General features: G+C 62.8%; 113 protein-coding genes and 4 pseudogenes (2 of these 117 only partly in view). 57 read left to right on the forward strand and 60 right to left on the reverse strand.

All coding sequences use genetic code 11. From position 1 onward, the window contains the following. Positions 1–546 carry the 5' portion of a F510_1955 family glycosylhydrolase gene (locus tag NXY83_RS00780; protein WP_258804228.1) on the reverse strand. It extends 345 nt beyond the left edge of the window, so 546 of the gene's 891 nt are visible here — the first part of the coding sequence; its start codon is at positions 544–546; its stop codon lies off the left edge, out of view. A gap of 49 nt (positions 547–595) precedes the next feature. On the opposite strand from NXY83_RS00780, the gene NXY83_RS00785 reads away from it, so the two are divergent. Then, positions 596–1,033 carry a hypothetical protein gene (locus tag NXY83_RS00785; protein WP_258804229.1) on the forward strand — a complete coding sequence of 146 codons (438 nt, stop codon included), beginning with the start codon at positions 596–598 and terminating at the stop codon, positions 1,031–1,033. A gap of 154 nt (positions 1,034–1,187) precedes the next feature. Here NXY83_RS00785 and NXY83_RS00790 read toward each other — a convergent pair whose 3' ends face one another. Further along, positions 1,188–2,171, reverse strand: coding sequence for a M56 family metallopeptidase (locus NXY83_RS00790; protein ID WP_258804230.1), 984 nt, complete (start codon positions 2,169–2,171; stop codon positions 1,188–1,190). Next, on the reverse strand, positions 2,168–2,533 hold the full coding sequence (locus NXY83_RS00795; protein WP_258804231.1) for a BlaI/MecI/CopY family transcriptional regulator: 366 nt from the start codon (positions 2,531–2,533) through the stop codon (positions 2,168–2,170). The genes NXY83_RS00790 and NXY83_RS00795 overlap by 4 nt, the downstream gene beginning before the upstream one ends. Before the next feature lie 152 nt (positions 2,534–2,685). Here NXY83_RS00795 and NXY83_RS00800 point away from each other — a divergent pair, with 152 nt between their 5' ends. From NXY83_RS00800 to NXY83_RS00815, 4 genes are all read left to right on the forward strand, one after another. Further along, a complete protein-coding gene (locus NXY83_RS00800; RefSeq protein WP_258804232.1) occupies positions 2,686–3,390 on the forward strand; it encodes a DUF3105 domain-containing protein in 705 nt (234 codons plus the stop codon). Between the two features lie 176 nt (positions 3,391–3,566). Further along, complete coding sequence (locus tag NXY83_RS00805) at positions 3,567–6,344, forward strand: heavy metal translocating P-type ATPase (protein ID WP_258804233.1); 2,778 nt, start codon at positions 3,567–3,569, stop codon at positions 6,342–6,344. Positions 6,345–6,408: 64 nt separating this feature from the next. Further along, on the forward strand, positions 6,409–6,696 hold the full coding sequence (locus NXY83_RS00810) for an SHOCT domain-containing protein (RefSeq protein WP_258804234.1): 288 nt from the start codon (positions 6,409–6,411) through the stop codon (positions 6,694–6,696). Positions 6,697–6,919: 223 nt separating this feature from the next. Then, positions 6,920–7,594: a DUF4396 domain-containing protein gene (locus NXY83_RS00815; protein WP_258804235.1), complete on the forward strand. Its 675-nt coding sequence runs from the start codon at positions 6,920–6,922 to the stop codon at positions 7,592–7,594. A 288-nt stretch (positions 7,595–7,882) separates the two neighbouring features. Here NXY83_RS00815 and NXY83_RS00820 read toward each other — a convergent pair whose 3' ends face one another. The 12 genes from NXY83_RS00820 to NXY83_RS00865 all read right to left on the reverse strand — a co-directional run bounded on the left by NXY83_RS00820 (position 7,883) and on the right by NXY83_RS00865 (position 16,622). Next, on the reverse strand, positions 7,883–8,995 hold the full coding sequence (locus NXY83_RS00820; protein ID WP_258804236.1) for an FAD-dependent monooxygenase: 1,113 nt from the start codon (positions 8,993–8,995) through the stop codon (positions 7,883–7,885). A gap of 223 nt (positions 8,996–9,218) precedes the next feature. Continuing rightward, positions 9,219–9,455, reverse strand: coding sequence for an ATP-binding protein (locus NXY83_RS20965; RefSeq protein ID WP_397427543.1), 237 nt, complete (start codon positions 9,453–9,455; stop codon positions 9,219–9,221). Positions 9,456–9,484: 29 nt separating this feature from the next. Beyond that, positions 9,485–9,880 (reverse strand): hypothetical protein, encoded by a 396-nt coding sequence (locus tag NXY83_RS20875; protein WP_309484112.1) that lies wholly within the window; start codon positions 9,878–9,880, stop codon positions 9,485–9,487. A gap of 616 nt (positions 9,881–10,496) precedes the next feature. Beyond that, positions 10,497–10,814 (reverse strand): EAL domain-containing protein, encoded by a 318-nt coding sequence (locus NXY83_RS00830; RefSeq protein ID WP_258804237.1) that lies wholly within the window; start codon positions 10,812–10,814, stop codon positions 10,497–10,499. Continuing rightward, positions 10,814–11,242: a PAS domain S-box protein gene (locus NXY83_RS20970; RefSeq protein ID WP_397427544.1), complete on the reverse strand. Its 429-nt coding sequence runs from the start codon at positions 11,240–11,242 to the stop codon at positions 10,814–10,816. The genes NXY83_RS00830 and NXY83_RS20970 overlap by 1 nt, the downstream gene beginning before the upstream one ends. A 134-nt stretch (positions 11,243–11,376) precedes the next feature. After that, the gene (locus NXY83_RS00835; RefSeq protein ID WP_258806408.1) at positions 11,377–11,562 is read right to left on the reverse strand and encodes a hypothetical protein; all 186 of its coding nucleotides are present in this window, start codon (positions 11,560–11,562) and stop codon (positions 11,377–11,379) included. A 269-nt stretch (positions 11,563–11,831) separates the two neighbouring features. Continuing rightward, positions 11,832–12,620 carry a PRC and DUF2382 domain-containing protein gene (locus NXY83_RS00840; RefSeq protein ID WP_258804238.1) on the reverse strand — a complete coding sequence of 263 codons (789 nt, stop codon included), beginning with the start codon at positions 12,618–12,620 and terminating at the stop codon, positions 11,832–11,834. A gap of 145 nt (positions 12,621–12,765) precedes the next feature. Continuing rightward, positions 12,766–13,902, reverse strand: coding sequence for a YihY/virulence factor BrkB family protein (locus tag NXY83_RS00845; protein ID WP_258804239.1), 1,137 nt, complete (start codon positions 13,900–13,902; stop codon positions 12,766–12,768). Between the two features lie 81 nt (positions 13,903–13,983). After that, on the reverse strand, positions 13,984–14,628 hold the full coding sequence (locus NXY83_RS00850; protein ID WP_258804240.1) for a DUF3618 domain-containing protein: 645 nt from the start codon (positions 14,626–14,628) through the stop codon (positions 13,984–13,986). Then, a complete protein-coding gene (locus NXY83_RS00855) occupies positions 14,629–15,057 on the reverse strand; it encodes a phage holin family protein (RefSeq protein WP_258804241.1) in 429 nt (142 codons plus the stop codon). Beyond that, positions 15,054–15,857: a hypothetical protein gene (locus NXY83_RS00860; protein WP_258804242.1), complete on the reverse strand. Its 804-nt coding sequence runs from the start codon at positions 15,855–15,857 to the stop codon at positions 15,054–15,056. Before NXY83_RS00860 ends, NXY83_RS00855 begins: the two co-directional genes overlap by 4 nt. Before the next feature lie 357 nt (positions 15,858–16,214). Continuing rightward, positions 16,215–16,622: a YegP family protein gene (locus tag NXY83_RS00865; protein ID WP_258804243.1), complete on the reverse strand. Its 408-nt coding sequence runs from the start codon at positions 16,620–16,622 to the stop codon at positions 16,215–16,217. A gap of 113 nt (positions 16,623–16,735) precedes the next feature. Here NXY83_RS00865 and NXY83_RS00870 point away from each other — a divergent pair, with 113 nt between their 5' ends. Together NXY83_RS00870 and NXY83_RS00875 are read left to right on the forward strand one after the other, a co-directional pair. Then, positions 16,736–16,969, forward strand: a complete 234-nt coding sequence (locus tag NXY83_RS00870) for a recombinase family protein (protein ID WP_258804244.1) — start codon at positions 16,736–16,738, stop codon at positions 16,967–16,969. Further along, positions 16,950–17,684 carry a DUF389 domain-containing protein gene (locus NXY83_RS00875; RefSeq protein ID WP_258804245.1) on the forward strand — a complete coding sequence of 245 codons (735 nt, stop codon included), beginning with the start codon at positions 16,950–16,952 and terminating at the stop codon, positions 17,682–17,684. The genes NXY83_RS00870 and NXY83_RS00875 overlap by 20 nt, the downstream gene beginning before the upstream one ends. 266 nt (positions 17,685–17,950) lie before the next feature. Here the strand turns inward: NXY83_RS00875 and NXY83_RS00880 are convergent, their stop codons facing one another. Then, positions 17,951–19,219, reverse strand: a complete 1,269-nt coding sequence (locus tag NXY83_RS00880) for an ATP-binding protein (protein ID WP_258804246.1) — start codon at positions 19,217–19,219, stop codon at positions 17,951–17,953. Between the two features lie 262 nt (positions 19,220–19,481). Between NXY83_RS00880 and NXY83_RS00885 the strand changes: the two genes are divergently transcribed. Further along, on the forward strand, positions 19,482–20,723 hold the full coding sequence (locus NXY83_RS00885) for a plasmid pRiA4b ORF-3 family protein (RefSeq protein WP_258804247.1): 1,242 nt from the start codon (positions 19,482–19,484) through the stop codon (positions 20,721–20,723). Between the two features lie 492 nt (positions 20,724–21,215). Here the strand turns inward: NXY83_RS00885 and NXY83_RS00890 are convergent, their stop codons facing one another. The 3 genes from NXY83_RS00890 to NXY83_RS00900 form a co-directional block, all read right to left on the reverse strand. Further along, positions 21,216–21,383 (reverse strand): hypothetical protein, encoded by a 168-nt coding sequence (locus NXY83_RS00890; protein ID WP_258804248.1) that lies wholly within the window; start codon positions 21,381–21,383, stop codon positions 21,216–21,218. Positions 21,384–22,050: 667 nt separating this feature from the next. Further along, a complete protein-coding gene (locus tag NXY83_RS00895; RefSeq protein WP_309484113.1) occupies positions 22,051–22,548 on the reverse strand; it encodes a TetR/AcrR family transcriptional regulator in 498 nt (165 codons plus the stop codon). A 106-nt stretch (positions 22,549–22,654) separates the two neighbouring features. Beyond that, positions 22,655–23,026: a hypothetical protein gene (locus NXY83_RS00900; protein WP_258804249.1), complete on the reverse strand. Its 372-nt coding sequence runs from the start codon at positions 23,024–23,026 to the stop codon at positions 22,655–22,657. A 396-nt stretch (positions 23,027–23,422) separates the two neighbouring features. Between NXY83_RS00900 and NXY83_RS20975 the strand changes: the two are divergent. The 3 genes and pseudogenes from NXY83_RS20975 to NXY83_RS00910 form a co-directional block, all read left to right on the forward strand. After that, a pseudogene (locus NXY83_RS20975) lies at positions 23,423–23,742 on the forward strand (Rieske 2Fe-2S domain-containing protein). Positions 23,743–23,773: 31 nt separating this feature from the next. Next, entirely contained in the window at positions 23,774–25,672 is a 1,899-nt protein-coding gene (locus tag NXY83_RS00905) for a BCCT family transporter (protein ID WP_258804250.1), read from the forward strand. Positions 25,673–25,958: 286 nt separating this feature from the next. After that, positions 25,959–26,473: pseudogene (locus NXY83_RS00910) on the forward strand (gfo/Idh/MocA family oxidoreductase); the annotation flags it as partial. 277 nt (positions 26,474–26,750) lie between these two features. Here NXY83_RS00910 and NXY83_RS00915 read toward each other — a convergent pair. The 3 genes from NXY83_RS00915 to NXY83_RS00925 form a co-directional block, all read right to left on the reverse strand. Beyond that, positions 26,751–27,413 (reverse strand): GntR family transcriptional regulator, encoded by a 663-nt coding sequence (locus tag NXY83_RS00915; protein WP_258806380.1) that lies wholly within the window; start codon positions 27,411–27,413, stop codon positions 26,751–26,753. A gap of 101 nt (positions 27,414–27,514) precedes the next feature. Continuing rightward, positions 27,515–28,543 (reverse strand): transketolase family protein, encoded by a 1,029-nt coding sequence (locus tag NXY83_RS00920; RefSeq protein WP_258804251.1) that lies wholly within the window; start codon positions 28,541–28,543, stop codon positions 27,515–27,517. Beyond that, the gene (locus tag NXY83_RS00925; RefSeq protein WP_258804252.1) at positions 28,540–29,439 is read right to left on the reverse strand and encodes a transketolase; all 900 of its coding nucleotides are present in this window, start codon (positions 29,437–29,439) and stop codon (positions 28,540–28,542) included. Before NXY83_RS00925 ends, NXY83_RS00920 begins: the two co-directional genes overlap by 4 nt. Before the next feature lie 419 nt (positions 29,440–29,858). Here NXY83_RS00925 and NXY83_RS00930 point away from each other — a divergent pair, with 419 nt between their 5' ends. Genes NXY83_RS00930 through NXY83_RS00965 form a run of 8 tightly spaced genes read left to right on the forward strand, consistent with a single transcriptional unit; the run spans position 29,859 to position 37,049 of the window. Then, positions 29,859–30,908 carry a TRAP transporter substrate-binding protein gene (locus tag NXY83_RS00930; protein WP_258804253.1) on the forward strand — a complete coding sequence of 350 codons (1,050 nt, stop codon included), beginning with the start codon at positions 29,859–29,861 and terminating at the stop codon, positions 30,906–30,908. Beyond that, complete coding sequence (locus NXY83_RS00935) at positions 30,905–31,501, forward strand: TRAP transporter small permease (protein WP_258804254.1); 597 nt, start codon at positions 30,905–30,907, stop codon at positions 31,499–31,501. The genes NXY83_RS00930 and NXY83_RS00935 overlap by 4 nt, the downstream gene beginning before the upstream one ends. Beyond that, a complete protein-coding gene (locus tag NXY83_RS00940) occupies positions 31,494–32,765 on the forward strand; it encodes a TRAP transporter large permease (protein ID WP_258804255.1) in 1,272 nt (423 codons plus the stop codon). The genes NXY83_RS00935 and NXY83_RS00940 overlap by 8 nt, the downstream gene beginning before the upstream one ends. A gap of 48 nt (positions 32,766–32,813) precedes the next feature. Then, entirely contained in the window at positions 32,814–33,641 is an 828-nt protein-coding gene (locus tag NXY83_RS00945; RefSeq protein WP_258804256.1) for a sugar phosphate isomerase/epimerase family protein, read from the forward strand. A 53-nt stretch (positions 33,642–33,694) separates the two neighbouring features. Then, positions 33,695–34,471 (forward strand): SDR family NAD(P)-dependent oxidoreductase, encoded by a 777-nt coding sequence (locus NXY83_RS00950; protein ID WP_258804257.1) that lies wholly within the window; start codon positions 33,695–33,697, stop codon positions 34,469–34,471. Between the two features lie 46 nt (positions 34,472–34,517). Next, on the forward strand, positions 34,518–36,275 hold the full coding sequence (locus tag NXY83_RS00955; protein WP_258804258.1) for a dihydroxyacetone kinase family protein: 1,758 nt from the start codon (positions 34,518–34,520) through the stop codon (positions 36,273–36,275). After that, entirely contained in the window at positions 36,272–36,763 is a 492-nt protein-coding gene (locus tag NXY83_RS00960; protein ID WP_258804259.1) for an RpiB/LacA/LacB family sugar-phosphate isomerase, read from the forward strand. Before NXY83_RS00955 ends, NXY83_RS00960 begins: the two co-directional genes overlap by 4 nt. A 10-nt stretch (positions 36,764–36,773) precedes the next feature. Continuing rightward, on the forward strand, positions 36,774–37,049 hold the full coding sequence (locus tag NXY83_RS00965; RefSeq protein WP_258804260.1) for a hypothetical protein: 276 nt from the start codon (positions 36,774–36,776) through the stop codon (positions 37,047–37,049). 554 nt (positions 37,050–37,603) lie between these two features. On the opposite strand, the gene NXY83_RS00970 is transcribed toward NXY83_RS00965, so the two are convergent. From NXY83_RS00970 to NXY83_RS01030, 13 genes are all read right to left on the reverse strand, one after another. Then, the gene (locus NXY83_RS00970) at positions 37,604–38,653 is read right to left on the reverse strand and encodes a proline racemase family protein (RefSeq protein WP_258804261.1); all 1,050 of its coding nucleotides are present in this window, start codon (positions 38,651–38,653) and stop codon (positions 37,604–37,606) included. 45 nt (positions 38,654–38,698) lie between these two features. Further along, positions 38,699–39,448, reverse strand: a complete 750-nt coding sequence (locus NXY83_RS00975) for an SDR family NAD(P)-dependent oxidoreductase (RefSeq protein WP_258804262.1) — start codon at positions 39,446–39,448, stop codon at positions 38,699–38,701. Next, on the reverse strand, positions 39,445–40,218 hold the full coding sequence (locus NXY83_RS00980; protein WP_258804263.1) for an SDR family NAD(P)-dependent oxidoreductase: 774 nt from the start codon (positions 40,216–40,218) through the stop codon (positions 39,445–39,447). Before NXY83_RS00980 ends, NXY83_RS00975 begins: the two co-directional genes overlap by 4 nt. A 3-nt stretch (positions 40,219–40,221) precedes the next feature. Continuing rightward, complete coding sequence (locus NXY83_RS00985; RefSeq protein ID WP_258804264.1) at positions 40,222–41,697, reverse strand: gamma-aminobutyraldehyde dehydrogenase; 1,476 nt, start codon at positions 41,695–41,697, stop codon at positions 40,222–40,224. Positions 41,698–41,742: 45 nt separating this feature from the next. Continuing rightward, on the reverse strand, positions 41,743–42,822 hold the full coding sequence (locus NXY83_RS00990) for a proline racemase family protein (RefSeq protein WP_258804265.1): 1,080 nt from the start codon (positions 42,820–42,822) through the stop codon (positions 41,743–41,745). After that, positions 42,819–43,736 (reverse strand): dihydrodipicolinate synthase family protein, encoded by a 918-nt coding sequence (locus NXY83_RS00995; protein ID WP_258804266.1) that lies wholly within the window; start codon positions 43,734–43,736, stop codon positions 42,819–42,821. The genes NXY83_RS00990 and NXY83_RS00995 overlap by 4 nt, the downstream gene beginning before the upstream one ends. A 26-nt stretch (positions 43,737–43,762) precedes the next feature. Next, entirely contained in the window at positions 43,763–45,028 is a 1,266-nt protein-coding gene (locus NXY83_RS01000) for an NAD(P)/FAD-dependent oxidoreductase (protein ID WP_258804267.1), read from the reverse strand. Between the two features lie 52 nt (positions 45,029–45,080). Next, on the reverse strand, positions 45,081–45,890 hold the full coding sequence (locus NXY83_RS01005; protein ID WP_258804268.1) for an amino acid ABC transporter ATP-binding protein: 810 nt from the start codon (positions 45,888–45,890) through the stop codon (positions 45,081–45,083). 56 nt (positions 45,891–45,946) lie between these two features. Continuing rightward, entirely contained in the window at positions 45,947–46,687 is a 741-nt protein-coding gene (locus NXY83_RS01010; protein WP_258804269.1) for an amino acid ABC transporter permease, read from the reverse strand. A gap of 19 nt (positions 46,688–46,706) precedes the next feature. Continuing rightward, positions 46,707–47,555, reverse strand: coding sequence for a substrate-binding periplasmic protein (locus tag NXY83_RS01015; RefSeq protein ID WP_258804270.1), 849 nt, complete (start codon positions 47,553–47,555; stop codon positions 46,707–46,709). A gap of 447 nt (positions 47,556–48,002) precedes the next feature. Then, on the reverse strand, positions 48,003–48,596 hold the full coding sequence (locus NXY83_RS01020) for a short chain dehydrogenase (RefSeq protein WP_258804271.1): 594 nt from the start codon (positions 48,594–48,596) through the stop codon (positions 48,003–48,005). A gap of 7 nt (positions 48,597–48,603) precedes the next feature. Further along, on the reverse strand, positions 48,604–49,320 hold the full coding sequence (locus NXY83_RS01025) for a GntR family transcriptional regulator (RefSeq protein ID WP_258804272.1): 717 nt from the start codon (positions 49,318–49,320) through the stop codon (positions 48,604–48,606). 90 nt (positions 49,321–49,410) lie between these two features. Next, positions 49,411–49,656 carry a hypothetical protein gene (locus NXY83_RS01030; protein ID WP_258804273.1) on the reverse strand — a complete coding sequence of 82 codons (246 nt, stop codon included), beginning with the start codon at positions 49,654–49,656 and terminating at the stop codon, positions 49,411–49,413. A 194-nt stretch (positions 49,657–49,850) separates the two neighbouring features. On the opposite strand from NXY83_RS01030, the gene NXY83_RS01035 reads away from it, so the two are divergent. Continuing rightward, complete coding sequence (locus NXY83_RS01035) at positions 49,851–51,350, forward strand: CoA-acylating methylmalonate-semialdehyde dehydrogenase (RefSeq protein ID WP_258804274.1); 1,500 nt, start codon at positions 49,851–49,853, stop codon at positions 51,348–51,350. A gap of 89 nt (positions 51,351–51,439) precedes the next feature. Here NXY83_RS01035 and NXY83_RS01040 read toward each other — a convergent pair whose 3' ends face one another. Then, the gene (locus NXY83_RS01040; protein WP_258804275.1) at positions 51,440–53,026 is read right to left on the reverse strand and encodes a PucR family transcriptional regulator; all 1,587 of its coding nucleotides are present in this window, start codon (positions 53,024–53,026) and stop codon (positions 51,440–51,442) included. Between the two features lie 125 nt (positions 53,027–53,151). Here NXY83_RS01040 and NXY83_RS01045 point away from each other — a divergent pair, with 125 nt between their 5' ends. From NXY83_RS01045 to NXY83_RS01075, 7 genes are all read left to right on the forward strand, one after another. Beyond that, the gene (locus NXY83_RS01045) at positions 53,152–54,513 is read left to right on the forward strand and encodes an aspartate aminotransferase family protein (RefSeq protein ID WP_258804276.1); all 1,362 of its coding nucleotides are present in this window, start codon (positions 53,152–53,154) and stop codon (positions 54,511–54,513) included. Positions 54,514–54,969: 456 nt separating this feature from the next. Beyond that, positions 54,970–56,439, forward strand: coding sequence for an alanine/glycine:cation symporter family protein (locus NXY83_RS01050; protein ID WP_258804277.1), 1,470 nt, complete (start codon positions 54,970–54,972; stop codon positions 56,437–56,439). A gap of 87 nt (positions 56,440–56,526) precedes the next feature. After that, entirely contained in the window at positions 56,527–56,877 is a 351-nt protein-coding gene (locus tag NXY83_RS01055) for a CBU_0592 family membrane protein (protein WP_258804278.1), read from the forward strand. After that, positions 56,867–57,685 carry a pyruvate, water dikinase regulatory protein gene (locus tag NXY83_RS01060; protein WP_258804279.1) on the forward strand — a complete coding sequence of 273 codons (819 nt, stop codon included), beginning with the start codon at positions 56,867–56,869 and terminating at the stop codon, positions 57,683–57,685. The genes NXY83_RS01055 and NXY83_RS01060 overlap by 11 nt, the downstream gene beginning before the upstream one ends. A 157-nt stretch (positions 57,686–57,842) precedes the next feature. Continuing rightward, positions 57,843–60,248, forward strand: coding sequence for a phosphoenolpyruvate synthase (ppsA, locus tag NXY83_RS01065; RefSeq protein ID WP_258804280.1), 2,406 nt, complete (start codon positions 57,843–57,845; stop codon positions 60,246–60,248). 292 nt (positions 60,249–60,540) lie between these two features. Next, the gene (locus NXY83_RS01070; RefSeq protein WP_258804281.1) at positions 60,541–61,569 is read left to right on the forward strand and encodes an Ldh family oxidoreductase; all 1,029 of its coding nucleotides are present in this window, start codon (positions 60,541–60,543) and stop codon (positions 61,567–61,569) included. Between the two features lie 519 nt (positions 61,570–62,088). Beyond that, positions 62,089–62,520, forward strand: coding sequence for an acyl-CoA thioesterase (locus NXY83_RS01075; protein ID WP_258804282.1), 432 nt, complete (start codon positions 62,089–62,091; stop codon positions 62,518–62,520). A gap of 247 nt (positions 62,521–62,767) precedes the next feature. Here NXY83_RS01075 and NXY83_RS01080 read toward each other — a convergent pair whose 3' ends face one another. Then, entirely contained in the window at positions 62,768–63,814 is a 1,047-nt protein-coding gene (locus NXY83_RS01080; RefSeq protein ID WP_258804283.1) for a LacI family DNA-binding transcriptional regulator, read from the reverse strand. Positions 63,815–63,981: 167 nt separating this feature from the next. Here NXY83_RS01080 and NXY83_RS01085 point away from each other — a divergent pair, with 167 nt between their 5' ends. Beyond that, positions 63,982–64,923 (forward strand): dihydrodipicolinate synthase family protein, encoded by a 942-nt coding sequence (locus NXY83_RS01085; protein WP_258804284.1) that lies wholly within the window; start codon positions 63,982–63,984, stop codon positions 64,921–64,923. 128 nt (positions 64,924–65,051) lie between these two features. Continuing rightward, positions 65,052–66,350, forward strand: coding sequence for an Nramp family divalent metal transporter (locus tag NXY83_RS01090; protein ID WP_258804285.1), 1,299 nt, complete (start codon positions 65,052–65,054; stop codon positions 66,348–66,350). Between the two features lie 299 nt (positions 66,351–66,649). On the opposite strand, the gene NXY83_RS01095 is transcribed toward NXY83_RS01090, so the two are convergent. Together NXY83_RS01095 and NXY83_RS01100 are read right to left on the reverse strand one after the other, a co-directional pair. Next, positions 66,650–67,216: a recombinase family protein gene (locus tag NXY83_RS01095; RefSeq protein WP_258804286.1), complete on the reverse strand. Its 567-nt coding sequence runs from the start codon at positions 67,214–67,216 to the stop codon at positions 66,650–66,652. A gap of 96 nt (positions 67,217–67,312) precedes the next feature. After that, positions 67,313–68,203 (reverse strand): LysR family transcriptional regulator, encoded by an 891-nt coding sequence (locus NXY83_RS01100; RefSeq protein WP_258804287.1) that lies wholly within the window; start codon positions 68,201–68,203, stop codon positions 67,313–67,315. Between the two features lie 179 nt (positions 68,204–68,382). Here NXY83_RS01100 and NXY83_RS01105 point away from each other — a divergent pair, with 179 nt between their 5' ends. Further along, entirely contained in the window at positions 68,383–69,135 is a 753-nt protein-coding gene (locus tag NXY83_RS01105) for an EamA family transporter (protein WP_258804288.1), read from the forward strand. Between the two features lie 30 nt (positions 69,136–69,165). On the opposite strand, the gene NXY83_RS01110 is transcribed toward NXY83_RS01105, so the two are convergent. Both NXY83_RS01110 and NXY83_RS01115 read right to left on the reverse strand, forming a co-directional pair. After that, on the reverse strand, positions 69,166–69,501 hold the full coding sequence (locus NXY83_RS01110) for a branched-chain amino acid transporter permease (protein ID WP_258804289.1): 336 nt from the start codon (positions 69,499–69,501) through the stop codon (positions 69,166–69,168). 1 nt (position 69,502) lies between these two features. Further along, positions 69,503–70,237, reverse strand: a complete 735-nt coding sequence (locus tag NXY83_RS01115) for an AzlC family ABC transporter permease (RefSeq protein ID WP_258804290.1) — start codon at positions 70,235–70,237, stop codon at positions 69,503–69,505. Positions 70,238–70,299: 62 nt separating this feature from the next. On the opposite strand from NXY83_RS01115, the gene NXY83_RS01120 reads away from it, so the two are divergent. Further along, positions 70,300–70,779, forward strand: a complete 480-nt coding sequence (locus NXY83_RS01120) for an Lrp/AsnC family transcriptional regulator (protein WP_258804291.1) — start codon at positions 70,300–70,302, stop codon at positions 70,777–70,779. A gap of 97 nt (positions 70,780–70,876) precedes the next feature. Here NXY83_RS01120 and NXY83_RS01125 read toward each other — a convergent pair whose 3' ends face one another. After that, positions 70,877–71,791, reverse strand: coding sequence for an AraC family transcriptional regulator (locus tag NXY83_RS01125; protein WP_258804292.1), 915 nt, complete (start codon positions 71,789–71,791; stop codon positions 70,877–70,879). Positions 71,792–72,061: 270 nt separating this feature from the next. Between NXY83_RS01125 and NXY83_RS01130 the strand changes: the two genes are divergently transcribed. The 10 genes from NXY83_RS01130 (at position 72,062) to NXY83_RS01175 (ending at position 82,754) form a co-directional block, all read left to right on the forward strand. Continuing rightward, positions 72,062–73,411, forward strand: coding sequence for an ABC transporter substrate-binding protein (locus tag NXY83_RS01130; protein WP_258804293.1), 1,350 nt, complete (start codon positions 72,062–72,064; stop codon positions 73,409–73,411). Positions 73,412–73,474: 63 nt separating this feature from the next. Next, positions 73,475–74,443 (forward strand): carbohydrate ABC transporter permease, encoded by a 969-nt coding sequence (locus tag NXY83_RS01135; protein WP_258804294.1) that lies wholly within the window; start codon positions 73,475–73,477, stop codon positions 74,441–74,443. Further along, a complete protein-coding gene (locus NXY83_RS01140; RefSeq protein WP_258804295.1) occupies positions 74,440–75,393 on the forward strand; it encodes a carbohydrate ABC transporter permease in 954 nt (317 codons plus the stop codon). Before NXY83_RS01135 ends, NXY83_RS01140 begins: the two co-directional genes overlap by 4 nt. Positions 75,394–75,432: 39 nt before the next feature. Beyond that, complete coding sequence (locus NXY83_RS01145) at positions 75,433–76,494, forward strand: NAD(P)-dependent alcohol dehydrogenase (protein ID WP_258804296.1); 1,062 nt, start codon at positions 75,433–75,435, stop codon at positions 76,492–76,494. Between the two features lie 15 nt (positions 76,495–76,509). After that, positions 76,510–77,160 carry a nucleoside/nucleotide kinase family protein gene (locus NXY83_RS01150; RefSeq protein ID WP_397427612.1) on the forward strand — a complete coding sequence of 217 codons (651 nt, stop codon included), beginning with the start codon at positions 76,510–76,512 and terminating at the stop codon, positions 77,158–77,160. A 30-nt stretch (positions 77,161–77,190) separates the two neighbouring features. Continuing rightward, a complete protein-coding gene (locus tag NXY83_RS01155; RefSeq protein ID WP_258804298.1) occupies positions 77,191–78,189 on the forward strand; it encodes a carbohydrate kinase family protein in 999 nt (332 codons plus the stop codon). Position 78,190: 1 nt separating this feature from the next. Continuing rightward, entirely contained in the window at positions 78,191–79,672 is a 1,482-nt protein-coding gene (locus NXY83_RS01160; RefSeq protein ID WP_258804299.1) for a mannitol dehydrogenase family protein, read from the forward strand. 143 nt (positions 79,673–79,815) lie between these two features. Further along, the gene (locus NXY83_RS01165; RefSeq protein ID WP_258804300.1) at positions 79,816–80,247 is read left to right on the forward strand and encodes a hypothetical protein; all 432 of its coding nucleotides are present in this window, start codon (positions 79,816–79,818) and stop codon (positions 80,245–80,247) included. Positions 80,248–80,415: 168 nt separating this feature from the next. Continuing rightward, on the forward strand, positions 80,416–80,631 hold the full coding sequence (locus NXY83_RS01170) for a hypothetical protein (RefSeq protein WP_258804301.1): 216 nt from the start codon (positions 80,416–80,418) through the stop codon (positions 80,629–80,631). A gap of 470 nt (positions 80,632–81,101) precedes the next feature. Next, entirely contained in the window at positions 81,102–82,754 is a 1,653-nt protein-coding gene (locus NXY83_RS01175) for a flotillin family protein (protein ID WP_258804302.1), read from the forward strand. Between the two features lie 108 nt (positions 82,755–82,862). On the opposite strand, the pseudogene NXY83_RS01180 reads toward NXY83_RS01175, so the two are convergent. The 3 genes and pseudogenes from NXY83_RS01180 to NXY83_RS01190 all read right to left on the reverse strand — a co-directional run. Next, a pseudogene (locus NXY83_RS01180) lies at positions 82,863–83,084 on the reverse strand (recombinase family protein); the annotation flags it as partial. Positions 83,085–83,368: 284 nt separating this feature from the next. Continuing rightward, positions 83,369–84,142, reverse strand: coding sequence for a methyltransferase domain-containing protein (locus tag NXY83_RS01185; RefSeq protein WP_258804303.1), 774 nt, complete (start codon positions 84,140–84,142; stop codon positions 83,369–83,371). A gap of 18 nt (positions 84,143–84,160) precedes the next feature. Beyond that, positions 84,161–84,727, reverse strand: coding sequence for an OsmC family protein (locus NXY83_RS01190; protein WP_258804304.1), 567 nt, complete (start codon positions 84,725–84,727; stop codon positions 84,161–84,163). A 135-nt stretch (positions 84,728–84,862) separates the two neighbouring features. On the opposite strand from NXY83_RS01190, the gene NXY83_RS01195 reads away from it, so the two are divergent. The 3 genes from NXY83_RS01195 to NXY83_RS01205 all read left to right on the forward strand — a co-directional run bounded on the left by NXY83_RS01195 (position 84,863) and on the right by NXY83_RS01205 (position 87,289). Continuing rightward, positions 84,863–85,594: an ArsR/SmtB family transcription factor gene (locus NXY83_RS01195; RefSeq protein WP_258804305.1), complete on the forward strand. Its 732-nt coding sequence runs from the start codon at positions 84,863–84,865 to the stop codon at positions 85,592–85,594. Further along, a complete protein-coding gene (locus NXY83_RS01200) occupies positions 85,581–86,954 on the forward strand; it encodes an MBL fold metallo-hydrolase (protein WP_258804306.1) in 1,374 nt (457 codons plus the stop codon). Before NXY83_RS01195 ends, NXY83_RS01200 begins: the two co-directional genes overlap by 14 nt. A 152-nt stretch (positions 86,955–87,106) precedes the next feature. Then, positions 87,107–87,289 carry a hypothetical protein gene (locus NXY83_RS01205; RefSeq protein ID WP_258804307.1) on the forward strand — a complete coding sequence of 61 codons (183 nt, stop codon included), beginning with the start codon at positions 87,107–87,109 and terminating at the stop codon, positions 87,287–87,289. A 240-nt stretch (positions 87,290–87,529) separates the two neighbouring features. Here NXY83_RS01205 and NXY83_RS01210 read toward each other — a convergent pair whose 3' ends face one another. Next, entirely contained in the window at positions 87,530–88,615 is a 1,086-nt protein-coding gene (locus tag NXY83_RS01210) for an ATP-binding protein (protein ID WP_258804308.1), read from the reverse strand. 211 nt (positions 88,616–88,826) lie between these two features. Here NXY83_RS01210 and NXY83_RS01215 point away from each other — a divergent pair, with 211 nt between their 5' ends. After that, positions 88,827–89,441, forward strand: coding sequence for a hypothetical protein (locus NXY83_RS01215; RefSeq protein ID WP_258804309.1), 615 nt, complete (start codon positions 88,827–88,829; stop codon positions 89,439–89,441). Positions 89,442–90,306: 865 nt separating this feature from the next. Beyond that, positions 90,307–90,798, forward strand: coding sequence for a hypothetical protein (locus NXY83_RS01220; RefSeq protein WP_258804310.1), 492 nt, complete (start codon positions 90,307–90,309; stop codon positions 90,796–90,798). A gap of 221 nt (positions 90,799–91,019) precedes the next feature. Here the strand turns inward: NXY83_RS01220 and NXY83_RS01225 are convergent, their stop codons facing one another. Continuing rightward, positions 91,020–92,039 (reverse strand): cation:proton antiporter, encoded by a 1,020-nt coding sequence (locus NXY83_RS01225; RefSeq protein ID WP_258804311.1) that lies wholly within the window; start codon positions 92,037–92,039, stop codon positions 91,020–91,022. Positions 92,040–92,438: 399 nt separating this feature from the next. Here NXY83_RS01225 and NXY83_RS01230 point away from each other — a divergent pair, with 399 nt between their 5' ends. Beyond that, positions 92,439–92,804 (forward strand): zinc-binding dehydrogenase, encoded by a 366-nt coding sequence (locus NXY83_RS01230; RefSeq protein ID WP_258804312.1) that lies wholly within the window; start codon positions 92,439–92,441, stop codon positions 92,802–92,804. 69 nt (positions 92,805–92,873) lie between these two features. Next, positions 92,874–93,473, forward strand: a complete 600-nt coding sequence (locus NXY83_RS01235; RefSeq protein ID WP_258804313.1) for a hypothetical protein — start codon at positions 92,874–92,876, stop codon at positions 93,471–93,473. 114 nt (positions 93,474–93,587) lie between these two features. Here NXY83_RS01235 and NXY83_RS01240 read toward each other — a convergent pair whose 3' ends face one another. Then, the gene (locus NXY83_RS01240) at positions 93,588–93,749 is read right to left on the reverse strand and encodes a hypothetical protein (RefSeq protein ID WP_258804314.1); all 162 of its coding nucleotides are present in this window, start codon (positions 93,747–93,749) and stop codon (positions 93,588–93,590) included. A gap of 90 nt (positions 93,750–93,839) precedes the next feature. Between NXY83_RS01240 and NXY83_RS01245 the strand changes: the two genes are divergently transcribed. From NXY83_RS01245 to NXY83_RS01255, 3 genes are all read left to right on the forward strand, one after another. Continuing rightward, entirely contained in the window at positions 93,840–94,676 is an 837-nt protein-coding gene (locus tag NXY83_RS01245; RefSeq protein WP_258804315.1) for an alpha/beta fold hydrolase, read from the forward strand. Further along, positions 94,669–95,262 carry a TetR-like C-terminal domain-containing protein gene (locus tag NXY83_RS01250; RefSeq protein WP_258804316.1) on the forward strand — a complete coding sequence of 198 codons (594 nt, stop codon included), beginning with the start codon at positions 94,669–94,671 and terminating at the stop codon, positions 95,260–95,262. Before NXY83_RS01245 ends, NXY83_RS01250 begins: the two co-directional genes overlap by 8 nt. Before the next feature lie 296 nt (positions 95,263–95,558). Further along, positions 95,559–96,527 carry an IS481 family transposase gene (locus NXY83_RS01255; protein ID WP_258804317.1) on the forward strand — a complete coding sequence of 323 codons (969 nt, stop codon included), beginning with the start codon at positions 95,559–95,561 and terminating at the stop codon, positions 96,525–96,527. A 148-nt stretch (positions 96,528–96,675) separates the two neighbouring features. Here NXY83_RS01255 and NXY83_RS01260 read toward each other — a convergent pair whose 3' ends face one another. The 5 genes from NXY83_RS01260 to bioB form a co-directional block, all read right to left on the reverse strand. Continuing rightward, positions 96,676–97,896, reverse strand: coding sequence for a cytochrome P450 (locus tag NXY83_RS01260; RefSeq protein WP_258804318.1), 1,221 nt, complete (start codon positions 97,894–97,896; stop codon positions 96,676–96,678). Then, positions 97,893–98,570, reverse strand: coding sequence for a dethiobiotin synthase (gene bioD, locus NXY83_RS01265; RefSeq protein WP_258804319.1), 678 nt, complete (start codon positions 98,568–98,570; stop codon positions 97,893–97,895). Before bioD ends, NXY83_RS01260 begins: the two co-directional genes overlap by 4 nt. After that, positions 98,567–99,736, reverse strand: a complete 1,170-nt coding sequence (locus NXY83_RS01270) for an 8-amino-7-oxononanoate synthase (protein WP_397427613.1) — start codon at positions 99,734–99,736, stop codon at positions 98,567–98,569. Before NXY83_RS01270 ends, bioD begins: the two co-directional genes overlap by 4 nt. An 8-nt stretch (positions 99,737–99,744) precedes the next feature. Next, a complete protein-coding gene (bioA, locus tag NXY83_RS01275; protein ID WP_258804321.1) occupies positions 99,745–101,094 on the reverse strand; it encodes an adenosylmethionine--8-amino-7-oxononanoate transaminase in 1,350 nt (449 codons plus the stop codon). A 220-nt stretch (positions 101,095–101,314) separates the two neighbouring features. Beyond that, positions 101,315–102,367 carry a biotin synthase BioB gene (gene bioB / locus NXY83_RS01280; RefSeq protein ID WP_258804322.1) on the reverse strand — a complete coding sequence of 351 codons (1,053 nt, stop codon included), beginning with the start codon at positions 102,365–102,367 and terminating at the stop codon, positions 101,315–101,317. 437 nt (positions 102,368–102,804) lie between these two features. Here bioB and NXY83_RS01285 point away from each other — a divergent pair, with 437 nt between their 5' ends. Further along, on the forward strand, positions 102,805–103,368 hold the full coding sequence (locus NXY83_RS01285) for a hypothetical protein (RefSeq protein WP_258804323.1): 564 nt from the start codon (positions 102,805–102,807) through the stop codon (positions 103,366–103,368). A 149-nt stretch (positions 103,369–103,517) separates the two neighbouring features. Here the strand turns inward: NXY83_RS01285 and NXY83_RS01290 are convergent, their stop codons facing one another. Continuing rightward, a complete protein-coding gene (locus tag NXY83_RS01290; RefSeq protein ID WP_258804324.1) occupies positions 103,518–104,261 on the reverse strand; it encodes a GAF and ANTAR domain-containing protein in 744 nt (247 codons plus the stop codon). Positions 104,262–104,598: 337 nt separating this feature from the next. Here NXY83_RS01290 and NXY83_RS01295 point away from each other — a divergent pair, with 337 nt between their 5' ends. Both NXY83_RS01295 and NXY83_RS01300 read left to right on the forward strand, forming a co-directional pair. Further along, entirely contained in the window at positions 104,599–105,303 is a 705-nt protein-coding gene (locus NXY83_RS01295; protein ID WP_258804325.1) for a GAF and ANTAR domain-containing protein, read from the forward strand. A gap of 426 nt (positions 105,304–105,729) precedes the next feature. Continuing rightward, on the forward strand, positions 105,730–105,930 hold the full coding sequence (locus NXY83_RS01300) for a hypothetical protein (RefSeq protein ID WP_258804326.1): 201 nt from the start codon (positions 105,730–105,732) through the stop codon (positions 105,928–105,930). Here NXY83_RS01300 and NXY83_RS01305 read toward each other — a convergent pair. From NXY83_RS01305 to NXY83_RS01315, 3 genes are all read right to left on the reverse strand, one after another. Further along, on the reverse strand, positions 105,907–106,329 hold the full coding sequence (locus NXY83_RS01305; RefSeq protein WP_258804327.1) for a GlcG/HbpS family heme-binding protein: 423 nt from the start codon (positions 106,327–106,329) through the stop codon (positions 105,907–105,909). The two genes, NXY83_RS01300 and NXY83_RS01305, sit on opposite strands and share 24 nt — an antisense overlap. A gap of 683 nt (positions 106,330–107,012) precedes the next feature. Further along, positions 107,013–107,432, reverse strand: coding sequence for an EAL domain-containing protein (locus NXY83_RS01310; protein WP_309484150.1), 420 nt, complete (start codon positions 107,430–107,432; stop codon positions 107,013–107,015). Then, positions 107,417–108,379, reverse strand: a complete 963-nt coding sequence (locus NXY83_RS01315) for an EAL domain-containing protein (RefSeq protein WP_258804328.1) — start codon at positions 108,377–108,379, stop codon at positions 107,417–107,419. The genes NXY83_RS01310 and NXY83_RS01315 overlap by 16 nt, the downstream gene beginning before the upstream one ends. Positions 108,380–108,819: 440 nt before the next feature. Here NXY83_RS01315 and NXY83_RS01320 point away from each other — a divergent pair, with 440 nt between their 5' ends. Next, positions 108,820–109,953 (forward strand): ice-binding family protein, encoded by a 1,134-nt coding sequence (locus NXY83_RS01320; RefSeq protein WP_258804329.1) that lies wholly within the window; start codon positions 108,820–108,822, stop codon positions 109,951–109,953. Between the two features lie 388 nt (positions 109,954–110,341). Continuing rightward, positions 110,342–110,773 (forward strand): class F sortase, encoded by a 432-nt coding sequence (locus NXY83_RS01325; protein ID WP_258804330.1) that lies wholly within the window; start codon positions 110,342–110,344, stop codon positions 110,771–110,773. Between the two features lie 38 nt (positions 110,774–110,811). Here NXY83_RS01325 and NXY83_RS01330 read toward each other — a convergent pair whose 3' ends face one another. Beyond that, positions 110,812–111,012 (reverse strand): hypothetical protein, encoded by a 201-nt coding sequence (locus NXY83_RS01330; RefSeq protein WP_258804331.1) that lies wholly within the window; start codon positions 111,010–111,012, stop codon positions 110,812–110,814. 130 nt (positions 111,013–111,142) lie between these two features. Between NXY83_RS01330 and NXY83_RS01335 the strand changes: the two genes are divergently transcribed. Beyond that, a complete protein-coding gene (locus tag NXY83_RS01335) occupies positions 111,143–112,186 on the forward strand; it encodes a LacI family DNA-binding transcriptional regulator (RefSeq protein WP_258804332.1) in 1,044 nt (347 codons plus the stop codon). A gap of 258 nt (positions 112,187–112,444) precedes the next feature. Here NXY83_RS01335 and NXY83_RS01340 read toward each other — a convergent pair. Together NXY83_RS01340 and NXY83_RS01345 are read right to left on the reverse strand one after the other, a co-directional pair. Further along, a pseudogene (locus tag NXY83_RS01340) lies at positions 112,445–112,565 on the reverse strand (acetyl-CoA C-acyltransferase); the annotation flags it as partial. 12 nt (positions 112,566–112,577) lie between these two features. Then, positions 112,578–112,660, reverse strand: partial view of a Gfo/Idh/MocA family protein gene (locus tag NXY83_RS01345; RefSeq protein ID WP_258804333.1) — the end only. The gene runs 910 nt beyond the window's last position; only the last 83 of its 993 coding nucleotides appear in the window; its start codon lies beyond the right edge, outside the window; the stop codon is at positions 112,578–112,580.

The raw sequence follows: 112,660 nt of genomic DNA on the forward strand, positions 1-112,660 counted from the left end.
GGCCAGAACGGCGGGAACGAATTCGGTGCTGGCTGCAGACCAGGTTTTTCCGTCGGGGCTGGTCTGGAGCGTCCCGTCGTAGGCGACTATTCCGGACTTCGTTGCCGCTAGGGCATGGAAGTCCGATTCGCCTTGGCGGGAGAGTTGCTCCCATGTTTTGCCGCCGTCCACAGATTTGATCAGGCCCATCGGGTTGGGCAGGTCCGAGCCGGGGCCAGGATGCCCTGAGGCGTAAAACACCCCATTGTCACCGGCTGCGGTGAAGCCCATCAGGTCATTGGTGTCCCCGATTTGGGTGGCGGGGGATTTGGTGACGTCAAAGAGGCCTTCATGGGTAGCCAGCAACACCTGGTCCGTTTCGCCGTTGACACTCAGACCATGGATGTGGGAGCTGGGAAGACCGGTGGCCGCAGCGGACGGTACATTATCGGCGTCCTGTGAGGCGGTTGTTGAGCCCGGGGAGCAGGCGGACAGGGTGAGCGCAAGGGCTGCGGCTGCGGCGAGGGCAGTAAGGGGCCGGCGGCGGGTCATAGAGTGCAGGGACACGGGAAACTCCAAAACGGGACTTGGGAAATTTTGGGAAAGCCTGGCTGCCGTGGAAGAGGCCGCTGCCGGAGGTGCGCTGGTTGTAGGGTGGCCGGCAGGTCTTTATTTCATCCAGGACATGCTGTGTGCTGCGTGTGCATGTCAGCGCAGCTGGCAGCAGCTTCTAGCTCGTCAGGTTATCTTCTCGATCTCGGGGATGTGGGCCGCTTTGACCCTGGTGGCGCCATACCGGCCCATGGCGATGAACAGCGTGCTGATGCCCTGGGGTCCGCTCCGGGACGCGGTTCCCGGAGGCTGCCGCGTCCTCTGCCGGTGCGGGGCGAAGGGCTTCGATCTGGGCGCGCAGCCTTGCCAGTTCTTGTTCCTGGCCAGGTGTGGCGGGCTGTTCTCTGCGGCCGCGCATCATGAACCACATCATCAGCCCCATGCCGACTGGGCAGGCCAGCACGGCAACGACGAGAAGCAACTGTTCCATGGGGGTCCTTAACGCTTAGAGGAATGAGCGGCAGCCGAACAGGTGCGCGTGCAGCAGCGAGACGTCTGGGCAGCCCCTCCGAAACCAGGTTTCGAAAACTAAGTACCTAAGTAGTTTAGGAGATGAGGTTATTGGTGTCCAGCCCGGGATGGGGTGAACGTCCGCTTCAGGGGCCGGGGGAGCTGGCGGAGACGATCGTATCGGGGCAGAGGTTGTGTCCGGCCGCGGCTGCCGCGGGTCCTCCCAGCAGCAGCACCGGGAGCGCGAACAGTGCGGCGACGGCCAGGGAGCCGGCCGTCGTCCGGGCGCGACCCAGGGGGTTGTGTGGGGGGATGAGCCGGCGCACTCGTGCGGCGGCGCCGGCGCCTCCGGCTGCAAGGGCGACGGCCGGGAGTGGGGTCTTTCCTGGGGAGGCGACGGCCAGCAGGGCCCCGGCGACGGTGAGGCGCCCGGACCGGGCGGCCGCTGCATCATCGGCCCGTAGTTCGATCAGCCTTGCCGTCTCTGCGGAGGCGAGCCGGAACAGTGCAATTGCGGGGAAAGCGGCTGCCAGTGCACGGGAAAGGCCCAGGATCAGATCGTGCCGCTCGGAGAGGTGGGCATGTTCGTGGGCCAGGACCGCGTCCAATTGCGCGTCGTCCAGGGCCTGCAGTGCCGCCGTTGTCACAACGGTGCGCCGCCGCCTTCCGGGCAGGCAGTAAACGGTCGATTCGTCCGAGTCCAAAACAATGACGCCGGGGTGGGCATCGTCGCGTCCGACGATGTCGAGGATCCTTCCGTGGCGGGCGCGCTCCCGGGCCATGTCCCCCAGGGCCGAGCCGAAGCACCACAGCGTGCGGGCGAGGATGCCCAGGGCGAGGGCGGCGCCTGTGGCGCCGGCGGCAGCTCCGCCGGGGGATGCGTACTGCTCCTGGATGGCCATGACGCAGGCCTCCAGCAGCCCGGCGAGGTCCCTGCTCACGCCCGCTATCGGGAATGTCAGGGCCGTCCCGGCCAGTGTGACGGAGGCCAGCGCGGTGACGGTAAGGGCCTGCCATGCAGCGATGGCCAGCCGGGGGGACCTGTCCGCCCAGGACCCTGCCTGCAGTAGTCGCGGTCCGGCCAGGGCGAGCGTGAGAGCGTAGGCGAGGAGGGACAGTGCGGCGATCATGACTTCGCGTCCTGCTTCCTGGCTGCGCTGAGGAGCCGGTGCAGTTCCTCGGCTTCCTCGGGGCGTATCCCCTCTACGAAGCCGACGAGGGCGGCGGTCCGGTCATCGGTCAGCGAGAGTGCTTCTGTAACGAGTCCGGCAACATAGCTGTCCCGCCCCGCGGCTGCTCCGTAGCGGAAGGCCCGGCCGTCGCGTTCCTTCGTCAGCCAGCCCTTGCGGTAGAGGATCTCGGTCACGGTGTGCACCGTGTTGTAGGCCAGGCTCCGGTCCAGCCCCTCAAGGACCTCCCGGACCAGCAATGGCCGGTCCGCGCGCCAAATCTGCTCCATGATGGCGCTCTCCAGATCACCAAACTTTGGCATGCTGCCTCCTCGGCCTTGTTCCCTACCAAGGATAGGAGATGGGCCGGAGGATTGCACCTAAGCACCTAAGTAAGTTAGGTTTATCTGGCAATGCCGGACCTTCGGCGAACGAAGCGCCGGTCTCCGGAGCCATTCAAGCAAAGGACCCAGGGATGTCCCGACCAAAGAACTCCGGCAAGCCTGCAGGGAGAGTGGACCGTGGATCGCAGCCGGTCCCTGGCAGCACCAGCCTCAAGCAACAGCGTGCGGCAGACATCCAGCAGAAGCTTGCCGGACACAAAGCCCAACACCGCAGACAACGGCGCAACCGGCTCATCCTGATTATCACAGCCTGGACTGTGGGTGCCGCCCTGGTGGCCGGCCTGGTCGTCTTCGCCGTCACCAGCACAATGCCCAAAACTCCGCCGGCCGCCATTGAGGGCGTCCAAACGCTTTCAGGGCTCAGTGCCAACCATGTGAACGGGCCGGTCGAGTACCCGCAGGCCCCTCCGGCGGGTGGGGATCATTCCCAGATTCCGCTCAATTGCGCCGTGTACACGGAGTCCGTGCCCAACGAAAACGCGGTGCATTCCCTTGAACACGGAGCGGTGTGGGTGACCTACGACCCCGAGGCGGTCAGCGGCGAACAGCTGGAGCTGCTGCGCAGGGATATCCCGTCGACCTACGCAATCCTCTCGCCCTACGAGGGCCTTCCGTCCCCTGTCATCGCTTCCGCCTGGGGTGCGCAGCTGAAGGCCTCGAGCGCTGATGACCCGCGGATCAAGGACTTCATCTCCAAATACCGGAGCGCAAAGTCAGCGCCGGAGCCCGGTGCACCCTGCACCGGGGGACTGGACGGCCCCGGCAAGCTCACGTAGCGGCCCCTGCAGCTTTATTCCGGCCAGGCACGGACGGAGGGCGGGGAAGTGATGATGCTTTTATTTCATCGCGGCACGACTTTTACTCCCGTCAGGCATAGGCCGCCTATCAGGGCTGTGATCAGCATGCGTATGTGGAGGATCGAGCAGAATTACGAAAGCAGGCGAAGGGCAGAATGAACATTGTCGACCTGGTAGTCATTCTTGGCGGGGCTGCGCTCATCGGTTTTCTGGCCTGGTATTTCTTCGCCCCCCGCAGGGCCGTCTCCGCTGAACTGCACGGAGGCGTGCAACAGGTGGATATCGCCGTCCGGGGCGGTTACTCCCCTGATCTTGTCCGTGTCACCGCGGGAGTCCCGGTCCGTCTTCGTTTCAACCGGCAGGACAACAGCGACTGCACCAGCCGTGTTGTTTTCCCGGATCTGCGTAAAAGCGTGTCTCTCGCGGCCTTCGACACCACAGCTGTCGATCTCCTTGTTGAAGAGCCTGGGGAGTATCCGTGGGCCTGCGGAATGAACATGCTCCATGGCAGGCTGATTGTTGAGTCCGCCGACGGCGGAACTGCAGCCGGTACTGAAAATGCCGGCCGCGGTGGCGCTCCCTTGCCCGCTTCCCAGGCAGCCGCGGCACGGGACCGGGGCGGGGAGACGGCCCGGGCAGTGGGAGTCGGGCCCATGGTGGAGTGGCAGGGCGGTCCTGTACGTGCGGATTTCATGCTTCCCGGTGCCCTGAGCAGCCTGCCCCGGGACAGCGGGCCCGCGGAGGCGGAACTGCGTGGGATAGCGGGAGTGGACAGCGCCACCGTCAACTTCGGTGCCGAGCGCGCCGTGGTGCTGTACGACCCGACCCAGGCCGAGGTTAAGGCCCTGGAACAAGTGGCGAAAGCCACGGGTTTCCCTGCTCGCCTGCGCGCCGAACCTGGCTCCTCAGGCACAGAGGACGCGGAGGCCGCGGCGCGCGAGGATGAACTGAAGGATCTGCGCTGGCGGGTCGGTCTGGGTACGGTGCTCACGCTGCCGGTGCTGTACGCGGTCATGGGAGAGCACTTCCTCGGAGACCAGTACGTGCCGGATATCCTGCAGAGCCCGTTGACCCAGCTGCTGCTGACACTGCCGGTCATGTTCGTCGTCGGCTGGCCCATCCACCGCATCGGCTGGCGGGCCCTGGCCAACCGCTCCGCGGAAATGAACAGCCTTATTACGCTGGGCACCACGGCTGCCTTCGGCTACAGCCTGGTCGTGACCTTTGCCCCGCAGCTTCTTCCGCCGGATGTGCGCGAGGTGTACTACGAGGTGGTGTCCTTCATTATCACGGTGATCCTGCTGGGCCGCGTGGTGGAGGCCCGGGCCCGTGCGGGCACGGGTAACGCCATCCGTTCACTCGTGGCGCTCACGCCCGCGACGGCGAAGGTGCTGCGGGGCGGACAGGAAATTGAGACGGCCGTCGAAGACGTCCAGCCGGGGGATGAGATCCGCGTCCGGCCAGGTGAAAAGATCCCGGTCGACGGCGAGGTGATCGATGGCCGCTCGGCGGTGGACGAGTCGATGGTTACCGGTGAGAGCGTGCCCGTGACCAAGCAGGTCGGGGACATTGTCATCGGCGCGACCGTTAACAGCACCGGCGTTTTCACGATGCGCGCCACCCGGGTCGGGGCCGACACTGCGCTGGCACAGATCATCAGGCTCGTCCAGGAAGCCCAGAGCTCTAAAGCGCCGATCCAACGGCTGGCCGACGCTGTATCGGGTTACTTCGTGCCCGCCGTCGTTTTCATTGCAATAATAACTTTCGTCCTGTGGTTCACGGTGGGCGATTCCCTGTCCTTGGCCGTCGTTGCCGCCGTCAGCGTGCTGATCATCGCCTGCCCCTGTGCGCTGGGGCTCGCCACTCCGCTGTCGATCATGGTCGCCAGCGGCAAGGGCGCCTCCCTCGGGGTCCTCGTCAAGAGCGCCGCCGCCCTGGAAACAGTGCACAAGCTTCACACCGTCGTGCTGGACAAAACGGGGACGCTGACCCGCGGGAAGCCGGCCTTGACAGACACCGCCCCCGCCCAGGGCTTCGACGCCGGCGAGCTGTTGCGCCTCGCTGGGGCAGCGGAAGCGAACAGCGAACATCCCCTTGCCGCGGCCATCGTCAGCGGTGCCCGCGAAAAAGCCGGGAACCTTCCGCAGGCAACGGCTTTCGACTCGGTCACCGGCAAGGGCATCCGTGCCACAGTGGAAAACCGGGAGGTGCTGGTCGGGAACTCCCTGCTCCTCTCCGATGCCGGCATCAACATTTCGGGGCTGCAGCCTGACGCCGAACGTTTCGCACATGAGGGCAAAACCGCGATGTATGCGGCCATCGACGGACAGCCAGCCGGTGTCCTCGCCGTCGCAGACACCCTCAAACCCGACTCCGTCGAGGCCGTCGCGGAACTGCGCCGGCGCGGACTTGAGGTGGTCATGATCACCGGGGACAACCGGGCCACGGCTGAAGCGATCGCCCGGCAGACAGGCATCGAACGCGTCCTTGCCGACGTGCTGCCCCAGGACAAGTCAGCTGAAATCCGTTCGCTTCAGGACGAGGGAAAGCTCGTGGCCATGGTCGGTGATGGCATCAATGACGCCCCCGCCCTGGCTCAGGCCGATGTCGGGATCGCTATCGGAACCGGAACCGACGTGGCCATCGAGGCCGCAGACGTGACGCTCATGTCCGGGGAGCTGTCCGGACTGGGCAAGACTGTCGCCCTGTCCCGGGCCACCATGCGCAACATTCGGCAAAACCTCGTGCTCGCCTTCGGTTACAACACCGCAGCCATCCCCCTCGCGGCCGGGCTGCTCTACCCGTGGACCGGAGCGCTGCTCTCGCCCATGGTCGCCGGCGCCGCCATGGCGCTCTCCAGCATCAGCGTAGTAGTCAACTCCAGCCGCCTAAATGCCTTCAAGGCACCAACAGAAGGGAAACAAAGCCGATGACAACGACAGGGAAAACCCGCCCGCGCAGCGTGCAATCGGGTAGCGCCGGGAAGGAGAAAACGGCATGTTCGACTGTGACACTGACGGCACGATGATGGGAATGATGGGCCCTGGCGGAATGATGGGCGGCGGCATGATGGTCTTCGGGATCCTACTGACGTTGGCGCTGTTCGCCTTAGCAGTCCTTGGTATCTGGGCTCTCATTGTTTGGCTGCGGAACAATCGGGCTGCCGCCACGGTGTCAGCCCCGGCCGGAGGTAACCGGGCCCGGGAGGTGCTGGAGGAACGGTACGCGCGGGGCGAACTGACCACTGAAGAATATCGGGAACGGCGTGAAGTCATCGGCGGGTAGGCCCGGAAGATCCTCCGCCGCACACGCGATCCCACCCCAGTGAGCGACGATGCCTAGTGAGCTATACATCCGATCTAAGTGGTGCTGGAGATTTGCCCGTGAGCGGTGCATCTGAGACCTCGAAGGCCAAGCGAGCCTTCGGGGCCTCAACTGCAAGTAATAGGTGAACAACAACGAGAAAGCGAATAAATGTATGAATGACGATGCTATGGATATGACGTCTATGGAAACTGCACTACCTGGCTGGTTGACCCCGGTGTCCTGGTTCTTTGTCGCGGTGGGAGTAATCAGTGCAGCGCTGGTGCTGTACGACATTTACGGTCGGCGCCGCCACCAGCCCAACGCTGCCATGGGATTCGTGTGGCCGGTTTCGGCCCTATACCTCGGGCCCTTCGGCCTCTGGCTCTACAACCATTGGGGTAAGAACGCTTCGCGGGGCAGGGGCGAGCAGACGGAAGACCTACACAGGAGAACACTCGCAGGTGGAGTCCCAGGCGGAGCAGCTGCGACCGTGGGACACTTCATCGGGGTTCCACTCGTGGTGGCCAGCGGACTCACTATCGCAGGAACGAACCTGTGGGTACTGATTATTGTCATCGCTTTGCTGGCCATCGCATTGCTGTTCGCCTTTGAGTACTTTTTTGCGTCCGCAGACCGGCACGGCCCGACGGGAAAGAGTGCCGGTACCGCCTTGCTGACCGCCGTCGTCACTGTCCTCGCCTTCGACATCGGCATGGGCGGATGGATGCTTTCCATGCACTTCGGCAATTTCATGCCGGCCCCTACCGACATCAGCTTCTTCTTCCTCATGCAAATCGGCCTGGTTCTAGGTTTCTTCACCGCATACCCGGCCGTCCGCTGGCTCATCCAGCGTCGCGTCAAAGTCGTCTCGCTGTAGTCGTTGCGGATGCAAGGCGAGGAGTTTTATGGCAGGGCCTGCGGTGTGCTGAACAGTGCGTCATGCGCCGGGCCCGCCGCCGATGCAGGCAAGCTTGCAACGAGCCGCGGCAGCCGCCGACGCAATCTCTCGGTAATCGCCAACAGCTAGCAATCTCTCGGTAATCGCCAACAGCTAACAGAACCTTCTTTGGCAGGTAGAGAGGCTTTTTCAAGCCTCTCCCCCGGGCTGATTTCAAGGGCCGATAACGGATATTCCGTTAAGCTGTGACGGTGAGCATCGGCCGGTTCAGCCAGGTAACAGGCGGGCGGTCTGGTTCCTGGCGAAAAGGCCTGCCCGGCTGGCGGGGATGAGCCACTGGGCTGCCAGGGTGTGGCCGCGTTGACGGGACCGGCTGGTTTTTCGGTGGCTGGATTCGTAGCGCAGCAGCGCGGTCGCCGGATCGTGGGGGGATTCGGCCAGGAAGTCAGCGAGCGTGAATGCCCCTTGCATGGCCAGACTGGAACCATCGCCGAACAGCGAAACGCAGGATGCGGCGTCCCCTAGCAGGCCCACACGTCCCCAGGACCAGCTGGGTATCCTCACTTGACTGATGGCGTCGAAGTACAAGTCGTCCGCGGCGCTCACTTGCTCGTGCAGACCCGGCAGTTCCGGCACATTCCAATTCATGCCGCCATAGGCGCTGAGGACAACGCGCTTTTGATCTTGAAGGTCTCGGTAATCGGCGCGTGGATGGGGCGGAGCGCGGAAGATGAAGCCAACTCCTGCGGTGCCGAGGACGGGATGTACTGTCAGCGACCTTCCTGGGCGGTTGTACATCAGCACGGTGTAGGGATCCGTAGCTGCCCGGCCGAGCGACATCGTAGCGATGTAGAGGCCGAGCGGGCGCACGCAGCGATCTTCAGGGCCAAAGATTAGCTCCCGGACCCTGGAATGCAGCCCGTCGGCGCCGATGACGAGGTCGAAGCGGCGCGGTCGGGACTGAGCAAAGGCAACGTTGACGCCGCCGAGTTCGGTGTACAACGCGGTGATTGAGTCACCGAACAGGAATTCAACATCGTCCTGTGCTGCCTCGCAAAGAATGCAGGCGAGGTCTGCCCGGGATATCTCGACGTCATCTCCCCGAGGCCTGCCAATCCGAATCGGTCCGATCCGATGTCCTGTTGGTGTTACCAAGGCAAGGTCCGGGGCGCGGGTACTGCGTTCCTTGAGGCGCTCCAGGACACCCATACTCCGCGCAACCTCGGTCGCCAGCCCATGGACATCCACAGGGGCGCCGCTGGAGGGCAACCCCTGGGCACGCTCGACAACCGAAACCTGAAAGCCATATCGGGCCAGCCAGAACGCGAGCGTCGAACCAGCTATGCCAGCCCCGCAGATCAGGACTCTTACTTGTCCCATGCATGTGAGCGTAGTGCACCGTTCCTCAGCCCCCTACAGCCAAACGACCTTCGTCCACGCCGCAAGATTTCGCCGCTCGTGCGGACACTTGGAAAAAGCCTGTCAACGGCAACTTAGAAATGACCGGTGGCGGCAGGTGTTTGACCGGTCGCGGCAAGTATTTTTGGACAGGGTCAGGCGCCCCGGGCGTGCCGGGTTTCGGGGCGCCTGTCCAGGTTTTGGGTTAGCTCATGGGGCGGGTTCCTTTCTCGTTTTGGGCTTGCATGAGCCGGACGGACTCGCCGCTGGTTTGGCAGAGGTGGGCGTGGTGGAGGAGCCGGTCTACGGTCGCGGTGGCGATGGTTTTGGGCATGAGCTCATCGAACCCGGAGGGGTGCATGTTCGAGCTGATCGCGAGAGACCATTCTTGTAGGAGGCTTCCACGATGCGGTAGAAGCCTTCGGCGGCGTCGGCGGAGCACCGGCAGGAGACCTATGTCATCGATGCAGATCAAAGCACGTTGGTGGCGCGGGTGATGGCTTTGTTGACGCTGTCATCGATGCGGTGCCGGCGCACGAGGGCGCCGAGGTCTTCCATGCTGCGGGTAAGGGAGGGGCGGTGCCAGCGGTCTTTCTCCAGCATAATGCCGTAAGGGACGTCGGTGCTGGCTTCCACGGTGAACAGCGATCGGCTCCGGCGGATGATCAGAATCCCGCGCCGGTCGCCGGGTGCTGCGGCTGCGCGGACCTGTTCCACGGCGCGGTCCAGGCCGTCCTGCAAAGATTCCTGGCTTTCGGCAATCACCTGGAGGAACCTGGGTTTTGGCGGACCGGGATGGGGGCATCGGGTGCAGTAGCGGTCATAGGCAACGTTTCCCTCCATCTGTTCCGGTGCGGCCTTGCGCACGGAGACGGTTCTTGTTCAGCTTCAGACCTAGCGGGGTGCCGTTATTCCCTGGTTCGGACGGAAAAACCAGGATGCTGTGCCGTGATCTGACGCCCGTTAGGCCTCCAACAGCATCGACGTTTCCCGGAACCGAAGCTTCCGATCTCCCTGATTGTGTCAAGCCCGTGATAGCTTGGCCCCCGCCGGTCAGGCGACGGATCGCACTGCGCGGCCGTCGAAGGGTGAGATCGCTCCGACATCTCACAAAGGAAAAACTCTATGAGGGGGTGGGCCCGGACGTTATATTGATGCCCGGATTAACATGCGTCCTTGGCCGGCGCTGACCTTGGGGGACCGTCATTTCTGTTCAGTACTTTTGTTGCGAATGCGGCCGTCCGGCCGCTCAAATCCGACGCGGTACCCGGTCGATCCTCCCCGCGAAGACCAGCCGTCCGCCCCGATCTGGTGCTGCCCCGACCCTTGGTGTCCCAACTCGATCGGGCGGCTCAACGGCCGGCTCGGATTCCGCCCGAAAGACAGTACCCGACAGGACATCTGCCAACGATGAACCCATCCGTGCCGAAGCACGCGCAGCCACCGGCCGGGCAGGCGGACGGTGAGGAGGGATGTGTTAGGTTCAGCTGCCTGCGGCTTCGTCGGCGTGCCTGGTGGATCCGGCCGTGGGCGGTGCTTCCAACCAGCGTGTCCAGTCTTCGAGCCTGATCGAGGGCCTGCCGAGCAGATACCCCTGACCGGTGGCCATGCCCAGACTGGTGACGGCATCCAGTTCACCGAGGGTTTCGATTCCTTCCGCGACGAGCACTGCGCCGACTTCCGCAGCGAAGCCGACCATCGCCGTGCCCAGTGCCCGCTGGCCGGGGTCGGTATCGATGCCGGCAATGATGTCCCGGTCCAGTTTGATCAGGTCGGGACCGAGCTGCAGGATATGACGCACTATGGATGCTGCCTACACTGCCGACGCGAACCCGAACCCCGCGTCATCAAACACGTCTGGCCGCGTCGCGCAGCGGGCTGCGAGACCTCGGCGACGACGCGTGTGCCGTTCTTATGACGGCAGACGGTGACAAGCCCGGACCGTGCCCCGTCCGTAGCTTGGCCGCTCAGCCTGTTCTCCACGGCGGCGGCCAGATCGTCCCGCTCGATCATCAGACTGAAATGCCGGCCCAGCAACTCAGAAGGTTCATAGCCGGTCATATCCCGGCAGGCCCTTGGCCCAGGGGCGCTTCCGCGAAGGATTCCGCCGTACCGACTCTGAGGGAGGCGGGGAAAGGATGGTGCTCGTGATTCCCTCCCTCGGTCTGGCCGGGGCCGTGATCGCTGCGGTGATCTGGCGGACCCGACATCAGAGCAAGGCAGGGACATTCCCGCCCGGCGCAGGGACGCACCGAATCGGTAAAGCGCCCAGGAATGTTAGGTCGCTGAGAACTTGACCGGGTCAAGGTCTGAAGCTGCCTGCGTGCGGAAAACGCGGTCCTCTGAGCAATCCGTGAGTTGAATTAGTCCTCGTCGTCCTCGTTCCTGGGCGTGAAGCCGGCACGGTCCACTTTGCGGTGGTTGCGCATTCCGGCAGTTCCTCCCAGTACCGCCTCGATCAGGGCTACCGCGGCCACAATGATGCCTGCGAAGATGCGGGTGGTGTCCAGGACCAGGCTGTGCCCCTTGGCGGGTGGCGCGGAGGTCATCCGGACCGTCGTCGGAAAAGAGCGATCCCCGGAATCCGCGGCAGGCGGTTTTCATGCCGTTCCGGTCTCGCCCGGGCCCTCTGCCATCACGGTTGACAGGCAGCTATTTTCCCGCTGCCGAGGCACAGGATCAGATCCGCGCGGGACTTTCGCCCCTGTCCAAGGGGACGAGGCGTGCCGCAAGCAACGCTCGGGTGCAGTGATACTCGGGTGCGGGGATGGCAGGAGCCCGGAGGAGGAGTCCCGGGCTCCTGCGTCTTTTCGTGTTCTTATCGGCGGGTTTCGCCGTTTGTGTCGGTATCGATGTTTTCCTTGCGGACTTCCTCATCTACGGTGACGTCGTCGGTGACAGTGTCCTTGTCCAGGCGGACGCGTTCGACCGGGACGGTCTCCTTCTCCACCACGGGGCGTTCCTCCTGGAGGGTGACCTCGTGTTCGCTCTCGGTCAGGTCCGGCCCGGACATCGCGGCGTCACGGTTCTCCTCGGTGATGGGTTCGCGTTCGAGCCTGACTTCCTCGCGCTGCACGGGAACGGTTTGGCTGACGTTTTCGGTGGTGACGTACTTGCGCAATCTGGCCCGTCCCGCTTCCTGCTTTTCCGTGCCGACACGCAGGCGTTCCTCCGAACGGGTCATCGCATCATCATCGGACCCGGCCCGGGACGTGTCGCGTCCGGTGCCGGTGGCTTCGTAGGTGTCTGTCCCGAGGCTGGTGTCAGTCCCGGTGTAGGTGGTGTCCCCGCCGGTGAGTCCGTAGTGGGCGTAGAGGCGGTCCTCTTCGGATGGTTCCAAGTGTCCGTCCTCCGCGACGCGGGGGGCATCTTTGACCTGGTCTTTGCTGTACGGGACGAGGATGTCATTACCGTCGACGCTCGCTCCCTGCAGCGGGACGAACGACTCGGACGTGCCGAAAAACCCGGTTTTGACGGTCACCCAGGTCGGGTTGCCGCTGTCATCGTCGGTGTAGACCTCTCCGATGGAGCCGATCTTGTCCCGGTCCGTTGTCAGGACGTCTCCGCCTGCGCCGAGCACGCTGTCAATATTTTCCCTGGTAAACATGGCTGATTTCTCCTTAGATACTGATTCCGGTGTTTCCTATTTCGGTGACAGTGGCCCGACGCGGCCACCTTCTGGAACCGGGCCGCACGGACATTAAGGCGGCCACAACTGGACGATCCCCGCGCCGTTACCCAGACGTGGGTGCTCAGCGTCCCAGGTTCCGTTTCCGGGGTTGGTCCTTGTCCCGCCTCTGCCCCGAGTCCTGGCCCGGTTCGGCGTCCCGGCTTTGCTGCTGCTCTCGGAGTTCACGCCCGCGCCGGATTTCTTCCTCCTCCTGCTTTTGGACTTTGGCGCTCTTCTTCGTGTCGCGCGGGGGCAACTGGATGGTTTCCTCCGCTTTGATGCCTCCCTGGAGCTCCCGGCCGCGCTCCATCTCGGCGTCGACCTCGGCACCAAACAGCAAAGACAGGTTCAGGATCCAGAGCCACAGGAGCATCACGATCACTCCGCCGATGGCCCCGTAGGTCTTGTTGTAGTTGCCGAAGTTGGCCACGTAGAAAGCAAACCCCAGTGAAGCGAGCACGAAGATCAGCAGAGCGATGAAGGAGCCGACGCTCATCCAGTGGATCTTGGGCTGCCGGACGTTGGGGGTGGCGTAGTAGAGGATTGCGATGACCACAATGACCAGCAAGACGATGACCGGCCATTTGGCGACGTTCCAGACTGTAAGGAACACCCCGCCGAGTCCGAGAACTCCGCCCACGGCTTCAGCCACCGGTCCGCTGACCACCAGCATCGCCGCGAGCAGCGCAACGATGACCACGCACAGCAGCGTCACGCCGAGCATGGTTCCGCGCAGCTTGACGAAGCCGCGGCCTTCGTCAATTTCGTAAACCCGGTTCATGGCCCGGCCGAACCCGTTCACATAGCCGGAAGCGGACCACAGGGCAGCCGCGAGGCCTAAGACCAGAGTGAAGCCGGCCGCCGGGGAATTGGTCAGTTCCTCGATGGGGCCGCGGACCGCGTCCATGGCCGTGCCCGGTGCGATGCCCTGCACGATCTCCAGGAGGGCCCCGGTAGTTTTTTCCGGCTGGCCGAAGATCCCCAGGAGCGAAACCAAAGCGAGCAACGCCGGGAACATCGACAGGACGGCATAATACGTGAGGCCGGCCGCAAGGTCCGGGCAATGATCCCTGCTGAACTCCCGGAACGCCTTCTTGGCAATGTACATCCAGGACGGCTTGGACAAATCAGTGGGGCTGTCAGGCTTTCGTTCATCATCCGGGGCCGGCGCTGTGGACGCCTTTGCCGTGCTGGTATCGGGCTTTTCATTCGTGGCCATGGGACATCCTCCAATGATGGTCAATGCCAGCGGCATCGGCTCCCCTGCCGGGGGAGCGCGGCCGCTGGCGCCACGCAGGTTTTAGGTGTTCTGGACGTGGTCCTTGGCTTCGGTGGCGCTGTCCTTGACGTCAGAAACTGCGGTTTGGCCTTCATCCTTGACGTGCGCGGCGGCGTCAGTGGCGGTGGCTTTGACGTTTTCCATGGCTTCCTGGGCCGGTTCCTTCATACCCTGGGCCATGTCCTTGGCTGCGTCGGTGAGCTGCGTGGTGACGGGTTCGGCAGCGCTCTTGATGGTCTGGGCTGCTTCGCGTTCCTTCTGGCTTGGCGGGATCAGGGAGGAGACGAGCAGGCCGGTGCCGAAGGCGATCAGGCCCGCGGCCAGGGGGTTGCCCTGGGCTTTAGCAGCCGCTTGGTGGGGTGTGTCAGCGATCGCGGATCCTGCGTCGCTGAGGCTGGAGCCGATGGCGGCTCCGGCATCACCCACGGTGGAACCTGCGGTGCCGGTGGCGGAGGAGACCTTGGACGTGGCGGTGTCCGCTGCTCCCATGACTTTTTCCTTCACGCCGACGACAGCGTTCCTGACCTTGTTCTTCGCCTTGCCGGTCTGCCGGTTCACGATGTTCGAGGGAGTGACCTTGTCGGCGACGGCGTCTACGTTGGTGCCCAGCCGTGCGCGGGTTTCTTCGACGTCGGCGCGGATGGCGTCGGGGTTCTCGCTGCTCATTTAGTGGCCTCCGTTGGGTTTGAGGGTGGGCGGGATTTCCTGGACGGTTTCGACGGTCTGGGGCATGCCTTTGATTTTCTTGAGTTCCTTGCGGCCGACCGCGGCGAGGATGGCGGCGATGATGCCCCAGATGACCGCCACGACGACGGCGGACCAGCCCAGGCCCATCAGCTGGCCCAGGGCGTACCAGAGGGCAATGGAGAGGAACACGAGCACGAAGTGCCCTGCCACGCCGGCGCCGGCGAGCATGCCGCCGCCCTTGCCGGCTTTTGTTGCGGACTGTTTCGCTTCGGCCTTGGCGAGCTCCAGTTCCTGGCGCATCAGGGTGGAAAGGTCCCGGGTGACGTCACCGAGGAGTTCCCCGAGGGAATTCGTGTCTGCCTTGGCGTGCGCGGGGGTGGGAGGAGGCTCCGGTATCTGACTGCTCACAGGGAACGACCTCCGCCCTCGACAAAAGGATCGTTGGGATCGCGCAGGGGAACCCCTGCCGAGCCCTGGCCCTCGAAGCCGGGCCGGGCGGGCTCGCCGTACGCAGTCCCTGCGTAGGTCATTGGAGTTGCCGGCGGCGCGTCATACAGCGGTGCACCCGGCGCTGACGCCAGGCTACTGTCGGTGACAGGCGGCCGGACGGGATACGGAGGCGCGGTTCCTGCGGCAGCTTCCGGTGCCGGGGTGCCGGCCTGCAGGCTGCGGCCCAGCCGGCCGGCGAGCAGGCCGGCGCCGGCGGCGAGGAGCAGGAAGGTGCCGGGGCGCTGGCGGGCGAAGGACTTGACTTCGTCGAGCAGTGATCCCGGGTCCCGGTTCTGCAACCACGTCGCCATCGACTCTGAACGGTCCGCGGCCTGGCGGATGAGGTCGGAGGCAACGCCCTGCTGCTCGGGGGCGTCGGCCATGGTGCGCAGCTGGGAGGAGATCGTGCGGATCCCTTCGGCTGCCTTTTGCTGCTGGGTGCCTGCCTGGTCCGAGAGGCCGGATTTTGCCTGATGCAGCAGATCCTTCGCGCTTGTTTTCGCTTCGGATGCGACGTTCGCGGCCTCGGCCTTGGCCGTTTCCGCCACCCCTTGGGCAGCGCCGGCAGCCTGCCCGGCCACGTTCGACGCTTCTTCCTTCACAGCATCCTTTTTGCTGCTGGCCCCGCCCTGCTCGGTAGATGGTGGGGCTGTTCCCGCGGTGCCGTAAGGGTCAGCGGTGTAGGGGTCAGACGCCTGCGGCCATGGGTTCTCTGTCATCGTTGCGCTCTCTTTCATCAAGGTCAGCTGGCGATCAAGAACTCACAAGAAGCGTAAGCACACTTGCTATTGGACACGCAAGACCCAAACCGCCCCGCATATTCCCCCAGCCAGGGGCGCGCGCCGGGGCTGCCTGAACTGGACGCTGCTTGAGCCAAAAAGTAATAAGTTCGCGGACGCACGGGAACCAACAGGACCCGGACAGCCTCGTCCAACACCGGACTACGCATGGGCAGACGCTTCCTGCGCCGCCCCGGCTATGAAGCCCCTGCTGTTAGGTAAGCCGTTCGATTTCGATGAACATGATCCAGTCCGTGGCCCGGGTTTCGATGGGGTATGCGGTGCCAGCGGGCGGGATCAGGCCGGAGGAGTAGCGCTACGCGCGGCCTCGGACCGGCGGGGCATGGCAGTCGGGGTGTGCTCCGTCCGGGTCTTCCTGGTGTCCCGGTGGCCGTGCCGGGCGGCTGCGCGCCGGCTGGCCGAGCCGCCCTGACGGTTGGAGTGGCAGTCGGGCCGCGGGCGCGGATCGTTGGTGACCCGGGGATGTCCGGGCGGAGATCGGTGAGCCGTTCCGGCGTGTTCGCGGACGGCCGCGATGCCGGCGACGGGGGTGGCTTGGTCGGGGAATGATCTGGAGAGGGCCATTACCGTCCCCGTCCTGGGGGCCTGGAGCCTGAATCGGAAGTGCTGGTTGTCGTCGGTGAAGAGTTCGAATATGCCGGTCATAGTGCCCTGGGCGGACCAGCCGCCAGTTGCCGCTGACACAACAACGCCAAATATCATTGCGTTTCACACCCCGGTTTTTGTAGCGAAACCCAGTGCCGGATTCTATATGCCGGTTCTTCCCGGCCGCGGCGGGTATTGATACATTGAGGCGGATGGGACATCTGTTGGGCTACGCCCGGGTATCAACCGGCAACCAGGACGCGGCCCTGCAGCAGGACGCCTTGAAGGCCGCCGGCCGCTACCGGATCTTTACGTCTTCCGGTTACCTAGAGTCCCGGCCAGAACTGACAAAGGTCCTTGTTCAGCTCCGGCCAGGGGACACTCTGGTCATGTGGAGACTGGACCGGATCGGCCAAGGAGGGGAAGATGGCCGACGGCGACGATGACGCGCTCGAACATGTGACCGAGCAGGCGACGCTGACCCCGCGGTACCTGATTTACATGACCATGGCGGGGGTACTGGCCGGGGTGGGCCTGCTGTCCAACTCCGTGCCCATCCTCGTCGGCTCGATGATCATCGCGCCCGCACTGCCACCCGTCGCGCTCGTCGCATTCGGCGTCGTTCATCGACGAGCGTCTCTGGTCGCACGGGGTGCGGGTGTCGCCGCCCTCGGTCTCGGCGGCGCCGCCGTCGCGGCCGTCTTGGCCGGCCTGCTCATGCAGGTCACCGACGTGATCCCGCCAGGCACCGAACTGCTCTCCAAGCCGATGCTTGAGGAGCGCGTCCGCCCCGGCTGGTGGAGCCTCGCCGCGGCGGTGGCCGGCGGCGTTGTCGGAGTCGTCGCGCTAACCGAGAAGAAGACCGACACGCTGATCGGGACCGTCGCCGCCTTGGCGCTCGTCCCGGCCGGCGCGGCGGCGGGCATCGCCGCACTGGCGGGCGACGGGGACCGGGCACTGGGAGGGTTGCTGCTCCTCGGTATGAACTTCGCGATGATCGTCGCGATGGGGATCCTCGTACTCGCCGTGCTGCGCCGAGAGGCTGCGCCGCTTCCGCTTACGATCTCCGTCGTACTCATCGCGGCCATTGTCGTGCTCATGGTCATCGCGCACACCACGGGCATGACACCAGGACAACCACCCGCGATCCAAAGTTCCTAGTGGGGCGGTAACGTTACCACTCCGGTATGTGCCGGCACCGCATAACCCCTTACGCTTGGAATGCTAAGCATGCTTTCTTGGTCTTCGTGGCCATACGCCTTCGCCGGCGTCGTTGTTACGCCGTACGGAGCGAGTGAACCGGGCGCTGGCTGAGCAGTTCTGACGTACGGATTCTGGGAAAAAAACGCCACGAATCATGGCACGGAAAGAGCCCCTTTTGCAGGTGCTCCCCGGGCTAATTTAAATGGCCGATAATGGATATAACTTCAACCTAAGTTGGTTGATGTTGCATCAGATGCATCATTCCTCACTCTCTTGGGCTTGGCCCGGCGCTTTTGAACTGGGGGCACTTCCAGCTCGGGCACGGCTCGCAGCATGAACCGATCAAAGTGTGGCACCGTGAAGCCCGCGTAGCCGTGGGCGGGTGTATAGAGCAGGCCCATGTTGATGAGTTCGGAGCGTGTAGGGGCCAGCTGGGTTGACTCGCGTCCCATGACGGCGGCGACCTCGGCGGCCTTTTGGGAGTCGGGGCCCAGCTGTGCCATGGCGCGCATGTAGGCGATCTGCAGCTGGGTGGCCCTGTCGAGCCGGACGCGGAAGAACGAGGAATCAAGTTTTGCCTCGTAGGCGTCCTTTGCGTCCTCCACATCTTCCAGGGTGATGAAGTCGCCGTCTGCGACTGCCCACACCTGGTACCCAAGTTCCTGCACAAAGTATGGATAGCCTTCAGTGAGTTCGAAGGCCCGGACCAGTGCATCGTCCTGGAAATGCACGTCTTCGATGCGCGCTGGCTCGGCCAGTGCTTTCTTGGCATCTTGGAAATCCAACGATCCGAGTTTCGGGAACTTGAAGAGCCGCTCGGCGTAGGATTTTGCGTCGCCGGCAAGCTCGGCGATCTGAGGCAACCCGGCACCGACAAACGTTACCGGGAGTTTCCTCTGCACCGATTTGTGGATCGCTTGGATGACGGCTTCGAGTTGTGACTGGCTCAGGAACTGGACCTCGTCGAACAGCAGCACCAAGCCCGTTCCGTGTTCCCTGGCAGCTTCGCCTATCGAAACCAGAACGTCCGTCAGGTCCAGGGTGAGACTGCCGTGATCGGCAAATCCCTCGGCGGCGTCGACATCGAGTGACAGGGTCGGAATACCCGAGGAAGGATCGATGGAAAGACTGAAGGACTGCAGGACCTGGGCAGCCTTCCGCGCTTTGGCTCCCCACTTGGCTCGTGGTGAAATTTGGTAGAGCGCGGCCCGCAGTTGCGAGTAGATAGTCCTGCGGAAGTGGTCATCATCGTGTTTGCTGGCCTCAAGCTCCAGCACCTTCCATCTAAACTCTTCTGCTATCTGGCGGAACTCCCCCAACAAAACGGTTTTGCCCACACCGCGAAGGCCGGTGATGATCATGGATTGATTGGTTCGGCCCTTGTCGAGCCTGCGCAGGAGGACCCGGAAGTCATCAAGGAGATCATCGCGGCCGATGACAATCTCCGGCGTAGCACCCGCGTTCGGCGTGTAGGGGTTGTTCACTGGATCCATGCCACTAACCTTACAAGCTTTACATCGCTTTATTAGATCCTAATAAAGGACCTGTTTTGTAATAAAGTCAGCCGCGGCCAGGCCCGAGGCTTAGTGGTAGACCTTCAGTTCGATCCGTTCGGGGATGTCGCCGACGAACTGTCCTTCGGTATCCCATCAGGGACCACACAACGTTCAGCGCCTGCGCCCGGTCCAGCGGCAAAAGCATTCTGGTCGTTCACGGCTGAACTTTCCTGGTTATAACCCGTGCCATCCTTGGGGTATGGCACGAACCTGGTTGTCGCTGACGGTGGAACTGCTGGGCGGTCGTGGTGAGGAGCTGTGGCCGTGGCCCGGGCGTATCTTTGCGGTTGGACCGTCGCACACCTTCATGGAACTCGCCAATGCCATCAATAATGCCTTTGCCCGATGGGACCGTTCGCACCTGTCAATGTTCACCCTGGCCGACGGCCGGGTAATCACTGATGAAGAGACCGGGGCCGAGATGGCAGCATCGATCGGTGGACCGCTCATCACCCCAATTAACATCGATGTCGCCAAGGTCGTACGGACGCTGGAGCCAGGGACTGAGTTTCAGTTCACGTTCGACCTCGGTGACGCCTGGACCCACCGCTGCATGGTCGGGGAGGTAAAGGTCGACCCGCTGGAGGTATTGGGTATCCGTCCTGATACACCCCTGCCGTACTGGGGCTGGGGCAGCATACCGGACCAGTACGGGCGCCGATGGGCTACGGACGCCGGGGAAAGCCAGGCGCCAGGTAAACCGAGCCGGCCGCACCCCATGCTGCTGCACGAATGGCCCGAACATGTGCAGGTGCCGGGGCTGGACCTGTCCGAGCTGCGTAAAGCTATCGGGGCGGGAGATGCGGCCCGCTTCCTGGCGGCGGTGACGGGACGCGACATCGATGGTGCTCTCCAACAGGTGGGGGCGGGCATCGCGATGGCGCTGGAGCACAGACGCCAGGAAGCCGAGCCGGTGGCTTTGTCGGTCATTAACCGGCTGACGAGGCGCGGCGGCGCTGGTGACCGGGTGCTGGCGGAGGATCTGCTGGCCGGTCTGCGCCGTATGCCGCTGGCAGGCCGAGTGGTGCCAATAGACCTCGACATGCTCAGCACCGTGCTCGAAGGGGACCTTGACTTGTCGACCGGCGGCTACGTGGACCTGCGCACCGGGCAGGTGTACGACGACAGCGCCACTGACCCGATGATCGTTGGGGAGGGCGCTGCAATCGACGTGGATGATGAGCCGGGGCGTTGGCTTCAACTCGACCGCACCGGTTCGCGGAATGCCTGGCAGGACATGGCGGCTTTCGCCGAGCGGCAGCATGATGATGCCCTCCGGGAGCGGCTGGAGCGGGTCATCGAAGGCAAAGGTGCCTTCGGCCGGTTCCGCGACCTCGTCCACGGAGAGAACCTCAGCGAACAATGGTACGCCTTCTCCACCGACCGCCAGATAGGCCGTGCCCGCGAGTTCCTCGCTGACAAAGGCATCCGCGCGGGCTGATGAGCCGGGCTGGTCAGCACCTGCGCCAGACCGTGCCGCCCGCCCGCGTATCCTCAAGCGTGGAGCAGCTGAGTAGGCCGATCGTGAGGTCAAGCACGGTCACAGAGTCGTCCCGGTGCAGGTTCCTGCGCAGTACAGGCTCTGAAGGAAGGAACACGGCGACTGCCTACCGATGAACCGTCACCCCTCCCCAACCCCCAGTACCACCACCACGGCCACGGCGGCCCACGTCACTGTGGTTCCTGAACCGCCGGACCCGCGTGTCCGCTGCAGCAACCCGCCCGACGCCACTAGGGTCTAGGCATGTCGAGAGGACGAATGGAGAGCACGGCAGGGGCTGCTCCCCTGCTGGCGGGGCAAACATCAATCGATGACGTCCTTGAGGAGCGGTATGACCTGACTCCCCAACTCCCTCTCCCTTGGGCCGCACTTGCCGCATCCCAGCGTCTTCACACCACACGAGATTCTGGATGAGCCACGGTCCCTGGGCGGTTAGGAAAGCCTTTCGATTTCGACGAACATGATCCACGCCGTGCCGCGGTTCCCGATCGTCTGTGCCGCTTCTGGGGCTCCGGCATAGCTTTGGCCGATGCTGAGCTCAACAGCGGTCTCAGTGCCGTCTTCAGCCGTCGCCCAAAGGATACCTTCAGTCAGGGGCACGACCACGTACTCGTACTCGTGAACGTGTGCCGGGATCGTGTCACCGGGCTCCAGCGCCCAACGCGTTACCCGGAAGGTGCCGTTATCGATCTGCGTCTCACTGATGCCATGTCGCTCCTGTTGCTCGCTGGGCTACTTTGCGGGTCAGCCGAGCCTAATCCATCCCACGCCAGGAGAGCTGGCCTGATGCGGCTCACCCGGCCCCTGGGCCAAATCTTCCCGGCCCTCAATCCCGGCTTTTCCCAAGCCATAGCTGGGACCGTAGCAGCGTCCCTGTATTCACGGTGGTGCCAACCACGTTCCTGGACGGCCGGGTCCGGTTACATACCCCCATCACCGGACCCGGCTCCCACCGGGACCTCTGCCACCCATTGCACTAAGACCCAGGAAGTAGCGCTGTGGAGGACAAACTGCCAGGAAATGGCTCGAAGACCGCGCCGCGCGGGCAACGCCAAAAAAGGGAGCTACACCAAGCGGGTCGCCGACTTGACCGGCGAGGTGATCGACAATGCCCTTAAAGCCGCCTGCCGCGGGACCAAACCGCTGCCCGTGACCGGACGCCGTAAGGGATGGTCCGCTCAACCAGCAGCAACGTGTTGCGCAAATTGCGCTGGGCCGCTTAAGGCCGTCAGGAACTTGGAACTTGCCTCGCCTTACTGCCGGCTTATTACCCTGCAGGAGGCCGGTGGTCCTCGATCAGACGCAAGGTCATGCGCTTTGCCCGCTCCGCCGACATCTCGTCGCCCTCCAGGATGGACAAAATACAGCCCTTAATGAGGATCATCAGAGACCGGGAGAAACCCTCGGTGTCCTCCAGACCCGCCTCCTCCGCTAAGGAAGTCAGATGAGCCCTGATCCTGTCCAAGCAGCCAATACATGCTTTGCCCAGACGGTGCTCCGGGCCCACCTCGAGAAGGACCTTGACGAAGGCGCAACCTTCAAAGTCGTCCCGCTGGAACCACTCAGCGAAAACATCGAAAATCGCCAGCAACTGCCCTTCAGGCGAACTTGCCCTTTGCGCCGCCCCAGCGGCCACGAGTCCAATTGTCCAGACTTCCTCCCGCCGCTGCAGGAAGGCCAGGACCACGTCGTCCTTGGAAGGAAAATGCCGGTAAAAAGTCGCTTTGGCCACCCCTGACGCAGCGATCAGCTCGTTGACGCCCACGTCCCGAACCCCCCGATGGGCGAAAAGGTCATACGCTGCGTCAAGAACACGCTCCCGCGCCCCCTGCCGGGCGGCAGGGCGCGAAGTTGCAGGAACGTCAGAAGGGCTAACAGCCATCATTTCCCTTGCCACCTCTGTTCATGGAAGACAAGGAGGCGTTGTCTTCTCGTTCATCCTGACAAACATCCGGGAGACCCGGGATGATCTGGACGTCTACGTCAGAGTCGTCGGCCTTCGCTGGCTCTTGCTGGAGCCACTCTTCCGCGTCTTCCAAGCTGAGGCCGTAGCCACTGCCGGCGGTGTTGCTGCCTTGGAAAACCACCGCGCTGGTGTCAGCATCCACAATCTTGAAGGTGCCATAGGTGCGTGAACGAGTATCGCTGGCCCTCGACTTCTCCAATCTGTAGCCCTGCCGCGCAGCATCCCGCCGGGCCTTGTCCTCACGTGCCTTCAAGGACCTATCGCTCTTGTTTTCCATAGATTAAGTGTCCTAGAAAGTGAGAGTTCTATATACAGGATGTCCTGGGGGAGCCCAGAGCAGTGCCAGAAGGTCCTTCCCAGAGGAAACGTCAAAACATTGCGGGGGTGCCTCGTCAGGTTGGGGTGTGCCCTAGCCGGACATCTTCGCGGCCTTGAGCCCTGTTCTCCGGACCTGATGCTCCGGTTCACAAGGGGCCATGAGGGAAGCCCTCGGCCGTATTCCGTGGCCCTCAAGGAAGTCCCGACGGTGTAATGGAACAGCAAGTCCTTGACAACGTGCTGTGAGTTGGCACACTCTGTTGCTTATCGTGATTGCTGTTGCTGAACATGGAACAGGGCACTTGCGTCCCCTACGAGGCAGAAGGTCCCACCATGCAGAAGGCATGCCCGTTCAGTGAACTGGCACCAGGGGAAGCGTCTGAACACGTTTCCCCCCGTCGCCGTCTTCCACACCGAGGAGGGCGAGCTCTTTGCCATTGACGACACGTGCAGTCACCAGGATGCCTCCCTGGCGGCGGCTGGGTCGAAGACTGCTGGGTCGAATGCCCGTTTCACGCCTCATGCTTTTACCTGGGCACCGGGAGCGTCGAGGCGCCACCGGCCAAACTCCCGGTACGTACACGAACTAACAGCGATCGACAGCGACATCATGATCACCGAATCCGACGGGGGTCCCAACCTCCCCCTGGCCTGACAAGGGACGGCCACATCTAATCCACCAACACATCCATCAGAGGAATAGTTCATGGCAATATCCACTGGAGCCGCTCTTCGCGACGGCGCCAATGACCCTTCCGCTCCCGGCAATGACGCCGACGTGGAACAGCTCGAGCAACACGAAGGCGACGAGCGGATCCTGCAAGAATTGCGGGAGAGCGAAACGGACCTTTCGGCCGGAAGGCATCGTCTTGGCCTCTCGCTCGAGGGTCTGGACAAGGTTATTTTCGGAGTGACAGGGGCCTTGGCACTGGCCTTTGTGGTCTGGGGCTTCACCAACTCCGCCTCCCTCGGAGCGACTTCCACCGCTGCGTTGGGATGGGTAATTGAAAACACCGGCTGGATCTTCGTAAGCCTGGCTTCTCTCTTTGTCGTTTTCGTCCTGTGGCTAGCACTGGGGCGGTTTGGCAGTATCCCGCTTGGCAGGGACGGCGAGAAGCCCGAGTTCCGGACCGTGTCCTGGATTGCCATGATGTTCAGCGCGGGCATGGGCATCGGACTGGTGTTCTACGGCGTGGCCGAACCGCTCTACCACTACGTGGCCCCGCCGCCGGGCACCGTGGCGGGCGTGACCCCGGAGGCAATCCAGACTGCTATGGCCACCTCCATTTTCCACTGGAGCGTCCATCCCTGGGCCATGTTCGCGGTTGTTGGCATCGCCATGGCCTACAGCACCTTCCGACTCGGTCGGCGCCAGCTCATTTCCTCGGCATTTGCTTCCCTTTTCGGGAAGCGCGCGGATGGACCCGCGGGCAAGGTCATCAATGGTCTGGCTATCTTCGCCACCCTCTTCGGCACCGCTGCTTCGCTGGGCCTGGGGGCCCTTCAAATTGCCAGCGGATTGCAGTTCAACGGCTGGGTCGGCGAAATTGGCTCTCCCGTGCTGGTCTTGATCATTACCGCACTGACAATTTGCTTTGTGGCCTCCGCGGCCTCAGGCATTGCACGCGGTATCCAGTGGCTCTCCAACATCAACATGGTGCTTGCTTTGGCACTGGCCGGAATTGTTTTCATTGTCGGCCCAACGCTGTTCATCCTGAACCTGATTCCCTCCGCAATCGGAGACTACATAGGGGATCTGCCGTCCATGGCTTCCCGGACGGAGGCCGTAGGGGACGAGGCGCTTCGTGAGTGGATGTCCGGTTGGACGATCTTCTACTGGGCATGGTGGGTGTCGTGGGCTCCGTTTGTCGGTATTTTCATCGCGCGCATCAGCCGGGGCCGCACTATTCGACAGTTTGTTACGGGCGTTCTGCTGGTGCCAAGCGTCGTCAGCGTCATCTGGTTCTCGATTTTTGGCGGCACTGCATTCGACATCCAGCAGCGTGCCAATGCCACGGCTGATGCTACCGACGGCTTGGTCCAAACGGTTGACGGCGCACCAAGCATCTCCTTCCAGGGCGCGCTGTTCGACCTGATCAGGAACCTTGAAGTCCCGCCGGCAGTCGGCATCGGAATTGCCCTGCTCGCCATGGTCCTGATCGGCATTTTCTTCGTCACCAGCGCTGATTCGGCCTCTATCGTCATGGGTTCCCTGAGCTCCAACGGACGCCTGGAACCGTCCAAGCGGGTGCTGATCTTCTGGGGAGTCCTGACCGGAGCCATCGCAGCTGTCATGCTGCTGGCCGGCGGAGACGACCCCGGCGCAGCACTGAACGGCCTGAAGAACATCACGATTGTCTCCGCACTGCCCTTCGCAGTAGTCATGTTCCTACTTTGCTTCGCCCTGGTCCGGGATCTGCGCCGCGATCCCATCGCTTTACGAAACCGCCTGGCGGAGTCCGTTGTCGAACGCGCCATCCGCACCGGTGTGGATGAACACGGCGGTGTCCAGTTCGACCTGGTGACCAAACACGAATCCGATGAACATCCCGATGATGTGCGCCGCCCACACACGCTGCAAGCAACCACGAGGGGAGACCAGTGACCCAGTTCTTCAGGGTCGCCTCACCAGCGCTACAGCAGGGGCAGGGGCGAGGACGGCGGAGTTCACCCTTACGCTGGCGTGCCCCGGACGGCCCGGCCTCGTCCTGCCCGTGACCACCTTCCTGGCCGACGGTGGCTTCGACATCGCGGAGCACCAGCAGTTCGATAACAACGTCCGTGGGAACTACAGCTGATATGTAGTTCTCGTTTGTCAAGAGCATGAGGAAGCAGTCCCAAGACTTGAGCCCCCTGGGACTGCTTCCTTTCATGTTGCCCGGCATTAGCGTGGTGAGCCGGGCCATACCCGCAACGAACGCACCATCGGTTCAGGGCCCCGCCAGGGCGAGAAGGTCCCCGTTACCATCCACTCGCACGTCACGGGCGTCCTGGTCCACGCATCCGGCGCCCTCTCAACACTCTTCATGAGCTTCGACGCCGTGACATCCAAGTCCCCAAACATTGAAATCCATGGCGAACGCGGATCAAACGTTGTGCCGGACCCGAACCACTTTGACGGTGAGGTCCAGCGGTTCTCCCTGGGCGCGGACGCGTGGGAGTCACTTCCGGTGTCCGCCGGCTACGTTGACGCCGGACGCGGGTTCGGTATCGCCGACCTTGCCTCACCCCACCCGGCGCCGAACCCCGGGCCGGCGGAACCCTGGCCTACCACGTCCTTGACGTCATGGAGTCAGTCCTCGAATCAGCCCACAGCGGCTCAACGATGCCCATCAACAGCACCATTGAGCGGCCGGCCACCGTCGAACTGACCACGCCTGCCCACGTGGCCATCCGTGCTTGTTAACCTGGCCCTCCCGCAGTACTGCTGGGGAGGCAGCAAACGGTGCTGGCCCATCTTCCGATTACGAACAAAAGAGGTGGCGACGATGAAGGAAAACCTTTGAAACCTGTTCCCAGCAGCCAAAATACAGAAGCCAACAGGATGTTCACCAAGACACCAAACCGCACATTGTCTATTCCGCATAGATCCCTACCTTCCCATGGACGGCTACCTAGGACTTCGCCCTGATCGTCCGGGCTGGGGAATCGACATTGATGAGGCGGCCCTCACGGAGTAATTACTAGGCCACTAAATTTTCGGCTGCGGTGTCCATGTGCAACCGGATGGTATTTCGGGCGAGGGACGCATCTCCTGTTTCGATGGCATCGACGATCTGCCGGTGGCGGTCCACGCTCATGTTGCTGACGCCCTTTTCCCGGCCGGCGAACATGATGGACATCCGGATGGAGCCTTCCAGTGATTCCCAAGAGTGGAGGAGCGTCTCGTTGCCGGTCAGGCGGCACAGGGTGCGGTGGAATTCGAGGTCCGATTCGATCCGTTCCTCAAGCGTTCCCTCGGCTGTCGCACTCATCGCATCGATAGCCGTGTGCAGGGATCCCGTGACGTGTTGCCGGTCCGGCAATTCGCAGAGGGTACGGGCGGCAAGTGATTCCAGGGCGGCGCGGACGGCGAAGATGTCGCGGATTTCCTTTTCGTCCAGGTGGCGGACGGAGAGCCGGCCGCGGGGTCCGGCGGAGAGCAGGCCTTCCTGCTCCAGCTGGCGCAAGGCTTCACGCAGCGTTCCCCGGCTGATCTGCAGCATCTCGGACAGTTCCGTTTCAACCAGGTGTTTGCCCGGTTCGAGGGCACCGCTGGTGATGGCGGTGCGCAGAGCGGAAAGGGCCTGCTCGCGGAGGCTCTTCTTTTGCAGTCCCAAAAGGGTTGCGGGTGCTCCGGCCGTCATGGTTTCCTCAATGTCAGGGGTCAACTGTCTACAGTTGTACTTGATCATACGCCCCCAGCGCGGAACGGTTCTTGACCTATCCGCGCTGGGGAGCTTGCGTCCTAGCCGAGTTCGGCGAGGACTTTGGCGACGATGCGGTCCACGGACAGGCCGTACCTTTCGTGGAGGGTGGGCAGTGCGCCGGCGTCGAGGAATTGGTCGGGGAGTCCCACGGGAACTACGCGCTTGCCGAGCCCTGCGGTGACGACGGCGGAGGCGACGGTTTCGAAGAGACCGCCAATCACGCTGTGGTTTTCCAGCGTGACGGCGAGGCGGTCGGTGTTGATTTCGGCCAGGACGGTGGCGGCGTCGAACGGTTTGATGGTGGGGGCATGGACGACGGCGACGTCGACGTTGTGTGCGGCGAGGGCCTTGGCTGCCTGCAGGGCGCGCATGGTCATCAGGCCGGAGGAGATGAACACGACGTCGTTGCCGCCGTGCAGGACTTTGGCTTTGCCGAGTTCGAAGGTGTAGTCGTACTCGTCCAGGACGGTGGGGACGTTACCGCGTAGCAGGCGCAGGTAGGTTGGGCCTTCGCTTGCTGCGAGCTGGGGGACGGCCTGTTCGATGTCGAGCGAGTCGCAGGGGTCAACGATGGTCAGGTTGGGCATGCCGCGGAAGATCGCCATGTCTTCGGTGGCCTGGTGGCTGGGGCCGTAGCCGGTGGTCAGGCCGGGCAGGCCGCCGACGATGTTCACGTTCAGGTTCGGCTCAGCGGCGTCCAGGCAGATGAAGTCATAGGCGCGGCGGGCGGCGAACACGGAGTAGGTGGATGCGAAGGGCACCATGCCGGTTTCGGCGAGCCCGGCCGCTGCGCCGAAGAGCAGCTGCTCGGCCATGCCCATCTGGAAGAAGCGTTCCGGGAAGGCCTTCGCAAAGATGTGCATGTCCGTGTATTTGCCCAGGTCCGCAGTGAGGCCGACGATTTTGTCGTTTTCCTGCGCGGCTTTAACCAGGGCGTGTCCGAACGGTGCGGAGGAGGTCTTCTGGCCCGGATCCGCGAAGGAAGCGATCATCGCGGAGGTCTTGAGCTTCGGCTTGGCCGCTGCTGCAGTGTCGGGGGCCTCGGCGGCGGTGGTGTTGGTGCTCATCGGGTGGCCTTTCCTTCGTATCCGGCGGTGAGCTGCTCGCGGCAGGTCTGCCATTCGTGTTCTTCGATGCGCATGAAGTGCGCCTTTTCGCGGTCTTCGAGCAGGGGGACGCCCCGGCCGACCTTCGTGTCGCACAGGATGACGGAGGGTCGTCCGACGGCGGCGGCCTGGGCGGCTGCGTTGTCGAATGCTTCCAGCAGCGCGGCCATGTCGTTCCCGTCCACCCGCTGGGTGTACCAGCCGAATGATTCCCACTTTTCGGTCACCGGCTCGGTACGGAGCACCGTGTCGGTCTTCCCGTCGGCCTGCAGGGCGTTGATGTCCACCATGGCGGTGAGGTTGCCCAGCTGGTGATGATGGGCGCCCATGGCGGCCTCCCATGTGGAGCCCTCGTCCAGTTCACCGTCCGAGAGGAAGTTGTAGACCCTGGCGTTGGAGCCCTGGTAGCGCAGGCCAAGGGCCATGCCGACGGCGAGGGTCAGGCCGTGGCCCAGGGAGCCGCCGGAGATTTCCATGCCCGGGGTGTAGGTGGACATGCCGGACATCGGCAGCCGCGAATCGTCGGAGCCGTAGGTTTCGAGTTCCTCCACCGGGACGATACCGGCTTCGGCAAGGGCTGCGTAGTGGCCGATCGCGTAGTGCCCGGTGGAGAGCAGGAACCGGTCCCGGCCCTCCCAGTGCGGGTCCTGGGCCTGGAAGCGGAGCTGGTCGGCGTATACCGCAGCGAGCATGTCAGCGGCACCGAGAGCCTGGCCCACGTACCCCTGGCCCTGGACCTCACCCATGTTCAGGGCGTGGTGCCGGATGCGGTACGCGGCGGCCGAAACGCGTTCAAGGCGCTCTGCACTTACCTCGGGTGTCTTGCTGTGTGATGTCGTTGCCTGTGTAGGAACCACAATCTGCCTTTCAAGTAATGGATGTAGCGCAGGATGTCTTCGATGGACCCTGGCTTGCGTTCGTTCGGCCGCTAACGGGTGGTTGCGAATTGGTCATGATGGTGTCCGCGCAGACTAAGAGCTTCATGGCGCGCTACTGATTCCCCTTCGAACAGCTGGTACCACTCCCTTGCAAGGTCAACTGTCGACAATGACAACCTAAGTGTGATCCACACCATGGACTTCTGTCAACCGCTAACTCCCGGGGTTGACTGTCAACATTGTTGGGCCGTAAGGTGGTGCAAGTCACTTTTGGCGGCGCGACGATCGATCAGGGCTGCCGGCCAGAAACAGGGACCAGAATCTCTGGACGTTGACAGCGGGCCATCGCACAGAGGCGATGTTCGCCCGGTAGTCCCTGGAAACAAGGAGGTTTTCCCATGGAAAGCAATGCAACACACAAGATCAGCCCTCTGCGCAGGCTTACAAAGGGACTCGCTGTCGCCGCAGTGATCGGATTAACCCTCACTGGTTGCAGTGGCGGCGCCGGCGGCGAAGGAGAGGCACGCCAGCTGTTGCTCGGCCACGGTGCTGACCCGTCAAATCCCCGCTCGGTAGCGGCTGATTTCTTCAAGGACCAGCTCGCTGAATCTACTGACGGGCAGCTTACGGTCCAGGTTCAGGGGTCCGAGCAGTTGGGCAGCGACTCCGAAATGATGGTCTCCCTGGCCTCTGGAACGCTCGACCTTACGGCCAACTCCCAGGGCGCCGTGTCGTCCAACGTGCCTGAGATGGCGCTCTTTGGCCTGCCCTTCCTGTTCGAATCGTCAGAGCATGCCTATCAGGTCGTTGACGGCCCGATCGGGGACGAGATCGCCAAGAAGGCCGAAAGCGCCGGGTTCAAGGTCCTGGCCTGGTGGGATAACGGTATCCGCGATGTCACCAACAGCAAGCGGCCCATCAACACCCCCGAGGACATCAAAGGCCTCAAAATCCGTACGCCGAACGATCCGATGACGATCGACATTTTCAACGCCCTTGAAGCGAATCCAACCCCGATGGCCTTCAGCGAGCTCTATCTTGCGCTGCAGCAGGGTGCGGTGGACGGCCAGGAAAACCCACTGACGAACATTGCCTCGTCCAAGCTCAACGAAGTGCAGAAGCACCTGGCCCGTACATCCCACAAATACGAGGTGACGCCCTTCATCATCAGCCTCAGCACGTGGGAATCCCTGTCACCCGAGCAGCAGGAAAAAGTCCAGACTGCTGCCGACGCAGCCCGTGACAAGCAGCGCGAACTCATGACCGAGCAGATCAGCAAGCTCTCAACGGAGCTTGCAAGCAGCATGGAGATCACCACTCCGGAACTGGAACCCTTCCGGAACGCCACGTCAAGTGTTTACGACAAGTGGTCCAAGGAACACCCCGAGCTCGTCAAGCAGATCCGCGAAGAAGCCGACGAGACCCGAGCAGAATTCACAGGAAAATGAAAAACCCACCCCCGGATCTCGCGATCGCTGACAGCGAAATTGAGTTCGATCCCAATAATCCACAGCCGATTGAGCAGCCTGACCCGCTCACCCTGGTAACGGACAAAGTCAACCTCTGGGCAACCTATGTCGGCGGGCTGATGGCGGTATTGGCATTCTTCGTCATCGGAGTGCTGCTTGTCATCGCCGTCATCCTACGGTTTGGCTTTAATGCCAGCTTGGACTACGCCACCGAAATCCCCACCTTCGCCTTCCCATGGCTGATTGCAGGAGGCGTCGTTGCAGCCATGGGACGGAACGGCCACCTGGCTGTGGATTACTTCGTCAACAAGGGGTCCGCCTCCCTCCAGCGCTACCTCGATGTGTTCGTCTGGGTCCTGTGCACGCTGGCCCTCGCGTTCCTTGTCTACGTCTCGACGCTCCTGATCCGCCCCTACACGTTCCAGAAGTCGCCCATCCTGGGACTTCCCATGCTACTGAGCTACGCGGCCTACATCTACATGGCCGTCAGCCTCACGGTGCAGTCCGCGGCGCGCGCCTGGACCGCTTTCCGCGGCAAAAACGTGCATTCAAAGGAGGTCCTCGGTGTTTGAGGTCGCTATCGCTGTTCTCGTCTTCATCGTCCTGCTGGTCATCAGCGTCCCTGTTTCCTTCTCACTGTTCATCGCCACCCTGGCCGGCCTGGCCCTCGTGGGCACATACCCGCTGCAGATCGTGGCCCAGCAATCGTTTGCGCCCGCATCCAACTTCCTGTTCCTGGCGATACCGTTCTTCATCCTGACGGCAGACCTGCTCGCGAGCGGCAAGCTCGGCCAGACCGTGATCGGGCTTGCCACAAAGCTCGTGGGCCGGTTCCGCGGCGGTGTGGGCCAGGCAAGCGTAGCCACGTCCGTTGTGTTTTCCGGGGTTTCCGGTTCTGCCGTTGCTGACGCCTCCGGACTGGGATCCGTCCTCATTCCCTGGAGCAAGAAAGTTGGCTACCCGGGGCCGTTCAATGCCGCAGTGAATGCGTCCTCGTCGGTGATCGGGGTCATCCTGCCCCCGTCCATCCCGATGATCCTCTTTGCCGCCACATCGGGTGTATCTGTAGCAGCCATCTTCCTGTCCGGGCTCGTGCCCGGAATCATCCTGGCTGTTGCCTACTTCGTCGTGTGCTGGGCAGTTGCCGCCAAAAAGGGCTTTCCCCGGATCAAGGTCCAGTTCAACCTGCGGAACCTCATGCGGGATCTCCTGCTCGCATTGCCGGCAGTGCTGATGCCGATCATCATGATCCGCGTCGTGCTGCTGGGCGGCATCGCCACCGTCACGGAAGTTGCTGTTCTTTCAGCTCTCTACGCCGTGCTGATCCGACTCATTTACAGGGACATCACGTTCCGCGGACTCCTCAACTCTCTGGTGAATACGGCAGCAGCCACCGGCGTAGTCATGCTGCTGATCATGATGTCCGAAGCGCTGAGCTGGTTCCTGACAGTTCAGCGCGCACCCCAGGAAATAGCAGAATCACTGCTGGCCAATGTCGGTTCTCCTTTGCTCATTCTGCTGCTCATCAACCTCATCCTGCTCCTCATCGGCGCATTCCTGGACATGTCCCCGGCCATTCTTCTGCTGACCCCGGTGCTCATGCCCATCGCAGACGCCATCGGCCTGGACCCGATCCAGCTCGGCATGATCATGATCCTCAACCTGGGCATCGGACTCTTCACACCGCCGGTGGGAACAACGCTCTACATATCTACAGCCATTGCCAAGGAGCCCATCGAGAAAACTGTGATGGCCCTGTTGCCGTTCTACGCCGCATCTGTGGCTGTCCTCCTGGCCGTGACGTATATTCCTGCGCTCACCAGCTTCGGGCGATAGCCACTGCAAGCTCCACAATTCATGTTTCCAATTCGGAGGAATGCCGAAATGTTCAACCCCAGACTCGGCTGCTCATCCATCAGCTTCCGCCACCAGGACCTGGGCACCGCCCTCCAGACCATAGCGGGCCTTGGCTTCGAGGAAATCGATCTGGGCGCCCTTCCCGGCGTGTGCAACCACGTCCCGTATGAACTGGACATGGCAGCTGTTGCTGCTGTTTCCGCTGAAGTGAATGCATCCGGTCTCCGGGTGCGCTCCGTGAACGGGGACATCGGCGACCTCAACGCCGTACTCGGCACCGAGGAAACGGCTGCCCGCGGCCGGCACCTGGATGCGCTCCTGGCTCTTACGGCCAACATCGGAGCACAGGCCCTTGTCCTGCCGTGCGGTGCCCTCAGCCATGCCCCTGTCCGGAACCTCGGACAGGATCTGGACACCGTTGTGGAGCAGCTGCAGCGGGCCCGGCAGCGGGCGGCTGACTTCGGCGTCGAACTCTGGACCGAGTCCCTGCACTTCCTCCGCCTGTGCTGGAACCTGGAGCGGGCAGAGCTGCTGGCCCAGCGGCTGGAAGGCTCCGGCGTCGGGATTGTCATGGACTTCAGCCACATCGTCGCTGCCGGCGAGGATCCCCGGGAGTACCTGGCACGGCACCGGGGACGTATTGCCCACGTCCACCTGCGCGACGCCGTTCCGGGAAATATCAACCTCAGCATCGGAAACGGCCATGCGGACTTTGCCGCAGGCCTCAGACAGCTTTCCGCGGATGGCTACACCGGCCACTTCTCCCTGGAACTTGAGACACGGGATGTCGTCACCAACGACGAACGGCCGGCAGCCGCCGCCAAAGCAGCCAGCTTCATCTCAGATCTCATCTGAACCACCACATCAAAGCACTCATCAAAACCACTTATTGCCAACGTAGGAGCATCATGAGCAACACCATCCAGCGCACCGCCGTCCTCACCGGAGCTACCTCCGAGCGTGGCATTGGTATCACCACCGCCCGCCGCTACGCCCGCGAGGGCTGGGGCGTCGTCATCCTGGACCTCGACGGCGAGAAGTCCGCCAAGGTGGCAGCCGAGATCGGCAACGAATTCGGCGTCCCGGCGTACGGGCACGAGATCGATGTTGCCAATGAAGGGTCCGTCAACGCGGCCTACCAGGCAGTCAGGGCTGAAGTCAGCCAAGGTAACCTGCCGCCGGTCGGCGCTCTTGCCAACATCGCCGGCATCACCTCACCGCTTCCATTCCTGGAGACCACGCTGGAGCTGTGGCACAAGGTCATGGACGTGAACGCCACTGGCACCTACCTGGTGACCAAGGCCTTCCTGCCGGACATGATCGACAACGGCTGGGGCCGGATCGTAAACATGTCCTCAGTCTCCGCCCAGCGTGGCGGCGGCGTGTTCGGCAAGGTTCCCTACTCCGCTGCCAAGGCAGCCATCCTGGGCTTCACCAAGGCACTTGCCCGCGAACTGGGTACCACCGGCGTCACGGTCAACGCCATCACCCCCGGCGCCGTGGACACCAACATCCGCGTGGGCAGCACCGAGGAGCAGGAAGCGGCCATCAACGCCGGTATTCCCCTGGGCCGGAACGCCACCACGGAGGAAGTCGCCGCCGTCATCACCTTCCTGTCCTCCGAGGACTCGGCGTACCTCACGGGTACCACCATCGACATCAACGGCGGAAGCCACATCCACTAACAGCCCAGCCAGCCCAGCTACATCACGGACGTCAAGGAAGCCCATCATGACAAGAATCTTCAACGATCCCTCGGACTTTGCCGAGGAGGCCCTGGCGGGCTTTTGCGACGTCCACGCCGACCTGGTGCGCCAGGTTCCCGGCGGAGCCGTCCGGCGCGTCCGTTCTGCGAAACCCAAGGTGGCGGTCCTCGCCGGTGGCGGTTCCGGCCATTACCCGGCGTTCGCTGGCCTCATCGGAACGGGATTTGCGGACGGCGCCGTGGTGGGCAACATTTTCACCTCGCCCTCCGCCCAACAGGCCTACTCGGTGGCCAAGGCAGCTGAGTCAGGCGCCGGCGTCGTGTTCACCTACGGCAACTACGCCGGCGACGTGATGAACTTCGGTATGGCCAGCGAACGCCTTGCTGCGGAAGGCATTGCCGTCGAAAACGTGCTGGTCACTGACGACATCGCCAGCGCCCAGCCGTCCGAAGCGGGTAAGCGCCGCGGTATTGCCGGTGACTTCACTGTCTTCAAGATCATGGGTGCAGCCGCCGAAACGGGTGCGGACATGGCTAAGGTGGTCCGTCTGGGCCGGAAAGCAAACTCCCGGACCCGCACCATCGGCAGCGCCTTTTCGGGCTGCACGTTTCCCGGCGCGGATTCACCGCTGTTCTCCCTTCCGGAGGGGCAAATGGGCCTGGGGCTCGGGATCCACGGTGAGCCAGGGCTGCTCGACACAGACCTGCCGCCGGCAAAGGAGCTCGGCCGTGAGCTGGTGAACCGCCTGCTCGCCGAAACTCCGCCGAATGCGGGGGACCGGATCGCGGTAATCCTCAACGGACTCGGTTCCACCAAGCACGAAGAACTCTTCGTACTCTGGGGGACAGTGGCACCCCTCCTCCGCGAGGCCGGCTACACCCTGGTGATGCCAGAAGTCGGAGAGCTCGTCACCAGCCTGGACATGGCAGGTGTCTCACTCACCGTCACCTGGCTCGATGAGGAACTCGAGCCCCTCTGGGTTGCCCCTGCAGAAACACCCGCCTACCGGCGCGGCAACGCAGTCCGGGAAGCCGGAGCTGTGGCCGTTGAAGGAGTGTCCGACGACGGCGCGGCCGCTGATGCGTTCGTCGCCACCGAAGGATCCCGGCAATATGCCACTGCCTGCGTTGCTGCGCTGGACGCCGCCCGGTCCTTGCTGCACGATGCCGAGGAGCGCCTCGGCAGGATGGATGCGGTTGCCGGCGACGGCGACCACGGGCGGGGCATGGTGCGTGGGATTGACGCCGCTGCCTCGACCGCTTCCGCCGCCCTGGAACAAGGCGCCGGGGCCGGAGACGTACTGGCAGCTGCAGGTGATGCCTGGGCAGACAAGGCCGGCGGAACATCCGGCGTCCTGTGGGGAGCAGGGCTCAGGGCACTCGGGGAAACACTGGGCAACGGCTCCATTCCGGAAGCCCGGGAGCTGGGCGCCGCCATAACCGCCTTTGCGGACCGTATTGTGCAGCTCGGCAAGGCGGAAACCGGCGACAAGACCATGGTGGACGCCCTGCTGCCTTTTGCTGCGGGCTTCAACCGCCTGGTGGCGGAAGGCGTACAGCCTGGCGCGGCATGGGAAGAAGCTGCCGGCGACGCGACAGCCGCCGCCGAAGCCACTGCTCAACTTCTTCCGCTGAAGGGCCGCGCCCGGCCGCTGGCGGAGAAGAGTTTGGGCACCGCCGACCCGGGTGCCACATCGCTGGCGATGATTTTCACCGTGATGGGTCCCCACCTGACAACGGTTCCCACCACGTCACCATACAAGAAGGTTGGATCACAAGCATGAACGCAACAGGGCAAACTACCGGTCTGCGGCTCATCGTGGGCGCCGATGAGGCAGGCGTTGACTACAAGGACAAGATCCTCGAGGACCTCCGGCAGGATCCCCGGGTCAGCCAAGTGATCGATATTGGAGTCAACCGTTCCGATGCTCTGGATGACTTCACCAAGCCGTACCCTTACGTGGGAATCGCGGCGGGCGAAATGATCAGGGACGGTGCAGCGGACCGCGCCATCCTCTTCTGCGGCACCGGAATCGGCGTTGCCATCGCAGCCAACAAGGTGGAGGGAATCAGGGCCACCGCGGCCCACGATTCCTTCTCCGTGGAACGCTCCATTCTGTCCAACGACTGCCAGGTCCTCACCATGGGCCAGCGCGTGGTGGGCATCGAACTTGCCCGCCGGCTCGCCAGGGAATGGATCGGGTACACCTTCGATCCTGCCTCCGCCTCTGCAGGCAAAGTCAAGGTCCTCACGGACTTCGAAGCGTGCTAGGCCTGTCCCCTTGCAGGAAGGTGACCAGGCTTATCGTTACCGTGACTGGAGCCGCCTGATCGGCACTCCGGTGGAGGTCCGGAAGGACTTCGAGCTGGTGCGGGCGGGCGTCGTGGAGGACGCCATGCAGGACTCTTCGGCGCTGTGGCTCGCCGCGGATGCCGCCGGTGGAAGGGCCCTTTTCGCGGCTGCGGAAGGCTACGAAGTATGGATCCGGCCCCACGAGCTTGACGGGAAGCTCTGCTACAAGATGTCTGCCCATCACCTTCAAAAGCCGCCAGTCTGATGCACTTTTAGCTCAATGAGCAACCTCCTCCGCTCCAAAGCGTCAAGAGCAGGCCCGTTGCGTCATTGAGGGGGCGCGGCTCGTTTGGTCGAGCGCTGAGCTCGGGCGCAGAATGCGGCGTGCTCGCTTCGCTGATGAGCAAATCCACGAGGCCGGCCAGAGCCTTTGCCAAAACAACTCCTAATTGGTTTGACCAATCCTCCCAGCCCTTCTATGGGGGTCCACCATGTTCTATCGGCAATAATTAGGCTGCAGTGGCAGCTGTGTGAGCAGACGTTTCGGACTGAGTTCCGCAGCTCGGTTGATCTGGGGTGTTTGTTTCAGCGCCGGTTACCTTGTAGTGGAATCAAACGCGTTTTTCGACGGCCCAGGCCTGGTAAAAGTCGGCTTTCTCGAAGAGTCGTCGGCCCTCGGCCATTGAGTGGATCCACATGATCCGTCCGTCGTGGGTGACAGCGTCTACAATTCCGCTGCAGATTATGTTGCCCTGTTGCCGGATTTCAACGCTGGCACCGATGAGGGTGCACCAGTCTTCAATGCGCCTGTGTGTCCTGTCAGTACTCCGATTTCCAAGGTTTTCCCACCACGAAGCCTTCTTGGAAGGGGTCGGACGGGTCGAGGACTAGTTGGTTGAGTGAGGTGATCCAGGCCCGGCCGGAAATAGCCGGGATGACCGCTGCATAGGGACCGAGCCGTGTTGTGTCTTCAATGCGGGCGTCGAACTGGCTGCCGATGAGTGACTCGGGTCGGAACAACTGGCCGGGTTTGAGCTCACCGCGGGCATGCAGTAGGGCAAGGCGTGCTGACGTTCCCATCCCGCACGGTGAGCGGTCCAGCCGCCCTGGGGAAACTATGACGGCGTTCTTGGACCTGACCATTTCTGCGCCGTCCGGAGCGTCCTCACGGATGAGCGGGCCGGTAAACGAGGTATTGGTGATCCCGGGAATCCGAGGATTAGTGGGGTGACGGACCTCGAGCTGCTCGGCTGCTGCCTTCTTGATGCGCTGCCCAAGGTCATAGAGCACAGCCTCCTGGCCCGCTTCCAGCGGGATCCCCACCGAACCTGCATCGACGAAGGCAAAGGTCATTCCACCGTAGGCGACGTCGACACTCACCTTTCCCACTCCCGGTACATCGATCTTGGCGTCCTGGTGGTAGACGAAGGCGGGCTGATTTACCAGCTTGACGCGTTCGACCTTGCCGCTGGCACACGTTGCCTCAATCCCAATGAGACCGGCCGGGGACTCAAGAACCAGATGGGTCACCGGCTCCGTCATCGGCAGCATGCCGGTTTCCAACAGTACGGTTGCCACGCACATGGTGTTGGAGCCGGACATGGCAGGGTATTCGGTGGATTCGAGGATGATGTAGCCAAAGTCGGCGTCCGGGTTGTTGGATGGCAGGACGACGTTCGCGTTGTGCCACACGGCCCCGCGGGGTTCGCAGAGGAGGAGTTTGCGCAGGTGGTCGAGGTGCTCTGAGAAGTGGAGCATCTTGTCGAACATCGTCTCGCCTGGGACAGGGCCGACACCACCGACCACCACCTTGCCGGACTCGCCTTCGGCGTGGGCATCGACCACGTTGAGCATGCGGCCGAATCTCATGGTCTTCCTTTCAGGGCGCTTCTGCGGACAAACGACGAGGGGTGGTCAGCGGACGTAGTCGGCGCCGGTGATGTCGATGGTGGCGCCGGTAGTGTGGCGGGACCGGCCCGATGCGAGGAAGGCGATCATCTCCGCGATGTCTTCCGGTGGTGTGACTTCGCCCAGTGGGAGCGTTTGGAGCATGGGGTTATCGGGGGAGATGTGGGCGGAGATATCGGTTGCCACCCAGCCGGGAGCGACGGCGTACGCGAGGATGTTTTCCTTGCCGTAGCCTCGCGCTATGCCCTTGGTGAGGGCCAACAGTCCGCCCTTTGCTGCGCCGTAGGCGAGGTGTTCGGCGTCGTCGCCTCGGTGGGCCGATCGGCTGGTGACGTTGATGATGATTCCGCCACCCCGTTCCCGGAATCCAAGGATCGCCTGCCGGCACAGGTCGGCAGGAGCCAAAAGGTTCAGTTCGTAGTTGGCCTGCCAGCCGTACTGCCACGCACCGGCGTCGTCGATGTCCGACGCGAGCCAGGCACCTGCGTTGTTGACGAGGACGTCAACGCCGCCGCGCCACGCTGTCGCCTCGGTCCAGACCCGCAGGCGCTTTGCCCGGTCCTGGAGGTCGCCCTGGAGGAGGTGGACGCGTTCGCCGAGCCTGTTCGCGGTGGCCTGGGCGGAGTCTTTGTCGTTGCCGTAGTGCAGGATCACGTGCGCCCCTTCGCGGTGAAGGGCTGCAGCCGTCGCGCGGCCGATGCCGCGGGAGGCACCGGTGACCAGGACGGTCTTCCCGGTCAACATTCCGGCGCTCATGCGACGGCCTGCGCGCCGGTAATTTCGACCACGGACCCGCAGATGTAGGGCGCTTCGTCGGAGGCGAGGAAGGCTACGAGCGCGGCGACTTCTTCCGGTTTACCGATGCGCCCGAAGGGCACCAGGGCGTCGAGGTCGGCGACGGTGCGGCCGCTGCATGCCAGCCCGGCTTCGAGCATGGGGGTGCGAACTTCGCCGGGGGCGACGGCGTTGACCCGGATGTTGTACGGTGCGTAGTCGCGGGCAAGGTTCTTGGTGAAGGCGATGACAGCGGCTTTGGACACGTTGTAGGCGATATGCCCTGGTGCGGGGTAGAGGCCCCATTGCGATGCCGTATTGACGATGGATCCGCCGCCGGATTCGATCATGTGTGGAAGTACTGCCCGGCAGAGGTGGAACAACGCGTCCACGTTGACGGCAAAGGACAGCTTCCAGTCGTTCTCCGTCAGGGACAGCAGGTCCCCGCGGCGGTTGATGCCGGCGTTGTTGACCAAAACGTCCAGCTGCCCGTGTGCTGTGATGACCTCCTGCACGGCTGCAGCAGCCGCTTCCGGGTCCAGGAGGTCAAAGACCAGCGGGTCGGCTGAAAGGCCCTCCCCGGCGAGTGCTTCGGCGACTTCTTTGGCGGCCACCGCGTTGGCGTCGGCCACGACGACATGGGCGCCTTCAGCAGCCAGCCGGCGGCTGATGGCGGAACCGATTCCGCCACCAGCCCCGGTGACCAGCGCTGTCTTGCCGTGGAAGCGGGAGGTGAGTCCCGTCGTGGTCATCCCCTAGCTCTCCAGCGAGAAGATGGTCCGGTGCCAGGCCTTGGCCTTTTCACCGGTGAGGTCGAACATGACGTGCTTGACCACGGTGTATTCGTCGAAGGAATAGGTGGACATGTCTTTGCCGAAGCCGGACTGCTTCATGCCGCCATGGGGCATTTCGCTGATGATCGGGATGTGGTCGTTGACCCAGACGCAGCCCGAGCGGATTTCACGGGTGGCGCGCAGGGCACGGTAGACGTCCTTCGTCCAGGCGGAGGCGGCCAGGCCGTAGGGGGTGTCATTGGCCAGTTCGATGGCTTCGTCATCGGTGTCGAACGGGGTGACTGCCAGGACGGGGCCGAAGACCTCGTCACGGAAGATCTCGCTGTCCGGGGCCGCATCGGCCACCAGAGTGGGCCGGTAGTAGGAGCCGTCGGCAAGGTCTCCGTCGGGGATGCCGCCGCCGAACACGCGGGCGTAGCCGCGGGCACGTTCCACCATCTCGGCTACCTTGTCGCGGTGCACCTCGGACACGAGGGGCCCCATGTCGGTGGCGGGGTCGGAGGTAGCACCAAGCTTTACCTTGGCGTACAGGTCGGCGACGCCGGTGACGAACTGCTCGTAGACCGAGCGGTGAACGATTGCCCGGGTCGCTGCGGTGCAGTCCTGTCCGCTGTTGATCAGGCTGCCGGCGACGGCGCCGTGGATGGCGGCTTCGAGGTCGGCGTCGTCGAAGACCACGAACGGTGCTTTGCCGCCTAATTCGAGGTGGACTCGCTTGGCCGTTGTCGCGGCGGCGTCCAGGACGGTGCGGCCCACCACGGTGGAGCCGGTGAAGGAGAGCATGTCCACATCGGGGTGGCGCAGCAGTTCCGCACCGACCGTGGAGCCACGTCCGGTCAGGACGTTGATGACACCGTCGGGCATGCCTGCCTCGGTGGCGACCTCGGCGAACAGCAGGGTGGTCAGCGGGGTGATTTCAGCAGGCTTAAGCACGATCGTGTTGCCGGCGGCGACGGCGGGGAGGATCTTCCACGCGGCCATCTGCAGCGGGTAGTTCCAGGGTGAGATGGAGCCGATGACGCCGATGGCCTCGCGCCGGATGGAGGAGGTGTGGTCCGCGGAGTATTCGCCGGTGGCTTTGCCTTCGAGGTTGCGGGCGGCGCCGGCGAAGAAGGCGATGTTGTCGATGGTGCCGGGAACGTCGAATTCGCGGGTGAGGCGGATGGGCTTGCCGGCCTGGCGGGACTCGAGCTGGGCGAACTCTTCGGCGCGTTCTGCCATCAGTTCCGCGAATTTGGTCAGCACAGCTGATCGCTCGGCCGGGGTCGCCCGTGACCAGGCCGGGAACGCGTCACGTGCTGCCTGGACGGCGAGCTTGACGTCGTCGCTGCCGGCGAGGCTGATGGTGGCCACGGTGCTTCCGTTGGACGGGTCGATGACGTCCACGGTTGCCCCGCTTGTGCCTTCGAGAATCTTGCCGTTGATAAACTGGCTCACAGCTCCTGCTTTCAGTCGTTCGTAAAGATGTGTGGTTTGGCGCGTTTAGGCGCCGGGTGCCCAGATGTCGCCCACGGTGTAGCCGGTGGGGAAGGGGTCGGTGGGCTCCAGGACCCATTGGCTGCGTCCGGTGACCCAGCCCCTGCCTGTAACCGTGGGAAGGACCGCTTCGCGGCCCCTTGCTGTCCTCGTCGTGCCTGTGAGGCGGCCGATGAATTCGCTGCCGATGATGCTGTGGTGGGAGAAGTTCTCACCGATGGCAAGCTGGCCCCGGGCGTGCAGGGCGGCCATCCGGGCGCTGGTGCCCGTGCCGCAGGGGGACCGGTCCAGCGCGCCGGTCCAGGTGGACGGATCGGACGGGACGAGCTTTCCGTTGGACAGCACCACCGTGTTGCGGTCCTGCCGTCCGGGCACCCTGTCTCCTGTGTGCAGCATCACCAGGTTGACCCCGGAAATCAGCGGGTTATCCGGGTGCGTGCATTGGATCTGTTCGGCTGCGGCCATCTTGATCAGGGCTCCGGCACGGGCCAGCTCGCGGCCGTTGTCCGGGTGCAGTTCCAGCCCAAGGTCGGCTGCTTTGGCCTGGGCGAAGAACTGGCCGCCGAACACCACGTCCACGGGGACAGTCCCGAATCCCGGCACCTCAAGGGGGTGATCGAGTTCGACGACGAACGCCGGCACGTTCACGACGGTCACCGAGAGGACCTTGCCCTCGTGCACCTTGGCGACTGCCTGGACGACGCCTACGGCGGTGTCGATGGTCACGACGGTTTCCGGACCCCGGACCGGAACGATGCCTTCTTCCAGTGCCGCGGTGACGGCGCAGATGGTGTTGGACCCGGACATCGGGGTGAACCCGCCCTGTTCCAGAACGACAATGCCGAAATCGGAGCCTTCATTCACTGCTGGCAGGAGGATCACCGAGCAGAGGCCCGGGTAGCCGCGCGGCTCATGGAGCATGAGCCGGCGCAGCCAATCCAGGTTTTCCTTGCAGTACTGCAGGCGCTCCGCCATCGTGTCGCCCTGGACGAGCCCGGCGGCGGAGGTCAGGATCCGGCCCGGCTCGCCCTCGGCATGTACCTCAATGGCGTCGAGGGTGATCTTGGTGGCGGAGCGCGGGGTCATGCTGCCACTGCCGGAAGGACGCCCGCGTTGCGGAGGATGCCGGCGAAGCGTTCGCGCTCCTCGGCAGGCAGGGGCTGGATGGGCAGGCGTGCCGGGCCGACCGGCTCGCCGATGAGTTCGAGGCCGGCTTTGATGCCTGCGACGTAGTTGACGGATTCGAGGAAGTCGCTGATGGCCCAGAGGTGCTTCCACAGCTCGCGGGCGCGGTCCAGGTCCTTCTTTTCTGCCAGGGCTTCCCAGAATTCGACGGCGAGTTCCGGGACCACGCCTGCGGTGCCCCAGACGGAGGCTTCGGCGCCGGACGCGATGCCGAAGAACGTCAGGGTGTCCCAGCCGTTGAAGGCCTTGATGCGGTCCGTGCGGGCGGCGAGAAGCTCTGCCAGTCCTACGGCGTCATCGGAGGTGTTCTTGATGTAGTCCACGCCGTCGATGTCGCCCAGTTCCGCGAGCTCGGCGGCGGTGAGCTGGATGCCAGTGGCGCCGGGAACGTTGTAGTAGACGATCGGGATGTTGATCGATTCGGCCACTGCGGACAGGAAAGACTTCAGGGTGGTCAGGTCCAGCGGGTCGTAGAACGGCGGAACCAGCATGATGGCGTCCGCGCCAACGGTCTCGGCGTGCTGGGCCAAGTCGATGGCGCCCTGGGTGGACAGTGCGCCGATGCCGGCCACGACCGGGATGCGGCCGTCGGCGCCCTTGACGTAAAGCTCGATGACTCGGCGGTATTCCTCGGCTGAGAGCGTGGTGAACTCACCGGTCGTCCCGGTCGGCACGATGCCGTGGACTCCGGCGGAGACCAGGCGCTCGACCTGGCGCTGGAGCGCTGCTTCGTCGATGGCGCTGCCGTCCTCGGTGAACGGGGTGGTGACGGCTGCGAGGATGCCGCGGAGGTTCTTCTTGGTGCGGGTAGACATAGTGGTTATTCCTATCGGTAGGTGTCTTAGTTGGTCGGGACCGGCTGTTGGCGGTGGACGCCACGGAAGCGGTCTGCCGTGAAAGGTCGAAGTGTGGGTTCCATGCGGCCACGGACGATCAGCTTGGTGAGAGCTGCAGCGGTGCCTGGAGCGAGGGTGATGCCCATCATGCCGTGGCCGGTGGAAACGTAAGCGTTCTGCAAGTGTCCGAGGTGACCTATGACCGGCAGGCCGTCTGGAGTCATGGGCCGCATGCCGGCCATGGGCGTGGGCTTCGTTGCGGGTGGTTCCCAGCCGCGGAAGTATTTGCGTGGGGCACGCATGATGGCATCAACCCGGACCTGGTTTACCTTTTCGTCCAGTCCGCCGAATTCCATCGTTCCGGCAAGGCGGAGTCGTTCGTTGAACGGCGTGACTGCGACCTTGGCGTCCCAAAGGTTGACTGCACTGCGCAGGCCCAGGGCGGGAACCTCAACACTGTAGCCCTTGCCGGGGCGCACGGGCAGCGGCACACCGAATTGCTTGGACAGGTTTCCGCTCCAGGCGCCGGCGGCCAGGATGAAGTTATCAGCGGTGTAGCGGTTTCCGCCGCTGTGCACGCTGGTGACCCGGTCGCCGTTCCGGTCAACCGCGTCGATCGGGGAGTTCTCGATGATTTTGACGCCCATTGCGAGCAGCCGTCGGTGCAGGGCGGTGGCCATGGCGCCGGGGTCTACGTGCCGCTCCTGCGGGAAGTAGATTCCGCCAAGGACTTCATCGGTGAGCAGTGGCTCCTGCTCGTGAACGGCGTCACGGTTGAGAACGCGCGGCTGGCGTCCGTACTGGGACGCCAGGTCCAGGTTGTCGATGTGGTGGTCGAAGTTGTCCTGCTCCATGAACGCCATGAGCAGGCCGTCCGTGTGCATCTCGAAGTCCATGCCGTCGGCCCGGTACTCATCGAAGATCTGGAGTGTATCGGCGGCGAGGCGCAGATGGCCCTCGAATCCCGCGCGCTGGTCACGCGCGTTGGACTTGCGCCACATGCCGAGCATGAACCGCACGAAGGACGGCTCTAGGGAGGGCCGGATGTAGAGCGGGCTGTCGGGGCGGAGCATCCACTTCATCGATTTGAGTACCACGCCCGGTCCCGGCACGGGTGCCGATTCTGCCGGGCAGATCCAGCCGGCGTTGACCTTCGAGGCGCCCAGGCCGGTGGCCCGGGCATCAATGACGGTGACGCTCTCACCCTCGCGGGCGAGGTGGTAGGCCTGGGTAAGGCCGATAACGCCGCCGCCAATAACAACGGTATGCACTGTATTTCCTTTCTTGGTCCGTTCTATGCCTGGCCCGCGTCGCGGGATGGGCCTAGAAACGGACGGCGTCCACGAACTTTTTGAGGTCTTCGTTGTCGCAGTTGTCGAATGCGGCTTCCGGGGTGGCGTTGACGGCGATTTCGCCTTCGTGGAAGAACACCACACGGTCCGCGGCCTTGGACGCGAACGCCATGTCGTGGGTGACCAGTGCCACCGCGATGCCGTCCTCTTCCTTCAGGCGGCGCAGGACATCGAGGACCTCCGCTGCCACGGGTGGGTCAAGTGCTGAGGTGATCTCATCGCAGAGCAGGAGCTTGGGCTTCATCATCAGGGCCCGGGCGATGGCCACGCGCTGCCGTTCGCCGCCGGAGAGCTGGGTGGGCCGGCTCAGGATGTGGTGTGCCATGCCCACTTCGGCCAACGCTGCTTCGGCCCGGTCACGCCCTTCCGAGGCGCTGACGCCTCGTGTCTTGCGTGGTGCGAGAACCAGGTTGTCCAGCACGTTCATGTGCGGCCACAGGGTGTAGGCCTGGAAAACCATGCCCACCTCGGAACGGATGTTCTCCCATTCCTTGGTGCGCTTCTGCCCGGCGAACACCGTGTGGCCGTCGATGACGATCTCGCCCTCGTCGGGGTCGGTGAGGCCTGCAAGCGCACGCAGCAGCGTTGACTTGCCGGAGCCGCTCTTACCGATAATGACGGTGATGTCACCCTTGTTCATGGTGAAGTCCACGTTCCGGAGGATCTTCCGGGGTCCAAAGCTCTTTTGGAGTCCGCCGGCTTCCACCAGTACCTGCCCATTCCCGGACTGGGCTGGAGCATGCTCGGGAGCTGCCACCTGAATGCCCTTCTGTTCGCTCACTTCATTGTCCTTCTGCGGGAAGTTGGTGGGAACCTGCGGAGTAAGTGCCGAGTGGCTCATCGTGCCACCGCCACTCGCGCACCAGGCATCATCCGGGCCCAAACGCTGGTCCGGGAGGCCCCGCCCATTGCTGCGTTGTTTTGCATGCGCCGCTCAATGGAACTGGTGATCAGCGAAACCGGGAACGCGATGGCGAAGTAGATGAACGCAGCCAGGGTGAAGATCTCCAGCGCCCGGTAGTTTTGGGCAGAGATGGTGTTCGCAAGGAACATCAGGTCGGCGACGGCGATGGTGGAGACCAATGCCGTGTCCTTGAACAGGGAGATGTTCAGGGACAGGATGACGGGCAGCTGCTGGCGCATGGCCTGGGGAACGATGATGTAGCGCAGCTGCTGGAAGCGGCTCAGCTGCAGCATCCTGCCGGCTTCTACCTGTTCGACCGGCACCGACTGGAAGCCGCTGCGGTAGGTCTCGGCCATGAACGCGGTGAGGTTGGCAGTCAGCGCGATGACCGCTGACGTGTATCCCGGCAGGGTTACGCCGGTGAGGGCGGGCAGTGCGTAGAAGATCCAGAACAGCTGAACCAGCAGCGGTGTGCAGCGGAAGATCTCGATGTATCCCTGGGCGGCCCAGCGGATGACCTCGATCTTTGACATCCGGGCTACCGCTACGGGAATGGCCAGGACCATGCTGATCACGATGGTGATGATGGTGATCTGAAGCGTTATCCCCAAGCCTTCAAGCATTCGAGGCAGGGCACTTACGACCACGTTCCAGTCGAAGTTATATCCATTCATGACGGGCTCCTAACGGAAGCTACTTCTTGCGAAGATCGCCGAGGCTGTCGATTTCGACGTAGCCGACCTTGGCGTAAGCCTGCTTCAGCTGGCCGCTCTTCTGCGCCCGTTCGATGGCGACGTTGACGATCTGGAGGGAACGCGGATCGATGCTGGCCGGCACACCGTAGGCAGCGGACGCGGAGTAGATTTCAGGCTCGGGGACGATGATCTTCAGGCTGGGGTCCGCCTGGGCCTGCGATTCCGCGGTGGGCAGATCGGTGAACTCGGCGATGGCGCGGCCGGACTGGACGGAGGAGATGGCGTTGGAGTAGCTGTCCACGGACATGATGTTCGAGGTGTGGCCCTGAAGCGCCTTTTCCGGGGCGGAGCCCTGCGCGGCAGTGATCTGCCCGCCGTTGGCCAGCAGCTCTTCGACGGTCTTGAAGGGGGAATCAGCCTTGACCACGAAGACTCCCTGGTACTGGTACACGGGGTCGGTGAAGCCGATCGCCAATGACCGCTCCACGGTGTAGTCAAGGTTCGCGGCGAAGTCGTACCGGTTGGCCTGCAACCCTGCCACGATGTTCTTCCATTCCGCGGGCACCGGTACCAGCTTGACGCCGAGCTGCTTGGCCAGATCCTCCAGCGGGATGAGGTTCGGACCGCCAAGGGTGCCGTCTGCCTGCTCGACCGTCATCGGGGGTGCAATGGCAACGCCGACGCGGAGTTCACCGCGCTTCTTGATGTCTTCGATGAAGTTTCCTTGGGCGGAGCCGGACGTTGCCGATGCGCTGTTTCCGCGGAAGCCCGAGCCGATGTAGCCGCCGGCGATGGCGACCAGGATGACAGCGAGGACTGCAAGGACGATTTTGCTTGTTTTGGTCATTGTTAAAAACCCTCTTTACGGGAATGGGGTTACCGGACTGGCTGGGGGAGGACTGGTTGCCAGCTCGAAGGGAAGTAGCGGGAGTCGGCAGCGACATTGCTGCGTGTCCGTTGTAGGAAGCGGCTGATTGTGGTGCCGACCTCGGTGGTTTGGTTGTTTTATTGTCTTACAATCAGCGGCGTGGATCAACCATAACCCTGTGACCCGGACCACGTCCAGTAGGTTTTGAAAAAAGCACTGATCCGTGCGAAATAAGCCCGTAACCATCGAGGCCTGAGTCCTCAAAGTAAGCGGCTGCTGCGGCGGTGAGGTTCTCAGGACATGTAAATTTCGCATTACGTCTGTGGGCGCTGGCCTTCCGCGCTAATGCATAGAGGCGGGTCTTCACCTCTGTGAAGACCCGCCTCTATTGGAAGAGCCGTTGCTGCCGAAGCCTACCGGCGGCCATTAGTCCAGTGCGTAGACCTGCCCCGTTTGGATGCCTTCTACGGATTTGACGTAGGCACGGCCGACGGTGTCAGCGGGCACCTGCGAGAAGCCGGGGAAGTACTCGTGGTATCCAGTGGCTTCGGCGAGCACGGAAGGGCTTACGGCGTTGATGCGGATCCGCCGTGGAAGTTCCGCTGCGGCTGCCATGACAAAGGATTCCAGGGCCCCGTTGGCCAGTGAGGCGGCCACGCCTGTGAGGATGGGTTCGCGGGCAAGCACCCCGGTTGTCAGGGTGAAGGAGCCGCCGTCTGTGATATGGCTGAGCCCGATCTGCACCAGGTTGACCTGCCCGAGGACCTTGTCCTCAAAACCTGCCCTGAAGTCCTTATCCGTAAGGTCGGCCAGCGGCTTGAAGGGGACAGTTCCGGTACAGGAGATGACCGCATCCACCGTGCCGATCTCGTCGAACATCCGTTGGATGGAGTCCGGCTCGGTCAGGTCCACGGCCACGTTGCCGGAGCGGGATGCCTCGATCACTTCGTGGCGGTCTTTCAGTGCCGAGGCTGCCGCGGAACCGAGCAGGCCGTTCGCTCCCACAATTAAAATTTTCATACTCTTCTTACCCCTTCTTTGACGGTGCAGTGTCAAGCAGCGGGATAAGCTCCTCAGCACTGCGCACCGTGTGCTCTGTGAAGGCCTTTTTGATGACCTCCAGGTCCTTGGTCCGGATGGCGTCCACGAGTTTTTCGTGGACGCGGTGGGCACGTACCGGGTCGGCCCGCGCGGCCTGGTCCTGGGCGAGGATGATGGTCAGGTGAGCTTCGGTGACCGGCCAAAGGCGCAGCAGGAGTGCGTTCTCCGAGGCAGCCCACAGCTTACGGTGAAAGGCCAGATGGCTTTCGTGCCGGATAACAGGGTCCGGGTCCATCTCGACCTGACTGTATTCGGCCCAGCTTTCCTCCACCATGCGCATCCGGCGACCGGAGGCATCCTCGATAATGGCGCTGACTGCGAGCATGTCCAGGGCCATGCGTGTGTTGGCGAGGTCCATGATGGCCGCTGCGTCCAGGGTGGCCACGCGAAGGCCGCGGTAGGGTTCCTGGACAAGCAGGCCCTCCTGCGCCATCTGGTTCAACGCCTCGCGGACCGTGGGACGGCTGACGTTCAGCCATTCGGAGAGCTGCACCTCGGTGAGTTTCTCGCCAGGCTTGATCGTGCCGAGTACAACAGCGCGGCGGATTTCGTTAATCACGCCGTCCCTGCGCGACACCGAAGCCACCGGGGACATCCGTAGTGGCAGTGCCACCGGATCTGATGACAGGTGCGTTTCCGCCATGGGCTTCCCCAATGCTAAAAGTCGGCTCTGCAATTGCAGATTGTCAGACAAGACTACCGGCTTCGGGTCCGCACGTAAATGACACAGCGGCTAGCGGGTCAGCTCTTCAAATTTTCCAGCCGCGGACCTGGTCCGGCCCGGAAGCCACAGGGCGGGAACGCCGCTGTTCGCCGGCATGACGCTCCCTTCGCTAATGTACCGCGCCGCGGAAGGGGCTTCGCCCAATTCACGCTGCGCGGGGAACCACCACCCGCTTTCCGGGCAGTGTTCCCCGGTGCGGACAGCAAGGGTGTCGGTTCTGGCGGCGGCGAGATAAGCGGGTCGGCGTCGTTTCATCTGTTCTCCTGAAAAGGGCTGCTGTTGGCTCAAACGCTATTCGCGCCTCTTGCGCCTCAATCCATGTACATATGTCGATAAACCCGCCAATCGGACTCCAAATGTAAGCCTAGGTCACCTGCGCGGCCCCGTTAGCGTGGATGGCAAGCCAACGGGCAACCCCCTCATAGATGAAAGCGAGAAGAAGCGTGTCAATGAATCAAGAACTTCCCGTACTGTCCCACTGGATCGGCGGAGCTGAAACGCCCTCCTCCGGAGAGCGCACCGCGCCCGTCTTCGACCCCGCACGCGGCATCGAAACCAAACGGGTGGCACTGGCCAACGCCAGTGACATCGAGTCCGCCATCTCCTCGGCGCACAAAGCTTTCCCGGCCTGGCGCGACATGTCCATCACAAAGCGCCAGCAGATCATCTTCCGCTTCCGGGAACTGCTCAACGAGCGCAAGGGCGAACTCGCCCAGATCATCACCTCCGAGCACGGCAAAGTGGTTTCCGACGCGCTGGGCGAAATCACCCGCGGCCAGGAGGTCGTGGAACTGGCTACCGGCTTCCCGCACCTGATTAAGGGCGAACACTCCGAGAACGTCTCCACCGGCGTGGACGTGTACTCCACCAAATCACCGCTGGGCGTTGTCGGAATCATCAGCCCGTTCAACTTCCCGGCGATGGTGCCGCTGTGGTTCCTCCCGATCGCCATCGCCGCCGGCAACACCGTCGTGCTCAAGCCCAGCGAAAAGGACCCGACAGCTGCCAACTGGCTCGCTGAACTGTTCACTGAAGCCGGCCTGCCGGACGGTGTCTTCAACGTGCTGCACGGCGACAAGGAAGCCGTCGATGGCCTGCTGGAACACAAGGACGTCAAGGCCATCTCCTTCGTTGGCTCTACGCCGATCGCCCAGTACATCTATGAGACCGCGGCCCGGAACGGCAAGCGCGTCCAGGCTCTCGGCGGGGCAAAGAACCACATGCTGGTCCTGCCCGACGCCGACCTCGAGCTGACCGCCGACGCCGCCATCAATTCCGGCTTCGGTTCCGCCGGTGAGCGCTGCATGGCCATCAGCGTCATCGTGGCCGTCGAGCCGGTCGCCGACGAGCTCATCGAAAAGATCACCTCCCGCATGTCCACCCTGAAGATCGGCGACGGCCGCCGCAACTGCGACATGGGCCCGCTGGTCACCAGGCAGCACCGCGACAAGGTCGCCTCCTACATCGATGTCGCCCTCGAAGACGGCGCCAACGTGGTCGTGGACGGCCGCGGCATCAACGTGGACGGCGACGAGAACGGGTTCTGGCTGGGCCCCACCCTGATCGACGATGTTCCGGTCACTTCCCGCGTCTACACCGAAGAGATCTTCGGCCCGGTCCTGTCCGTGGTCCGCGTCCGCAGCTACGAAGAAGGCCTGGACCTGATCAACTCCGGCGCGTTCGGCAACGGCACCGCGATATTCACCAACGACGGCGGAGCGGCTCGCCGCTTCCAGAACGAGGTCGAAGTGGGCATGGTGGGCATCAACGTGCCCATCCCGGTCCCGGTCGCGTACTACTCCTTCGGCGGCTTCAAAGACTCGATCTTCGGCAGCTCCAAGGCCTACGGCCTCCAGGGTTTCCAGTTCTTCACCCGCGAAAAGGCCATCACCTCCCGCTGGCTCGACCCCAGCCACGGCGGCATCAACCTGGGCTTCCCCCAGAACTAGAGGGGAAAAGATGTCAGGGACCCGGCACTGGTCCCCTGACAACAGGGCCTTCGGCGCAAACCTCGCGCCGGAGGCCCTCCTGCTTAACGTCAGCGGGAACTTACGTCCTTTTCCAGGAACTGCACAGCTGCGAACAGCTCCAGCCGGTCACGCATCCCGTCCAGGTTCAGCCCCAGGATCCGCCCGACGGCGTCAATCCGGTTCCGGAGCGTATGCCGGTGCACCCCCAGGCGCCGGGCAGTCTTGTCCCACACGCAGTCATTGGCGAACCATTCGCGGACCGTTTCAAGCAGCTGAGTGTGCTCAGCCGCGTCGCGGGCGATCAGCGGCTGCAGTAAACCACGGGCCACAGGGCCGGCCTCTTCCTCCCGCAGGAGGCCCAGCATGCCGCCTTCGGACAACTCGGAAAAATTGACCAGCGCCCGGCCAAGCTCTGCGGCACGCCGGGCGGCACGGGTAGCTTCTTCGAGCGCAGCGGGCAGCGCCTCCATGACCGTTTCTCCGGAGACACCGGCCACCGCGCCATGGCGCTCCAGCAGTTCCAGGACCCGGCCCTGGTGTGCTTGCCCGGCGAGGATCACGAGCAGCTCACCGCGCAACGCGTAGAACACCGCGCCGCGGTGGTCATCAGCCAGGAGCTCCAACGCCTCGAGCAGGTTAGGCGCCGGGCTTTCCTGCTGTGATGCCGTCACCAGCAGAGGGTCCCGGGGCAGCTGGCCCCAGACCTGCCGCGCCGTTTTGCCCGCAACGTCAATGCTGCCGGCAAGCAGCTGCTCAAAGACGCCTGCGCGAAGATGGCGGCGGGCGGTATCGAGGGTGCGCGCCTGCTCGAGCGCCAAACTGGCCAGACCGATCACGCTGTTGACGATGTCTGCTCTGGCTGGGTCCAGCGGCTCAATGGCACCCAGTACCAGGGCGCCGCGGAGACTTCCCTTACGCCCCAAGGTCTGCAGGGTCACCGACTGGCCCTCAATGTGCAGGTGCGAGGCAGAGCGGGTGCCAAGATCCAGGGCGCTTCGCACCCTTTGGGTCACTTCGCCGGCGATGTCCGAGGGGACCGGCCGGTTCCGCGGCATGCGGACATAATTGCCTGCAGCATCGTACAAAGCCACCCAGCTGTGCAGCTGACGCTCCAGCTCACCAAGGATCGACGTCAGGCCATCAGGCCGCAGTGCCGCGCGGGACAGTGCCCGCTGCGCCTGTAATGACCACTCCGCCCGGGCATGTTCTTCCCTCGCAAGGTAGTCCGCCACCATCCTGATGATGGCGATAAACGGCGTACGGTCCGGGACCTCCAGCAGAGGCAGGCCCTGGCTTCGGCACGCTTCTTCCAGCCCCTGAGGCAAGGTCCCGTGGATCACCTGCGTCGCAAAGCCCAAACCCACGATGCCGTGATCCACCAGTCTGCGCACGTACTCCCGATATACCCGTTCGTTGGATACCTCAGATGACGTGCGCCCCCTATTCCCTGACGCCGTAGGCGGCGAGTCAACCGCGAACTGGCTGCCGTCGGTCAGCAGGAGCTGCCCCCGGTCAAGGAACGGAGTGGGATCCTCAAGATCCGAGCTGTGCACCCAGTTGATGGGCTCTTCAAGACTGGGGGAGCCCAGATCAGGAACAACGAGCCGGAGCTTGAGCGCCCGGCTGCGGAGGAGAACATTGAGGCTTGGGGGCATGGCCGGCCTTCCGATGTAAAAACGTCGAGCTCTATGGAGCGGATTGTACAAACGTACACCTCTGCCAAGGCCGTTGCGAGCGGATGATGAAGTAACTCCCAATCCACCTACCGAGAGGAACCGTCATGGTCGCCAGCCCGGCAACCCTGCACGCAGCAGACTTCAACGCCGCAGCCACCAACGCCGCCCTCAGCAACGCCGAGGTCGTTGCCCTGGACCGGGCCAACGTCTTCCACTCCTGGTCAGCGCAGAAGTCACTGAACCCGATCGCCATCGCCGGCGGTTCAGGCAGCACCGTGTGGGACCACGACGGCAACACCTTCCTGGACTTCTCCAGCCAGCTGGTCAACACCAACATCGGTCACCAGCACCCTAGGGTCATCGCAGCGATCGCCCGGCAGGCAACCAGCCTGGCCACCGTGGCGCCCGCAGCCGCCAACCACGTCCGCTCCACGGCCGCCGCCAAAATCCTCTCCCACGCGCCGGCCAACATGGACAAGGTCTTCTTCACCAACGGCGGCGCCGATGCCAATGAGAACGCCATCCGCATGGCCCGCCTGCACACTGGCCGCGATAAGGTCATCTCCCGCTACCGCTCCTACCACGGCAACACCGGCTCGGCCATCGCGGCCACCGGCGACTGGCGCCGCATCCCCAACGAATACTCCCGCGGCCACATCCACGTCTTCGGCCCCTACCTGTACCGCTCCGAATTCTGGGCGGAAACACCGGAGCAGGAGACCGAGCGTGCATTGCACCACCTGCGGCGCGTCATCCAGGCCGAAGGACCGCAGTCAGTCGCCGCCATCCTGCTCGAAACCGTCCCGGGCACCGCCGGGATCCTGGTTCCGACCCCCGGCTACCTCGAAGGCGTCCGGGCGCTGTGCGATGAATACGGCATCGTGATGATCCTTGACGAGGTCATGGCAGGCTTCGGGCGCACCGGCGACTGGTTCGCCTTCGACGCTTTCAACGTCACCCCGGACCTGATCACCTTCGCCAAGGGCGTGAACTCCGGCTACATCCCGGTCGGCGGCGTCATCATTTCAGGTGAGATTGCAGCCACCTTTGACGAACGCGTCTTCCCCGGCGGCTTGACCTACTCCGGGCATCCGATCGCGGCTGCCTCTATCGTCGCCTCCATCGAGGCTTTCGAAGAAGAGGACATCATCGGCAATGCCGCACGCATCGGCAGGGACCACCTCGAGCCGGGTCTGCAGGCGCTTGCTGAAAAGCACAGTGTCGTTGGCGAAGTCCGCGGCCGCGGCGTCTTCTGGGCACTCGAACTCGTGCAGGACCACGCCACCCGTACGCCTGTCACGGCGGATTACATGGGACGCATCAAGGCTGAACTGTTCGGGCGCGGACTGCTGCCGTTCATAGCCGACAACCGCATCCACGTCGTCCCGCCAGCAGTCGTCACCGCCGAAGAAGTAGCGCAGGCACTGGAGATCTACGACCAGGCCCTGACCGCCACCAGCATCTAGGCTCACCGCGGCAAAACTGATGAAGCCCCGCCTTGGGCATCAGCGAAGGCGGGGATTCATCTGTCAGACGTCTCTGATCGCGGAAAGGATCTCAGGGTCCAGCACTGACGCTCGAATGAGGCTCCACTGCGCTGAAGCGCGGCAATGACGGCGGCGGTTCCTTCTCTGGCCCCCTGCTGCCTGGCATGCAGGGAGCTATTCGGCCCCGGCAACGACAGCTCGTCAGTCGGGGCCGAGTTATGCAGCAAGCCACACCTTGACATGTCTCAGGTCACACCCTAGGCTTTTTACTGATTGTCTGACAATCTGGCAACAAGCGGATGATGCAGCAGCCAAGCGTTCCGCCCGCCGGCGTTGCTCTACAAAGGCCTCAAGAAGTGGCCAACAGATCACCATCGCAGGGCATAGAGCTTTGCTCAAGGGACATTGGTGTCTCTTATGCAGAAGGAGCATCACTTGGAAAACCTCCTCAGCACTATCTACGACTTCATCTGGGACCCGCTCGTCTACGTCACCCTTATTAGCGGGCTGGCTTACACAATTGCGACGCGGGCCGTGCAGGTGCGGCACCTCAAGGGAATGGTCAAGTGCCTCTTCGGGCGCGCCAGTTCAAAGACCGGGACGACGTCTTTCCAGGCATTTGCGATGGCTCTGGGCGGACGGGTTGGTGTTGGAAACATCGCCGGCGTTGCAACCGCCATCGCCTTTGGCGGTCCTGGTGCACTGTTTTGGATGATCGCCACTGCCGCACTTACCGCATCCAGTGCATTCATCGAGGCCACGCTCGGCCAGATCTACAAGGTCAAGTCGGACGGCGAGTACCGAGGCGGTATTCCCTGGTACATCGAGAAGGGTCTTCGCCTGAAGTGGCTTGCGGTCACTGCCGCTGTCGTGGCCGTCATTTGCTATACCTTCCTGATCCCGGGAGTGCAGTCCTCCACCATCGTGACCTCGCTGGATACAGCCTTCGGTATTCCAACATGGATCTCGGGCCTGATCCTGGTCGTCCTCACTGCTTTAGTCGTCTTTGGCGGAACCCGGCGCATCGCCGCCTTTGCCGAGAAGGCCGTGCCTGCGATGGCCGCCGCCTATGTGCTGCTTGCCCTCGTCGTCCTCGTCATGAATTTTCAGGCCATCCCTGAAGTCATCCGGCTGGTACTGGCCTCCGCGTTCGGGGCGGATGCTCTTTACGGCGGCATGATCGGCGCCGCCGTGTCCTGGGGTGTCAGGCGCTCACTGTATTCCAACGTCGCAGGTGTGGGAGAAGGCGGCTTTGCCGGCGCAGCGGCTTCGGTTTCCCACCCGGTCAAGCAGGGGCTGGTCCAGTCATTCTCCGTGTACATCGACACCGTGCTGGTCTGCACAGCCACCGGCGTGATGATCCTGTCCACCGGCGCGTACAACATACTGCCTGAGGGCCGGGCCCCGATTGTCGAGAACCTCCCGGGAGTGAAACCAGGTGCAGAGTTTACCCAGGTCGCCGTGGACACGATCTTCCCAGGGATAAACCTCGGCGCCGGCATAGTGGCCGTTGCCATCTTCTTTTTCGCCTTCACCTCAATACTGTCGTACTTCTACTACGGCGTGACGAACATTGTGTACCTGACAGGCACCTCCCGAGGCGTCCTCGCGCGCATTGTCCAGGCCGGTGTTCTGCTGTCCGTCTACCTCGGCACTGTCCGCAGCACAGAACTTGCCTGGACACTCGGGGACATCGGTTACGGCCTCATCGCATGGTTCAACATGATCGCTATTGCCTTCCTCTGCCCTATCGCCGTGCGTGCACTGCGCGACTATGAACGCCAGAAGAAACTGGGGCTCGACCCCGTTTTTCACCCGGCAACGGCTGGCATCAAGGGCGCGTCCTTCTGGGAATCCTCAGACGCTCCTGCACCGCCCCAGCAGGACGGCGCAAAGTCGATTTGAAATCGCTGAATCTGCTTCACGCACAAGCCGCCGGGGTCCGCGCCCCCGCCTTAGTGGCCGCCAGTCAATACTCCCTGAAAGGACATCGTGGAACTGCTGTGGGAAATAGCCGGGTGGACAGGGGCCGCAGCGATACTCAGCGCCTATCTTGCGGTCTCCATGGGATGGTTGAAGGCAGGCAGGACCTTTCAGACCGCAAACCTCCTCGGCGCTTCTGCCTTCGTCCTCAACGGCGCCGTCCACCAGGCACGGCCTTCCGTAGCAGCAAATGTCGCCTGGTTCCTCATTTCCGCCATCGCGCTCCTTCGCATGCGTCCCGCACGCGCGGCGCCGGTGGTACCAGCTGCCACCCCGCCGACACCTTCCCCGGACACCCATGACACGGCCGGACGACTCACCGGCGCTGGCATTAGCGGAGAATGCGTTCATGACCAATGACAACCTCCGGCCGGTCTATTTCCTTTCGGACAGTACAGGCATCACCGCCGAAACGCTCGGCAACACCTTGCTCACGCAGTTCCCCGCCAACCATTTTGACCGCATTACCATCCCCTTCATCACAACAGCCGAGCAAGCCACATCCGTGGTGAAGACCATCGATAACGCCGCCGCCAACGGCCCGCAGCCGATCGTCTTTTCCACAGCAGTCAGCAGCGATGTCCGGCAGATCCTCTCGAGATGTAAGGGAATCATTGTGGACCTGATCGGTACCCATGTGGGGCAGCTGGAGCAGGCGCTCGGGACCCCCGCAAGCGGGGAACCGGGGCGGGCGCACGGGCTGGGGAATGCGGCGCGCTACCAATCCCGGATGGCCGCTGTTGAATATGCCATGGAACACGACGACGGCCAGAGCCTGCGTGCACTGGAAAAAGCCCAGGTCATCCTGGTGGCTCCGTCCCGGTGCGGCAAAACGCCCACCACCATGTACCTGGCGCTGCAACACGGCATCTTTGCAGCGAACTTCCCGCTGGTGGACCAAGACTTTGAACGGGAAGGGCTGCCCAAGCCCCTCAGGCCCTTCGTATCGAAGTGTTTCGGGCTCTCATCCAACCCCCTGCGCCTGAGCCAGATCCGTACCGAACGACGCAGCGGCTCCCCTTACGCCTCCCTGCGGCAGTGCGGCTTCGAACTGCGCAGCGCAGAGCAACTGTACGTATCCCACAGAATTCCCTACCTGAACTCGGCCACCGTCTCCGTGGAGGAAATGGCAGCCACCATCCTGCAGCGCATGAACATTAAGCATTGACGAAACAATTCCACAGGCATCATGTGACTCAGGTCATGCCACATGGAAAGAAGCCCCAAAGACCTGTCACCCTAAACAAGAATTTGTCCCCGCCACCGGCGGCCGCCTGAACGGTGGGGGACACCTGCACGCCATCACCTGCAAAGGAGCAGTAACAATGACAACAGACGTACTCTGGCTCTCAGAACTCGGACTCAAGGACCTGGACCGCGTGGGCGGTAAGAACGCCTCCCTCGGGGAAATGGTGCAGAACCTCACCTCCGCCGGAGTCATTGTCCCGGACGGCTTCGCAACGACAGCAGATGCCTACCGCAGCTTCCTGGCCGATTCCGGCCTGGACCAGAAAATCGCTGACCGCCTCGTAGGTTTAGACACCGACGACGTCACCGCCCTCGCCTCAGCCGGCCAGGAGATTCGTGACCTCATCCGCCAGACACCCTTCCTGCCGGACTTTGAAGCGCAGGTCCGCGATTTCTACCAGCAGCTGGTGGACAAACACGGCGACTCCGAGGACCTCTCCTGGGCCGTCCGCTCCAGCGCGACCGCAGAAGACCTTCCCGACGCGTCCTTCGCCGGCCAGCAGGAAACCTTCCTGAACGTGCGCGGCATCGAAAATATCCTGCTCGCCATCAAGGATGTGTTCGCATCCCTCTACAACGACCGGGCCATCGCCTACCGCGTGCACCACAAATTCGAACACGCCGACGTGGCGCTCTCGGCCGGGATTCAGCGGATGGTGCGCTCCGACGTCGGGGCCTCCGGTGTCATGTTCACCATGGACACAGAATCGGGCTTCCAGGACGCCGTGTTCGTAACCTCCTCCTACGGTCTGGGTGAGGCCGTGGTCCAGGGTGCCGTGAACCCGGACGAGTTCTACGTCTACAAACCTGCCCTTCAGGCAGGACGCCCGGCGATCCTCAAGCGCGGACTGGGGGAGAAGGCCCTCCAGATGACCTACACGAGCAACCGCGAAGTGGGCCACACCATCGACTTTGTCCCGGTTGAGGCTTCGCTGCGGAACCGCTTCAGCCTCAGCGACGAGGACGTCGAGCAGCTCGCCCGGCACGCCATCGCCATCGAGAACCACTACGGCCGCCCGATGGACATCGAATGGGGCAAGGACGGGATCGACGGCCGCCTGTACATCCTGCAGGCCCGCCCCGAAACCGTACAGTCCCGCCGCGCGCCCGGGAGCCAGAGCCGCTTCCGCCTCAACGAAACCGGCCAAGTACTCGCCGAAGGCCGGGCCATCGGCCAGCGCATCGGTGCCGGCAAGGTCCGTATCCTCACCGCGATCGACCAGATGGCCGCCTTCAAAACCGGGGACGTCCTGGTGGCGGACATGACCGACCCCGACTGGGAACCGATCATGAAACGCGCCTCTGCCATCGTCACCAACCGCGGCGGACGGACCTGCCACGCGGCCATCATCGCCCGCGAACTGGGAATTCCCGCCGTCGTCGGCACCGGAAACGCCACCGAGGCCCTCTCCGACGGCCTGGAAGTCACTGTCTCCTGCGCGGACGGCGAAGCCGGACTTATTTACGAAGGGCTCCTGGATTTCAGCATCGATGAAACCGAGATCACCCAGCTGCCAGAGGCCCCCGTCAAGGTCATGATGAATGTCGGCACACCGGAACAGGCGTTCACGTTCGCTCAGCTGCCCAACCACGGAGTTGGCCTGGCCCGGCTCGAATTCATCATCAACCGCCAGATCGGCATCCACCCCAAGGCACTCCTGAACCTGGACAGCCAGCCGCAGGACGTGGCCGCGGAAATCCGGGAGCGGATTGCCGCCTACGACAGCCCGCGCGACTACTACATCAAACGCCTCGCCGAAGGCGTATCCACAATCGCGGCGGCCTTCGCGCCGGAGCCCGTCATCGTGCGGATGTCCGACTTCAAGTCCAACGAATACGCCAACCTGATTGGCGGACCTGCCTACGAGCCGCACGAAGAGAACCCAATGCTCGGCTTCCGCGGCGCCTCACGCTACCTGGAGCCGTCCTTCCGCGACTGCTTCGACCTCGAGTGCGAAGCCCTGTCCTTCGTCCGCAACGAGATGGGCCTGACCAACGTCAAGCTGATGATCCCCTTCGTGCGGACCCTCGACGAGGCCCGCGGCGTGATCGAACTGTTGGCGGAAAACGGACTGGTCCGCGGCGAGAACGGCCTGGAGGTGATCATGATGTGCGAGATCCCGTCCAACGCGCTGCTGGCCGGTGATTTCCTGGAGTACTTTGACGGATTCTCCATCGGCTCCAACGACATGACCCAGCTGGCCCTGGGACTGGACAGGGATTCCGCCATCGTCTCTGCCGGCTTCGATGAACGCGACCCTGCCGTCAAGAAGCTCCTGAGCATGGCCATCAAGGCGTGCCAGGAACGCGGGAAATATGTGGGCATCTGCGGCCAAGGCCCCAGCGACCACACCGACTTCGCAGAATGGCTGGTCAAGGAAGGCATAAATTCTGTCTCCCTCAACCCCGACACCGTGGTGGATACCTGGCTTCGTCTTACCCAGGTTCCGGTCAGGGCAGGCGATGGAGTGGAAGCGAGCTGACCTGGCCTCGGGGAGGAACGGCCATTGCAGCCGCCGATAATGAAGTGCCTGGAATGGCCGTTCCTTCTCCTGGACCCGGACAGCCGTCTGTCTGGTTTTTGAAGCATTAGTAGGAGCACGGCAATGCACTTGGGTGGGTTCCAAGAAGGGGATCTCCAGTTCTCCCCGCCGCTGATCATCGGTACGCAGTAGGTCGAGGAATATATCAACGCAGCGCTAAACGCTTGGACGCAACTTCTGACCTGAAGCCCTCGGCACCAAAGCAGGACGAACACGCAGGAGTATGAACAAGATGACGGAAACCCAGGAGTTCCTCTGCAGTGCAGAAGAACTGGAAGACTTCACCACGTCGGTGCTACGCGCCGTCGGCACCAACGAAACTGACGCGAGTTACATGGCGGGCCAGATCGTCGGTTCAGAACTGGCCGGGCACGAATCCCACGGCATGCGCCGCCTCCCGGAGTACGTCGGCAGGGTCAGGGAAGGGCACGCTGACCCGGCGGCCTCGGCCTCCATAGAGCTCGACAACGGGTCCTTGGTGCGCCTCAACGGCAATTGCGGGTTTGGCCACACAGTCCTCCGCGACGCGACAGAACTCGCCGTCGACCGGGCAAAAACCCGCGGCATCTCAGCGGTAGCCGTGCACAACAGCGAATACGCAGGCCGGCTCTCCTACTTCTGCGAGGCAGCAGCCGACGCAGGGATGGCCACGCTCATCTTCATCAATGACAGCGGTTCCGGAAGGGCGGTTGCGCCACCGGGCGGCCTGGAAGGCCGAATGTCCACCAACCCGATCGCAGCAGGGATACCCCGCGCACAGGCCCCTCACCTCGTTCTCGACATCGCAACCAGCACCGTCGCATTAGGCACCCTGTCAGAGTGGCGCGACAGGGGAGAAGCCCTGCCCGAAGGCTGGGTCACTCCCGGGGGATTTCTCCAGCCGTTCGGTGGGCACAAAGGCTTTGGCCTCGCTCTGATCGCCGAAGCACTGGCAGGCGCCCTCACCACCGCAGGGACCGTCTCCAATGACCCAGCCCAGGAGCTCCAAGGAGCGCTCATCATCGCCATCAACATCGAGCAACTCCGCCCACTGGGCGACTTTGCCAACGAAGTCGAGTCCTTCGTCAAGTACATAAACGACACCCCGGTAGCTGAGGGTGCCGACGTCATCAGAGTTCCGGGAGAGCGGTCAGCGGAAAACACGGAACAGCGGAAGGTCGACGGCATTCGGATCAAGCCCTTTACCTGGAACGCAATGGAGCAGGTAGCCGAAGAATGCAACGTTCCTATGCCGGGGCACAGCAGATCGACTCCGTCATAATCTTTCCCCAGCCCAGTAACCTCTAAGGCCCTGCTTCGGAGTGGATTCACGAGGCCCGCCTGGAGCGCCGAAACCAGGGTGACTTTGCGCCGTCCAGGGCTGGGATCCAATTCGGTTTATCCACGGCTGTAATTTGGGAGCCGTTGGGGTAGCTCCCTATCAGCGAGAGCGGTGGATAACCGATCAGAATTGTCCCCGGTTGTGGGCAGAGCACCTTGCCGCTTCGGACTAAAGCCTGAAAAAATTCCGACTCTTTTGTGCCAGGGCGGTCACGCTCGGGTACTCGCGAAATCCTGCCGATTTATCTGTGGATGGCCGCCAAGGGAGACTCGGGCAACCCGGCCCTCCCTCCGGTCCTCTTGATTGCGGAACGAGTCTGGCCCGGTTGTGCTCACAACAGCCTTGCCCCTGTTAGAGCAATAGCCCATCCAGTGAGCGTCGTCACTGCTAGGCCATGCAAGATTTCGCCAGGGAGACATAAACACCCAGTCATCTCGGCTGCAGAAGTAAGGTCTCACCATGGAATCCACCGATATAACCTTCCGCACGCGAAAGTGGGTGCGCCCAGAAGACCTAAACGCCAACGGCACCTTGTTCGGTGGCAGTCTCCTCAAATGGATTGACGAGGAAGCAGCAATCTATGCCATCCTCCAACTGGGCAATGGCAGGGCGGTGACAAAGTACATTTCGGAAATCAACTTCGTCAGCTCAGCCGTTCAGGGCGACCTCATCGAAATGGGTCTGACGGCAACTAAATTTGGCCGAACTTCACTCACCATGCGAGCAGAAGTCCGAAACATGATCACTCGGCGAAGCATCCTCACCATTGAGGAGATCGTATTCGTAAACCTGAACAGCGAGGGAAAGCCCGAGCCGCACGGCTACAAAGAAATCACCTACGACAGAGACAGGATTCCCACGCACCACCTAACGGAAACGCCCCACGGCTAGCAACGTCCCTGCGCGAAAACCTATGCCGTCAACAGTTCTACTGCAGATCAGAGGGGCCCCGCCTGGGAAACAAGAGTCGCGCGATATATCTCCTCCCTGTGGCACTCCCCCGCTCGATTTTCGTACGCCGATAATGGATATTCCGTCAAGCTAGCCGCCGGTGCCAAGTTGGGTGTGCCTCATGTTGGCGAGGTAGAGCTGATTCAAGGAGACCTGGTGAGCAGCACTTCTTTGTGGTGTGTTGCTCCTAAGGGCGGAGACTTCCCGGTTCCACCTGGCCACGGCGGGGGCTCCCGCTGGATTCGCGCGGAATTAGGGTAGGCATCGCGTAGCGGATGTGAGGTTCCTTGCGGGGGTTGACGATGAGGTCTATGGCTGTGCCGGCTATCTGGTCCAGCGGAACCCGGACAGAGGATAGGGGAGTAGGCAGCCTCGCCGAGAGAGGGGTGTCGTTATATCCAACCAGGGCCAGGTCTTCGCCGACGGTGATTCCGGAACGGTGGGCAGCTGCCATCACGCCCATGGCGATGTTGTCGTTTGCCGCGAACACCGCCGTAGGCCGTTTTTCCGTACTTTTCGACAAGAGAAACTCCCCGGCCGTGTATCCATTTTCGATGCCGTAGCCTGCGGCGATGAGCCAGTCCTTGCGCGCGCTCAGACCCGCTTCATCCAGCGCCCTGCGAGCACCTGTCAGCCGCGCGAGGCCTGAGGACGTGAAGGAGGGCCCGGTGACAACTGCAATATCCTCATGGCCCAGGTCGACCAGGTGGCGAACCGCCAAATAGCCGCCTACCTCGTCGTTACCAAGCGCTGAAGGACTTTCTCCGTCGGTTCTGAGCACCAGTGCGTGGGCGACGCCGCGTTTGCGTAGAAGCCGGGGGAGTTCGTCGTCGAGCCGTGCGGTGGCCAGGATGAGGCCGTCGACGTTGCGGCCCAGGAGTGTTTCGGCCGCCCGTTGTTCGTCGTCGGGATCATCTCCGCTGGTGGCGACCATGGCGAAGTAGCCGCGGGCGGCTGCCGCACGTTCGAGTTCTTCGAACATCAGCGCCATTACCGTGTCGCTCAGGCGCGGGACGAGCACTCCGAGGGTGCGTGTCTCACCGCGGCGAAGACTGGAGGCGAATGAGTTCCGGCGGTATCCGAGTTCCTCGGCCACCTTGCGCACATGTGCAGCTGCCGCGGAGCGCGACGCGGTACGTTCATCCAGGGCGCGGCTGGCGGTGGAGATGCTCACGCCGCTGGCAGCAGCAACGTCTTTGAGTGTGACGATCGTGCCGGGGACGGCCGGTTCCATGGCGGTTCTCCTTATCCAAAGGGGCGTACCAGACACTCTATTCCTCCTTTTTGCAAACGTTCTCTTGACAGTGACGTGGGACACGGTGCAATATTGAAAACGTTCCCGCAAACGTTCTCAGAGTAGCGGGTCTGCCGACCATCAATGAAGACAAGAAGGTAGCTGTAATGACACTCGATCTCCGCGGACTCAGCCCCGCACCTGTCACCCCGTTCACCGAAGATGGCGCTGTCGACTTCGCTGCGATCCAGCGTCTGGGTTCGTGGCTCGGATCGGTTGAGGGCGTGAAGAGCCTCGTCGTCCTGGGGCACGCCGGCGAAGGCACGTTCCTTACCGAAGAGGAGCAGCTGGACGTTATCCGCGCGTTCGTGGCGTCGACCGACGGCCGCGTGCCGGTCGTGGCGGGCATCACGAAGGAGGGCAACAAGACCGCGGCCCTCGAGGCCAAGAAGGCCGTAGAGGCCGGCGCGGCAGCCGGTCTCGTCTACCCCTCGCACGGGTGGCTGCGCTTCGGCTACCAGAAGGGTGCGCCGCAGGCGCGCTACCAGGAAATCTATGACGAGTCCGGTCTGCCGCTGATCCTGTTCCAGTACCCCGACAACACCAAGGCGACCTACGACCTCGACACTCAGCTGGAGATCGCCGGCCAGGAGGGCGTCTTTGCCACGAAGAACGGTGTCCGGAACATGCGCCGCTGGTACACCGAGATCCCCGCGCTGCGCGCCGCGTACCCCGAGCTGCAGGTGCTGTCCTGCCATGACGAGTACCTGCTGCCGACAATGTTCGATGTCGACGGTCTGCTCGTCGGCTACGGCAACATCGCCCCCGAACTGCTCGTCGAACTGATCGAGGCCGGCAAGGCGCAGGACTACAAGCGTGCCCACGCAATTCATGAGCGGCTGCTCCCAGTGACCAAGAACGTTTACCACCGCGGGTCCCACATGGAGGGCACCGTCGCCTTGAAGTGGGGCCTCGTGAACCGCGGCATTCTGGACCACGCCACAGTGCGCACCCCGCTACTGCCCCTGCCGGAAGGCGCCGAAACCGAAATTGCGGAAGCCTTCGCCGCCGCAAACATCGGCAAGGCCACCACCACCGCTGCCGTCTAACTCGGCCCCTCCAGGGTCCTTTACGGGTGGCGGGCCCCTCGGCCCGCCGCCCGTTCCCCAGCTTTTTACTCTCCACCCCGGGCCAACGACGCCCCCCAGCAACGTAGCTGTATAAGGAGGACTCGCCGATGCGCGAGAAGAATAAGACCATCACCAGCCCCGGACCTAGGGAAGAACAGATGGCAACCCAGCAAGGAAACCCGGCCCAAGGCACCACCAAGAAACACCGCACTTTCCTGGGCTACCTCGCCCTCATGGGCCCGGCCTTCGTCGTCGGAGCCTGGCAGTTCGGCCCCGGCAACCTCACCACCGCCGTGCAGGCCGGCAGCCGCTTCGACTACAGCCTCGTCTGGGTCATCGCCGTCTCCACCCTCCTGATGATCTTCTTCACCGACATGAGCGTCCGGCTCGGCATCGTCACACCCACCTCCCTGATCACCTCCATCAAGGAACACCTCGGCAAATGGGTGGGCGTCCTGGCAGGCTTCGGCGTCTTTGGCATCACGCTGATGTTCTCCGTCGGCAACGCCGTCGGATCCGGCCTGGGACTCTCCCTGGTCTTCGGCGGATCCCCGGTCCTCTGGACCGTCGTGTGCACTGCTGCTGTCGGCTTCGTCCTGGCCTTCAAAAACGTCTACGGGATCGTGGAAAAGGCCCTGCTGGTCATCGTTGTCCTCATGGGCCTGGCCTTCATCGCCAGCACCCTCGTCGCCCAACCCGACTGGTACCGCTCCATGGCAGGCATGGTCCCGACACTTCCGCCCGGCAGCGAAATCCTCATCGTCGCCCTCGTCGGCACCAACTTCTCCATCAACGCCGCGTTCTACACCTCCTACGGCATCAAGGAACACCGCCGCACCCGCGCCGACTACCGCGACATCACCCTCGTGGACACCATCCCGGGCATCGTCGCACCCGGCATCATGACCGCACTGGTCATCATGGTCGCCGCCGCCGTGCTCGGCAAGACCGGCGGCGAAGCCGGAACCATTAACGCCCTCGCCTCCGTCTTCGCACCTCTGGCAGGCCCCATCGGCGCCAAGCTCTTCGCCCTCGGCCTCTCCGGAGCCGCGTTCTCATCCATGATCGCCAACGCCACCGCCGGCGGCACCATGTTTTCCGACGGCCTGGGCCGCGGCGCCAAAGCAGGATCACCTACCGCCCGCATCATCACCGGCATGATCCTTGCCTTCGGACTGATCATCACCCTGTCCTTCCAGTCCTCACCCGTGGCACTGATCGTCATCGCCCAGTCCCTCACCGTACTCATCGCACCCGTGCTCGGCGTCCTCATCGTCATCATGGCCAACAGGGCCTCGATCATGGGCGAGCTCCGCAACAAGTGGTGGCAGAACCTCTTCGCCGCCATCGGCCTCATCGCCATCATCGCCTCCTCCATCAGACTCATCACCACCCTCATCGGCTAGAAAGCTCGAAAACCAACAAATAAAGGCAGTGTCCCCGCCAAAAAACGGCGGTGACACTGCCTTTACCTCTGTCGCGTGGCCCGTCAGCGGGCCTGCGATATTACTCGTCCACCGAGGAGGCTTCCGCAGCCAAACTGAGCGGCTCGTCTTTCGGAAGACCGTGCTGCCCTGACGCGCCAGATTACCCACCTTTTCGCTGCACTCCCCGGCTCACTTACAACGCCGATAACGGATCTTCCGTAAACCTGTCGCCGCTTCGGCTGCGGCATAGCGACCGCACCGGTGGGTGAGGAGGGGTTTTATTCCAGCTTGGTGTGGCGCAGGTATTGGTAGACCGTTTCTCTGCTGATCCCGTAGTCACGGGCAAGGAGGGCTTTCGGGACGCCGTTGCCGGCGCGCTGGATCAGTTCGGGGGCCCGTTCCGGTGTGAGGGTCTTTTTCCGTCCTTTGTATGCGCCGCGCTGTTTGGCCAGGGCGATGCCTTCCCTTTGGCGTTCCCTAATGAGGGAGCGTTCGAATTCAGCGAAGGCTCCCATGACGGAGAGCATGAGGTTGGCCATAGGGGAGTCCTCGCCAGTGAAGACCAAGCTCTCTTTGATGAATTCCACCCGCACCCCCTTTAAGGTCAGGTTTTGGACGAGGGCACGCAGGTCATCTAGGTTGCGGGCGAGCCGGTCCATGCTGTGCACCACGACGGTATCCCCGTCGCGGGCAAACCGCAGCAGTTCCATGAGCTGTGGCCTGGTGGTGTCCCTGCCCGAGGCTTTATCCGTAAAGACCCGGTCCAGAACCTGGCCATCGAGCCGGCGCTTCTCGTTCTGGTCCAGTGTGCTCACGCGCACGTATCCGATGCGCTGTCCGCCCACTTATTGCCTCCAACCCTTCGCCTGTGAGGTTGAGTTCTAGACCCGTCCTACAGGGAAGTCAAGACCCGGACCTTCCCTCGTCAGGTTGGGGTGTGCCTATCTGGACGCGTTCCCGGCCCCGGGCGTAATTTCTAGCGCTTCGTATAGGCTGCGGATGAGTTCGGCCGCTTGGGTTTGGAGTGCGGGCGGGTCGGTTTTCGACCAGGCCAGGTAGACGGGGACTGGCGGCGCGTCTCGGACGAGCCGGTAGACCAGGCCGGCCCTTCGGTATTGGTGCGTGGTGGATTCGGCGGTTATGCCGCGGGCTTTGCCGCTGCCGATGACCGTTAGCCAGTCGTCCACGTCATTGGTGACTACCGTTTGAACGGGTTGCGTTCCTTCGGGCCAGAGGTCCAGGCGGGTGCTTCCGGTGCGTACATCAATGGCCAATGTGGCATCGCTGACTTGGGCGAGCGTGACAGTTCGTTTGGCTGCCAGGGGGTCCTCGATTGCCATTGCGCAGTAGCGCTTCTCGTATCCGGTGAGGACGAAGTCGAGGGTTCCTGGTTCCGGGGTGCGGCGCAGGATTGCAAGATCGGTTGTTCCTTCGGCCAGCCCTGCAGTAGGGGTGTTTGTCCTGATGAGCAGCAGGTCTTTGTGGGGGAAGGCGGCGGTCCAGCGGCGTTGGAACTCAGGGGTGTGTCTGCCCAGGGCAGACCAGGCATATCCGATCCTCAGGGTGCTCTTGGAGGAGGAGGCTTCACGCTGAAGATCCTCCAGTGCAGAGAGGGCATGTCGGGCGCGACCTATCACGCGCTTCCCTGCGGGAGTGAGTTCCACGCTGCGGGTGGTCCGTACCAGCAACCGGACTCCTAATGCCCGTTCAAGAGCTGCGACGTTCCGGGAGACGGCGGCCTGGGAAATACCCAGTTCAATGGCCGCGTCGGTGAACGTCCCAACCTCTGTAACCCTGAGGAAGGATCTCAGGTGGCGTATCTCGAAGTCCATGGCCACCAGTCTATTCATGCAGGATCTGCATTAGTCGTCGCTTTTATGCATTATGGGGGAGAGCGGGCCTTGCGGAGAATCCATTCATGGATAAAGCAGGGAAAGGGCGTCAGGGGCGCGCGACCGCCACGCTCGTAGCAAGTGCCCTTTCAAACCAATTGGGTGCGGCCAGTGGCTCGATGGCCTTTCCGGCAGTGGGCCCCGTCGGTGTTGTCGCAGTCCGTCAGCTTGTCGCTGCCGCGGTGCTCCTGCCACTGGTCCGGCCACGAATCCGGGACTTCACACTTTCCCAATGGTGGCCGATACTTCTGCTCGCCTTCGTCTTCGGAACCATGAACCTTTCGCTCTACGCGGCCATCGAGCGGATCGGCTTGGGACTGGCCGTGACGCTGGAATTCCTTGGGCCTCTGGCAGTTGCCTTAGCCACAACCAGAAATAAAGGCAGCATGTTCTGTGCTGCCATTGCTGGTGCGGGCGTTGTTGCCATCACCCAACCCGAGGCTTCCACGGACTATGCCGGAATCGGTCTTGCTCTGATCGCGGCATCGAGCTGGGCTGCGTACATCCTGCTGAACAGAACGGTAGGTAACCGGATACCCGGTGTCCAGGGAACCGCCACCGCAACGGGAGTGTCAGCCGCACTGTTCCTCCCCATCGGGCTCACCGTATTCATCACCCAAAGGCCCGACGCCGCAACGGTCCTTTGCGCCATCGTCGCCGGACTCCTGGCATCCGTCGTGCCCTACATTGCTGACCTGGTAGCGCTGCGCAGCGTCCCCGCTCACCTCTTTGGCGTCCTGATGAGCATCAATCCCGTGTTCGCTGCGGCCATCGGGGCCATCGCCCTCAATGAGGAACTGGGCGCAGTGGAATGGGCCGGGATAGTCCTCATTGTCGGGGCTAACGCCTTCGCTCTGCGCCTTCGGCGATGAAGGGGGAGCGGGCATCAGGCCGATGGGCAGTTATCCCAGCGTGGGCAAAGCCGAGGCAAGTGTGACGTGGAAAGCTGTTCCGCCAAGGACACTCAGAATGGCGTTCCGGCGCCACAGGTGAAGGGCAGCTGTCACTGCAAGTCCTCCGGCTGCAGCGAGGGTGAGGTGGGTGAGTGAGGGCGGGACGTGACGGACGGTGTAGACAACGAGGATGGTCATGATCCCGACGGGCATGTTCTCGTTGAGGTAGGGCAGTAGCTTACTGTGCCGGATGGGCACCAGCACGGCGAAGGGTGCTGCCCGCAGCGCCCACGTAATGGCTGATGAGACCAGGACAGCGGCAAGAATATAGGTTGGCTCAGGCACGTCAGCGTTTCCTTCCACGGAACGGGTAGCGAAGGATGAGGAAGACGACGAACATCGTCATCGCCGCGACGAGCATGCCTTCACCGAAGACCAGGTTCCCCGCCACCGCGCATACGAGGGCGACCAGAGGGACCGGGACGCTCTTGCGGATGCGGTAGGCGTCCATGCCCAGTACGAGAAAAAACGCCGTGAGTGCGAAATCCAGACCAACCACAGTCCCCGGGATCAACGCACCGCCCAGCGAACCGGCGGTTACACCCCCTACCCATGCCACCTGGAAGCAGGCCTGGGTTGCCAGAATTCGGCGCCGGCTCAAGGTATTCGCCTCGGGGCTCGAGGTGAGGGCCCAGGCCTCATCGGTCAAGGTGAAGGTGCTGTAGACCTTGGCGGCGCGGCCATGAACGCGGTGCAGCGGAAAGGACAGTGCGTAGAAAACATGCCGGAAGTTCACCAGGAACGCTGTCGCTGCTATCGAGGCCAGCGGAGCCATCGCCACGACCATCCCCAGAATCAGAAACTCCAGCGAACCTGCGAAAATCACGGTCGCGAAGACGGGACCCCACCACCAATCCAAAGGCGACTGTGCCACCACGACACCAAAGGCCAGACCCATGGGCAGCGCCCCCAGCACTGCGGGAAGGGAAGCCCGGATTGCCAGACGGACGTCCCCAACGGCGGCAGGGCCACGGTCAATGCCGGCCCCGGGCAGTGCTGTCTGCGCCTGATTTTCGCTCATGGAGCAATAGTAGAAAAATCGGTGCAGCATATGGTTGCTAAATAGTGCCCTAAAATGGGTATATGAGCAATCAACGCGCACTGGATGGTATAGACCGGGAAATAATCGCGCAGTTGTCCAAGGATGGGCGTTTGACGAACCTCGAGTTGGCGCGCCGGGTTGGCCTTACGCCTGCTCCCTGTTTGCGCCGGGTTCAGCGGCTTGAGGAAGACGGGGCCATTGCCGGATATAAGGCTGTGATCGACCCGGTCGCGGCCGGCAGGGGATTCTGTGTGATCATGTCGGTGGAAATCACGATGACGAACCGGCAGACGGTCGAGGAATTCGAAACGGCAGTCGCAGCGTTGGATGAAGTGACCGAGGTTCGGCGCGTGTACGGAGTGCCTGACTACATCGTCCGGGTTGATGTGGCGGACGGCAATGAGTACGAACGGTTCCAAACCCAGAAGATGACGAAGTTGCCCGGTGTCCACCGCATCATCTCGCATCCCATGATGAAACTCATCAAAAGTATGGACCCAGCACCAGGCGGAAACCTCTAATAGCGGGCTGGTTCAATGAGTGTTTAGGTCCGGCGAAGCGTTCACTACCCGCTGGGCTTCAACGGAGACGCTCCCTTCTGCCGAAAGACGTCGATCCTCAGTTTTGAACGCGTTGGCGGTAACGCCGTGGGGTTTCTCCCATGTCGTTTAAAAAGTGCCGGTTGAAGTTGGACAGGTTGGTGAACCCGACTTCGTAGCAGATGTCGGAGATGGGCTTGTCACTGGTCTCCAGCAGGCGCCGGGCGTGGGCCAGGCGCAGCTTGCGCACCAGGTCACTGAAGTTCTGGCCGGTAGCGCGTCTGAAGTATTTTGAGAAGCTGGCTTCTTGCATTCCGACCATTTCCGCGGCCTCAGACAGTTTGACACTGCCGGCGTGGTTGCTGAAAACGTACTCTAAAACGAGGTCCACCACTGCGGCAGCCCGTGCATCGAGCTGTGGTCGGAACCATTCCTCCGCCAGGTAGCGGCGGTCTTCCTCGGGTGCGCGGGTAAGGACCCGGAACAGGGCGAAGAGGTGCTGCAGCCGTTCCAGTCCGGTGGAGGTGCCCATAGCCTCGATGGCGGTTGCCGCTTCCCGGGCCGAACGCCCTATAAATTCGATGCCTCGCGCGGACTGTTCCAACAGCGGTTTTACCTCCGCCATTTCAGGGACCAGCGAGGCGGCCTGGTCCACCCAATTTCCCTCGAACTGGATGACGGCGTCGCGGTTCTCCAACACTTCTCCGGGTTCGAGGTCGCTGACCCAGTCATGCGGCAGCCCGGACCCGACCAGGGAGACATGGCCCGCCTCGAAGGTGCCGATGAAGTCGCCGACGATGAACTTTCCCGTGCCCTTGCGGATCAGGTGAATCTCGTACTCGGGGTGGTAGTTCCATCGCGCCACAGGGCTGGGATAGCTGTGCTGGTGCCACCGCACCGAGTGGTTGGGATCGGGCGGGATGACCTCCCTGTTGGCCCGGAGGCCCAACAGCCTCTCAGCCAGGCGGGCCGTAGCTCCATCGGTGGCAGCCATCGTCGTCTCCGTCAGTCAAGTTGTAAGAATATGGGCATTTTTCACGCCCTGTCTCTCAGACTAGCCCCTGTCACGGATCAGGGGAGTGTCAGATTTGTATCAGAAGTTGGCAACTACGGCGCTAGTTGTGCCCTATGCCACACGCTTACTCTTGAGGAACATCAGCGGACACTAACTCTCTCGGAGCCTGTGCCCGCTTCAGTTTCCCTTCACCGGCAAAGCAGCCGGCAGGGGCAACTGTGCACCCCATGAAGAACAAAGGAGTCCTTAATGCGCTCAAAAATGCGCGCCGCCTCGCTGGCCGCCGGTGCCCTGTGCATCGCCCTGTCCGCGTCGGCCTGCTCCGGCGCCGGCGGCGGCACCACTGCCGGTGACCAGAACAGCCTCAACGTCCTGATGGTGAACAACCCCCAGATGGAGGACCTGCAGCGCCTGACTGCGGACAACTTCACAAAGGAATCCGGCATCACGGTCAATTACACGATCCTGCCGGAGAACGACGTCCGCGCGAAGATCAGCCAGGAGTTCTCGAGCCAGGCGGGCCAGTACGACGTAGCCTCCCTGTCCAACTACGAAATTCCGTTCTACTCCGCCAACGGCTGGCTGGCGCCGCTGGACAACGTGGCCAGTGACCCCGAGTTCGACCAGGACGACATCCTTCCCGCCTACACCGCTTCCCTGACCGGCGAAGATGGCAAGCTTTACGGCGAACCGTTCTACGGCGAGTCCTCCTTCATGATGTACCGCAAGGACATCCTGGAGGCAAAGGGCGTGACCATGCCGGAGAAGCCGACCTGGGACCAGGTAGCTCAAATTGCAGCCCAGGTTGATGGCGCTGAGCCGGGAATGAAGGGCATCTGCCTTCGCGGCCAGCCGGGCTGGGGACAGGTCTTCGCGCCGCTGACTACCGTGGTGAACACCTTCGGTGGCACCTGGTTCGACAAGGACTGGAACGCGAAGGTCAACGCCCCGGAATTCGTCGAAGCCACCAAGTTCTATGTGGACCTGGTCCGCAAGCACGGTGAAGCCGGCGCGGCGCAGGCCGGGTTCACCGAATGCCTGAACAACATGAGTCAGAGCAAGGTGGCCATGTGGTACGACGCTACTTCCGCAGCCGGCGCGCTGGAGGCCGAAGGATCGCCCGTGAAGGGCAAGATCGGCTATGCCCAGGCTCCGGTCAAGGTAACGGATTCCTCCGGTTGGCTCTGGACCTGGTCCTGGGGCGTGCAGGCAGCGTCGAAGAAGCAGGATGCAGCCGCCAAGTTCATCACCTGGGCCAGCTCGAAGGAATACGAAGAACTGGTTGCGTCGGAGCTGGGGTGGGCGAAAGTTCCGTCCGGCAAGCGCATCTCCACCTACGAGAACCCCGAGTTCCAGAAGGCCGCGCCGTTCTTCGAAGCTGAACGCACCGCCATCGAAAACGCGGACCCGAAGGACCCGGGCGTTCAGGAACGGCCTGTCGTGGGCATCCAGTTCGTCGGCATTCCCGAGTTCGCCGACCTCGGCACCACTGTCTCCCAGGGCATCAGCTCGGCCATAGCCGGACAGGGCACCGTGGAGGACGCACTGGCCAAGGGCCAGGAAGCCGCTCAGAAAATCGGCGACAAGTACAAGAAGTAACCACCCATCAATCGGATCTGTGGCCCGCCGTAAGGGCGGGCCACAGGACCGCAGGAGAACATGATGACTTCCGCAACAGCGCGCGTCGTCCGCAAAGGACATAGCGCCCCGAAACCTTCCAAAGACGCCAGGGCCCGTGAACGCGCCACGGCGTGGGCACGGCGCGCGCCGCTGCTGCCGGCCCTGATCTTCCTCATCATCGTCACGCAGCTTCCCTTTGCTGCCACCCTGATCATCTCCTTCATGAACTGGAACAGCCTGCGCCCGGACCAAACGGGATTCGCCGGTTTCAGCAATTACGTGGAGGTCCTCACCAACGCGGACCTGCGCCAGGCCATCTTCACCACCATCATCCTTACCGTCTCCGTGGTCCTGGCCAGCCTGCTCATCGGCCTGGTCCTGGCACTGCTGCTGGATAAGAAGTTCATCGGCCGCGGCCTGGCCCGCACCCTGCTGATCGCACCGTTCCTGGTGGTCCCGGTAGCCGCAGCACTGGTGTGGAAGCACGCCCTGCTGAACCCCACATACGGTCTGTTCAACGGAACCCTGACCTGGATCTGGTCGCTTTTCGGCAGTAACACTCCGCCGCAGCCGGACCTGCTGTCCCAAGCGCCCCTGATGGCCGTCATCCTCTCCCTGGTCTGGCAGTGGACACCGTTCATGATGCTCATCCTGCTGGCCGGCCTGCAGTCCCGTCCCATGGACACGGTGGAAGCTGCCCAGATGGACGGCGCCAGCCCCTGGGAAATCTTCCGCCACCTGACGCTGCCGCACCTGCGCCAGTACCTGGAACTGGGCGGCCTGCTCGGAGCCATCTACATCGTGCAGAACTTCGACGCCGTCTTCACCCTCACCTCCGGCGGCCTGGGCACAGCCAACCTGCCCTACTCCATCTACCAGACCTTCTACTTCGCCAACGAATACGGCCTGGCCTCAGCCACCGGCGTCGTCGTGGTCATCGGCACCATCATCGTGGCCACCTTCGCGCTCCGCACCGTTTTCTCGCTCTTCAAGAAGGAGGCAGCACGATGAGCACCCACACTCCTGCCGCACCCGCCAACACACCCCCCGGCCCCACCGCCCTGAACACCGGATCCCGACGTCGCGGCTTCGCCTGGTTCGGCTTCAAGATGTCCGGCCGGGGCAAGTCCCGGATGGACCCCACCCGGAACAACACCGCCGCCGGCATCGCCGCTTGGCTGCTGGCCCTGCTCTTCGTTGCCCCGGTCCTCTGGATGATCCTGACCTCCTTCCACGCCGAAACCGACGCCGCCACCAACCCGCCCTCCCTCTTCGCGCCGCTGACCCTTGACGCCTACCAGGAATTCTTCGGCGCCAGCTCCGGTGTCAGCCCCTGGCCGCCGCTGATCAACTCCGCCACCGCCTCCGTCCTCTCGACGGTCCTGGTGCTGGTCCTGGCCATCCCGGCCGCCTACGCGCTGTCCATCAGGCCGATCAAAAAGTGGACGGACGTCATGTTCTTCTTCCTCTCCACCAAGATGCTGCCCATCGTCGCGGCGGTCCTGCCGCTGTTCCTGTTCGCCAAAACCATCGGCGGGCTGGACAACATCTGGTTCCTCATCCTGATGTACACCTCGATGAACCTGCCCATCGCCGTGTGGATGATGCGCTCCTTCCTCGCCGAAGTACCCGTGGAAATGCTCGAAGCATCCCAAATCGACGGCGCCGGACTGCTCCTGACCCTCCGCGCCGTCGTCGCCCCCGTCGCGATGCCCGGCATCGCCGCGACCGCCCTGATCTGCTTCATCTTCAGCTGGAACGAACTGCTCCTGGCCCGGGTCCTCACCGGCGTCATGGCCGGAACCGCCCCGGTCTTTTTGACCGGCTTCGTTTCCAGCCAGGGCCTCTTCCTCGCGAAGGTCTGCGCCGCTGCCGTCGTCATCTCCCTCCCGGTGCTGTTCGCCGGGTTCGCCGCCCAGGACAAACTCGTCCAGGGCCTCTCCCTCGGCGCGGTCAAGTAACCGCGCACCACCGCTTCAATCCATAGAGGAATGCTCTCAATGACAACACCATCAACCCAGACTCTGTCCGCTGAAGGGCCAGTGCTTCCGCAGACGATGCGGGCCAACATCCTCAAGAGCCAGGGCGACATGGCCATGGAAACCCTGCCCCTCCCACAGCTCGACGCCGACCAGGTCCTGGTGCAGGTCGCCGCGGTCGGCGTCTGCGGCAGCGACGTCCACTACTACGAGCACGGCCGGATCGGCCCCTACGTCGTGGACCACCCGCTGATCCTGGGCCACGAACTCTCCGGCCGGATCGCCGCCGTCGGAAGCGCCGTGGACCCGGCCCGAATCGGCCAGCGCGTCGCCGTCGAACCCCAGCGCCCCTGCCGCACCTGCAAGCAATGCAAAGCCGGACGCTACAACCTCTGCCCGGACATCGAGTTCTATGCCACCCCGCCCATCGACGGCGCCTTCGCCGAATACGTCACCATCCAAAGTGACTTCGCCTACGACATCCCGGACAGCGTCAGCGACGAGGCGGCCGCCCTCATCGAGCCGCTCTCGGTCGGGCTGTGGGCCTGCGAACGCGCGGAGATCAAGCCCGGCAGCCGGGTCCTGATCGCCGGCGCCGGCCCGATCGGCATCATCGCCGCCCAGGCAGCCCGCGCCTTCGGCGCCGCCGAAATCTACATCAGCGACATCGCAGAAGACCGGCTCGCGTTCGCCCTCGAACACGGCGCCACGCATGCGCTCAACGCCCGGACGGACACTGCGGAAGGGCTCGACGTCGACGCCTTCATCGACGCCTCCGGCGCACCGCAGGCCGTCCGCTCAGGCATCAAAGCCGTAGCACCCGCCGGCCGGGTCATCCTCGTCGGCCTGGGCGCGGACGACGTGGAACTCCCCGTCTCCTACATCCAGAACCGGGAGATCTGGCTCTCCGGCGTCTTCCGCTACACCAACACATGGCCACTCGCCATCCAACTCATCGCCGACGGCAAAGTGGACCTCGACATTCTGGTCACCGGCAAGTTCGCCCTCGCCGAATCCGAACAGGCGCTCAAGGCGGGCAAGCAGCCAGGCCAACTCAAAGCCGTCGTCTACCCCGGCCGCTGATGGAAGCCCGCGCTGCTGCGGTGCCCGGGGGAAACGCCCTCCGGGCACCGCAAATACAGGCGGCAGTTACAGAACTTCGCAGCCGGATCTCGACCGGAGCCCGGACGGTGCTTGGGATCACTGGGGCACCCTGGCTCAGGAAAATCCACATTTGCTGCACTGTTGGGAGAGCTCCTTGGCGCAGACCTCGCTGTTGTAGTCCCGATGGACGGTTTCCACCTGAGCGACGCAGTCCTTGCCGGCGGGCCGTTCCGGGACCGTAAGGGTGCCATCGAGACCTTTGATGTGGGCGGTTACGCGTCCTTGCTTCAGCGCTTGGCGCGGCCGGTTGAGCCGGTGGTCTACGCTCCGGATTTCAACCGGTCCCTGGATGAACCAATTGCTGCCTCCATTGCGATTCCTGCGGACCTTCCTCTCGTCATCACTGAAGGAAACTACCTGCTGGCGGACGGTCAGGGATGGCAGGGGATCCGGGAGCATCTGGATGAAGTGTGGTACCTCGAAAGTCCGGAAACCCTTCGCCGTCAGCGCCTTACCGAACGGCACATGCTGTTTGGTAAGGACCTCGCGGACGCGGAAAAGTGGGCGCACGGAACTGACCAATCCAACGCCGAACTAGTACATGCCACCCGGCACAAAGCGAACAGAATCATTCCCTGGTCCTGAACAGGGTAAGAACACGGCAAGGAAGCTGTTATGCGAGCCAACAACCTGACACCTAAAGCCCTTCCCATCCAAGACCCAGTGGTAACGGTAATCGGTGAATCCCTCGTCGACATCATCATCGACCCCCGCACTACTGGCCCGGCGGATGCGCACCCCGGCGGCAGTCCGATGAATGTGGCTGTGGGGAGCGCACGGCTCGGGCTGGCAACGAGTTTGGTGACGCATTATGCGGACGACCCGAACGGGCTTCTGATCGACAAACACCTGCACTCCAACGGTGTGTCCGTCATCAGGGGAGGAAGCGCCCCCACTTCGACGGCGACTGCGACACTCGGTCCCGACGGTGCCGCCACGTACGTGTTCGACATCAGTTGGGACCTCAACGGAGCATCACTGGCAGCGCTTGCGGCAGTCCAGACTTCTGCCCACGTGCACTCAGGATCCATTGCCGCTGTTCTTCCCCCGGGCGATCACGCCACACTTGCCCTCCTGGACGCTGCCAAGGAGAACGCAACAACCAGTTACGACCCCAACTGCCGCCCCGCGATCAGCCCGGATGTGGCAGCGGCACGAAGCCAGGCCGAACTTTTCGTTGCGTCCAGCGACATAGTCAAAGCCAGCGACGAGGACCTGGCCTGGCTCTACCCGTACCGCACCGCGGAGGAAAGCCTGGCCGCCTGGCTGGAACTCGGGCCATCCCTCGTTGCGTTGACCCGAGGGGCAGCCGGCCCGGTCATCCTCACCAACCAAGGACGGGTAGAGATGGCCGCGGAATCCATTGCAGTGGCCGATACGGTCGGCGCAGGCGACTCCTTTATGGCCGCCCTGATCGCCGGGCTTGCCCAACTCCAAGCCTTGGGCGCCGCTGCCCGGCCAAAGCTGCAGACACTTACCTCCGCTGAAGTTCATGCCCTTGCCGTCTACGCCAACCGGGCGGCCGCGATCACCTGCTCGCGGCCTGGGGCAAACCCGCCCCACGTGGCCGAACTCGGTCCGCTGTCCCCCACAACACTGGTGAAAGGAGCATGACGTGCCGACTCTCAGCAGCAGGACGCTTTCAGCCCTCCCATCTTCACTGGCGACACCCTCTTATGACCGCTCAGGCCTGACGGCAGGCATCGTCCACTTTGGCGTCGGAGGCTTCCACCGCGCACACCAGGCCATGTACCTGGACCGCCTCATGAACGCCGGACTCGCCCGTGACTGGGCGATCGTCGGCGTCGGCGTGCTGCCCACCGACGCATACATGAAACAGGTGATGGACAGCCAAGATTGCCTCTACACCCTCACGGTCAAAAACCCGGACGGCAGCAGGGAAAGCCGAGTGATTGGCTCGATCATCGACTACCTCTTCGCGCCGGACGACCCTGAAGTCGTCATCGAGAAGATGGCGTCCGCGGACCTCCGCATTGTCTCTCTTACCATCACCGAGGGAGGCTACAACTTCCACCACCTCACCGGCGAATTCAACGCCGACAATCCCGACGTTATCCACGACCTGACACCAGGAGCCGCACCAAAGACGACCTTCGGCCTGATCACCGAAGCCCTCAGCCGACGCCGCGCACGCGGGCTGGCCCCGTTCACCGTGATGTCCTGCGACAACATCCAGGGAAACGGCGAGGTTGCCCGCACCATGTTCGCCGCATTCGCACACCTCAAAGACCCCGAATTGGGACGATGGATCACCGAAAGCGTCCCCTTCCCCAACAGCATGGTCGACCGCATCACTCCCGCCACGACCGACGCCGACCGCACAGCCGTAGCTGACGAATTCGGGATCATCGACGCCTGGCCGGTCGTCTGCGAGCCTTTCGAGCAGTGGGTGCTTGAAGACCACTTCAGCATCGGCCGGCCACCCTTCGAACGCGCGGGCGTCCAACTCGTCGAGGACGTTGAACCCTACGAACTGATGAAGCTGCGGCTGCTGAACGCCAGCCACCAAGGCATGTGCTACTTCGGCTACCTCGCCGGATACCGCTACGCCCACGAAGCAGCACAGGACCCAGTCTTTGCCCAATTCCTGCTCGACTACATGGACAAAGAAGCAACCCCAACCCTCCAGCCAGTACCCGGCATCGACCTCGAAGACTACAAACGAACCCTCATAGAACGGTTCTCCAACGAGTACGTCCGGGACACCTTGTCACGTCTCTGCGCCGAAAGCTCCGACAGGATCCCCAAGTGGCTCCTGCCAGTCATCAGAGAAAACCTCGACAAGGGCGGCGACATCCACCGCTCGGCGGCAATCGTTGCCAGCTGGGCCCGCTACGCCGAAGGCAACGACGAACAAGGCAACCCCATCAATGTCGTCGACACGCTCAAAGAGCCACTGATGGCAGCAGCAGCCCTGCAGCATGACAACCCCCTGGCCTTTGTCTCCAACCCAGACATCTTTGGTGACCTAAAAACCAACGAACGCTTCGCAACGGCATACACACAGGCCCTCCGGGACCTCCACACAGCCGGCGCCCGGACCGCACTGCAACACCTGACACTGCCGCCCAAGTAGATGCCATGCTCAAACAACCAAGAACCGCACTGCCATGGCTACTCGCCACAGGTTCACTACTGATCCTGCCATGCATCCTGGCCTTGCTCCTTGACCTTCACCCAGACACCACCTACACGGAGCACCTCCCTTCGGCGATACCCATGCTGATTACAGGCCTCGCTCTCACGCTCAGCCCGCTGCCGCCCGACACAACGAAAGACACCGTGCCGGAGGAACACAAGGACGTGTTTGCGTACGCGATCCGCACAGGAGCGCTGCCCATAGCCAGCCTCTTCAGTGACTGGCGCAGCGAAGTCGCACGCCAGGGGAGCACCTACTCCTCAACCCTGCGAATCCTTCCAACCGCGACAGCAGTAGCCACCGCCTTAGATCTCTACGCCGTACTCATCGATCCCGCCGGCTCCCTTTTCTTTCTTTTGTCCGCAGCCGCAACCCTCACATTCGGCCTGGGAACCTACGTGTTTTCAGCCGTTCGGCTCACAAACGCCCGCCTACTGGAGGACAAGCTATGCCGTCAGGTCCGCCTGCTCAAAGCGACCACAGGCTGGACGCTCGAGGAACCGCACGAGTAGAAGGTTCTCGGTGGTGGGGCCATGCGGCCTCCCTACGAGGCAGATAAGCAAGGAGTCGTACAGCCTCCCGCACGAGGGGACCATTCCAGACCGCAAGACGAACTGATTGAACCTACAACCCTTCGGTTTAGGATCAAGAAACAAATAAGAGCCTTTGGGGAGGTCTCCATGGAACAAGTGACCTTTATTGATCCGTTTGGAAGCGAGGGGAAGCAGCCTTCCACTCCCACGCCTGAGGCCACGCTGCCCGTTCCGGTGCCTTCCGGAAGACCGCCAGCAACGCCTCCGGTCGCACGCGCCCGCGGCCGCGAACATGAGCTGCGCCGACTCATCGACGATCTCGCCGCCCTGGCCAGCAGGAATTCGACGGCCGTCAAACGGTGACGCACTGCTGTCATGCGACACCCATTTTCGATTCGCCGATAATGGATATTCCGTCAACATGCCTGGGGCCGACTAAGCCGTGCTTGTTGATAACGCGGCCGGAACTGGGGGCCATACCTTGTCGTCCAAATAGCAGAGAGATGGATCTAGCGAACTGAGTTGTGAGATGTATTGATCGAACCTGCCTAGTCGCCGGGCCGCTCGCGTGACTTCGAGTGCTCTGTTCGATCTGGCGCGACCGGCTGCGGGCGAGTCACAAAGCTATGACTGACTCGGCCACCAGGAGGCCCTTGACTTCAATTCATCGATGAAGACGTGCCCCGGGGTTGGGATTAGTGAATTCGCTCCCTAAACTCTAATCGGGGAACCCTGACGTTTCCTCCGGGCGGCCGGGGCGCCGTTGTCATTACCCTAGTCATAATTCCGTGTACGGGAGAAGATTCCTTTGTCTCCATTCAACGAAACGTTTAATGGCAGACACCCGGCGCGACTGCGCGGCCAGCAAGTTTTGCACGCTGCCGCCTCCTTACCGCCGCCGGGTTTCAAGGATCGACGACGACCACGGCGATCTGACACATCAAGGGGGAACAATGACAGTAATGCTGATCGGCGGGGGCGCACTCGCCCTCCTACTCATCGCGGGAATTATCTTCTATACCTCGAGCATCCGGTTTGCTAAGCCGAATGAGGCAATGCTAATCACCGGCAAAAGCGACCCGAACACGACCGATGAAACATCCGACGATCAGTCTCGTGTCGTCATTAACAACCGGGCGTTTGTCAACCCGATCACGGAGCGCGTCAGCCATATCTCGCTGTCTTCGCGTCAGGTTGAAGTCACCATTGAAGCCATTTCCAACAACGGTATCCAGCTCAAGCTGACCGGAGTTGCGCAGGTAAAAGTCGGTGGTGACAAGATCTCCGTCCGCAAGGCGGCGCAGCGTTTCCTTGACCAGCAGGACGCCATTGATCACTACACCCAGGAAACGCTCTCGGGTTCCCTGCGTTCTATCGTCGGTACCCTGAGCGTTGACGCGATCATCAAGGACCGGGCGCAGTTCGCAGCATCCGTCAAGGAAGAAGCCGAGCACTCGATGACCAACCAGGGTCTGGTAATCGATACCTTCCAGATCAAATCTGTCGACGACGCAGGCGGTTACCTGAAAAATCTTGGTCGACCGGAGGCTGCCCTGGTGGCACGGAACGCAAGTATTGCTGAAGCGAACTCCCAGCGTGAAGCAGCGGAAGCGAAGGCACTTGCGGATCAGAAGACGGCTGAAGCTGAGCAGAAACTGGCTCTCCGCCGTGCTGAACTGAAGCAGGAAACGGATGCACGCCAGGCAGAAGCGGACGCCGCCGGTCCTCTAGCCCAGGCCGACCAGCAGCAATTAATTATCCTCAAGAACCAGCAGGTTGTTGCCCGTCAAGCAGAGCTTCGTGAAAAGGAGCTCGACATCGAGGTCCGCAAGCCCGCCGACGCTGCTAAGTACAAGGTCGAAACCGAAGCAGCGGCTGACTTGGCACGGCGTACCCGCATCTCGGAAGCCACGAAGGTCGAAGCTGCCGCTGAACTCGAAACCCGCAAGCTCAGGGCTGCCGGTAACGAGGTCGAAGCGAAGGCTGTGGCAGCTGCGAACACCGCCAAGGGCAACGCCGAGACGGAGATCAACAAAATCCGTGGTCTTGCGGAGGCGGAGGTCACGAAGTCCAAGGGCATAGCGGAAGCTGATGTCATTGGACTTCGTGGTACGGCTGAAGCAGGAGCCATCGAAGCTCAGGCCAAGGCGTACAGCGAGTTCAACGAGGCGGCAATCCTGAATAAGCTTCTGGAGGTTCTGCCTTCCATCGCCAGAGAAATCGCCGCGCCGATGAGTGCGATCAGCAACATGACCGTCATCTCCAACGATGGAGCAGGTCAAGTGAGCAAGAATGTTTCCTCGGGTGTGCAACAGACCGCGCAGATGCTCAAGGACACCACCGGGTTTGATGTGATCGAGATGCTCAAGGGCTTCGGCAAATCAACCTCCGACGCAGAGACTCCGGGCACCGGAGATGGCGCGATCAAAGAACCAGCCCGGACCGCAGTCGTCAATGCCGCACTGAAGGAAGAGCCCGCCAAGTAATCCACCAAACAAGGAATTTCCCCGGGGCAGCAAGGGCGGTGGTTGCAATGGAGGCGTCAGCCGCCGACGGCAGGCCGGCGGGGCGCGCGGATGTACAGCGCCGTCCTTTCGCAGGTCATCGAGGTCGCGGGCGAGCCGGTCCATGCTGTGCACAACGACTGTGTCCCCGTCCCGGGCGAACCGCATTAATTCCGTGAGCTCCGACCTGGTAGTGTCCCTGGCCGAGGTTTTGTCCGTGAAGACCCGGTCCAGAACCTGGCCATCGAGCTGGCGCTTCTCGTTCTGGTCCAGCGTGCTCACCCGCACGTACTCGATCCGCTGTCCGGCCACTGTTGCTCCAGCCCTTCGGCTGTGAGTTGAGTTCTAGGCCCGTCCTACAGGGAAGCCAAGAACCCCGGGACGTCGCCCAGTTGCCGGAGGATGTTGGGACGGATGTCGTTGACTTTCAGGTCAAGCAGTACCAGACCATCTACCCGGCGCTCCACCGCCCAGCGCCGGTACTTCGAAATCTCTTCGTCTTACCGTATTACGACGCAATGCGGCGCTGTTCCGCGGGGTGGAAACTCAGCGTTAGCGAGGCCAGCTGCGAGGATTCGTGTCATGCCCTTTGGCTGTTAGGCCTTCACGCGCGCCAGGAAAGAGAGGCTCATGACACCATATTTTGATGTCGCCTCACGGGCCCTGCCGGAGAGGAATTCGTAACTGTTTCTTTCCTGCCGTTCGAGGATGAATCCGGCCTCGGCCATGGCGCTACGATATTCGTCAGCCTGGGCGGCGCCGCCGATGCACGCAGCCCAGAGATCCGCGTTGCACACAATCTGCGTGGTCAGGGGCCTCTCGGTGACGATATCGGCGAGCACAAAACGGCCGCCGGCACGCAGCACGCGGGCCGCCTCCCGGAAAACCTCCGGTTTGTCCGCTGACAGGTTGATCACGCCGTTGGAGATGACGCAGTCAAAGCTGGCGTCCGGGAACGGGAGATGTTCAATGTAACCGCGGGTGAAGGTCACCTGAGGGAATCCTGCTTCCATCCGCAGGCGCTCTGCTTTCTCCAGTTGCTCCTCCGTCATGTCAAGGCCCACGACCCGACCCGAGGTGCCCACGGCGGTGGCTGCCGCGAAGACGTCCGTCCCGGAGCCAGAGCCCAGGTCCAGGACGCGTTCTCCGGGCGAAAGGTCCGCCAGATCGAAGAAGTATCCGACGCCGGCAAAGGACTCGAGGGCAGATGGAGGTACGTGGTCCAGAAGCCAGCCCGGGTAACCCAATTCTTCGGCGAGTCCGCGGCCCGTCCTGAAGTGATACCTGCCGGTTGGGTACTGGGCCACCGCGCGGTAGACCTCCTTGACCTTGGCCTCAAGCTCCGCTCGGTTCACCGTCTCAGTCGTCATGTTCATCGTTAGCCCCGTTCACTGGATCTCGAGGGAGGTTTCAACGTTGACCGGGTTTACCAGGCAATCCCGGACCGGGGACGTTTTTTGGACGTACCGGCACAGGTCCTGAAGTTGTTCAGGTGTGGCGTTGGGGCTGGACACCCGGGCCTTAGCGCGGATAGTGGTGAATCCTGGCCGTTGCCCGTCCAGACCCAGGAAGGGTCCTACATCCAGATCGCCTTCAACATCGAACTCCAGGGCGGTCAGCTCGAGGCCTTGAGCGGCTGCGTTGGCCGCATAGCCCACGGCGTAGCAGAAGCCCAGCGCCTGCAGAAGGAGTTCGACGGCGTTTGGACCGGCATTGTTGCCGAGAAGAACCGGGGGTTCGTCCCCCTCCAGCACGAAGGGCGCGGTCCGGCTTTCGTCAACATGTCCCGCTTGGCTGAAGCGGAAGATCTTGCCGCTGTTGCGCGTCCCATCCCGCCAGGTGCTGGTTGCCCTGAAAGTGAAGGTCCCCAAGGTGGGGTCAGTTTTGACAGCGTCAATGGTGGCCAGCAACCCTTCCACATCAATGCCATTCTGGCTGGCGGCTATGTTTGTCATCGCTGGTGCTCCTTTTGGCTGTCCGCCCGGGCCGGGCGCCGCTTTATCAAGTGATTCCTTGAATACTTGAATAGGACACCCTGTGGGTATAGGTTGTCAAGCATCAGCTGATGAGGCACGAGGACGGAACCGTCAATGGGAAGCAGACAGGCAAAAGATGCGCTGTTCGACGCCTTCGCGTCGGTAGCTAAAGTGCTCGGCAGCGGCCGTCGCGCGGAGATCGTGGACGTCCTTGCCCAAGGGGAACGTTCCGTTGACGAACTGGCCGAAGAAATCGGACAGACCGTTGCCAACACTTCCCAGCACCTGCAACAGCTCCTGCGGTCCGGACTAGTCTCGACCCGGCGCCAGGGGACACGAATCTACTACCGCTTGAGCAGCGCCGCGGTGGCGGAACTCTGGGCAGCTGTCCGCCGCGTAGCGTCCGAGCACGTCGCCGAGCTTGACCGGCTCGCACGCACCTACCTTGGGGACAGATCTACGCTGGATACCCTCACCCAGGCGGAGTTGACCGAGCGGATGGCCGCCGGTGACGTGGTGGTCCTCGACGTGCGCCCTGAGCCGGAGTTCCGCGCTGGCCATATCGCCGGTGCTGTCTCCATTCCGGTAAAACAGCTTGCAGCCAGGTTGGGCGACCTCCCGTTTGGCCAGACCGTCGTCGCGTATTGCCGGGGCCCGTACTGTGTCTTCGCTGACGAAGCAGTTCGCATCCTGCGCCGGCAGGATATTCCCGCTGTACGGCTGGAGGACGGTTATCCCGAGTGGGCTGGGGCCAACCTGCCCGTCGCGCCTGGAACGGACCGCGCAGCAACCGACCTGGAACCTGCAGCGCCAACCCAGGGGGCGTCACTCCGTGGCCAGGCTTGACCTCACCCCGGTCATCGACAAAGGAATGGGGAATTCCACCTACATCCTCGACCTCGGCAACTGGCGCGCCGCGGTGGTGGATCCGGAACGGGACGTCCGCGAGGTGCGTGGATGCGCCGCGCGCCTTGGCCTGAACATCGGCTACGCAGTGGAAACGCACCTTCACGCCGACTTCATCTCCGGTGCCAGAGAATTGGCCGTTACCGACGGCGCAGCGGTTCTGGCCCCGGACTTTGGGCCCCGCGGGTTCCCTTACACGGCACTGCAGGACGGCGACTTCGTCCAACTCGGGCCATTAGGGCTGCGGGCACTTGCTACCCCTGGCCATTCCCCGGAACACCTCTCCTACCTGATCCTGGGCGCCGGATCCATTGCCGGCGTTTTTTCGGGCGGTTCTCTGATGGTTGGCACTGCCGGCCGTACCGACCTGGTGAGCACGGACCAGACGATCCCTTTGGCCCGCGCCCAGTACCACTCGCTGCAGCGGCTGATGGAGCTGCCCGACGAGACGCCGGTGTGGCCCACGCACGGCGTCGGCTCCTTTTGCTCGGGCGCCGTCGGCAGGGACCGCGTCACTACGATCGGCAGGGAACAAGCCACAAACCCGCTGCTGCAGGTCACTGGGGAAGATGCTTTCGTTGAGGCTCTTCTCGGTTCGCTCGGAACGTTCCCCGGCTACTTCCTGCGCCTGGCCGAGGTCAACAAACAGGGCCCGGCCGTTCTAGGCACTGCACCGCCCCTGGCTGGCCTCACCGCTGACCGTGTCCAGGAGATGCAGGAGCAAGGCGCACAGGTGGTGGATGTCCGTCCGGCAGCCGACTTCGCCGCCGCCCATATCCCCGGCTCACTGTCCAATCCCCTCCGCCCGGCATTCGCCACGTGGCTGGGCTGGCTGATAGACCCAAATAAACCCGTTATCATCGTCCGGAACCCGGGGCAGGAACCTGAGGACATTACCTGGGCGGCCGCCAAAGTGGGATTCAATAACCTTGCGGGAGAACTCGCTGGCGGAATGGCGTCGTGGACCGCCGAGTCGGGTTCAGCCCCGGCGGAAACGAACGTCCGGCTGTCCCCGGCCCGCCTGCTGCCTCCGGAGGCAAACTTCCTGGACGTCCGGCAGGCAGGCGAATACGCCGCCGGGCATGTCCCGGGCGCACGGAACATCGAGCTCGGTGCCCTGGCCAACCACCTTTCAGAGGTACCGGACGGGCCGCTGTTGGTGATGTGTGCGCACGGTGAACGTGCCATGACCGCCGCCAGCATCCTCACCGCCCACGGCTGGCGCGATGTCAGCGTACTGAACGGCGGACCTGACGATTGGCGGAAAGCGGCGGGCATCGATTTGCAGAACAACGGATGAAGCAGTCGAGCAGACAAGACGTCCCAACAAACTGGCCGTCGAGTTCTTAGTACCGCGAGCACGGTCCCGGGAACGAAGGCCGCGCCCATTCCTGACTGGTCAAAGCTTTGCCGAGGGACCACGTCGACGTCCTTTTGCCAGGACGCGTCGCGATGTCCGGAACCGTCGACATGATTGCTGCAGAACGCAGCGTCTTTTGGATGATCCGGGACAACGGCGCCGGCAGGACCATGGTCTGTATCGGCGACGACGTCGACGTCACCAAGATTTCGCTGACCAAGTTCGGAAAGCTGCAAACGGACGCAAGCGAATATCTTCGTGGCGACCGTTATTAACATGCTTGCAGCCGAAGGGTTCTCTACTATCGGGGGTTGATATCTTGATTAGCAGAGATTCGTTAAGCCATCTGCCCCCGCGTGGGAGTGGTCACCAGTACCGTCAAGAACGGCAATTAGCTGAGCAGCCATGACTTATGGAGCTTGGGGCGAACACACCACAATGGCGGCAGGAAACCGCTTCTTTTCGGGGCCCTCCCCTACATGATTTAGAAGGACGATAACGGACCTTCTGTCGATCTACTCGCGGAGGTATTGGCGGAGTCCGGGGATTGCGAAGTCCACCTTGCCGTAGCCCGCGGATTCGATCAGACCTGCGGCGATGAGCCTGTTCCGGTATTTGGAAACAACGTTGGGCTTGGCCTTGAGGATGGCGCCGATCTGACCGGCGGCAGAGGGGCCGTCCTGGGCGGCCATCGCGTGCAGGAACTCGCGGTCTCTGTCCGAGATGTCCGACAGTGCTGACTCGACGACCACCAAGGTGTTTCGTCGTTGGGCGGCAGCGATTCCACGCTGAACGTGGCTCTGGTCCAGTTTCCATCCTGTCTTGCTCGCTTCCAGCCAGAGGTAGTAGCCCACCAGTTGGATCAGGAAGGGATACCCCTCGGTGGCTTCGGCTGCCTTATTGATGAGGTCGGGGGAGATGCTGATGCCTCCCTGGCTGAAGAGCTCGCTGTACGATGCGCTGACTTCCGCGATTGCTGCTTCGTGGAGATTGATCCTGTCGGCCCGCCGCAGGAAGGTGGCAACGCCTTCATTGAGGAGGTCGGACACCGCTGACGGCAGGCCGGCGAAGATCAGGCCGATGGGCAGCCCGTCGCGGATGAAGTGCTGGACGTCGGCGGCCAGCTGGGCGATTTCCGTCCTGTCGACGGCATGTATCTCATCAATGGTGATAACGAGTCCTGTGCCTTTCGCATCCAGCAGGCGCAACAGTTCGTTCCCGGTCCGGCGCCAGTCAACAGACCGTTCCGGAGGGAGTTGGGTTGTCAGTCCGAACCCGGCAGCGGAGAAAGCGGTGATCTTCCGGGATGGAGGCCCGTCCCCGAGTTCGTCGAGGAGGCGGAGCATGTCGTCGCCGACCCCGGCGAGGAAGCCTGGCGTGGCTGTCCGGGATATCACGGCCCATCCGTGATTCCGGGCGATGCCTTCGGCTTCGCTCAACATGGCTGTCTTGCCGATGCCCCAGGAGCCGGTGATGATGGTCAAGAGCCCTGGCGCGCCGGAACCCTGCTGGAGGCCGTACTCGAACTCGTCCAGCAGCCCGGCCCGCCCGACCAGCTCAGGAGGTGTGGCTCCGGCCGTCGGTTTGAAGGGGTTCTGCACGGCACCCTCCCTAGGTGAAACTAAGTGAAACGGGTGAAAGTGGTGAAACTCCAGCCACGATAGGCCGACCCTTGACCAGAAGCAAGACGGGCCCAGGGGAGGCAGTAGCATCGGGGCCATGACCGGGGAAGAGAACTACATCGAGCACGCGCTCCACGTCAGCCAGGAATTGACCGGCCTAAGCCTGGAGTAGCTAGGGTTCGAACCCCGGTTGGAGGATCTGACCGAGGACCAGCGGAACCGACTGGACGCTGATGATCTCGAATGGATAAGTTCAATCACCCCGGAGCAGCGCGACCAGAGCCTGTTCCAGGCAAAGCTGCTGGCCGGCGCCCTCTGGGAGGCCTCCGCCGTCCTGATAGACCAGCTCTTCGAGGATCTTAACGGCCTGCTGAAGCTTGACCGGATCGACCGCCAGGACACCGCCAACATCTTCGTCCTGTCCGGACTGCCACTCCGACAGGCTGATAAATACGACGCCCGGTTCGCCCAACAGTTCCTCGTCATCGCTACGGACATGACCGGGGCGCTGATCCGCGGATGGACCCGCCCGTCATGCGTGGCCCAGGAACTCGCGCTCCGCTGCCTTTTTGACCAGGTCGAGATCATCCAGGACCTGTACAACTTGGACCTTCCGGACGGCTGGCGGGGCCTGCTGGAACAACACATGCTCGAAGACACCGACAGCGAGATGCTCTACCAGAACGCCATGGACGGCTTCGAAGGCGACATCGAGCTGAACATGCAACTGGGCTTAGCACCCATGAAAGTCGAGGACTGGTTCGAGCCCTTCAACGACGCCTCCCTCCCGCCCTATGTTCGCTGAAACCCGCGAATCCCCCCCTCTGCCACGGTTTTCGAATCGCCGATAATGGATACTCCGTCTACCTGGCGAGGCTCGGACAAGCTGCGCTGGGTGGCTCTGTTCCGTCCACAGTGGTTATCCACGGCTGGATATAGGGAGCTCCTGGATTAGTTCCCGGAGTAGCAGTAGCGGTGGATAACCCACGAGAATTGTCCCTGGCTGTGGGCGGCGGCCGGACCCAGCCTCTCGGTGGACTCGGATTTAAGTCCCTTATTTGGGGCACAAGCAAGGCGCCCTGTCTCAGGTTGGGTGTGCTGAAACAGGACGCGGTCATGGAATGTGGCGGTAGTGCTCGTCGTCTCGCAACTAATGATGACTGTCAATGCGAGACAGCGAGCCGCGATACATACTTGCAAGAATCGACCGGTCCCGGTATTCACGCTGTGGGCACGCAGCATTCCACACAGTCGCTGAGACGCCTCGTATCCCAAGTGCTTCAAGACAGCGCGGCAGGAGCGGACAGCTGATATGTCAGCCGGTGCGGGTCGCGTTCTTCCGCAGTGAAGGAGTGGAACCATGATCGACTGGGTTAGCGTGTCGGACCGCTGCTGAGTTGAATGGGCGCGGCACGCTTTGGTTGGGTGGCTTCCGGACCGGTTGTGGCGGCTTCCGGTGCTGGCATTACCTCAGCTGTGGAACTGGGAGTGGCCCTGCCTGTGACTCCGTGGTTGACTACGAATGGCTGGAAAGTGTCAGCGACGACCTGTTCAGCGGAGGCAATTGGAGGCAGCTGCTGCTCCTTAAGAAGGAACCTGCTGGGCAGTAGCCGGCGCCTGGCTTGTGGCAGGCGTAGAACTACGCAGATCGCGAATGTAAGGAGAGAACGATGGAATACATGCCGCAAAACGTTTCGGTCGTTGCCCGGGTCCGCCCCCTGTCCTTTGCCGCAAGATTGGTAGCGGTAGCCGCTGTTATTACCGGTGTTGCCTTCCTCAGCGGGTGCCAGGAGCAGCCGCAGGAGACGCCCGGAGGAACAGAAATCGAGGAGGTCCACCTTGATACCTTCCGAGATGCCGGTGATGAACTGGAGTACAAGGAAGTCACTGTTCAGGGCCAAGTCGTGAAAGAGATTTCACCTTCTGCCTTTTCCATCGGGGATCCGGATGACCCCGGGGTCGACGAACTCTTTATTGTTGACAAGTCCGGTACCGCAGGCGTTGAACCCGGTATGAAGGTTAATGTTAGGGGCATTGTCTACATCGGCTTTGACGTATCAGAAATTAAACAGAGCCACGGAGTCGAGTTAGATCCGGCCTTGGAGCAGGAGTGGGAGGGCGACTCCTACATTGTGGCCTCCAATGTGGATGCCCAAGAATAATTCGCCTCATTTTCAGAACGCTCTCGGGCAGCAGGTGCAGGAAGACGTAGGCCATGCCCAGTGCGGCGACGGAACGCATCCAGCGCCCCCGGGACCGGAGGCAATTTGAATAGGGGGTCCGTTAGGTGCATCCTGCCGGGGCAACAGCTCATCCAACCGCCTTTAGACGCTGACGGCCGTATGAGGCTCAATGGTTTCCATGCCGGTCCTCCGGTGCAGGCTCATGCAGGTGTTTCCTCGTGTTGTTGTTTGCGTTCCGGCTCATGGTGCTGGAGCCAGCTGCTCAACGGCGCGCTCGAGAGTCCATGCACCAGCACGGACAGGGCAATTGCCAAGGTGGTGTAAACGAAGATGTCATGGTTGCCTGTATGCCGCTCAGCCAAGGTGCCATAGAACAAAGCTGATACACCCACCGGGCCGAACCAGCTCAAAAACGCCGTCTCCGCGCGGTCGTGCAGCCCCCGCAGCAACGGGCGCAGAACCCACAAGGCCACCAGACGGCGCAGCAGCACTGCGGCCAGCAGCACTACCGGCACTGCCCAGCCCAGCCGGGCCCAATCAGAAAACGGCAGGGCCAAACCGATCAGGACAAAGATCGGCAGCAAGACAAACCTGCTGACCGCGTCATCAATCCTGTCCTGCTGGTCTTCATCGCTTTGGGGTATGACCTGGCCAAAAACGGCGGCAGCGACAAACACGGCAAGGACCGCGTCCGTGCCGACCAGCTTTCCTGCACCCAGCACCGCCAAACCCAGTGGTACAAGAAAACCCAGGTAGGAGCTCTCCTCCATCAATCCCCGGCTCTTCACAGCCACAAACAATTTTCCCAGTAGATAGCCTGAGACAGCCCCGAATATGGCCGCTCCCACTACTTCCCACAGCAGGACCTTGGTGCCCAGCTCGGTCCAGGCAATATCGGGCTTTGTCAGCAACAGCACCGGCAGCATGACGAACAGGTAGCCTGCCCCGTCGTTGATGCCGCTTTCGGACGAGAGGTTATGGCGGACCCTTTCCGGGATCCGCTGCTCGGCCAAAGAACCGGTAACTACAGGTGTAGTCACTACTGGGTCAGTCGGGGTGATGATCGCCGCCAGCAGCAGTGCCAGCAGGAACGGCACTCCCAGCAGCCACCACATCAGACCTGTAGCGACAACCAGCATTAGGGCCATACCGGCGCCAATGATCAGCGTGATCCAGCGGACGTTGGCCCCAGTAGCCGTGGGGCAACCGTAAAGCCACACCGGCGAGACCTATCCCCAGGGTGATCCGCGCCGCCTGCTCCAGCAAGGTATTGGAGGGGACGCCGAAGTCCTCCATACGCAACAACCCCAAGGCATAGGGGCCAATTAACACTCCGAACGCCAAAGCCAGGACCGGTCCCGGCAGGCTCCACCGTTGCAGCCCGGATGAGAACGCGGAAAGCACCAGGATCAGGCCCGCGAACAGGGCCAGTACGAGATTTATGTGCGCCATCTACCTCACACCATCCTCTACTTGAGCTGTGTCACCCACGGGACGGAACCGGTCAGTACGCCCCACAAAAATACACAGTAGCCTTACCATCCGGGGCGAAGGCAACCGCGGCCGGAACCTGATTTGCTCATAGGCGCCCTCGCCCGCCACATGCGAGGCAGCGGCCAATGGGACGCCTTCATCACCATCAAACACCGCTGAACATCACAGGAGGAACAGGTTCACCCGCCAACGCCACCGGCACGCACATCACCGCCGGCAACGTCCCGTTCACCGCCGCTGATCTCGCCCACATCGCACGGCTGGCAGAGGCAGCCCAATTCCGCCCCGTTATCGACCGGGCCTTCGACCTCACCGACATCGCCCAAGCACACCGGCACGTCAGCACAGGCCGGAAACGAGGCAACGTCGTTGTGCGAGTCACTGTTCCATCCACGCGCCAGCCGTCGGGCCAAACCAGGAGACGGCTTTCCATCCTGGCAGCCCTCAAAAGTGCCGTGAACCTATACTTGGCTCTCACGACCAGGAGCTAGTCAAGGCAGAGAACATAACAACAGGCGGACCTCACACTGTCCGGGACCGCCTTAACCACGAGGACGCACATGAGCGCAGAACTTGCCCAGGGCATCGACCGTTTCACCGTGACACAGAAGCTCACCCTGATGGTGAACCGGTACGACATACGTTCCGTGACCGGAGACGGGCAACCTGGGCACCTGCTCGCCGTCGCCCAGCAGAAGCGGGCCGCTTTCAAGGAGCAAGTGACCTTCTACCAGGACGAGTCAAGGACCATACCGCTTTTCTTCTTCAAGGCGCGGCAACGCCTCGACCTCGGCGCGACGTACGACGTGCTGGACCCTAATGGACAACCGATCGGCAGCTTCCGAAAAGACTTTGGCAAGTCCCTATTGCGATCGACCTGGCACCTCGAAGCGTCCGGGCTCAAAGTCACCGGAAGCGAACGCAGCCTCGGCGTGGCCATCGGCCGGCGCATATGGGAAGCGACACCTCTGGGCGACGCCATCCCTTCGCCCTTCCGCTTCCACTTCGACTTTGTCGACTCGAACGGAGAAGTGCTCATGACATCAGAACGGGGACGGTCCCTTCGCGACCGATACCTCATCACCCTCCCAGGCGCACGACTCGATGGCCGGGTTGCGGCGGCGATGGCAGTGGCGTTGGATGCTCTCCAGTCCCGCTAGAGCCGTCAAAACGATAGGAGACGCTATGTCGCCCTTCAGGGGTGGCGGAAGCTGTCATCGATCAGGAGATTTGGTCGACTGAAGCTTCGTGGGGGAGGCTGCGCCTTATGGGGATCAATCAGTCTTGGTCAGGCCCGTCATTTCGGCACTGACTTTCCATAGGTGTGCCTCCGTGGCCCGGTCGTAACTGGCCTTCGAGGATCGGCGGGGCTTGCGTTGGGCGAAGAAGCGTCCATTGACGTCGCTGAGGTCAGGTGCCGAGGCCAGATAGATCATGGTTGCTGGCGCACCTCTTGACGCACAAAACTAATAGGGTTAGTTTTGTCCTAATCCTGTTAGTTTGGCTGAGGGCGAACGGAGGACTCAATGGTGGAGCGGGCAATTCTGGACTATGGCGGCAACGTGCAGTTCCTTGGGGTGGGCGAGGGTCGGGTGGCCTATGAGGTGCGGGGCGAAGGTCCTCTTGTTCTCTGCGTTCCCGGGATGGGCGACCTTGGACGGGTCTACCGCTTCCTCACCCCGGACCTGGTCGGGGCAGGGTTCCGTGTTGCCGTTATAGATCTGCGTGGGCACGGCGCCAGTGATGCCACCTTCAGCAAATACGACGATGTTGCCACCGGACAGGACATATTGGCCCTGGTTGAGCACTTAGGGGCTCCGGCGCGAGTGATTGGAAATTCGATGGGTGCCGGTTCTGCCGTGTGGGCAGCAGCGGAACGGCCGGATCTGGTCGAGCGGCTGGTGCTGATTGGCCCCTTTGTCCGGGACATACCCATGAAGCCCGTGCAGCGGCTGCTGTTCCGGCTTGCGTTGTTAAGACCGTGGGGGCGGCGGGTGTGGCGGGCCTATTTCCCCGCCTTTTATCCGGGCCGGAAGCCGGCTGATTTCCAGGAGCACCTGGCCGCCATCGACGCCAGCCTGCGCCGACCCGCATACTGGCGGGCGTTCGTGAAAACAACCCGCACCACCCATGCCCCCGCGGAGGCCCGGCTCACCGCAGTACAGGCCCCGTCTCTGGTGATTATGGGGGAGAAGGACCCTGACTTTCCGGACCCGGTGGCGGAAGCTGAACTGATCGCGGGCAGGCTTGATGGCCAGGTGATGATGGTCCCCGGTACCGGACACTATCCTCAGGCACAGGATGCAGACGCCGTTTCACCTTCTGTCATTTCCTTTTTGCAGGGCCGTCGGACCAGTGCCTAGGGCTGGACTGGACCGGTCACGGGTAGTCGCGGCGGCCGCAGTTGTGGCTGATGACGCCGGGTTTGAGCGGTTTACCTTGGCCATGGTCGCTAAAAGCCTTGGCGTCCGCCTGCCAAGCCTCTACAACCACATCGAAAGCCTGGAGGCTCTCCGGGGCGAGATCGCCATCCAGGCTATGAATGAACTGGCCGGCGTTCTGTCATCGGCTGCGGCTGGCCGTTCCCGCGGTGAGGCCCTCCACGCCGTCGCCCACGCCTACCGGGAGTACGCACTGAAATGCCCTGGCCGGTACTCGGCAACGATCCGTGCCCCGATTCCGGATGACGCAAAGCATAATGCCGCAGCGTCGGCCGTGCTGGATGTCATGCTCGCCGTCCTCCGGGGATACAACCTTGAAGGCGACGATGCCGTTGACGCCATCCGGGCAATCCGTGCAGCAATGCACGGCTGGGCTGAACTCGAAAAAGGAGGAGCTTTCGGAATGCCGCAGGACGTAAACCGCAGCTACCAGCGACTCATCACCGGCATCCACGCAACACTGTCCCTTCATGACAGGTCGCGGCCGGCCGAGCCGTTGTCTGTTTAGCAGCACGCCACCCTGAGAACATGAAGGAGAGCACATATGAACACCTCCGCACGCATACGGCGCTGGACTGCCGGTGCAGCGCTGGTAGGGGCCTGGCAGGGTTATTGGATCGCATACGCTACTGCCGGGTTGAGTTCTCGGCGCATCGCAGATGAAAGTCAGGACCTACAGTTCGGGTGCGTCTAGTTGTATTGACCATGGACGTTAGTGACGGTCGGCGTGGTTTGGTGACATGAAGAAGACCTCCGGGTGGAGTGGGGCTTGTCTAGAGTCCAATTCCACGCACGGAGGTCTTCATGTCCCACCCTAACGCTCTTCTGACCCCTCGTGGCCGGCTGCAGCTCGCGCAATGTGTCGTTGACCAGTGTTGGAGTCTTCGCCGGGCTGCAGAGCGGTTCCAGGTCTCGGTTCCCACTGCGGCTCGTTGGGCACAGCGCTACCGCTTACACGGTCCGGCTGGGATGGAGGACCGTTCCAGCCGCCCGCACTCTTCTCCCCGGCGGACGGCAACGCGTACTGAGCGGAGGATCATCGCTGTGCGTGTGAACCGGCGGTGGGGCCCTGCCAGGATCGGATACCTGCTGGGCATCCACCCCTCCACCGTGCACCGTGTGCTGTCCCGCTACCGGCTGGCAAGACTGACCTGGCTGGACCGTGGCACCGGGAGGGTGATCCGCCGCTACGAACACGACAGGCCCGGGGACCTGGTCCATGTCGACATCAAAAAGCTTGGCCGGATCCCGGACGGCGGCGGGCACAGGGTTCTGGGCAGGGTCGCTGGCTGGAAGAACAAGACAGGCAGCACGGCCAACCGCAGGCCCGGCTACCACTATCTCCATAACGCTGTTGATGACCATTCACGCCTTGCGTACACCGAAATCCTGGGAGACGAGACAAAGGAAACGGCAGCAGCCTTCTGGCAGCGCGCCAACGCCTGGTTCCGGGCCCAAGGGATCACTGACCAGCGGGTCCTGACGGACAACGAAAACTGCTACCGGTCCAGGGCCTTCGCTCAAACCCTGGGCCCGGACATCAAGCACAAACGCACTCGCCCCTACCGCCCACAAACGAACGGCAAGATCGAACGGTTCAACCGCACGATGCTCGAGGAATGGGCCTACACCCGGCCCTACCGCTCGGAGGCCGAGCGTGTTGCCGCTTTCCCCGACTGGCTCCATGCTTACAATCACCACCGAGCCCACACTGCACTCAAAGGTCAGACGCCGGCCAGCCGCGTCACCAACCTCTCAGGTCAATACATCTAGTTGGGGTGTTCCTTAACTGGACGTACGTACATACGGAACGCGAGCTGGGTTTCCGGAAATGGCGACTCCCGCTACCTACCGTGCCGCGTTCGCCACAACTTTGTCAGACCGTGGGCTGACTTGGAAGCGGTATTTGCAGCACCTGGAGTTAGCGTATGGCCTTCGTCACGGAGACTGTGCGCGGAGCTTGGAATGACAGCAAATGGATCCACTCGGGCTCGCGGTCGTGTAGTTGGATCAAGGGGAGAGTTGTGGCCGTTTCCTGAACTATGACGGTGGCCTCCAGTTCTGCGAGCTTGGCGCCGAGGCAGCGGTGGATGCCGGCGCCGAAAACCAGGCTGAAATTGGTTGCTTGTTTATTCTGGTCAGTCTGCCAAGGTGGCAATGGGCTCTCAGGTGAAGCTGGTGAGGTGATGGGGTTGCCGCTTAGCTCAAGGAGAATCTCAGTCCCGGCCGCGACGGTTTCGTCACCGAGGTTCGTGTCTTGGGCTGCGACCCGGCGCCAGGTGGGTACGGATGATTCGCTCACAAGGACGTGCCGGACGGCCGCGTTAGAGCCTGCGTGGGATGCGGCGTCATCCCAGACGAAGGGGGTGGATCCCTCCAGGAGGCGGAACAGGGTGGTGCTTATCAGCTGGGTGGTTGTTTCCTGTCCGGCGATGAGCAGGAAGTAGCCGAGTGAGCAGATTTCGGGAGTGGACAGTCCGTGTTCGGCTAGGGATTTGAACAGGTTGCGCCCGGCGGATTTGCTGGATTCTGCAACCAGCTGCCGGATCCAGACATAAAAGCCGGCGGCACTGTGGGCGAGTTCCAGTTGCCTGCTTTCATCGGGCCAGCCCCAAAACAGCTCCATGGAATCGCGGCCCCACTGCTTGAGATCAGGAAGATCTTGTACGGGCAGCCCGAGGAGTTCGAGCATCACCACTGCCGGTGGAAAGGCGGCCACGGCCTGCACAAGGTCTGCTGACCCGAAAGACTCGAGCTGGTCAGCGGCGGTCCGGGCCGCTTCCTGTGCCAGTTCGCGGATCCGCGGCTCCATGGCAGCCACTGTTGCCGGTGTAAAGAAGCCAGCCACCACCTTCCGAATACCGGCATGCGTTGCGGTGTCGTTGCTGGCCAGGACGGGGGGCAAGGCAAAACGGACTCCCTGCAGCACGCGCAAGGCAGGCCCGTCCAGCGGGGTCACCGCAATCAGCGCATTTGCTGGGCTGAAATCGGACGGCCGCTGTAACACGTCACGGACGGCAGCCGGGTTTCGCACCACCAGGTATGGGCAACGGCTCGATTCGTCGGCTGGCGTCAGCCGGGAACCTTCCGCCTTTGTCCTTGCGGCACCCGCGGCTGCCGCCGCCATCGACGCCGGGGTCATGCCGACAGTCCATTCAGCCAGGCAGCTGCGCCGGCACGGAAATCCGCGGGGGACAACTCTGATGCCCGCTCCGGGAGGGCCCCGAGGAAGGGTACCCGAAGCGATCCAAGCACCTGCCGGTTGCTATGGTGCACCAAGCCTGGAACGCGGGGCCAGCTTCCCAGCACTACCCCCAGGAGCTGCAGTTTCCGTGCGGCCAGGGCTTCGAGGGTCAGGGCGGTGTGGTTCAGGGTTCCCAGGGTTGGCCGGGCAACGAGAACAAACGCCGCCGACAATAGGGATCCGAGGTCGGCCAAGGTGCCGCCCCCGCAATCCAGTTCCACCAGGAGGCCGCCCGCACCCTCAACCAGGACATGCTGGTGCGAGGCCGCAAGCTCACGGACGCGGTCCGCATGAACGTCCAGATTCGGCAGCCGCTTTCCTTCGGCGGCGGCAGCGGTGGCTGGTGCCAAGGGCTCCTGCAGGACGACTCCGGTTTCGGCAGTCACCGCACCGGCGAGCCGGACAATTTCAGCCGTGTCGGAGTCACCGTTGGCGGCTCCTGATTGACATGGTTTGTAGACCGCAACGCTGCGGCCCGCTGCCTGCAGGACGGCGGCGAGGGCCGCCGTCGTGATTGTCTTTCCGACGCCGGTGTCCGTTCCCGTGATGAGGATGACTGCGGGCAGATTCATATAAGTTCCTCCAAAATGCCGCGCAGCACGGCGCAGCTGTCTTCGATTTCCTTGGGTTTCAGGGTGGCGCGGGCGGTAAGCCGCAGCCGCGGGACACCGTCAGGCACCGATGGGGGGCGGAAGCAGCCGATACGGACCCCAGCGTTGCGCGCTGCCGCGGTGGCTGCCAGGGCTGATTCCACGGACGGCATTGCGATGCACCGGAGGGCCCCAGCCGTCCGGGCGGATGACGTCGGGCCGTCGCTGGCACGGGCTCCAATGGTCGGTGCGAGCCCTGCCGCCAGAGACGCTGCGTTGCTGCGGACAGTCTCGGCCCGCCACCCTTCGTCCCTGATGATCCGCACCGCGGCGAGGGCCGCAGCGGCGGAGGCCGGTGCCAGCCCGGTGTCGAAGATGAAGCTGCGCGCCCGGTTGACCAGGTGCTCCCGCAACAGTCCTGATCCCAGGACAGCCCCGCCCTGGCTCCCCAACGCTTTGGACAGCGTCGCCGTCACAATCACGTTCGGGTGCCCGGCCAGCAGAGTCCCTGCTACCGAACCGCGGCCCTGGAACTGGCCAGTGCCGGTGACGCCGAGGCTGTGTGCCTCGTCGATGAGCAGCACCGCGTCGTGTTCCTCGGCCAGGGACAGCAAACCGGCCAGCGGCGCGTCATCGCCCAGGACGCTGTAGATGGACTCGACGACGATCAACGCACGCGGCTCGCACCGTCCGGCCAGCAACCGGCCGGCGTCCTGCACGCTGTTGTGGGTGAAAGATTCAACGCGGGAGCGGCTGAGCCGGAAGCCATCGATCATCGAGGCATGGCAGTGTTCGTCCGCTACGATCACCGTCCCGGGACCGCCCAAGGCAGTGATCGCACCGATGTTGGCCAGGTAGCCGGAGGAGAACACCAGCGCCGTTTCCATCCCGGCCAGTGCTGCCAGCTCCTGTTCGAGGTCCAAGTGCAGCCCGATTGTGCCTGCCACGAGGCGCGAGGACGTGGCGCCGGCACCCCATGTCTTTGCGGCATCCGCAGCTGCCCGGGCAACCCGGGGATCCGCCGCAAGGCCGAGGTAGTCGTTGCTGGCGAGGTCGATAAACCTTTCGTCTGCGGTGCGGGGGAGCGGGCGGCGGACCAGGCCGCGGCGCTCCCGGATGGCGGCCTGCCCCTCAAGCCACTGGGTCATTGACCGGCTCATGCCGGACCTCCGGAACGCGCCGGGACGCGCTCGTGGACTTCGGCAACGGCCGCCGTCATGCCAGCAGCGATCAGGTCAATGTCTTCCAGGGTGCTGATATATGGGGGCATGGTGTAGACGAGGTTCCGGAACGGTCGCACCCAGACTCCATGCCTGATTGCGGCAGCGGTGACCGCGGCGACGTCCACGGCGTCATGCAGTTCGATGACTCCGACGGCGCCGATGCTGCGGACTTCCCGCACGGCCGCCAGACCAAGCGCCGGAGCCAGCCCGGCTTCCAGGCGTGCGCCGATGCGGGCCACGTCTGCCCGCCAACCGCCGCCGGCGATCATGCCCAGGCTCGCGTTGGCCACCACGCATGCCAGCGGGTTGCCCATAAATGTGGGACCGTGCAGCAACATGCCGGCAGAGCCGTCAGAAACGGTCGCGGCCACATCCGCCGTACAGAGCATGGCAGCCAGGGTCAGGTAGCCGCCCGTAAGGGCCTTACCCACGCACATGATGTCCGGCACCACGCGGGCATGATCGGCCGCGAACAGCTCACCGGTACGACCAAAACCGGTGGCAATCTCATCGAAAATGAGCAGCAGCCCAAACCGGTCCGCCACCTTCCGCAACACCGACAGGCACTCGGCCGGGTACGCGTGCATGCCGCCGGCACCCTGCAGGACCGGTTCAACGATGATCGCGGCGAGCTGTGTGGAATGCGCAGCCGCAGTCTTCGTCAGCTCGGACGCCCAGGCCTGGATGGATTCGGGAGTTGCTGACGCCGCTGCCGGGGGACGGGGCGCAAAGAAATTCCCGGCGAGCAGTCCCGGGAACGCTGAATGCATGCCGTCGACGGGATCGCACACGCCCATCGCCGCGAACGTGTCGCCGTGATATCCGCCACGGAGGCTCAGGAACCGTTGCCGGTGCGGGTGCCCGGAGGCGGTCTGGAACTGCACTGCCAGCTTCAGCGCGACCTCCACGGCAACCGAGCCCGAATCGGCCAGGAACACCCGCTCCAGGTGCGGCTGCCCGGGCGCTGCCGGAGCCATGTCCACCAAGCGCTCCGCCAGTTCCACCGCGGGGGCGTGCGTCAGGCCGCCGAACATGACGTGGCTGAACTTCTCCAGTTGCCGCTTCGCCGCGGCGTCCAGCACGGGATTGCGGTAGCCGTGGATCACGGACCACCACGAGGACATTGCATCCACCACTTCGTGGCGCGTGCCGTCCTCGGCGCGCAGCCGCAGCCGCACGCCGTCGGCCGCCTCCACCTCCCACAACGGAAGGTCTTGTGAGGCGGGAGCGTAGGGATGCCACAACCGCGCCCGGTCACGCTGGATCAGGCCTCCGCCGATCATGATGCAAGCACCCCATGGCGGGAACACTCGGCCGTCCAGCCCAGCGGGGTCACCTGGACTTTCATCCGGCGCCGGCACCTGGCGCAGTACCGTGGCGGCTCCATTGCCAGGCGTTCCCCGCAGCGTTGATGAAGGCCCGACGGCGGGCCGCCGTCGCCGTCGAACGCCTCGCCGCAGTGTCCACAAAAGTCCACGGTGGTTGAGCTTGTCCAAACCCCATTCATAGCGTCTTCTGGAGTTCCTTGATGGGCATGTTGAGGTCTACCAGGAGGTTGAGGTCGGCGGTGGCGGGGCGGCCGAGGGTGGTGAGGTAGTTGCCGACGATGACGGCGTTGATGCCGCCCAGGAGTCCCTCGCGGGTGCCCAGGTCACCGAGGGTGAGTTCGCGGCCGCCGGCGTAGCGCAGGACGGTGTGGGGCATGGCCAGCCGGAACGCGGCGATGGCGCGGAGCGCGTCCTTGCCGTCCATGATCTGCTGGTTTTCCAGCGGTGTTCCGGGCCGGGGGTTGAGGAAGTTCAGCGGTACCTCGTGCGGTTCCAGGGCGGCCAGCTGGGCGGCGAGTTCGGCCCGTTGCTCCAGGGTTTCGCCCATCCCGATCAGAGCGCCGCAGCACAGTTCCATCCCCGCGTCCTTGACCATGGCGCAGGTCTCCAGCCGTTCCTCGTAGGTGTGGGTGGTGACCACTTCGGGGAAGTAGCTGCGCGCGGTTTCGAGGTTGTGGTTGTAGCGGTGGACGCCCCAGCTGGCCAGCTGGTCCACCTGCCGCTGGGTGAGCATGCCCAGCGAGCAGGCGATGTTGATGTCCACTTCCTCGTTGATCCGGTCAATGGCGAACTTGATCTGGTTCATGAGTTTGATGTCGGGGCCGCGGACGGCGGCCACGATGCAGAACTCGGTGGCTCCGGTGGCGGCGGTTTCCTTGGCGGCTTTGACCAGCTCGGGGATGTCCAGCCAGACGCCGCGGACCGGGCTGTCGAACAGACCGGATTGGCTGCAGAAGTGGCAGTCCTCGGGGCAGCCGCCGGTCTTGATGGAGATGATGCCTTCCACCTCCACGTCCTCGCCGCAGTGCCGGAGCCGGACCTGGTGTGCCAGCTCGAGGGCGGCGGGAAGTGCCTCGTCCGGGAGGCGAAGGACCTCCTCAAGCTGGGCCTGGGTCAGGCCGATACCGTCCTCAAGAACCTGCTGGCGGGCGATCTCCAGAATTTGATAGCCCGAGCCCGTGGTTGCCTCGGGGTTCTCGGCGGTGGGATGGTTTGCCTGGATCGTCATTGGCAGGTCCTTTACGTCTACTGGGAATATTCCTCAACAGCAGACGCTAGTTCTCCCCTGGCGACTCTATTTTGGAGGGGTTCAACAAAGATCTGGTGAATGGGCCGACGAACGCCTCCAGTTACAACCAGATCCGGCACACGAATACCAAGTCAGCCAAGAAGACACGGAAAGTCGTACCCGGCAAAGGGTGGCCAGTTTTCGAAGAACTGGACGTTGCGGCTGTTGAAGTTGCCCAAGGGTCCCTCAGGCGATAGGGCTCTTGGCTGGCGCGCCGCTGATGGATTTCGCGAGCTTCAGCAATGTCCTGTGGGTTTCACCCGTTCACGGGCTCTGGCCGGCGTGAAGCTACTGAATCGGACTTTCTTGCTCTGGCAGCGGCGTCCGGTTAGGGGTAGGTTTCTCGCATATAAGTCATGCGTTAGCGGTGAGGTCCAATGATTTCAGGGTCGAAGAAAGAAGGATCCGGCGCACCCCTCGTCCTTGACGGGACGCGGTGGATCATTGTCGCAGGTCTCGTCGTTGGTGTGGTGCTGGGCTCTGCTGGAAACTTCTTCGAACCTGGCGGCGTCAAGAGTATCTTGTACGCACTCAGCGCGGTGGGGCTCATCACGGCCTTGGTGCTGCTTGCCGTAGAGCACCTCTCCATCGGCCGCAGGCTCACAGCCGGAGGGCTTGTCCTTGTCGCGCTCGGTGAAACCAGAGTGCTGAACCCATTTGACGTGGCAGGCGGTGAAGGGTCTTTCGCCGTTGGAGTCTTACTTTATGCACCCGGTCTGCTGATGCTTGCGTGGTCCACGTGGCTCCCGCTCTGGGTGCGCCTCGTTGGAGCGGCAGCAGCAGCGGTCTTCGCCACTTATTCTTTGATCTATCTGGGCGGGGGCGCCCTCGACAGCAGGGGTCCCTTAGTGAGTGTCGGGTACGCGCTCTTCACAATAACTGTCGTCGGGTGGATCATCGCGGTAATCCGCTCCGACTCGACCGATCGAAGAAACCTGTGACGCTGGCTGACCACTTCTGACTCCCGGATTCTTGAGAAGAAAACGCCACGAACATGATGGCAAGCAGCCGCTTTTGCCGGGACTCCCCCCACTCGACTCGTCGCGCCGATAATGGATATCCGTAAGGTAATCGACAGTGGACGGGGTTCCTACTTACGTTGGCGAGTGAGTATTTCTCCGCTACGGGTGAGGTGCTCGGCGACGTCCCTGAGTTTGGTGTTGGATTCCGAGCTTCCTCTGACCAGGATTTGGAACGCCTGTTGGGAGGTGATTTTGAACCTCTCCATCAGGATTCCTTTGGCCTGGCCGATGAGGTCCCGCGTGTCCAGGGCTTGGGTTAGCTGGCTTATTTCCTGTGCGTCGGAGAATGCGACCGCGGCGTGGGCCCCGACCAGCAGACCGACCTGCTCTGACTCCTCGTCGAAAACATTTACGTCGTCGCCGTACAGGTTTAGGGCACCGAGGTTGTCGCCTTTGACGAAGAGCTGGAAGCACAGCATGCTCCGCGCACCGGCACTGTAGGCTGCCCGCGCGAAGTCCGGCCAGCGTTCCTCTTGTCCCATATCCGGGACGCGGACGATTCGTTCTTCGTAGGCGGCGTCGATGCATGGCCCCTGGCCTGTTGAACTTTGCAGCGCATCGACTTCCCGGGGGAGCCCGCTTGAGGCCGACCGGGACTCCACGGTCCTCCTGCCCATGACGAGGCTGACGGAGGCATGGGCCACGTGGGGGATCAGGTCCAGCGCGGCGTGGACTATATCGGTCAGCAGGGCATCGGTGTCCTGCTCTTGCTGAAGATCCCGGGCAAGGTCGCTGAGCCGGCTGGCGAGATCACCACCGAATGCGGGTTCCTGATCGGCAGCCTCAGTGGTATCCCCGCTTTTGAACGCCATAAGTCACATCCTCTGATTAGTGCCTTTGATCCTAATACGCCAGAGGATCAGGCGGGACTGCCAGGCCGCCCGCAGCAGACCTCCACGCCTGGCCGGCGTTCTTCCGACACTTTTGCCTGGCCGCAGACGCATGCTCTCCGCCGGATTTTCGAAGGTTCGAAACCGAAACCAAAAAACACATGGTGTCTCTCCAGGGGGGGCGGTGCCCAGAGAATGGGAGTACCCTCAGAGGGTAAGCCAATGGGCCGCCACCGTACAGCAGCGTGCATAGGTACCCAGGACGTTCGGTCTGCAGACGGGCCGGGACGCCATGGACCCTTACGGGAATCGATGCCTAATGGCCGGCAAGAACCCATCGAATGACCAGCTCCAAGATCTCCTCTTGGAAAGCAAGGGTCTGCCGAACTTCCTCCTCCGGCTGACGCTGACCTCAGTATCCCTGCTCGGCGGCCCGACGCCCCTCGCCTGCTCCCTTAGCGTTCAACGGGGCAGTGTCCCGGAAGTCGTGGCCAGCAGCAGCGCACAGGCCAAGCGGTTGGATCTGCTGCAGCACGGATTGGAAGAAGGCCCGTGCCTGGCAGTCATCCGCGGGCAGGATCAGGTGTTCGTCCCCGATCTTCACTCCGATGGACGCTGGAGAAGGTTCGCCAGCGCGGCCTCGGGCGAGCGAATACGATCCGTACTGGCTATACGGATCGGCCCCTATGACTCCGTCAAGGGGGTGTTGAGTTGTTATTCGTCCTCTCAACACACTCTGGAACCCACGATCATTGATGCCGTGAAGGAACTTGCCGTGTCCATGTCCCGGGCCGTCCAACTCGCCCTGAACACCCATTCTCGTGAACGGGCGTCGGAGGAGTGGCATGCAGCACTGCAATCCCGTGCTGTTGTTGACGGCGCGGTGGCCCTCATCATGATCCAGGACCGATGCAGCCGTGCCGAAGCCTTGATGTACCTTCATCAAGGAGCCCGCACCACAGGCCGGCCACTGCTTGAAGAGGCCGGGAAGATCATCCACGGGAAATTCCTCAGCGCCACATAGAGTGGGCCTCTCCAAACTTGCTCAGCAGGAACTTGCCCGCTCCATGGCACCGACCGTCCAGCTCGCAGAAGTCCAGAAAACCGTGCTTCGATGGATCGCCACCCACTTCGGGGCCACTGGCCGGTCAATTTTCTGATCCCCGATGATGCGGATGAAGGCAGCGGGCTCCTGCCGGTGGGCTGCCTGTACAGGCCGGGACTATTGGTTCTTCAGGCCTGGCCTGTCCCCGGTGAGCGGGCCATCAACTGTTCCAGAAGCGCGCGCTCCGGCTGGCCCGGATTCCGCTCCACGCAGCGGCGGAGCCTTGCTCTGGCGAGCTCTTCGCCGGGTGGCATCACTAGCACTGCCCGTAGGAGAGAAACTACGCGGGAAAGACCGTCTGTCTCTCATACGTCTGAGTTGGATGCGGCGCCACCAGCCGGAGGCATGGTTGATAATGCAAACGAGCCAGCCGGGGTCTCGCTTGGCTTTACCGCCGGACCAACCCCCAAGGACCTCGAACCCGGCGACTTTGGAAGAGGGGAGGCCCGGCGTTTTCCCGCTGTGGGGCGGGGGCTGGACGACATCAGGATCTTTGTCAAGGCCCTCCTGTTCTGGGGGACGCTACCTGTCTGCACCTACGCCTGAAAGGGCACTGACGCCGGCTTCTGCAACAGTTTGGTCCTGTTCGCCCGAGCCGCCGCTGACGCCTATGGCGCCGATGACTTTGCCGTCGCGGCTCAGGGGGATGCCCCCGGCGAAGATCATGATCTTGCCGTCGTTGCTGGCGTGGATACCGTAGAACTGGTTGCCGGGCTGGGCATTGTCTCCGAGGTCCTTGGTCGAAATGTCGAAGGCTCGCGAGGTGAAGGCCTTCTTGATCGAGATGTCGATGCTGCCGATCCAGGCGCCGTCCATGCGGACGTGTGCTATCAGGTTTCCGCCGGCGTCCACGACTGCGATGTTCATGGGCTGGCCGATTTCCTGCGCACGTTCTTCGGCCGCCGCGATTACGGTGCGTGCTTCGGCGAGGGTGGGTGATGTCATTTTGGATTTGCTCCTTTGGGCTGGGATTGGTTCCGATGGATGACTGGACAGGCTTACGTCTGCAGGAAAGTGTGGCTAAGCGTTGACGTATCCGTTGGGTTCTTACCTACTTAGTCAAACGAGATGCCTGAACGTTGACAGCCCTGGCGACGCGGACTCTTTTGGTCTGGGACGCAAGTATAACTTCGGGGGGACGCGCGTGACAGGGGCAGCGGGTCTGAGAACGCTACAGGCACGGCTAGTTGTAGTCCCGGCAGGTTGATGACACGGGGATTGATTTGATGCAATAAGAGGACCTCCGGGTGTTGTTTGGTGCTTGTCGAGAGTGCACACAAACCGGGAGGTCCTTGTGTCCCATGTCCGTCACCGACAATGGCTAACGCAGCCCGTCCAACCCGCAACCGCCAGGTTACGGCCTTGTTGGCATGACCGAACGTGTGACGCTGCTTGGGGCCCCAAGGCCGACGGTGGCGATGCCGGCTGCTACAAACAGCCATGACAGCCCGGGACGTCGCACCCGGGCCGGTGGCTTTTAGATGCCCTTACTGAAGACACGCGGGTCCTTTCATTGCTACGGCACTGAATTGAACTGAGACCAGACCACCACTAATCGGCTGAGGCAGCAGAAGCAGCGAGTTGGAACATCATGGAGACGACAAGTTCGATCGAGCCTGGTTCTCCCGTCAGGTTGGTTCGGTGAGGTGCCACGGGGCTGTGTACCATGCGGCCCAGTCTTTGGGCCGGACGGAAGGCCTGCCCAGCAGGTAGCCCTGCCCTGCCGTCATGCCAATCCTTGTGATGGCAGCGAGCTCGGATTGCGTCTCGATGCCTTCGGCAACCAACGTGGCACCGATTCGCCGGGCGAATTCGACAAGGGCTGCGCCAAGGGCTCGCTGGCCCTGATCGTCATCGATTCCCGCGATGAGGCTGCGATCCAGTTTGATGATGTCCGGGCGGATGTGCAGGACGTGGCGCATGGATGCGAATCCGGACCCGGCATCATCGACGGCAATCCGGACTCCGCGTTGACGCAGCGGGGCCAGAGCTGCGATAAGGGGCCCATATTCGGCTACTTCCAGCCGTTCGGTCAGCTCCAGGACGATCCGGTCCGGGCAAAAGCGGACTTGCTAAGAATCTGGGGGAGCAACGGGTCAAGGCATGTCGCAGGGGTGACGTTCAGGGCCACATAAATGTCGGGTCGCAGAGCCTTGGCGGTTTCGAGTGCGGTCTCCAGGGCGGCAAATTCCAGTTCGGTTCCCAGACCCACATCTGCAGCATCTGCGAACCAGGACGAGGTGCTCGCTCCGTCCGTGGCGACAAACCGTGACAGGGCCTCGACACCCAACAGTCGCCCGGTGGCAAGGTTGTGGATGGGCTGGAATGCTGTCACAAGGTGCTTTTCATCGATCATCGCCCGGACGCGGGCCCAGCTGTGGGCAGCCGCGGCCTGTTGAACCGATTGTGGCGGGAGAAGACGGCTGGTGCCCTCGAAACCGCCACGTTGTCCCTGCGTTGCGGGGCGGGTGGTGCCGGACACTTCCATCCACACGAGGCTGCCGTCGCGGTGCAGGAACCGTGCAACAACCCGGTTCCATCCTGGACCGTTAATCGCGGCGAGGTCACCCTTGGCCCGCATGAGGTCGTTTAGCTCGATGACTTTGCTGCAGTGCTCGGCGATCAGTTCCGCCGGTGTCCACCCGAGCAGGCCGGTACTGGTCGGGCTGGAGAAGGTGAACTTTCCCTGTTCGTCGACCGCCCACAACCATTCCCGGCTGGTGGTCAGCACAGTGTCCATCAGTTGGGCTGAACTCCGGGACCTCGCCCCCTCGGCGGAGTGCCTGTGGTGGAACCGGAGAGCAAGCAAGCAGGCCATGACCACCAGCAAGAGAATCACGAACCCAGCCAGAACCTGAAGTCTCAGGTCATCGAGGATGCCGGCAGGGTCCAGGATCAGGGCCGCACCTGCGATCAGTGCGAAAAGAACCTGGACAGTCAGCACGCACACCAGTGCGTCGCGTGCCCCCGTCTTGCTGGAATCTTTCCCCGGCATACCAGCACCCCTTGCCGAGCCTACTCCCACAAGTGCTGAAGTCGGCCAGGAAGAACAAATGAATTCTGGACTCTCAATCAGCGGCCATAAACGTTGACGGCTCCGGCTCATCGGATAACGCCATAATTCTTTTTTGCGCATTTGATGACGACGCCGGCGGGCCGCCACGGCCCTGAGGACCTTTGACCAGCCAAGATAGGAAGTCCCGAACAAAAAGGCAACTACGGCAGCCGGGCACGACCTCGTTGCGGCTGTCGAAGGTCCTAGGTGCGCAGCCATTTGAGGCGTAGAGTCCGCGGTATCGCACCCTCACAATCTTGTCAGGCAGTGCTTCGGGCGTTTGCCCACTGGGGGAAGGAACTGCCATGCAACACAAGTCTGCGCAACAACATAGGTCACGTCAGCACACCTTGGGGGCGTCGCGCCGTCGAAAAGCAGTAATGGCAGGGGGTGCCACGGGAGCAGTTCTCCTGGCCGTGGCCTTCGCGGCGCAGCAGTCGCCGGCGTTCGCTGCCACTGCGGTAGGTCTGGGCACCGCCACCTCCTACTCCGTACTCGCCGGCTCCGCAGTGACCAACACCGGCCCGTCCACGCTTCAAGGTGACCTGGGCGTCAGCCCAGGGACTGCCATCACAGGATTTCCGCCCGGCATTGCTGCGGGAGCCACTCATGCAGCAGATGCGGTGGCACTGCAGGCACAGTCAGATGTAACCACCGCCTACAACGTCGCGGCGGGACAACCCTTGACTACCAGCGTTTCAGGGGACCTCGTTGGCAGGACTCTGACAGAGGGTGTGTACAGGTCCACCAGCTCGTTGGCGCTCAGCGGTCAGCTCACGCTTGACGGCCAGGGAAATCCCGACTCCGTGTTTGTCTTCCAGGTGGCTTCGACCCTGATCACCGCTTCCGCCAGCCGCATCATCCTGACCAACGGTGCCCTGGCCTGCAATGTGTTCTGGCAGGTAGGCAGTTCAGCCACCCTGGGGACGGCGTCGACCTTCAAAGGGACCATTCTTGCGCTCACCTCCATAACGGCGGAGACCAGCGCGACGGTGGAAGGGCGGCTGCTTGCCCGCAACGGGCAGGTATCCCTGGATACGAATGTGATTACCAGCCCCGGCTGTTTGCCAACGTCAACAACGCCGCCGCCCACCACGGGCACGCCGACGGCGACAGTCACCCCGACCGAGACAACAACAGGTACGGCGACGCCGACGGAAACAACCTCGGAAAGCGCTACAGCGACTGGGACTGCAACCGGCTCCGCCACCGCGACGCCCACCTCAACAATCACGGAAGGCCCGACGGTGACTGCCACAGCAGGAGCGTCCGGAACAGCCACCGACGCACCAGGGGACAACGGCACTGAATCTTCTACCCCTGCAGCGGCAGCGCCACTGGCGGGGACGGGAACCGGGGGCAGGAACCAGGGCACCAACGTTGATACGGCGGCAAGCCTTTCCAGCGGAGTCCCGGGGACTCTCGGCGCACTCGTTGCTGGCCTTGCACTAACCGCTGCAATCTTCTTCGGGGTCCGGTTGGTGGCCGGAAGGCGCCCGAGCAGCCAGGAGTAGGGGCTTGCGGCGGGGATCTGCTCAAGGAGGCCGGCACCGCCGCCTGCCCGGCACTGCGCACCTGGCGGAGGATTCGCCGTCGGCCGGGCGCCTTGGTTCCCAAAGGCGAAATGCAAGGAATGCGGGCAGGGTTGCTGCCAGCCTTTCCCTCACTGGAGCGGTAGCCCTGGCTGCGGTGCTCCTGGGCGGCGGCGGTTCCTCACCGCCAGTAGGTCCGGAAGCTCTGCCGCCGTCCAGTTTGTCTCCTGGTCCGCCCACTTCCGGACCAGGGGTCCTTCCCGGGCGGGCCCAGCCTGCCAGCCCCTCGGAAACCCCACCACTCCCCGCAATTCCGCCGCTCCCGTCAGTGGAGGAAGGTGCGCTGCGGGAGGGCGCAGCCTCGCCGCCATTGCATATCACTTATGCCGCCGTCGGGATGGATCAGACTGTCCTGCCCCTGTCACCGACGGACGGGGAGGTGACGTCCAGTTCCATCGTTCCTCCCCACACGGCGGACGCCTACTGGCTTACCCCGTACGGCGTCCCCGGCGCGGGATCCACCAACACGACCTACATCGTAGGGCACAGCTGGGAGGGACGTCCTTCGCCCTTCAATGAGATCAGTTCCCGGGCAAGGCCCGGCGATCAACTTACCGTCACAACGGGTCAGGGACCCCTGGTCTTTGTCATCGATCAGATCACCGTGGAGTACAAGGACACGCTCAAGGACAGTGCCATTTGGGACAAGGTCCCGGGCCGGCTTGTCATCATCACCTGCCATACAGAGGATCTTTGGGGTAAGAACATCATCGTCCAGGCCAGCCCGCTACCTGCTGGTTAGGTACTGAATGGAGCCGGCCTTCCGTGCCTTTTCTGGTGTTAGTCGCATGAGCTACCCAGCGAGCTTCGAGACTGGCCATTTAGCCGTTGATGACCTGGGGGATGCCGCGGGCCTTGAGGCCTTGAGGCCTTCGACGCCGTAATGTCCGCGACGAGGGTGGTGGGGTAGAAGTAGCCGGGCTGGGTGGTGTCCGGGTTTCCGCCCAGCAGGATCCGGGCGCCGGAGTCGCGGGCTGCCAAGGGCCGTATATTGTAAGCCGAAGGACCAGTTCGGTAGGTATGACAAAAAGTACCCATGCACGGGTCCTGCTCGTCAGCTTACGAAGGGATCCGCATGTCCTCACGGGAACCCGGGCTGCATCCTCCCGTGATGAAGGACGTAGCCCGATTGGCAAACGTCTCCCATCAGACGGTGTCCCGGGTCCTTAACGGTCACCCGCATGTCAGCTCGGATGCCAGGCAACGCGTCGAATACGCCATTGCCCAGCTGGGCTACCGGCGTAACACCGCAGCCCGCAACCTCGTGACCAGGAAGTCACAGACAGTTGGGGTGCTGGCCGCCGCGCTGGGCCAGTTCGGTCCTTCACAGACGCTGCTGGGTATCGAAACCGCAGCGCGTGATGCAGGCTACTTCGTCAGTTTCGCCACGTTGCGGGAAGTAACGTCCCAAAGCGTAGAGGACGCCATTGCGCACTTCAGCCAGCAATCCGTGGACGGCATAGTCATCGTTATCCCGGACCCAGGGGTGCTCCAGGCGTTGGACCGCATCAAGCTGCCCTTCCCCGTGGTGACCGGGTCTGCCGGCAACCGGCACTTGGGAAGTGCGGTGGTAAATCAACGGCTCGGCGCCCGCCTGGCCGTGGAGCACTTGGTCGGCCTGGGGCACCGGAAAATCGGCCACTTGTCCGGGCCTGCGGGCTGGTACGACGCCATTGAACGCGTTGAAGGCTGGCGGGAAGCCATGTCCGGAGCGGGCCTCGTGACTGATTATCTAGTGGAGGGTGACTGGAGCGCCCAGCGCGGCTATGAGGCCGGCCTGAAATTCGCCGCGCAGCGGAATGTCACAGCCATGTTCATCAGCAACGACCAGATGGCTCTGGGCTTCCTGAAGGCTGTGCAGGAAGCCGGACTCAGAGTTCCTGGTGACGTCAGCATAGTAGGCTACGACGACCAGCCGGATGCAGCCTATTTCTATCCGGCCCTGACCACCATCCGCCAGGACTTCGAGGAGCTTGGCCGCAGATGCATGGAGCTGTTGCTGGGCCAAGTTAGCGTTGGGCCGGACTCGCGCCACCTCGTTGTCAACCCGGAACTGGTCGTCCGCGCAACTACCGGACCGGACCGGGAACACGCAGAACCGCCGCCGTCTTCGCCCGCTGTAGGGGAAAATACGACGGGGGATCCGCGTTCCTAGACGACGGTGAAGGATGCGTCGGCCGCGCCAAGCGAACCGGCGGCAGGTTCGCGTGCTCTCCTTTGAAAAGACCCGGTTCCGGTACTCAGATCCCACCCGGGAGGCCCCCGTAAATAGTGCTCGCGGCTGCAGGGGTGGGCATCCTGCCGGCCTGCCACCCGGGACCGGAGTCGTTCAGGAAATTGAGTCTCGCGGGGTCCAGTCCGCCCCGGGGGCGTTTGGCAGGCCGGACGGACACCTCGGCCATGCCTGGGTTCACAAAAGCTGGGCAGCTGCGCTGGTTACGAGAACCAACGCTGTGGCAGTCCGTGATCTGGGAGGAGTTGCCGGCTGTGATTGTGCCGTCTTTGCTGAAGGCCGGCCGCAGCGTTCCAAGGGAGCGAACTCTGCGTCACGCCTCCGCTTGCTCCCTCGCTGCCCGGTCGAGAGCTTCCAACACCCGGGTGTTGTTTACCGCGTCCGTGAGAGAGTAGC

The organism is Pseudarthrobacter sp. NS4 (assembly GCF_024758005.1).
Taxonomy (GTDB): Bacteria; Actinomycetota; Actinomycetes; order Actinomycetales; family Micrococcaceae; genus Arthrobacter.

What these genes read in the sequence shown, in the direction of transcription:
- NXY83_RS00790 (WP_258804230.1), bottom strand. Translation starts at nt 2,171, where the DNA reads ATGATCGCCGCACTGTCCCTCCTCGCCTACGCTCTCACGCTCGCCCTG.
- NXY83_RS00795 (WP_258804231.1), bottom strand. Translation starts at nt 2,533, where the DNA reads ATGCCAAAGTTTGGTGATCTGGAGAGCGCCATCATGGAGCAGATTTGG.
- NXY83_RS00800 (WP_258804232.1), top strand. Translation starts at nt 2,686, where the DNA reads ATGTCCCGACCAAAGAACTCCGGCAAGCCTGCAGGGAGAGTGGACCGT.
- NXY83_RS00805 (WP_258804233.1), top strand. Translation starts at nt 3,567, where the DNA reads ATGAACATTGTCGACCTGGTAGTCATTCTTGGCGGGGCTGCGCTCATC.
- NXY83_RS00810 (WP_258804234.1), top strand. Translation starts at nt 6,409, where the DNA reads ATGTTCGACTGTGACACTGACGGCACGATGATGGGAATGATGGGCCCT.
- NXY83_RS00815 (WP_258804235.1), top strand. Translation starts at nt 6,920, where the DNA reads ATGGAAACTGCACTACCTGGCTGGTTGACCCCGGTGTCCTGGTTCTTT.
- NXY83_RS00820 (WP_258804236.1), bottom strand. Translation starts at nt 8,995, where the DNA reads ATGGGACAAGTAAGAGTCCTGATCTGCGGGGCTGGCATAGCTGGTTCG.
- NXY83_RS20970 (WP_397427544.1), bottom strand. Translation starts at nt 11,242, where the DNA reads ATGTCCCTGCCTTGCTCTGATGTCGGGTCCGCCAGATCACCGCAGCGA.
- NXY83_RS00835 (WP_258806408.1), bottom strand. Translation starts at nt 11,562, where the DNA reads ATGACCTCCGCGCCACCCGCCAAGGGGCACAGCCTGGTCCTGGACACC.
- NXY83_RS00840 (WP_258804238.1), bottom strand. Translation starts at nt 12,620, where the DNA reads ATGTTTACCAGGGAAAATATTGACAGCGTGCTCGGCGCAGGCGGAGAC.
- NXY83_RS00845 (WP_258804239.1), bottom strand. Translation starts at nt 13,902, where the DNA reads ATGGCCACGAATGAAAAGCCCGATACCAGCACGGCAAAGGCGTCCACA.
- NXY83_RS00850 (WP_258804240.1), bottom strand. Translation starts at nt 14,628, where the DNA reads ATGAGCAGCGAGAACCCCGACGCCATCCGCGCCGACGTCGAAGAAACC.
- NXY83_RS00860 (WP_258804242.1), bottom strand. Translation starts at nt 15,857, where the DNA reads ATGACAGAGAACCCATGGCCGCAGGCGTCTGACCCCTACACCGCTGAC.
- NXY83_RS00870 (WP_258804244.1), top strand. Translation starts at nt 16,736, where the DNA reads ATGGGACATCTGTTGGGCTACGCCCGGGTATCAACCGGCAACCAGGAC.
- NXY83_RS00875 (WP_258804245.1), top strand. Translation starts at nt 16,950, where the DNA reads ATGGCCGACGGCGACGATGACGCGCTCGAACATGTGACCGAGCAGGCG.
- NXY83_RS00880 (WP_258804246.1), bottom strand. Translation starts at nt 19,219, where the DNA reads ATGGATCCAGTGAACAACCCCTACACGCCGAACGCGGGTGCTACGCCG.
- NXY83_RS00885 (WP_258804247.1), top strand. Translation starts at nt 19,482, where the DNA reads ATGGCACGAACCTGGTTGTCGCTGACGGTGGAACTGCTGGGCGGTCGT.
- NXY83_RS00900 (WP_258804249.1), bottom strand. Translation starts at nt 23,026, where the DNA reads ATGGAAAACAAGAGCGATAGGTCCTTGAAGGCACGTGAGGACAAGGCC.
- NXY83_RS00905 (WP_258804250.1), top strand. Translation starts at nt 23,774, where the DNA reads ATGGCAATATCCACTGGAGCCGCTCTTCGCGACGGCGCCAATGACCCT.
- NXY83_RS00915 (WP_258806380.1), bottom strand. Translation starts at nt 27,413, where the DNA reads ATGACGGCCGGAGCACCCGCAACCCTTTTGGGACTGCAAAAGAAGAGC.
- NXY83_RS00920 (WP_258804251.1), bottom strand. Translation starts at nt 28,543, where the DNA reads ATGAGCACCAACACCACCGCCGCCGAGGCCCCCGACACTGCAGCAGCG.
- NXY83_RS00930 (WP_258804253.1), top strand. Translation starts at nt 29,859, where the DNA reads ATGGAAAGCAATGCAACACACAAGATCAGCCCTCTGCGCAGGCTTACA.
- NXY83_RS00935 (WP_258804254.1), top strand. Translation starts at nt 30,905, where the DNA reads ATGAAAAACCCACCCCCGGATCTCGCGATCGCTGACAGCGAAATTGAG.
- NXY83_RS00945 (WP_258804256.1), top strand. Translation starts at nt 32,814, where the DNA reads ATGTTCAACCCCAGACTCGGCTGCTCATCCATCAGCTTCCGCCACCAG.
- NXY83_RS00950 (WP_258804257.1), top strand. Translation starts at nt 33,695, where the DNA reads ATGAGCAACACCATCCAGCGCACCGCCGTCCTCACCGGAGCTACCTCC.
- NXY83_RS00955 (WP_258804258.1), top strand. Translation starts at nt 34,518, where the DNA reads ATGACAAGAATCTTCAACGATCCCTCGGACTTTGCCGAGGAGGCCCTG.
- NXY83_RS00960 (WP_258804259.1), top strand. Translation starts at nt 36,272, where the DNA reads ATGAACGCAACAGGGCAAACTACCGGTCTGCGGCTCATCGTGGGCGCC.
- NXY83_RS00970 (WP_258804261.1), bottom strand. Translation starts at nt 38,653, where the DNA reads ATGAGATTCGGCCGCATGCTCAACGTGGTCGATGCCCACGCCGAAGGC.
- NXY83_RS00975 (WP_258804262.1), bottom strand. Translation starts at nt 39,448, where the DNA reads ATGAGCGCCGGAATGTTGACCGGGAAGACCGTCCTGGTCACCGGTGCC.
- NXY83_RS00980 (WP_258804263.1), bottom strand. Translation starts at nt 40,218, where the DNA reads ATGACCACGACGGGACTCACCTCCCGCTTCCACGGCAAGACAGCGCTG.
- NXY83_RS00990 (WP_258804265.1), bottom strand. Translation starts at nt 42,822, where the DNA reads ATGACCCCGCGCTCCGCCACCAAGATCACCCTCGACGCCATTGAGGTA.
- NXY83_RS00995 (WP_258804266.1), bottom strand. Translation starts at nt 43,736, where the DNA reads ATGTCTACCCGCACCAAGAAGAACCTCCGCGGCATCCTCGCAGCCGTC.
- NXY83_RS01010 (WP_258804269.1), bottom strand. Translation starts at nt 46,687, where the DNA reads ATGAATGGATATAACTTCGACTGGAACGTGGTCGTAAGTGCCCTGCCT.
- NXY83_RS01015 (WP_258804270.1), bottom strand. Translation starts at nt 47,555, where the DNA reads ATGACCAAAACAAGCAAAATCGTCCTTGCAGTCCTCGCTGTCATCCTG.
- NXY83_RS01020 (WP_258804271.1), bottom strand. Translation starts at nt 48,596, where the DNA reads ATGAAAATTTTAATTGTGGGAGCGAACGGCCTGCTCGGTTCCGCGGCA.
- NXY83_RS01025 (WP_258804272.1), bottom strand. Translation starts at nt 49,320, where the DNA reads ATGGCGGAAACGCACCTGTCATCAGATCCGGTGGCACTGCCACTACGG.
- NXY83_RS01030 (WP_258804273.1), bottom strand. Translation starts at nt 49,656, where the DNA reads ATGAAACGACGCCGACCCGCTTATCTCGCCGCCGCCAGAACCGACACC.
- NXY83_RS01035 (WP_258804274.1), top strand. Translation starts at nt 49,851, where the DNA reads ATGAATCAAGAACTTCCCGTACTGTCCCACTGGATCGGCGGAGCTGAA.
- NXY83_RS01040 (WP_258804275.1), bottom strand. Translation starts at nt 53,026, where the DNA reads ATGCCCCCAAGCCTCAATGTTCTCCTCCGCAGCCGGGCGCTCAAGCTC.
- NXY83_RS01045 (WP_258804276.1), top strand. Translation starts at nt 53,152, where the DNA reads ATGGTCGCCAGCCCGGCAACCCTGCACGCAGCAGACTTCAACGCCGCA.
- NXY83_RS01060 (WP_258804279.1), top strand. Translation starts at nt 56,867, where the DNA reads ATGACCAATGACAACCTCCGGCCGGTCTATTTCCTTTCGGACAGTACA.
- ppsA (WP_258804280.1), top strand. Translation starts at nt 57,843, where the DNA reads ATGACAACAGACGTACTCTGGCTCTCAGAACTCGGACTCAAGGACCTG.
- NXY83_RS01070 (WP_258804281.1), top strand. Translation starts at nt 60,541, where the DNA reads ATGACGGAAACCCAGGAGTTCCTCTGCAGTGCAGAAGAACTGGAAGAC.
- NXY83_RS01075 (WP_258804282.1), top strand. Translation starts at nt 62,089, where the DNA reads ATGGAATCCACCGATATAACCTTCCGCACGCGAAAGTGGGTGCGCCCA.
- NXY83_RS01080 (WP_258804283.1), bottom strand. Translation starts at nt 63,814, where the DNA reads ATGGAACCGGCCGTCCCCGGCACGATCGTCACACTCAAAGACGTTGCT.
- NXY83_RS01085 (WP_258804284.1), top strand. Translation starts at nt 63,982, where the DNA reads ATGACACTCGATCTCCGCGGACTCAGCCCCGCACCTGTCACCCCGTTC.
- NXY83_RS01090 (WP_258804285.1), top strand. Translation starts at nt 65,052, where the DNA reads ATGCGCGAGAAGAATAAGACCATCACCAGCCCCGGACCTAGGGAAGAA.
- NXY83_RS01100 (WP_258804287.1), bottom strand. Translation starts at nt 68,203, where the DNA reads ATGGACTTCGAGATACGCCACCTGAGATCCTTCCTCAGGGTTACAGAG.
- NXY83_RS01105 (WP_258804288.1), top strand. Translation starts at nt 68,383, where the DNA reads ATGGCCTTTCCGGCAGTGGGCCCCGTCGGTGTTGTCGCAGTCCGTCAG.
- NXY83_RS01115 (WP_258804290.1), bottom strand. Translation starts at nt 70,237, where the DNA reads ATGAGCGAAAATCAGGCGCAGACAGCACTGCCCGGGGCCGGCATTGAC.
- NXY83_RS01120 (WP_258804291.1), top strand. Translation starts at nt 70,300, where the DNA reads ATGAGCAATCAACGCGCACTGGATGGTATAGACCGGGAAATAATCGCG.
- NXY83_RS01125 (WP_258804292.1), bottom strand. Translation starts at nt 71,791, where the DNA reads ATGGCTGCCACCGATGGAGCTACGGCCCGCCTGGCTGAGAGGCTGTTG.
- NXY83_RS01130 (WP_258804293.1), top strand. Translation starts at nt 72,062, where the DNA reads ATGCGCTCAAAAATGCGCGCCGCCTCGCTGGCCGCCGGTGCCCTGTGC.
- NXY83_RS01135 (WP_258804294.1), top strand. Translation starts at nt 73,475, where the DNA reads ATGACTTCCGCAACAGCGCGCGTCGTCCGCAAAGGACATAGCGCCCCG.
- NXY83_RS01140 (WP_258804295.1), top strand. Translation starts at nt 74,440, where the DNA reads ATGAGCACCCACACTCCTGCCGCACCCGCCAACACACCCCCCGGCCCC.
- NXY83_RS01145 (WP_258804296.1), top strand. Translation starts at nt 75,433, where the DNA reads ATGACAACACCATCAACCCAGACTCTGTCCGCTGAAGGGCCAGTGCTT.
- NXY83_RS01155 (WP_258804298.1), top strand. Translation starts at nt 77,191, where the DNA reads ATGCGAGCCAACAACCTGACACCTAAAGCCCTTCCCATCCAAGACCCA.
- NXY83_RS01165 (WP_258804300.1), top strand. Translation starts at nt 79,816, where the DNA reads ATGCTGATTACAGGCCTCGCTCTCACGCTCAGCCCGCTGCCGCCCGAC.
- NXY83_RS01170 (WP_258804301.1), top strand. Translation starts at nt 80,416, where the DNA reads ATGGAACAAGTGACCTTTATTGATCCGTTTGGAAGCGAGGGGAAGCAG.
- NXY83_RS01175 (WP_258804302.1), top strand. Translation starts at nt 81,102, where the DNA reads ATGGCAGACACCCGGCGCGACTGCGCGGCCAGCAAGTTTTGCACGCTG.
- NXY83_RS01185 (WP_258804303.1), bottom strand. Translation starts at nt 84,142, where the DNA reads ATGACGACTGAGACGGTGAACCGAGCGGAGCTTGAGGCCAAGGTCAAG.
- NXY83_RS01190 (WP_258804304.1), bottom strand. Translation starts at nt 84,727, where the DNA reads ATGACAAACATAGCCGCCAGCCAGAATGGCATTGATGTGGAAGGGTTG.
- NXY83_RS01195 (WP_258804305.1), top strand. Translation starts at nt 84,863, where the DNA reads ATGGGAAGCAGACAGGCAAAAGATGCGCTGTTCGACGCCTTCGCGTCG.
- NXY83_RS01205 (WP_258804307.1), top strand. Translation starts at nt 87,107, where the DNA reads ATGTCCGGAACCGTCGACATGATTGCTGCAGAACGCAGCGTCTTTTGG.
- NXY83_RS01220 (WP_258804310.1), top strand. Translation starts at nt 90,307, where the DNA reads ATGGAATACATGCCGCAAAACGTTTCGGTCGTTGCCCGGGTCCGCCCC.
- NXY83_RS01230 (WP_258804312.1), top strand. Translation starts at nt 92,439, where the DNA reads ATGGGACGCCTTCATCACCATCAAACACCGCTGAACATCACAGGAGGA.
- NXY83_RS01235 (WP_258804313.1), top strand. Translation starts at nt 92,874, where the DNA reads ATGAGCGCAGAACTTGCCCAGGGCATCGACCGTTTCACCGTGACACAG.
- NXY83_RS01240 (WP_258804314.1), bottom strand. Translation starts at nt 93,749, where the DNA reads ATGATCTATCTGGCCTCGGCACCTGACCTCAGCGACGTCAATGGACGC.
- NXY83_RS01245 (WP_258804315.1), top strand. Translation starts at nt 93,840, where the DNA reads ATGGTGGAGCGGGCAATTCTGGACTATGGCGGCAACGTGCAGTTCCTT.
- NXY83_RS01255 (WP_258804317.1), top strand. Translation starts at nt 95,559, where the DNA reads ATGTCCCACCCTAACGCTCTTCTGACCCCTCGTGGCCGGCTGCAGCTC.
- NXY83_RS01260 (WP_258804318.1), bottom strand. Translation starts at nt 97,896, where the DNA reads ATGACCCCGGCGTCGATGGCGGCGGCAGCCGCGGGTGCCGCAAGGACA.
- bioD (WP_258804319.1), bottom strand. Translation starts at nt 98,570, where the DNA reads ATGAATCTGCCCGCAGTCATCCTCATCACGGGAACGGACACCGGCGTC.
- NXY83_RS01270 (WP_397427613.1), bottom strand. Translation starts at nt 99,736, where the DNA reads ATGACCCAGTGGCTTGAGGGGCAGGCCGCCATCCGGGAGCGCCGCGGC.
- bioA (WP_258804321.1), bottom strand. Translation starts at nt 101,094, where the DNA reads ATGATCGGCGGAGGCCTGATCCAGCGTGACCGGGCGCGGTTGTGGCAT.
- bioB (WP_258804322.1), bottom strand. Translation starts at nt 102,367, where the DNA reads ATGACGATCCAGGCAAACCATCCCACCGCCGAGAACCCCGAGGCAACC.
- NXY83_RS01285 (WP_258804323.1), top strand. Translation starts at nt 102,805, where the DNA reads ATGATTTCAGGGTCGAAGAAAGAAGGATCCGGCGCACCCCTCGTCCTT.
- NXY83_RS01290 (WP_258804324.1), bottom strand. Translation starts at nt 104,261, where the DNA reads ATGGCGTTCAAAAGCGGGGATACCACTGAGGCTGCCGATCAGGAACCC.
- NXY83_RS01295 (WP_258804325.1), top strand. Translation starts at nt 104,599, where the DNA reads ATGGCCGGCAAGAACCCATCGAATGACCAGCTCCAAGATCTCCTCTTG.
- NXY83_RS01300 (WP_258804326.1), top strand. Translation starts at nt 105,730, where the DNA reads ATGGTTGATAATGCAAACGAGCCAGCCGGGGTCTCGCTTGGCTTTACC.
- NXY83_RS01305 (WP_258804327.1), bottom strand. Translation starts at nt 106,329, where the DNA reads ATGACATCACCCACCCTCGCCGAAGCACGCACCGTAATCGCGGCGGCC.
- NXY83_RS01315 (WP_258804328.1), bottom strand. Translation starts at nt 108,379, where the DNA reads ATGCCGGGGAAAGATTCCAGCAAGACGGGGGCACGCGACGCACTGGTG.
- NXY83_RS01320 (WP_258804329.1), top strand. Translation starts at nt 108,820, where the DNA reads ATGGCAGGGGGTGCCACGGGAGCAGTTCTCCTGGCCGTGGCCTTCGCG.
- NXY83_RS01335 (WP_258804332.1), top strand. Translation starts at nt 111,143, where the DNA reads ATGAAGGACGTAGCCCGATTGGCAAACGTCTCCCATCAGACGGTGTCC.